The sequence below is a fragment of the Sphingomonas hengshuiensis genome (assembly GCF_000935025.1).
Classification (GTDB): Bacteria; Pseudomonadota; Alphaproteobacteria; order Sphingomonadales; family Sphingomonadaceae; genus Sphingomonas; species Sphingomonas hengshuiensis.
The window spans coordinates 4,526,480-4,630,000 of the sequence record NZ_CP010836.1; the positions used below are offsets into that span (position 1 = coordinate 4,526,480).

At 65.2% G+C, this 103,521-nt stretch carries 91 protein-coding genes, 2 tRNA genes and 8 pseudogenes (2 of these 101 only partly in view); 63 read left to right on the plus strand and 38 right to left on the minus strand.

Going from position 1 to position 103,521, the window contains the following annotated elements; genetic code table 11:
* Together TS85_RS20680 and TS85_RS20685 are read left to right on the plus strand one after the other, a co-directional pair.
* Nucleotides 1–270, plus strand: partial view of an MFS transporter gene (locus tag TS85_RS20680; protein WP_044334745.1) — the final stretch only. Its footprint begins 1,149 nt before the window's first position; the window shows 270 of its 1,419 coding nt (coding positions 1,150–1,419); its start codon lies off the left edge, out of view; the stop codon is at nt 268–270.
* An 8-nt stretch (nt 271–278) separates the two neighbouring features.
* Nucleotides 279–908 (plus strand): LysE family translocator, encoded by a 630-nt coding sequence (locus tag TS85_RS20685; RefSeq protein WP_044334747.1) that lies wholly within the window; start codon nt 279–281, stop codon nt 906–908.
* A gap of 3 nt (nt 909–911) precedes the next feature.
* Here TS85_RS20685 and TS85_RS20690 read toward each other — a convergent pair whose 3' ends face one another.
* From TS85_RS20690 to TS85_RS20700, 3 genes are all read right to left on the minus strand, one after another.
* Nucleotides 912–1,220 carry an antibiotic biosynthesis monooxygenase family protein gene (locus tag TS85_RS20690; RefSeq protein ID WP_044334748.1) on the minus strand — a complete coding sequence of 103 codons (309 nt, stop codon included), beginning with the start codon at nt 1,218–1,220 and terminating at the stop codon, nt 912–914.
* A gap of 43 nt (nt 1,221–1,263) precedes the next feature.
* Nucleotides 1,264–2,007, minus strand: coding sequence for an SDR family NAD(P)-dependent oxidoreductase (locus TS85_RS20695; protein WP_044334749.1), 744 nt, complete (start codon nt 2,005–2,007; stop codon nt 1,264–1,266).
* A gap of 470 nt (nt 2,008–2,477) precedes the next feature.
* Complete coding sequence (locus tag TS85_RS20700; protein ID WP_044329667.1) at nt 2,478–3,500, minus strand: IS110 family RNA-guided transposase; 1,023 nt, start codon at nt 3,498–3,500, stop codon at nt 2,478–2,480.
* A 104-nt stretch (nt 3,501–3,604) separates the two neighbouring features.
* Between TS85_RS20700 and TS85_RS25025 the strand changes: the two are divergent.
* Nucleotides 3,605–4,550: pseudogene (locus TS85_RS25025) on the plus strand (IS630 family transposase).
* 207 nt (nt 4,551–4,757) lie between these two features.
* Here TS85_RS25025 and TS85_RS20715 read toward each other — a convergent pair.
* The 4 genes from TS85_RS20715 to TS85_RS20730 form a co-directional block, all read right to left on the minus strand.
* Complete coding sequence (locus TS85_RS20715) at nt 4,758–5,759, minus strand: NADP-dependent oxidoreductase (protein WP_044334751.1); 1,002 nt, start codon at nt 5,757–5,759, stop codon at nt 4,758–4,760.
* Nucleotides 5,760–5,789: 30 nt separating this feature from the next.
* Nucleotides 5,790–6,653, minus strand: a complete 864-nt coding sequence (locus TS85_RS20720; RefSeq protein WP_044334754.1) for an alpha/beta fold hydrolase — start codon at nt 6,651–6,653, stop codon at nt 5,790–5,792.
* 48 nt (nt 6,654–6,701) lie between these two features.
* Complete coding sequence (locus TS85_RS20725) at nt 6,702–7,526, minus strand: oxidoreductase (RefSeq protein ID WP_044334756.1); 825 nt, start codon at nt 7,524–7,526, stop codon at nt 6,702–6,704.
* A gap of 97 nt (nt 7,527–7,623) precedes the next feature.
* Nucleotides 7,624–8,412 (minus strand): SDR family NAD(P)-dependent oxidoreductase, encoded by a 789-nt coding sequence (locus TS85_RS20730; RefSeq protein ID WP_044334758.1) that lies wholly within the window; start codon nt 8,410–8,412, stop codon nt 7,624–7,626.
* A 108-nt stretch (nt 8,413–8,520) separates the two neighbouring features.
* On the opposite strand from TS85_RS20730, the gene TS85_RS20735 reads away from it, so the two are divergent.
* The 11 genes from TS85_RS20735 to TS85_RS20785 all read left to right on the plus strand — a co-directional run bounded on the left by TS85_RS20735 (nt 8,521) and on the right by TS85_RS20785 (nt 19,407).
* A complete protein-coding gene (locus TS85_RS20735) occupies nt 8,521–9,069 on the plus strand; it encodes a TetR/AcrR family transcriptional regulator (RefSeq protein ID WP_044334760.1) in 549 nt (182 codons plus the stop codon).
* Nucleotides 9,070–9,287: 218 nt separating this feature from the next.
* Entirely contained in the window at nt 9,288–10,394 is a 1,107-nt protein-coding gene (locus TS85_RS20740; RefSeq protein ID WP_044334761.1) for a Fic family protein, read from the plus strand.
* 360 nt (nt 10,395–10,754) lie between these two features.
* The gene (locus tag TS85_RS20745) at nt 10,755–11,912 is read left to right on the plus strand and encodes a tyrosine-type recombinase/integrase (protein WP_044334763.1); all 1,158 of its coding nucleotides are present in this window, start codon (nt 10,755–10,757) and stop codon (nt 11,910–11,912) included.
* Between the two features lie 260 nt (nt 11,913–12,172).
* Nucleotides 12,173–12,463 carry a hypothetical protein gene (locus TS85_RS20750; RefSeq protein WP_155006505.1) on the plus strand — a complete coding sequence of 97 codons (291 nt, stop codon included), beginning with the start codon at nt 12,173–12,175 and terminating at the stop codon, nt 12,461–12,463.
* A gap of 311 nt (nt 12,464–12,774) precedes the next feature.
* Nucleotides 12,775–13,209, plus strand: a complete 435-nt coding sequence (locus TS85_RS20755; RefSeq protein WP_044334766.1) for a hypothetical protein — start codon at nt 12,775–12,777, stop codon at nt 13,207–13,209.
* On the plus strand, nt 13,178–15,886 hold the full coding sequence (locus tag TS85_RS20760) for a phosphoribosyltransferase-like protein (RefSeq protein ID WP_044334767.1): 2,709 nt from the start codon (nt 13,178–13,180) through the stop codon (nt 15,884–15,886). The genes TS85_RS20755 and TS85_RS20760 overlap by 32 nt, the downstream gene beginning before the upstream one ends.
* 596 nt (nt 15,887–16,482) lie before the next feature.
* Nucleotides 16,483–17,391: an ArdC family protein gene (locus TS85_RS20765; protein ID WP_044334769.1), complete on the plus strand. Its 909-nt coding sequence runs from the start codon at nt 16,483–16,485 to the stop codon at nt 17,389–17,391.
* Nucleotides 17,388–17,597, plus strand: coding sequence for a sigma factor-like helix-turn-helix DNA-binding protein (locus TS85_RS20770; RefSeq protein ID WP_044334772.1), 210 nt, complete (start codon nt 17,388–17,390; stop codon nt 17,595–17,597). The genes TS85_RS20765 and TS85_RS20770 overlap by 4 nt, the downstream gene beginning before the upstream one ends.
* Nucleotides 17,598–17,668: 71 nt before the next feature.
* Nucleotides 17,669–18,592 carry a HEPN domain-containing protein gene (locus TS85_RS20775; RefSeq protein ID WP_044334774.1) on the plus strand — a complete coding sequence of 308 codons (924 nt, stop codon included), beginning with the start codon at nt 17,669–17,671 and terminating at the stop codon, nt 18,590–18,592.
* 72 nt (nt 18,593–18,664) lie between these two features.
* Complete coding sequence (locus TS85_RS20780) at nt 18,665–18,940, plus strand: HU family DNA-binding protein (protein WP_044334776.1); 276 nt, start codon at nt 18,665–18,667, stop codon at nt 18,938–18,940.
* Complete coding sequence (locus tag TS85_RS20785; RefSeq protein ID WP_044334778.1) at nt 18,940–19,407, plus strand: YbaK/EbsC family protein; 468 nt, start codon at nt 18,940–18,942, stop codon at nt 19,405–19,407. Before TS85_RS20780 ends, TS85_RS20785 begins: the two co-directional genes overlap by 1 nt.
* Here TS85_RS20785 and TS85_RS20790 read toward each other — a convergent pair.
* Together TS85_RS20790 and TS85_RS20795 are read right to left on the minus strand one after the other, a co-directional pair.
* Nucleotides 19,402–19,617 (minus strand): conjugal transfer protein TraD, encoded by a 216-nt coding sequence (locus tag TS85_RS20790; protein ID WP_044336736.1) that lies wholly within the window; start codon nt 19,615–19,617, stop codon nt 19,402–19,404. The two genes, TS85_RS20785 and TS85_RS20790, sit on opposite strands and share 6 nt — an antisense overlap.
* Before the next feature lie 16 nt (nt 19,618–19,633).
* Entirely contained in the window at nt 19,634–20,047 is a 414-nt protein-coding gene (locus TS85_RS20795; RefSeq protein WP_320407130.1) for a conjugal transfer protein TraD, read from the minus strand.
* 82 nt (nt 20,048–20,129) lie between these two features.
* On the opposite strand from TS85_RS20795, the gene traA reads away from it, so the two are divergent.
* Both traA and TS85_RS20805 read left to right on the plus strand, forming a co-directional pair.
* Complete coding sequence (gene traA, locus TS85_RS20800; protein ID WP_044334782.1) at nt 20,130–23,153, plus strand: Ti-type conjugative transfer relaxase TraA; 3,024 nt, start codon at nt 20,130–20,132, stop codon at nt 23,151–23,153.
* Between the two features lie 2 nt (nt 23,154–23,155).
* On the plus strand, nt 23,156–23,860 hold the full coding sequence (locus TS85_RS20805) for a DUF6118 family protein (protein ID WP_044334784.1): 705 nt from the start codon (nt 23,156–23,158) through the stop codon (nt 23,858–23,860).
* Nucleotides 23,861–24,056: 196 nt separating this feature from the next.
* Here TS85_RS20805 and TS85_RS20810 read toward each other — a convergent pair whose 3' ends face one another.
* Genes TS85_RS20810 through TS85_RS20820 form a run of 3 tightly spaced genes read right to left on the minus strand, consistent with a single transcriptional unit; the run spans nt 24,057 to nt 25,677 of the window.
* Nucleotides 24,057–24,350 carry a nucleotidyltransferase domain-containing protein gene (locus tag TS85_RS20810; protein WP_044334786.1) on the minus strand — a complete coding sequence of 98 codons (294 nt, stop codon included), beginning with the start codon at nt 24,348–24,350 and terminating at the stop codon, nt 24,057–24,059.
* Entirely contained in the window at nt 24,350–24,976 is a 627-nt protein-coding gene (locus TS85_RS26175) for a hypothetical protein (RefSeq protein WP_227698560.1), read from the minus strand. The genes TS85_RS20810 and TS85_RS26175 overlap by 1 nt, the downstream gene beginning before the upstream one ends.
* An 8-nt stretch (nt 24,977–24,984) precedes the next feature.
* Nucleotides 24,985–25,677: an HNH endonuclease gene (locus TS85_RS20820; protein WP_044334788.1), complete on the minus strand. Its 693-nt coding sequence runs from the start codon at nt 25,675–25,677 to the stop codon at nt 24,985–24,987.
* A gap of 182 nt (nt 25,678–25,859) precedes the next feature.
* Between TS85_RS20820 and TS85_RS20825 the strand changes: the two genes are divergently transcribed.
* From TS85_RS20825 to TS85_RS20840, 4 genes are read left to right on the plus strand one after another with little or no spacing between them, the layout of a single operon-like run.
* Nucleotides 25,860–27,062 carry an ABC-three component system protein gene (locus TS85_RS20825; protein ID WP_044334789.1) on the plus strand — a complete coding sequence of 401 codons (1,203 nt, stop codon included), beginning with the start codon at nt 25,860–25,862 and terminating at the stop codon, nt 27,060–27,062.
* Nucleotides 27,043–27,546, plus strand: a complete 504-nt coding sequence (locus TS85_RS25625; RefSeq protein ID WP_155006506.1) for a three component ABC system middle component — start codon at nt 27,043–27,045, stop codon at nt 27,544–27,546. Before TS85_RS20825 ends, TS85_RS25625 begins: the two co-directional genes overlap by 20 nt.
* Nucleotides 27,543–29,471 (plus strand): DUF3732 domain-containing protein, encoded by a 1,929-nt coding sequence (locus TS85_RS20835; RefSeq protein WP_044334790.1) that lies wholly within the window; start codon nt 27,543–27,545, stop codon nt 29,469–29,471. The genes TS85_RS25625 and TS85_RS20835 overlap by 4 nt, the downstream gene beginning before the upstream one ends.
* Nucleotides 29,472–29,495: 24 nt before the next feature.
* A complete protein-coding gene (locus tag TS85_RS20840; protein ID WP_155006507.1) occupies nt 29,496–30,980 on the plus strand; it encodes a hypothetical protein in 1,485 nt (494 codons plus the stop codon).
* A gap of 1,087 nt (nt 30,981–32,067) precedes the next feature.
* Here TS85_RS20840 and TS85_RS20845 read toward each other — a convergent pair.
* Nucleotides 32,068–33,090, minus strand: a complete 1,023-nt coding sequence (locus TS85_RS20845) for an IS110 family RNA-guided transposase (RefSeq protein WP_044329667.1) — start codon at nt 33,088–33,090, stop codon at nt 32,068–32,070.
* Between the two features lie 104 nt (nt 33,091–33,194).
* Here TS85_RS20845 and TS85_RS25030 point away from each other — a divergent pair.
* Nucleotides 33,195–34,140, plus strand: a protein-coding gene (locus TS85_RS25030) for an IS630 family transposase (RefSeq protein WP_155006508.1) whose coding sequence is annotated in 2 segments (ribosomal slippage) — nt 33,195–33,532 and nt 33,531–34,140 — 948 coding nt in all. Because the reading frame shifts where the segments join, the coding sequence is not laid out codon by codon here.
* 62 nt (nt 34,141–34,202) lie between these two features.
* Here the strand turns inward: TS85_RS25030 and TS85_RS20860 are convergent.
* Together TS85_RS20860 and TS85_RS20865 are read right to left on the minus strand one after the other, a co-directional pair.
* Nucleotides 34,203–35,192, minus strand: coding sequence for a nucleotidyl transferase AbiEii/AbiGii toxin family protein (locus TS85_RS20860; RefSeq protein WP_227698561.1), 990 nt, complete (start codon nt 35,190–35,192; stop codon nt 34,203–34,205).
* On the minus strand, nt 35,140–35,886 hold the full coding sequence (locus TS85_RS20865; RefSeq protein WP_265102101.1) for a type IV toxin-antitoxin system AbiEi family antitoxin: 747 nt from the start codon (nt 35,884–35,886) through the stop codon (nt 35,140–35,142). The genes TS85_RS20860 and TS85_RS20865 overlap by 53 nt, the downstream gene beginning before the upstream one ends.
* Before the next feature lie 401 nt (nt 35,887–36,287).
* Here TS85_RS20865 and TS85_RS20870 point away from each other — a divergent pair, with 401 nt between their 5' ends.
* Nucleotides 36,288–36,524, plus strand: a complete 237-nt coding sequence (locus tag TS85_RS20870) for a helix-turn-helix transcriptional regulator (protein ID WP_044334797.1) — start codon at nt 36,288–36,290, stop codon at nt 36,522–36,524.
* Nucleotides 36,525–36,752: 228 nt separating this feature from the next.
* On the opposite strand, the gene TS85_RS25035 is transcribed toward TS85_RS20870, so the two are convergent.
* Nucleotides 36,753–37,693 (minus strand): IS630 family transposase gene (locus TS85_RS25035; RefSeq protein WP_227698562.1). Its coding sequence is split into 2 segments (ribosomal slippage): nt 36,753–37,348 and nt 37,348–37,693, totalling 942 coding nucleotides; the frame shifts between segments, so codons are not numbered across the junction.
* A 110-nt stretch (nt 37,694–37,803) separates the two neighbouring features.
* Here TS85_RS25035 and TS85_RS20885 point away from each other — a divergent pair.
* Together TS85_RS20885 and TS85_RS26180 are read left to right on the plus strand one after the other, a co-directional pair.
* Nucleotides 37,804–38,826 carry an IS110 family RNA-guided transposase gene (locus TS85_RS20885; protein WP_044329667.1) on the plus strand — a complete coding sequence of 341 codons (1,023 nt, stop codon included), beginning with the start codon at nt 37,804–37,806 and terminating at the stop codon, nt 38,824–38,826.
* Between the two features lie 324 nt (nt 38,827–39,150).
* A pseudogene (locus tag TS85_RS26180) lies at nt 39,151–39,447 on the plus strand (DUF6088 family protein); the annotation flags it as partial.
* A gap of 24 nt (nt 39,448–39,471) precedes the next feature.
* On the opposite strand, the pseudogene TS85_RS25630 reads toward TS85_RS26180, so the two are convergent.
* Together TS85_RS25630 and TS85_RS26475 are read right to left on the minus strand one after the other, a co-directional pair.
* A pseudogene (locus TS85_RS25630) lies at nt 39,472–39,774 on the minus strand (transposase); the annotation flags it as partial.
* A gap of 57 nt (nt 39,775–39,831) precedes the next feature.
* Nucleotides 39,832–40,324: pseudogene (locus tag TS85_RS26475) on the minus strand (hypothetical protein); the annotation flags it as partial.
* 438 nt (nt 40,325–40,762) lie between these two features.
* On the opposite strand from TS85_RS26475, the pseudogene TS85_RS24905 reads away from it, so the two are divergent.
* A pseudogene (locus tag TS85_RS24905) lies at nt 40,763–41,002 on the plus strand (transposase); the annotation flags it as partial.
* A 12-nt stretch (nt 41,003–41,014) separates the two neighbouring features.
* On the opposite strand, the gene TS85_RS25045 reads toward TS85_RS24905, so the two are convergent.
* Nucleotides 41,015–41,972 (minus strand): IS630 family transposase gene (locus TS85_RS25045; protein ID WP_407082098.1). Its coding sequence is split into 2 segments (ribosomal slippage): nt 41,015–41,620 and nt 41,622–41,972, totalling 957 coding nucleotides; the frame shifts between segments, so codons are not numbered across the junction.
* Between the two features lie 98 nt (nt 41,973–42,070).
* Here TS85_RS25045 and TS85_RS20910 point away from each other — a divergent pair.
* Nucleotides 42,071–43,093 (plus strand): IS110 family RNA-guided transposase, encoded by a 1,023-nt coding sequence (locus TS85_RS20910; RefSeq protein WP_044329667.1) that lies wholly within the window; start codon nt 42,071–42,073, stop codon nt 43,091–43,093.
* A 629-nt stretch (nt 43,094–43,722) separates the two neighbouring features.
* Here the strand turns inward: TS85_RS20910 and TS85_RS20920 are convergent.
* The 3 genes and pseudogenes from TS85_RS20920 to TS85_RS24310 all read right to left on the minus strand — a co-directional run bounded on the left by TS85_RS20920 (nt 43,723) and on the right by TS85_RS24310 (nt 46,546).
* A pseudogene (locus TS85_RS20920) lies at nt 43,723–44,782 on the minus strand (IS91 family transposase).
* 35 nt (nt 44,783–44,817) lie between these two features.
* Complete coding sequence (locus TS85_RS20925; RefSeq protein WP_320407131.1) at nt 44,818–45,660, minus strand: site-specific integrase; 843 nt, start codon at nt 45,658–45,660, stop codon at nt 44,818–44,820.
* Nucleotides 45,661–45,817: 157 nt separating this feature from the next.
* On the minus strand, nt 45,818–46,546 hold the full coding sequence (locus tag TS85_RS24310) for a TetR/AcrR family transcriptional regulator (RefSeq protein ID WP_052508042.1): 729 nt from the start codon (nt 46,544–46,546) through the stop codon (nt 45,818–45,820).
* A gap of 191 nt (nt 46,547–46,737) precedes the next feature.
* Between TS85_RS24310 and TS85_RS20935 the strand changes: the two genes are divergently transcribed.
* Genes TS85_RS20935 through TS85_RS20960 form a run of 6 tightly spaced genes read left to right on the plus strand, consistent with a single transcriptional unit; the run spans nt 46,738 to nt 53,363 of the window.
* The gene (locus tag TS85_RS20935) at nt 46,738–47,652 is read left to right on the plus strand and encodes a 3-hydroxyacyl-CoA dehydrogenase (RefSeq protein ID WP_044334804.1); all 915 of its coding nucleotides are present in this window, start codon (nt 46,738–46,740) and stop codon (nt 47,650–47,652) included.
* On the plus strand, nt 47,627–48,538 hold the full coding sequence (locus tag TS85_RS20940) for an alpha/beta fold hydrolase (RefSeq protein WP_077228733.1): 912 nt from the start codon (nt 47,627–47,629) through the stop codon (nt 48,536–48,538). The genes TS85_RS20935 and TS85_RS20940 overlap by 26 nt, the downstream gene beginning before the upstream one ends.
* Nucleotides 48,539–48,588: 50 nt before the next feature.
* Nucleotides 48,589–50,031: a TolC family protein gene (locus tag TS85_RS20945; protein ID WP_077228734.1), complete on the plus strand. Its 1,443-nt coding sequence runs from the start codon at nt 48,589–48,591 to the stop codon at nt 50,029–50,031.
* Complete coding sequence (locus TS85_RS20950; protein ID WP_044334805.1) at nt 50,028–51,062, plus strand: HlyD family secretion protein; 1,035 nt, start codon at nt 50,028–50,030, stop codon at nt 51,060–51,062. The genes TS85_RS20945 and TS85_RS20950 overlap by 4 nt, the downstream gene beginning before the upstream one ends.
* A gap of 4 nt (nt 51,063–51,066) precedes the next feature.
* On the plus strand, nt 51,067–52,227 hold the full coding sequence (locus TS85_RS20955; RefSeq protein ID WP_044334806.1) for an ABC transporter permease: 1,161 nt from the start codon (nt 51,067–51,069) through the stop codon (nt 52,225–52,227).
* Complete coding sequence (locus TS85_RS20960) at nt 52,227–53,363, plus strand: ABC transporter permease (RefSeq protein ID WP_044336746.1); 1,137 nt, start codon at nt 52,227–52,229, stop codon at nt 53,361–53,363. Before TS85_RS20955 ends, TS85_RS20960 begins: the two co-directional genes overlap by 1 nt.
* 67 nt (nt 53,364–53,430) lie before the next feature.
* Here the strand turns inward: TS85_RS20960 and TS85_RS20965 are convergent, their stop codons facing one another.
* Nucleotides 53,431–54,378 carry an IS110 family RNA-guided transposase gene (locus tag TS85_RS20965; RefSeq protein ID WP_044334807.1) on the minus strand — a complete coding sequence of 316 codons (948 nt, stop codon included), beginning with the start codon at nt 54,376–54,378 and terminating at the stop codon, nt 53,431–53,433.
* A gap of 132 nt (nt 54,379–54,510) precedes the next feature.
* Here TS85_RS20965 and TS85_RS20970 point away from each other — a divergent pair, with 132 nt between their 5' ends.
* From TS85_RS20970 to TS85_RS26185, 13 genes and pseudogenes are all read left to right on the plus strand, one after another.
* The gene (locus TS85_RS20970; RefSeq protein WP_077228735.1) at nt 54,511–54,852 is read left to right on the plus strand and encodes an IS5/IS1182 family transposase; all 342 of its coding nucleotides are present in this window, start codon (nt 54,511–54,513) and stop codon (nt 54,850–54,852) included.
* 92 nt (nt 54,853–54,944) lie between these two features.
* On the plus strand, nt 54,945–55,349 hold the full coding sequence (locus tag TS85_RS20975) for a hypothetical protein (protein WP_044334808.1): 405 nt from the start codon (nt 54,945–54,947) through the stop codon (nt 55,347–55,349).
* A gap of 103 nt (nt 55,350–55,452) precedes the next feature.
* Complete coding sequence (locus TS85_RS20980; protein ID WP_077228736.1) at nt 55,453–57,534, plus strand: TonB-dependent siderophore receptor; 2,082 nt, start codon at nt 55,453–55,455, stop codon at nt 57,532–57,534.
* On the plus strand, nt 57,534–58,352 hold the full coding sequence (locus TS85_RS20985) for a DJ-1/PfpI family protein (RefSeq protein ID WP_044334811.1): 819 nt from the start codon (nt 57,534–57,536) through the stop codon (nt 58,350–58,352). Before TS85_RS20980 ends, TS85_RS20985 begins: the two co-directional genes overlap by 1 nt.
* A 33-nt stretch (nt 58,353–58,385) precedes the next feature.
* The gene (locus TS85_RS20990) at nt 58,386–58,790 is read left to right on the plus strand and encodes a hypothetical protein (protein WP_044334812.1); all 405 of its coding nucleotides are present in this window, start codon (nt 58,386–58,388) and stop codon (nt 58,788–58,790) included.
* Nucleotides 58,791–58,887: 97 nt separating this feature from the next.
* Nucleotides 58,888–59,061, plus strand: a complete 174-nt coding sequence (locus tag TS85_RS25635) for a hypothetical protein (RefSeq protein WP_155006512.1) — start codon at nt 58,888–58,890, stop codon at nt 59,059–59,061.
* Nucleotides 59,062–59,144: 83 nt separating this feature from the next.
* Nucleotides 59,145–59,585, plus strand: coding sequence for a DUF2244 domain-containing protein (locus TS85_RS20995; RefSeq protein WP_162184752.1), 441 nt, complete (start codon nt 59,145–59,147; stop codon nt 59,583–59,585).
* Nucleotides 59,582–60,724: a PepSY-associated TM helix domain-containing protein gene (locus TS85_RS21000; RefSeq protein WP_044334816.1), complete on the plus strand. Its 1,143-nt coding sequence runs from the start codon at nt 59,582–59,584 to the stop codon at nt 60,722–60,724. Before TS85_RS20995 ends, TS85_RS21000 begins: the two co-directional genes overlap by 4 nt.
* Complete coding sequence (locus TS85_RS21005) at nt 60,721–62,859, plus strand: TonB-dependent receptor (protein ID WP_044334817.1); 2,139 nt, start codon at nt 60,721–60,723, stop codon at nt 62,857–62,859. The genes TS85_RS21000 and TS85_RS21005 overlap by 4 nt, the downstream gene beginning before the upstream one ends.
* 150 nt (nt 62,860–63,009) lie before the next feature.
* Nucleotides 63,010–63,870, plus strand: a complete 861-nt coding sequence (locus TS85_RS21010) for an MbnP family copper-binding protein (RefSeq protein WP_052508045.1) — start codon at nt 63,010–63,012, stop codon at nt 63,868–63,870.
* A complete protein-coding gene (locus TS85_RS21015) occupies nt 63,852–65,063 on the plus strand; it encodes a methanobactin export MATE transporter MbnM (RefSeq protein WP_044334818.1) in 1,212 nt (403 codons plus the stop codon). The genes TS85_RS21010 and TS85_RS21015 overlap by 19 nt, the downstream gene beginning before the upstream one ends.
* The gene (locus TS85_RS21020) at nt 65,060–65,416 is read left to right on the plus strand and encodes a copper resistance CopC family protein (protein ID WP_044334820.1); all 357 of its coding nucleotides are present in this window, start codon (nt 65,060–65,062) and stop codon (nt 65,414–65,416) included. Before TS85_RS21015 ends, TS85_RS21020 begins: the two co-directional genes overlap by 4 nt.
* A 337-nt stretch (nt 65,417–65,753) precedes the next feature.
* Nucleotides 65,754–66,458: pseudogene (locus TS85_RS26185) on the plus strand (CopD family protein); the annotation flags it as partial.
* 105 nt (nt 66,459–66,563) lie between these two features.
* On the opposite strand, the pseudogene TS85_RS26460 reads toward TS85_RS26185, so the two are convergent.
* Together TS85_RS26460 and TS85_RS21030 are read right to left on the minus strand one after the other, a co-directional pair.
* Nucleotides 66,564–66,974: pseudogene (locus tag TS85_RS26460) on the minus strand (Arm DNA-binding domain-containing protein); the annotation flags it as partial.
* 173 nt (nt 66,975–67,147) lie between these two features.
* Nucleotides 67,148–67,234 (minus strand) — tRNA-Leu (locus TS85_RS21030).
* A 143-nt stretch (nt 67,235–67,377) separates the two neighbouring features.
* On the opposite strand from TS85_RS21030, the gene TS85_RS21035 reads away from it, so the two are divergent.
* From TS85_RS21035 to TS85_RS21070, 8 genes are all read left to right on the plus strand, one after another.
* Nucleotides 67,378–68,304 (plus strand): complex I NDUFA9 subunit family protein, encoded by a 927-nt coding sequence (locus tag TS85_RS21035; protein ID WP_044334824.1) that lies wholly within the window; start codon nt 67,378–67,380, stop codon nt 68,302–68,304.
* A gap of 44 nt (nt 68,305–68,348) precedes the next feature.
* Complete coding sequence (locus TS85_RS21040; RefSeq protein ID WP_044334826.1) at nt 68,349–69,155, plus strand: undecaprenyl-diphosphate phosphatase; 807 nt, start codon at nt 68,349–68,351, stop codon at nt 69,153–69,155.
* Between the two features lie 123 nt (nt 69,156–69,278).
* Nucleotides 69,279–70,721, plus strand: a complete 1,443-nt coding sequence (locus tag TS85_RS21045) for an NAD(P)-dependent oxidoreductase (protein ID WP_044334828.1) — start codon at nt 69,279–69,281, stop codon at nt 70,719–70,721.
* Between the two features lie 14 nt (nt 70,722–70,735).
* On the plus strand, nt 70,736–71,422 hold the full coding sequence (locus tag TS85_RS21050) for a DUF2059 domain-containing protein (protein ID WP_044334830.1): 687 nt from the start codon (nt 70,736–70,738) through the stop codon (nt 71,420–71,422).
* Nucleotides 71,419–72,054, plus strand: a complete 636-nt coding sequence (locus tag TS85_RS21055) for a DUF2059 domain-containing protein (RefSeq protein WP_052508046.1) — start codon at nt 71,419–71,421, stop codon at nt 72,052–72,054. Before TS85_RS21050 ends, TS85_RS21055 begins: the two co-directional genes overlap by 4 nt.
* Entirely contained in the window at nt 72,051–76,559 is a 4,509-nt protein-coding gene (gene gltB / locus TS85_RS21060; protein WP_044334832.1) for a glutamate synthase large subunit, read from the plus strand. The genes TS85_RS21055 and gltB overlap by 4 nt, the downstream gene beginning before the upstream one ends.
* Nucleotides 76,560–77,013: 454 nt before the next feature.
* Nucleotides 77,014–77,685 (plus strand): glutathione S-transferase family protein, encoded by a 672-nt coding sequence (locus tag TS85_RS21065; RefSeq protein ID WP_044334833.1) that lies wholly within the window; start codon nt 77,014–77,016, stop codon nt 77,683–77,685.
* 58 nt (nt 77,686–77,743) lie between these two features.
* Entirely contained in the window at nt 77,744–78,361 is a 618-nt protein-coding gene (locus TS85_RS21070; RefSeq protein ID WP_044334834.1) for a YbhB/YbcL family Raf kinase inhibitor-like protein, read from the plus strand.
* Between the two features lie 9 nt (nt 78,362–78,370).
* On the opposite strand, the gene TS85_RS21075 is transcribed toward TS85_RS21070, so the two are convergent.
* The 5 genes from TS85_RS21075 to TS85_RS21090 form a co-directional block, all read right to left on the minus strand.
* Nucleotides 78,371–79,225 (minus strand): SDR family oxidoreductase, encoded by an 855-nt coding sequence (locus TS85_RS21075; protein ID WP_044334835.1) that lies wholly within the window; start codon nt 79,223–79,225, stop codon nt 78,371–78,373.
* A gap of 92 nt (nt 79,226–79,317) precedes the next feature.
* Complete coding sequence (locus tag TS85_RS26285; RefSeq protein ID WP_265102102.1) at nt 79,318–79,443, minus strand: hypothetical protein; 126 nt, start codon at nt 79,441–79,443, stop codon at nt 79,318–79,320.
* 296 nt (nt 79,444–79,739) lie between these two features.
* A complete protein-coding gene (locus tag TS85_RS21080; protein WP_044334837.1) occupies nt 79,740–80,780 on the minus strand; it encodes a GGDEF domain-containing protein in 1,041 nt (346 codons plus the stop codon).
* 137 nt (nt 80,781–80,917) lie between these two features.
* Entirely contained in the window at nt 80,918–81,466 is a 549-nt protein-coding gene (locus tag TS85_RS21085; RefSeq protein ID WP_044334839.1) for a peroxiredoxin, read from the minus strand.
* A gap of 65 nt (nt 81,467–81,531) precedes the next feature.
* Nucleotides 81,532–82,590 carry a phospholipase A gene (locus TS85_RS21090; protein ID WP_044334841.1) on the minus strand — a complete coding sequence of 353 codons (1,059 nt, stop codon included), beginning with the start codon at nt 82,588–82,590 and terminating at the stop codon, nt 81,532–81,534.
* An 89-nt stretch (nt 82,591–82,679) separates the two neighbouring features.
* Between TS85_RS21090 and hisN the strand changes: the two genes are divergently transcribed.
* The gene (gene hisN / locus TS85_RS21095; protein WP_044334842.1) at nt 82,680–83,462 is read left to right on the plus strand and encodes a histidinol-phosphatase; all 783 of its coding nucleotides are present in this window, start codon (nt 82,680–82,682) and stop codon (nt 83,460–83,462) included.
* Between the two features lie 4 nt (nt 83,463–83,466).
* Here the strand turns inward: hisN and TS85_RS21100 are convergent, their stop codons facing one another.
* On the minus strand, nt 83,467–85,590 hold the full coding sequence (locus TS85_RS21100) for an AsmA family protein (RefSeq protein WP_044334844.1): 2,124 nt from the start codon (nt 85,588–85,590) through the stop codon (nt 83,467–83,469).
* Between the two features lie 95 nt (nt 85,591–85,685).
* A tRNA-Gln gene (locus TS85_RS21105) sits at nt 85,686–85,759 on the minus strand.
* A gap of 146 nt (nt 85,760–85,905) precedes the next feature.
* Between TS85_RS21105 and TS85_RS21110 the strand changes: the two genes are divergently transcribed.
* Both TS85_RS21110 and TS85_RS21115 read left to right on the plus strand, forming a co-directional pair.
* The gene (locus TS85_RS21110; RefSeq protein ID WP_044334846.1) at nt 85,906–86,961 is read left to right on the plus strand and encodes a Ppx/GppA phosphatase family protein; all 1,056 of its coding nucleotides are present in this window, start codon (nt 85,906–85,908) and stop codon (nt 86,959–86,961) included.
* Nucleotides 86,958–87,647, plus strand: coding sequence for an RlmE family RNA methyltransferase (locus TS85_RS21115; protein WP_044334848.1), 690 nt, complete (start codon nt 86,958–86,960; stop codon nt 87,645–87,647). Before TS85_RS21110 ends, TS85_RS21115 begins: the two co-directional genes overlap by 4 nt.
* Before the next feature lie 66 nt (nt 87,648–87,713).
* On the opposite strand, the gene rpoZ is transcribed toward TS85_RS21115, so the two are convergent.
* The 5 genes from rpoZ to TS85_RS21140 form a co-directional block, all read right to left on the minus strand.
* Nucleotides 87,714–88,058, minus strand: coding sequence for a DNA-directed RNA polymerase subunit omega (gene rpoZ, locus TS85_RS21120; RefSeq protein ID WP_044334849.1), 345 nt, complete (start codon nt 88,056–88,058; stop codon nt 87,714–87,716).
* Between the two features lie 127 nt (nt 88,059–88,185).
* Nucleotides 88,186–89,124 carry a Gfo/Idh/MocA family protein gene (locus TS85_RS21125; protein WP_044334851.1) on the minus strand — a complete coding sequence of 313 codons (939 nt, stop codon included), beginning with the start codon at nt 89,122–89,124 and terminating at the stop codon, nt 88,186–88,188.
* A gap of 105 nt (nt 89,125–89,229) precedes the next feature.
* Nucleotides 89,230–90,657: an efflux transporter outer membrane subunit gene (locus TS85_RS21130; RefSeq protein WP_044334852.1), complete on the minus strand. Its 1,428-nt coding sequence runs from the start codon at nt 90,655–90,657 to the stop codon at nt 89,230–89,232.
* Entirely contained in the window at nt 90,654–93,842 is a 3,189-nt protein-coding gene (locus TS85_RS21135; RefSeq protein WP_044334853.1) for an efflux RND transporter permease subunit, read from the minus strand. The genes TS85_RS21130 and TS85_RS21135 overlap by 4 nt, the downstream gene beginning before the upstream one ends.
* Before the next feature lie 6 nt (nt 93,843–93,848).
* Nucleotides 93,849–95,075: an efflux RND transporter periplasmic adaptor subunit gene (locus tag TS85_RS21140; protein ID WP_407082127.1), complete on the minus strand. Its 1,227-nt coding sequence runs from the start codon at nt 95,073–95,075 to the stop codon at nt 93,849–93,851.
* Nucleotides 95,076–95,439: 364 nt separating this feature from the next.
* Between TS85_RS21140 and hisS the strand changes: the two genes are divergently transcribed.
* The 6 genes from hisS to TS85_RS21170 all read left to right on the plus strand — a co-directional run bounded on the left by hisS (nt 95,440) and on the right by TS85_RS21170 (nt 103,121).
* On the plus strand, nt 95,440–96,681 hold the full coding sequence (gene hisS / locus TS85_RS21145; RefSeq protein WP_044334855.1) for a histidine--tRNA ligase: 1,242 nt from the start codon (nt 95,440–95,442) through the stop codon (nt 96,679–96,681).
* Nucleotides 96,682–96,969: 288 nt separating this feature from the next.
* Nucleotides 96,970–98,043, plus strand: a complete 1,074-nt coding sequence (prfA, locus tag TS85_RS21150) for a peptide chain release factor 1 (protein ID WP_044334857.1) — start codon at nt 96,970–96,972, stop codon at nt 98,041–98,043.
* On the plus strand, nt 98,036–98,890 hold the full coding sequence (gene prmC / locus TS85_RS21155; protein WP_044334859.1) for a peptide chain release factor N(5)-glutamine methyltransferase: 855 nt from the start codon (nt 98,036–98,038) through the stop codon (nt 98,888–98,890). Before prfA ends, prmC begins: the two co-directional genes overlap by 8 nt.
* Nucleotides 98,891–99,144: 254 nt before the next feature.
* Nucleotides 99,145–100,074, plus strand: coding sequence for a DUF4167 domain-containing protein (locus tag TS85_RS21160; protein ID WP_044334861.1), 930 nt, complete (start codon nt 99,145–99,147; stop codon nt 100,072–100,074).
* 82 nt (nt 100,075–100,156) lie between these two features.
* On the plus strand, nt 100,157–101,560 hold the full coding sequence (locus TS85_RS21165) for a DUF4139 domain-containing protein (RefSeq protein ID WP_044334863.1): 1,404 nt from the start codon (nt 100,157–100,159) through the stop codon (nt 101,558–101,560).
* Nucleotides 101,561–101,564: 4 nt separating this feature from the next.
* Nucleotides 101,565–103,121 carry a DUF4139 domain-containing protein gene (locus TS85_RS21170; RefSeq protein ID WP_044334865.1) on the plus strand — a complete coding sequence of 519 codons (1,557 nt, stop codon included), beginning with the start codon at nt 101,565–101,567 and terminating at the stop codon, nt 103,119–103,121.
* Here TS85_RS21170 and TS85_RS21175 read toward each other — a convergent pair.
* A complete protein-coding gene (locus TS85_RS21175; protein WP_044334867.1) occupies nt 103,118–103,417 on the minus strand; it encodes a hypothetical protein in 300 nt (99 codons plus the stop codon). The genes TS85_RS21170 and TS85_RS21175 overlap by 4 nt on opposite strands.
* 67 nt (nt 103,418–103,484) lie before the next feature.
* Here TS85_RS21175 and TS85_RS21180 point away from each other — a divergent pair, with 67 nt between their 5' ends.
* Nucleotides 103,485–103,521, plus strand: the beginning of a protein-coding gene (locus TS85_RS21180) for a CBS domain-containing protein (RefSeq protein WP_044334869.1). Its footprint extends 392 nt past the window's final position; the window shows 37 of its 429 coding nt (coding positions 1–37); it begins with the start codon at nt 103,485–103,487; its stop codon lies beyond the right edge, outside the window.

Consider the following 103,521-nt stretch of genomic DNA (forward strand, 5'->3'; position numbering starts at 1 on the left):
GGCACGGTCGCGATCCTGCACGGCGTTCCCGACGAACATGCTGGCACCGCCTCGGGCCTGCTGCAGATGGATCAGCAGATCGGCGGCGCGCTCGGGATTGCGGTGATCACCACGATCTACGCGATTGGCGCGGTGCCCGATCGGTTCGCCTCGGGTCTGCCGGCGGCGTTTGCGGGCGGCGTGGTGCTCGCGCTGATAGCGGCGCTGGTCGCGCTCCGCGGAATCGGATCGCAGGCGTCGGCGGCTTCCGCCGCTGTGCGTTCGGTGTAGGATAGAGCATGGCGATCATCCCATCCCTGCTGGCCTTCTGTGCAGCTGCGATGTTGCTGACGATCACGCCGGGGCTCGACACGGCAATGGTCCTGCGCAGCGCGGTCGCGGGCGGCCCCCGCCAGGCGATCCTGACCGCGATCGGCATCGCAGGCGGCTGCCTTGCCTGGGGTGCCGCGGTCGCCTTCGGCCTCGGCGTCGTCCTGACCGCGTCGGCGCTTGCCTACGCGATCGTGAAATGGGCGGGCGCGGCCTATCTGCTGTGGCTCGGGGCAAAGCTGCTGCTCCACCCGAGGAACAGGGTCGTCGACGACACGGTCCCCGCGGTCGGGGCAGTCGGCCGCGGCGAGGCGCTGCGCCGCGGCTTCCTGACCAATCTGCTCAACCCGAAAATCGGCGTGTTCTACGTGACCTTCCTGCCGCAATTCGTCCCGCACGGGTATGATGTGGCGCTGTACTCATTCGGGCTCGCCTGCATCCATGTCGTGCTGGGCACCGCATGGTTCGCGCTCCTGATCGCGGTCACCGCGCCGCTCAATCGGCAGTTGCGTAAGCCCAAGGTGATTCGCATTCTCGATCGCATGACCGGCGGGATCTTCGTCGCCTTCGGGGTCAAGCTCGCGCTGTCCGCGCGCTGATCCTCAACGACGGATCACAACATGTCTGGCTTCGGCGATCGTCCAGGTGACGGTCGACTGGTCGATCGCGGCGTGGACGGGCGACGCGGCCATTTCGGTCGTCACGCCGTTGGCCGCGCGGTGCCCGGCCTCGACAGAGTCCCAGAGGAGCATGTCGACGACGACCCCGTCCTCGCGCAGGCAGATGTGGCGCGAGATGAAGCCCGGCTGGGTCTGCAGCCACGGATCGATGTCCGCATTGGCCGCGATGAAGGCGTCGAGCGTCAGACCGGGGGTGAGCCGGAAGGTGGTGATTTCGACGGCGGAGGGCATGGGCATAGCTTTCGTGGAAGGCGGAGACAGGCGAGACCCCGGATCAGACGACATAGCCGCCTGCGACCTCGATCGTCTGCGCATTGATCCAGCCGCTATCTCCAGACAGCAGGCCGGCGACGACGCGGCCGACATCGTCGGGCTCGCCGACGCGGCCTAGCGCGGTCTGGCCAGCGAGCAGCGCCTCGAACTCATCGTTCAGCCCGCCGCCGAGCTCAGTGCGGATCGGGCCGGGCGATACCGCATTGGCGCGGATGCGGCGCTCGCCGAACTCTTTGGCCATGTAGCGCGTCAGCACTTCGAGCCCGCCCTTGAACGCGGCATACGGCGCCACGCCGGCGGTGGCGACGCGCGTCGTCGCGCTCGTCAGGTTCACGATCGCGCCGCCATCCGCGATCAGCGGCAGCAACGCCTGGGTGAGAAAAAACGGGCCTTTCAGATGGACCGCGAACAGCCCTTCGAACTCAGCCTCGGTGACGGTGGCGATCGATTTGAACAGGCCATAGCCGGCATTGTTGACGAGATGGTCGAAATCGCTGCGCCCCCAGGTCGCGGCCAGCGCCGCCGCGACCGCCTGCGTGAACACGGGAAACGTCGCCGTGTCCGACACATCGAGCTTCAGCGCGACCGCCTTGCCGCCATTCGCTTCGATCGCCCGCACGACCGCATCTGCGCCATCGGGATGGCTGTTGTAGGTCAGGATGACGCCGCTGCCGCGCGCGGCGCACTGTAGCGCCGTGCTCCGTCCGAGGCCGCGGCTTGCGCCGGTGATGAGTGCGATGGTCATGCTGGGGGTCCTTGTTGTGTGGACCCTGATTACGACTATCCACCCGCCGCGGCTGCTGAGGTTCCTGTCGCGGTCCTGCCTATTCCTGCCTGTAGCAGCCATTTTCGATTGTTCTCTAAGAGAAAACAGTCGGCTTACGGCCTGATATTCACGTACGGAGCAGCAAGCTAGAGCGGTTTGTGATCTAACGGAATCGTAGGGATTCCCAAAGTGTTCGACTTCTGATTCATATGTGGACGCCCCCTTGGCAAGGGCATTTTGTCGGGATGGGTTTGATCGGTTGCTTTCATATGTCCGGCCTGTTTGTGCGGCATACGTGTTGCCGCTGGCCCTGATGGAAATCCGCCGGTGAGGTCCCTAAACAGGCTGCCGCGCGTTGAAGCGCATTGAATCAGACGGGTTGGTCTCACCATTGGCTCGATCGTTACTCATCATCGACTGCCATTACCATTTCGGGTGACCTGGGCTGATCAGGTCAAATTGGCGTAAGGGTGATAGGCCTCCTTGCGGGTCAGCACGACCCAAGCGATCCGAGCGAGTTTGTTAGCCAGGGCCACCGAGACGAGCCGGAAGGGCTTTTTCTCGGAGAGCTTCCTGATCCAGTCCGCCATCGGCGTTGGCTTATCCTTGACGTGGCGCATGACTGCGGTGGCTCCGACGACGAGCAATCGGCGCAGGTATCGGTCGCCCTGTTTGGAGATGCCGCCAAGTCTGGTTTTTCCCCCGGTTGAGTGTTGTTGCGGTGTCAGACCGAGCCAGGCGGCGAACTGCCTGCCTGAAGAGAACTGCTCGGCATCCGTAACGGTTGCAGCTATTGCTGTTGCCGTGATGATGCCGAGGCCGGGGATCGCGGCAAGTCGGCGACTGGCCTCGCTCTCGGTATGCCAAGCGGCAAGCTGCTGATCCAGTTCCGCAATCTCGGCGCTGACGGCCATGATCTGTCGGATCAATATCTCCAATGCCGTACGGGCGTAGGATGGCAAGGCATTCCTGTCAGCCATCACCTGCTCGGCCAGCTTGGCGAGGTTGCCAATGCCGGGGTTGGCAACGTGGCCCAGCTCGGCAAGATGCGCACGCAGAGCGTTGGCGAGCATCGTCCGTTGCCGTACGAGAAGGGATCGGGCGCGATGGGTCATAAGAATGCCCTGCTGCTCGATCGTCTTGACGGGTACGAACCGCATTGTCGGCCGCTGCACGGCTTCGCAGATCGCTTCGGCGTCTAGCGCATCGCTCTTGCCCCGCTTCACGTAAGCCTTGACGTACGATGGCGGTATCAGGCGGACTTCGTGGCCCATCGCTGCAAGCGTGCGAGCCCAGTGATGCGCGGTTCCGCAGGCCTCCACCGCGATCAGGCAAGGCGGCAGCTTCGAGAAGAAAGGCAGCATCTGCTTGCGGTGCAGTTTCTTCACCAGCACCGTGGCACCGCTCTCGTCGATGCCGTGTGCCTGGAATACGCTCTTCGCCAGATCGAGCCCAATCGTCGTGATCGTCATGCAAACGCTCCTCTTCCTCTCGGTTGACCGACCGGCAGCATAGCAACTGTCGGTCGGTGCGGGGGCGTCCACATCATCAAGCTGGCTATTGGAGGTCGGCAGGTATGACCAGAGCGTATTCGCAGGATTTGCGCGATCGGGTAATTGCGGCAGTTTAGGAAGAGGGTTTGTCGCGGCGTGAGGCTGCGCGTCGCTATCGGATCAGCGACGCGGCAGCGGTGCGGTGGCTTCAGGCGCTGCGACAAGGTCGGCGCGGTGCGCTGGCCCAGGGCGGGGACCGGCGTTCGCGCTTATCGGGGCATCGGGCCTGGCTGTTGGGGCTGATCGATGCGGAGCCGGACCTGACGCTGCTTGCTGTGGCTGAGCGACTGCTGATCGAGCATGGCGTGAAGGCGGACGCCGGGATGCTGAGCCGCTTCTTCACGAGCAACGGGATCAGCTTCAAAAAAAAGCGTCTACGCCTCCGAACAGCTCCGGCCTGACGTGGTGGCGCGGCGCGCGGCATGGCGGGCAATGCAGCCGATGCTCAGCGCCCAGCGCCTGATCTTCCTCGATGAGACGGGCGTCACCACCAACATGGTCCGGCGCTACGGACGCGGGCCACGTGGAAAGCGGGTCCGCGGCTATGCCCCTGCCGGGCACTGGAAGATAACGACCTTCCTCGCAGGCCTCACGAGCGACGGGATCGTCGCACCTTTTGTCGTTGATGAGCCGATGAACCGGGCGATCTTCACCCAGTATGTCCGCCAATACCTGGTTCCCGAACTCAACCCCGGCGATGTCGTCATCCTTGATAACCTCTCCAGCCACAAAGGCGCAGAAGCTGCGGCGCTGGTCGAAGCCTGCGGGGCCACACTGCTCTTCCTGCCCCCCTACAGCCCCGATCTGAACCCGATCGAAATGGTCTTCGCCAAGCTCAAACACCTGCTGCGGAAAGCCGGCGAACGCTCCCGAGAAGGCCTCTGGAACCGCATCGGCTCGCTACTCGACGACTTCCCGCCGCACCAATGCACAAACTACTTCAGGCACGCCGGGTACGCTGCGGTGTGATCACAAATTGCTCTAATTATCATGTAAACGTCGGCTGCTGCTAAAAGTCGTTGTTTGCCGCGATCTTCGCATGGCGGCTTCTACTAGAACCTGCCATCGCCATGTGATGGGCTGCCCGGCAGAGGCTCACCCACTTCTTGACGCTTGGTGTTCGGATAGCTCCCCAAACCGTGAGCCGTCTGCTCCGAAAGCGTGCTCCGCGCCCCGTCACAAAACTTGGACGACAACCTTTCCCTTGGCCCGCCCGGTTTCGACATAGGCAAGGGCATCCGCCGTCTGCGCGAAGGGGAAGACCTTGTCGACGACCGCGCGGATCACACCGGCATCGATCAGCTTGGCGATCTCCGCCAATTGCGGCCCATCGGCGCGCATGAACAGGAAGGCATAATCGACGCCCCGGCGCTTTGCCTTTTTCACGATGCCCCGGCTCAGCATCCGCATTACGAAGCGCAGTACCGGGTTCAGCCCCAGGGATATGGCAAAGGCAATATCCGGCGGACCCGAGATGGAGATCAGTTTCCCGCCCGGCTTGAGCACGTTCAAGGACTTTGCCAGCGTCTGGGCATCCTGGCTGTTGAGCACCAGATCGTACCCGGATAGCAGCTGTTCGAAATCCTGCGTCTTGTAATCGATCACCACATCCGCGCCGAGGCTCCTGACGAGTTCGGCATTGGCGGCACTGGTGGTGGTTGCGACGGTGGCGCCGAGATGCTTGGCCAGCTGAATGGCAAAGGTGCCGACACCGCCCGAACCGGCCTGAATGAACACCTTCTGGCCGGGCTGGACCTTGCCCAGTTCGACGAGCGCCTGCCAGGCGGTCAGGCCGATGAGCGGGATCGACGCGGCCTGTTCCAGGGAGAGGCTCGCCGGCTTCAGCGCAAGGTCCGAAGCATCCACCGCGATCATTTCCGCGAAGGTGCCGGCCCTGCCGTCACGCGGGCGCGCATAGACCTCGTCGCCCGGCTTGAACTGCTGCACATTGGCGCCGGTGCGGATCACCGTCCCCGCCAGGTCGTGCCCCAGAATGAAGGGTGGGCGATAGGGCAGGAACAGCTTGAACTCGCCGTCGCGAACCTTCGAATCGAGAAGGTTGATCGCGGTGGCGTGAATGCGAACCAGCACGTCACCGGCGCCGATCTCGGGATCGGGCATGTCGGCCAGACGCAGCGGGCCGTTCTTCTTGTACTTGTCGACGACAAAGGCTTTCACGTGCGGTCTCCAGCGTGGAATAGTGTCACGTCAGTCGGCGAGGAAATCCAGGGCTTTCGACACGAACTCGCGATGGTATTGGAAGATGCCGCCATGGCCGGCATCGGGGTAGATCACCAGTTCTGCATTCGGAATACGCTGCGCCATGTCCCGGCTGTTCGCGGTGGGCACCATGATGTCCTTGTCTCCATTGGCGACAAGAACCGGAATGCCGATACGCCCGAGATCCTGCGGGATCTGACGCCCCCAGGCCTTGATCGCGGCAAGCTGGCGCAGGAAAGCGCGCGGCGTCGGCGCCTTGTCCCGATCCGCCTTGCGTTCTTGCAAGCGCGCCAGGAAGTCCTTGGCCGCGCGGCGGCCATTGGCGGTGGCGGTGAAGAACAGATAGGTCTTCGGGTCGCGCGCCGTCAGCAACCCCTTGAGGATCAGCGGCCAGGAGATGGCGCCGACCCGATCAATGCCCACGCCCCCCGCAGGGCCGGTGCCGGTGAGGATCAGCTTGCGCACCAGGCCGGGCGCGTTGAGCGCGACATCTTGGGCCACGAAGCCCCCCAGCGAGAAGCCCAGCAGATCGACCTTGGTGAAGCCGAGCTTGCCGATGACGGCCTGCATATCGTGCGCCATCTCCCCCACGGTCATTGGCGCCGACCCACCGGAAAGACCGATTCCTCGATAGTCCAGCGCGATCACGTGGTGCGCGGCAGCGAGACCGTCGACAATCCGGGGATCGAAATTGTCCAGCACCGCGCCCCAGTGGTTGACAAGGACCAGCGGCGTCCCGCCGCGCGGGCCGAGTTCGCGGTAGGCGAACCGGATCTTGTCCACGGTCACGAAGCGGTTGGGGGCGTCGCGATAGTGGCTTGTCGATGCGGTCGGGAGGGGTGTGTGGGTCATGATGGGCCTGCTTTGCCCGCGCGCGGGCCGATGGGAGGACAAGGTCTTTCAGGCGATGTTGAACTGCTTGCGCAGGGTGCGATCGAACAGCGCGCGCGGCAGAAAGCGCCGGGCAAAGGCCGTTTGTCGCGCCGCCTTGCCCGAGGGGTAGCGCAGCTGCGGTTTGCTGGCCTGTGCTGCTGTGAGAATGGTCTCAGCGACCGCCTCCGCGGTATCGCCGCTCGCCATGGCTGCGTCGAACGCGGCCTGGTAGCGGGCGAATGTCTCGCTATAGTCGGCGATGGGCCGGTCACCGCGCGGCGAATTGGCTTCGATGGACGTCTTCGTCGCCCATGGCTCGATCACGGCGACGCGAATGCCGAAGGCGCGCACTTCATGGTCGAGCGATTCCGAATAGCCTTCGATGGCGTGCTTGCTCGCCGTGTAATGGGCGCCGAAGGGACCGGGGATCAGCCCCATGACCGAACCGATATTCAGGATGCGTCCACCGCCCTGGCGGCGCATGATCGGAAGCACCGCGTTCGTTACCCGGACAACGCCCAGAACGTTGGTGTCGAACAAGGCGCGGACCTGCTCGATCGAACTCTCCTCGGCTGCGCCGGAAATGGCATAGCCGGCATTGTTGACCAGCAGGTCAATGCGGCCGAGTTCGGCGTGCGCCGATGCCACTGCGGCAGCAACGGAAGCGTCCGATGTCACGTCGCACGCCATCATTCGAATGCCCTCGCGAACCTCCCCGGGCGTCGCCTTGCGGCTGGTGCCGATCACCCGGTAGCCCGCATGGCGGAGCGCCAGTGCCGCCGCTTTGCCGATGCCGCTGGAGGCGCCGGTCACGAATGCTGTCTTCGATGCTGTGGATGCAGAGGTCGCCATGGCTTTGGTCTCGATCTGGCGTACGGCATCGGCCGCGCTGCCGTTGGTTGTTAGGGATGCGGATGACGGGAGGATCGGCGCGCGCCCCGCGTGGTGCTCAGGCGGGCGTGCGATACCGTTCGGCAGGCAGGGCGTTGACGATGTTGCCGAGCATGGCCTTGCGCGCGCCATCGAATGCCTCCCACTGGCCGGCGTCGTGCAGCGGCGGGATGGTCACCGGTTCGCGGCGATCGAAGCCGACCAGGGCCGCATCCACCAGATCGCCCACTTCCATGACATTGCTCATCGCATTGACGTCGGCACCGACATGATCCCAGATCTCGGTGCGGGTCGTGGCTGGCAACACTGCCTGGATATAGACGCCCTTCGGCCCCAGTTCCTGCGCGAGGCCCTGCGACAGAAACAGAACGAACGCCTTCGTCGCACCATATACCGTCATGCCGAATTCCGGCGCGACGCCGACGACCGACCCGATGTTGATGATCGCGCCCTCGCCGGCTGCGGCCAGACGCGGAGCAATCGCGCGGGACAGCCGAACGAGCGCGGTGGCGTTGAGCGCGACGAGCCGGGTCATGGCATCGACGTCCTGGTCGAGGAAGGTCCCGCCGATCGCCGCTCCGGCATTGTTGACCAGGATCCCGATGCGCGCATCGTCGCGCAGCCTGGCCTCGACCGTGGCAAGGCCCGTCGCCTGGGTGAGATCGGCCGGCAGGATGTCGATCTTCACGCCGGTTTCCTCGCGCAGGCGCACCGCAAGCGCCTCCATGCGCGTCGCATCGCGCGCGACCAACACCAGAGCGTGGCCGCGACGGGCGAAGCGCTCGGCATAGCTGGCGCCGATGCCGGTGGAGGCGCCGGTGATCAGGACTGCAGGAATTTGCGTCATCGGATTGCTCTTTCGGTCGAGGGCCTTATATTCATGACCATCATCATGATTGCCTAAATATGATGGCCGTCATCTAAATGTCAACGGCTCGCGCGGAGAAATTTGAACATGAAGGTCAGCCGAGAGCAGATGGCGGAAAACCGTCGCCGGATTCTGGAGGCCGCTGGCGCCTTGTTTAAGGACAAGGGGTTTGAAGCGGTCAGCGTTGCAGAGGTGATGAAGGCGGCAGGCCTCACCCATGGTGGCTTCTATGGCCACTTCCGCTCGAAGGACGATCTCGTGGCGCAGGCGCTGGCGCACGCGCTCGCGGCGGACAGTTTCGACGAGGGCGGGTTCGGCGACTTCGTCCGGGCCTATCTGGCGCCGCGGCACCGGGACAATCCGGACAAGGGTTGCCCGACCGCGGGTCTCGCCGCTGCCATTCGCCACCAGACGCCGGCAGCCAAAACGGCCATGACCGAAGGGCTGCGTACGCAGATCGCGCGCATCGAACAGGCGCTGCCGGCGTTGCCCGCAACCGAAAAGCGCAGCGCTGCGATCGGCAGCTGGGCGGCGATGGTGGGGGCCGTCATCCTGGCCCGGGCGGTCGACGATCCCCAATTGTCGGACGAGGTTCTCGAGCAGACGCGGGCATGGATCGACACCTGCGTCAGGTAGATTTGAGCGCGTCGCCGACTACAGAACCCGCCCGTAACGTGTCCGCCGGGCCTTTACGTCGTTGGGACACGATCCTGGCGCCTGTCCGAACCGCTGGAGCAAAAGCGATATCGGTCGTGCGGAGATTGGAGCGACAATCTCCGCATAATTTGCGTAGATTTTCGTTGGCTCTGCGGAGAATATGCTGCACCTTCTCCGCGAAGGGTGCGGAGAATGCGGTGTTATATATTCATCAACAGAACGGTTGGCCTCACTTCCAATGGAAGCAGGGCGAACTTGCCGAAAAGCTGGCGGCGGTCAGTCGTACGCAAGGGCGGCTGATTGGCCGGATGGAAGCCCTCGGACTGAAGCTCCGTGCCGAAGCGGTGCTTGAAACCCTCACCGAAGAAGTCACCAAGTCCAGCGATATCGAAGGCGAAACGCTTGACCGCGAGCAGGTGCGCTCATCGCTCGCTCGTCGCCTCGGAATGGATGCCGCGGGCCTCAAGACCCCTGACCGAAATGTCGAGGGCGTGGTCGAAATGATGCTCGATGCAACACAGAATTACGCCGCGCCGCTTACTGCCGAACGCCTCTTCGGCTGGCATGCTGCACTGTTTCCGACCGGCCGCAGCGGCATGAGCCGCATTGTGGTTGGTGCCTGGCGCACCGAGCAATCCGGCCCGATGCAGGTCGTATCCGGCCCATATGGCAGGGAAAAGGTGCATTACGAAGCGCCGAACTTCGACCGCCTCGATGGCGAGATGGCGGCTTTCCTCGATTGGTTTGAGAACGGCCCCGCAATCGATCCGGTTTTGAAGGCAGCGATTGCGCACCTCTGGTTCGTCACCATCCACCCATTCGATGACGGCAATGGCCGCATCGCGCGCGCGATCGCGGACATGGCCCTGGCGCGATCCGAGAACAGCCCGCAACGCTTCTACAGCATGTCGGCGCAGATCAGAGTGGAACGCAAAGGCTATTACGACATCTTGGAGACGACGCAGAAAGGCGACCTGGACATAACTGGCTGGCTGCGTTGGTTCCTCGCTTGCCTCGATCATGCGTTCGCGGGTGCGGGCACCGTCCTTGAGAACGTGATTAGGAAGGCCCGTTTTTGGGAAGCGCTGGATGGCGAGAAGTTGAATGATCGCCAGCGAGCAATGCTCAATCGCCTGCTGGATGGGTTCGAGGGCAAGCTGACTTCATCCAAATGGGCGATGATCACGAAGACGTCACAGGACACCGCTTCGCGGGACATCAACAACTTGGTTGCGCGAGGAATCCTGCGTAAAGATGAGGCGGGCGGTCGCAGCACCAGTTATTCGCTGGCTGAAAGCACTTGATAAGGACTTGAAATATTGCCATTGTATGGTGGGTTCGAAGGAGAGCCCAGGAATCGAACTGAGCTGACAAGCGATTGATTTCATAAGAGAAAGTTTTTTGGCCTTTGCGGGGTATATTCCGAGGTATCGGAAAAAATCTGGATAGATCAGGAATCACGGCACGAGAGCCACTTGGCGCCTGAGTTCGAATCCCTCCCGCTCCGCCACCTTCGCCCTTTTTGGGCCTCCCCAAACCCGCTGAAAACTGCTAGAAAGCCGCAGAAATCAGCGGTTTTTTCGTTCCGCTGCGTTTCACTCGATCCGACACGATCTCACGCGAAGTGTGGGGAAAAGTGTGGGGAAGAATGAGGTGGAGGTGGCATGGGTAAGCTCACTGCGCTCAAGATCCGGTCATTTTCCGAGCCCGGTCGCTATTCCGATGGGGATGGTCTGTTTCTCGAAATCAATGGCAAGGGAGCAGCCAGCTGGATCCTCCGGGTCCAGAATAATGGAAAGCGGCAGGATATCGGGCTGGGCTCCTCAAAGGCAGTTTCGCTCAAAGAGGCTCGGGAAGCCGCCTTCGCTACTCGCCAGAAGATCGCGCAGGGCATCGACCCCGTCGCTGAACGGAAGCAGGAGCGGCAGGTCATTCCGACGTTTCGCAAGGCCGCCGAGATGGTCCACGAGGAACACGAAAAGGCCTGGAAGAACGGCAAGCATCAGAACCAGTGGATCGCGACGCTTAAAACCTACGCCTTCCCCAAGATGGGTGATCGGTTGGTCAGCGAGATCGAAGGGCCGCTGATCCGCGATGTGCTGGCGCCGATCTGGCTGTCAAAGCCGGAAACTGCGCGCCGCGTCCGGCAGCGCATCGGCACGGTTCTCGACTGGTCATACGCACGCGGGTTTCGCGCGACCGAAGCACCGATGCGTTCGCTATCCAAGGGGCTGCCTCGCCAGCCCAAGAAGGACAACCATTTCGCGGCTCTGCCCTATGCTTCGGTACCGGATTTCATTGAGAAGCTGAGCGCGCGTGAATCGGTGGGCCGCGTAGCGTTGGAAGCGCTGATCCTGACGGCCGCGCGATCAGGGGAAATCCGGGGTGCGACCTGGTTAGAACTCGACCTGGAAGCAGCGTTGTGGACGATCCCGGCTGAACGGATGAAAATGGGGCGAGTGCACGTCGTGCCTCTCGCACCCCAAGCGGTGGCCGTGTTTGAGCGCGCCAAGAAGTTCAAGGCTGGCGCTAGCGACTTGGTGTTCCCCGGTCAGAACGTGAAGAAGCCGCTCTCGGACATGACCCTCCTCAAGATCCTACGGGATATGGAGCTCGCGGTGACCGTGCACGGGTTCCGCTCGGCATTCCGTGATTGGGTTGCGGAGCAGACCGACTATCCGAACGAGATCGCAGAGGCTGCGCTTGCCCACACCGTGTCGAATAAGGTCGAGGCCGCCTATCGCAGGACGGACTTTCTCGACAAACGCCGGCTTCTCATGCGTGACTGGGCGACGTTCTGCACGAAATTGTTTCCTCATTAGAGGAAGACCGCGAGAAGGGGGAAGCCACTTGGGTTTCACCTGATGCGCGGAGAAATATGGTTGGTAATTCCAGCGTAAAACCTCGTCTCTCCGGGATATTATGATGAAAGATATGAAATATTACTGCGGCGGTGTGGCATGTATGCGCCTTGTCACCACTATTAGCTCGGCCGAGCACAAAGCATTGCCTTCCTCAAAGGCGGCCGCTTGTGGCTGAAGAGGTCCAAATCGGTTGTTACCTCCGTCCCCACGAGGGGGATATGCTCGACAGATATGCCCGTGAGCTGGAGCTATCCCGACCCAAACTCTGCGCCTTATTGATATTGCGCTCAGTTCGGTTGGATCAACTTGGCTCTCTTAACCGCGACTATGCTCGCCCCGAACCCAAGAAGAAGGCGATACGCATCACGGCCAGAGTGGGGAAAGAGCTCAAGAATCGTTTCACGGCCGCGGCAGCCAGACTCGGTCTGGGCAGCGACGAGGCGGCCGCGATGGTCTTCCGTGCCGAGCTGGAGGAGCGCTGGCTTGAGAAGATGATAATATCAAGATAGGAATCGTGCTTGATTCCCGCCTTCCCTAAGCGCATGGTATCTCCACGGCACCATGCTGCACGCAAGTTTAAATGTTCTCTTTATGTTCTTGTCGTGTTAAAGGCCCTTGAACGGTTGTCGCAGCACGATGCGGCCCGGTCCGATATGAGCCGAACGGATCTGCGGCTTGCTTGCTCGGAGGGGGCCGGCATGGCAACGATAGGTGGCCAGCTCCTGACGCGATTCGTCTGGAGCGCGGGTCCCATTACCGGATCAACTGGGAGAAACGGGCAATCCGGCTCGTTGATCTCGCTCGCGCCAAGGAGGTCTTTATGACGACTCAGGAAGCAACGCTGGTGACCGCGACGGAGTTCGTGACCGATATCCTGTGCGAGCTCGCGCTTCACGACGTCAAGAAGCTGCGCCTGGTCGACACGATGCAGGACAGGCGCTTTGAAAAAGCATACGAGATGCTGCGTGAGCAGCGAAGCAGGCTCAACATCGCCCTCGATTTTTCACTGGCTACAAATCCCTACCACGGGGATTCGAGCACGCTCCGCGAAGCCATCTACGGGCTTAGGGAGCAAGGGGTCGTCTCTATCAACAATCCCAGCTTCAAGACCGTCGAGGTACAGGTTGATCGCGACGACGCTGACTATTTCTTGACCAAGTCCTCCATTCCTCGCCACGTAGTGACCCAAATCGTGAATTGCGTGTTCATAGGGGAGGGTATGGATGGCCAACAGCGGGTTACTTCCGCGAATTAAGGTTTTTGCGGAGCAGTTCGCGGAGAGGAGCCTATCCCCCTACCTTGTCCGCCTAGAGCGGCCGGGTGAAATCGGCGTAGGGCACAAAGAAATCAATGATTCCGTGTGGGGCACTGTGAAGGTCAGCCCCCTGGAGGTCGTTGTCATAGATAGTCCGCTGCTCCAGCGGCTCCGGCTGATCCGGCAGCTAGGAGTCGTGCATTGGGTCTATCCTGGAGCTTCTCATTCGCGCTTTGAGCATACGCTCGGCGTGCTCCACCAGGCGCAGCGCATCGTCACCGCAATCAACCAGGCGTCGATTGGCAGAGACACTCAGCCAATCGACGCTAGGCAGGAGCAGCTAGTCCGGCTCTGTGCTCTTGCTCACGATATCGGTCACGGTGTGTTCTCGCACGTTTCAGAGCACGCCGTAGCCCGCAGGACAGACCTGCGGCTCGCCTTGGCCGACTTTGCCGCAGACATTGGCGTGGACAAAGTCCAGCTAAGCGAACTCGTCGCCCACGACGTCGTCGGGTCGCCCCACTTCAAGAAGATGCTCGAACTTGCTTTCGATCGGTTGGGGAACGTGGCGACTTATGGCGGCGGGTCAGCTGGCAGCGCCGAGGAAATCTCCAAACTAATGCGACACGCAATTGTCGGGCACCGCATCGACACGCGCGTGCCGCTCCTGCACGAAATAATTACAGGTCCGTTCGATGCCGACAAGCTCGACTACTATGTCCGCGACGCGCAACATGCAGGCGTGCCAACCGTAGTCGACATTTCCCGCCTGCTTCAAAAGATCGTTCATAAGCGCACGCTCATGAAGGACGTACCTGAGGATATAAAGAAGACGCTACCCGAGGGGCAAGACAGCTGCGAGCTTTTCGGCCTCAAGGCGTCAGGCGCCGCAATGCTGGACGAACTTCACCTCGCGCGCGTTCTTCTATACTCCAAAATCTACCGCCAGAAAAAAGTTCAGGCAATTGAGGCGATGATAGACGCGCTCTTCGGCGCACTTGGACGTCTGCCCGACCTTGACCCCGTCAAGCTGATCGAGTTTTGCTACCGCTTCAGCGACGATCAACTGGTTGTCTCCACAGCTGATGACGTCTTCCGCGCTCTGGCGGTCACAGACGCTCCGGACCCCATTAGGACGTTCGTAGACGATCTGCTCGCTCGGCTCAGGGACCGGCATCTTTACGTCAACTCCCTAGCATTGGTGGCGACATACCCGAACGATCCTTGGGCGTCGGAGAAGCCGCAGGAACGGGGCCTCAAGGTTCTTGCTCAAGATTGTGCAAACGGTCAGAAAGTCGCAGCGCTTCAAGCTGAGCTGGCGAATGAACTAGCGAGTCTCGCGGCTGCGATTCCGGAGGAGATCGAGGGCGTTCCGACCGACGTACTCGAAATGAGCGTAGTCATAGCTGCGAAGCCGAAGCTGTCCGGCGGCACGGAAATCGATCGAGCGCTCATCCTACAGGGGGACAGGTTTGTCCGGGGCCGCGACATGGACCGCATGAACCAAGCGGGCTGGGTCGACGCATACCACTTCGGCCAACCCCACTCGCTCATATTCGCACCGAAAGAGGCCTCAGTCGCCACGTACGTGGCCGCCGAGAGACTCATTCGACGCAAGTACGACGTCGTCCTGCCGCCGTCGGCAATTAACATAAGCAAGCAGAACCTCGAAAAGGTCACCGCCCTTAAACTTAAACTTGAACGCACCGGTTGGTATTCGGGCGTCGCGATGGACATACGCCCAAAGCCTAGGCGCCTCGCCAAGGCAGACATAAACGACCGGATTGCGGCTCTCGCGACGAAACTCGAAGCGATTGACGAGCCAATCGTTGATAACGCCCCGCGCCGGCCAGTGGTCATGACGGACAGGATCAGGAGTTGGCTTGCCCAATACCGCGAGGATGACGCAATTGAAGGTGCGTTGGACGCCATCGAGCGCATCCGAATTCTCTCTCGTGAGGAGAGCCAAGGTGCTCTCCGGGGATTAATTGAGCGAAATCCGGAGTTTAGAGGCGCGACTATCGTCCCATTCGGGGACCTCAAGGACAGCGGCGCCGTCCAAGCCTATCTTTCACAGGATCTACGGAGCATATTCCCAGAGGTCCACCCATTGTCCGAAGCGGTCAACCGAGGCGGCGACAAGCCCATCGTCTTTGTAGACGACTTCATAGGCTCTGGCTCGCAGGCGAGAGACATCATCGGCAATTGGTTCGACGACGAAGAGCTCCGTCAGGAGCAGCTTGGCGAGGCAAGGCTGCCTTTCCAGGATCGGGAGCGTAAATTTCTGACCGACAGACCGGTGGCGTTTGCGTTCGCCACAGGTTGGGACATGGGGCTGAAGGCGATCGAAGAAGCTGCCACCAAGGTGGGAATGCGACCAACGGTCCACACACACGTCCCCGAGAGCGAAATCCCATTCGCCTTCACAGGAGAAAACAGGCCCGAAAGCTCGCTCGCCTTCGAACGAGCGAGTCGCGTTATCGGTGAAGCCCTCCTCGCCTCCCGTGGCAAGGATGCTGACAAGCAGCGCGACCGCGCGCTTGGTTATGGCAATCGCGCCATGCTGCTTGCGTCTCGGTTCAACATCCCAACGCAGACGCTAACATCGCTCTGGATGGACGGGATGAACGACGGCGTGGAGTGGCACGCACTTATTCGGCGTAGGAACAAGTCATAGTCGCACTAGCGCGTCTCACGCCTTTGGCGTGAATGCGCTCGCACGCCGCTGCGCGGCGCCGAGTCGGCGTTCCCGTCTCGGCCCTTCGGGTTTTGATCGCGGACGCTGGCGATCCTGCGGATCGGCGGCCGGCAAGTGCCGGCAGCGGAACGCGGGTGCGGTGCGCGCGCTGGCGCACGCCTGCGGCGACACCAGGGCGCGCATGTTGTTGGTGCCCGCGTGGCACACTTGCCCGGGCGGGGCGCGCGGGCGGCGGCTGGCGCGCGCACGCTGCCCGCGCAAGGCCCACCCGGTTGCAAAGGTACGGTTCTTGTCCGGGCGCCGATGGCGCCCGGCAGCGCGGTCGCGCTGACAGGATGGTCGCCGCGCGGACGCGCGGCGGCGTTGGTGCGCCGGCACACGGAAAGGACGGGGGGAGCGTCGCTTCCCTGTAGTCCTGCCGCGGCATGCCGCAAGCCGGGCGGTGCCCGGCTCCTCCACGTTGTTTCGGCCCTCCGGGTGCGGCCTGCCTTCCTCGGCAGGACTGCCGGTTCGCTCCTGCAGCTCCCCCCGCCCTTCCGGCGCCGGTTGCGGTGTTTTGGAAGGAGGAAAGGACCATGGGTGTCAGGAGTGAGAACCGTACAAGCCTCTATGCCGAGGTGACGGACCGGGTGATTGCCGAGCTGGAACAGGGGCGGCTGCCCTGGGTGCAGCCTTGGGATGCTGCGGCGTGTGGCTGTGCGATGCCGGCCAATGCCGTAACCGGGCGGCGTTATTCGGGGATCAATGTGCTGATCCTCTGGGCGGCGGTGATCGAGGGGCGCTATGCCTCGCAGCGCTGGCTGACCTTTCGGCAGGCGCAGGCGGCGGGCGGGAGCGTGCGGCGCGGCGAGCGGGGCACGACCATCTGCTATGCGGATCGATTCACGCCGAAGGACGAGGCCGAGCGGGCGCGGGATGAGGACCGCGAGGCGCGGCAGCTGGCGTTTCTCAAGCGGTTCACTGTCTTCAACGTCGACCAGTGTGAGGGCTTGCCCGAGCGGCTGGCGGTGGTGGAGCAGCGCGCGCCGGTGGCCGAAGTCGACCGGATCCCCACTGCGCATGCGCTGATGGAAGCATGTGGCGCCGATATTCGGATCGGGGGCGGGGAGGCCTATTACAGTCCGTCGGGGGACTATGTCGCGGTGCCGCCGCAGCTGGCCTTTTACAATCGGATCAACTGGTATCGCACCTTGCTGCATGAACTTGGGCACTGGACCGGGCATGGCTCGCGGCTGGACCGCGATCAGTCGGGGGCATTTGGCAGCGCCGCGTATAGCCGGGAAGAGCTGGTCGCGGAAATGACGAGCGCGTTCACCTGCGCGTCGCTGGCGATCCGACCGACCGTGCGGCACGCCGATTATGTCGGCAGCTGGCTGGCGGTGCTGCGTGAGGACGAAAAGGCGATCTTCCGGGCGGCGAGCGCTGCCAGCAAGGCGGCTGACTATCTGCTCGGTTTCGTCCCGGACGGGGAGGCGGGGCAATGATGCGCTGGCTTCGTCTGCGGCGGATGCGTCGCGCCTTTCGCGCAATGCCCGAGCGTGATCGGGCTATCTTCGGATCGGTGCGGTTCGATGACCGGAATTACGTCGAAACGGCCGAGTTGCATGGCTGCACGGGGGAAGAGGTCGAGCACACCATTGCCCGCGTGCTGATCGCGCTCGGCCGGGCGGAGCGGGGCGAACAGTCATGAGCGATGCGACACCTCGCCGGGTCAAACCGCACGAGGTGTACGCCGCCGCATCAGCGCGTTAGGATCGGAATATGAGGACCAGCCTCGATCATCTGCCCCCGGCCAAACAGCGCGAGTTGGAGCGCGTCGTCCAAATCCTGTTCGAGGAATTTGGCGACGCGATTGCCATCGCCACGTCGGACTGGAAGAAGCAGGCGCGCATCCTCAAGGTCATCCTCTACGGCAGCTATGCGCGCGGGGGATGGGTCGACGAGCCGCACACCGCCAAGGGCTACCAGTCCGACTTCGATCTGCTGGTGATCGTCAACAGCGACAAGCTGACCGACCGGGTAGAGTTCTGGTCAAGCGCGGAGGACCGGCTCAACCGCGAGCTTGCGATCACGAAGACGCTGCGCACGCCAGTCAATTTCATCGTGCACACCCTGCAGGAGGTGAATGACGGGCTGGCGCACGGCCGGTATTTCTTCATGGACGTCGCCCGCGACGGGATCGCGCTTTACGAGAGCGAGCCGGGCGAACTGCACCAGCCGAAACCGAAGACACCGCCGCAGGCGCTGTCGATGGCGCGGGAATACTTCGAGGAGTGGTTCCCCTCTGCAATGAAGCGCTTCGAAATCGCCCGTTTCGACATCTCGAAAGGCTTCCTGAAGGACGCCGCGTTCGACCTGCATCAGACTGCTGAGCGCCTTTACCACTGTGTGCTGCTCGTCTGCACTTTCTACACGCCACACACGCACAATCTGGGCTTTCTGCGCACCCAGGCCGAGCGCATCGACCCGCGTCTGGTCGACGCGTGGCCGCGCGATCAGCGCGGCGACCGTTCGCGGTTCGAGAAGCTCAAAGAAGCCTATGTGAAGGCGCGCTATTCGAAGCACTACCGGATCACCGCCGAGGAACTGGCGTGGCTGGGCGAGCGCGTCGAGGTGCTGGGCCAGGCGGTGCAGGTGATCTGCGAAGAGCGCATCACCGCGCTGGAGCGTGCAGCCGCCGCATGATCGCGTGGGCTGCTGGACAGCATCGGGCGCCGCACCTAGAGGGCACGCCCCTTTCACACGGAGAAAACGTCCATGAACAATGCCGATCTCGCCGACCGCGTTTCCGAAGCCCACGGCCTCACCAAGGCCGATGCGCGCAAGCTGGTTGACGGCATTTTTGCCGCCATCACCGAGGCGGCAGCAGCCGGCGAGGAAGTGTCGCTGAACGGCTTCGGCAAGTTCAAGGTTAAGGAAAGCGCCGCGCGCGAGGGCCGTAATCCGTCCACCGGCGAAGCGATTCAGATTGCAGCGTCGAAGAAGCTCGCCTTCACGCCCGCCAAGGCCGTGAAAGACAAGCTCAACGGCTGATGGGGATCGAGGCCGTCCGTGCTTTTTTGGAGGCGCGGGCACCCGACATTTCGATCATCGAACAGGCTTCGAGCACCGCAACGGTGCTCGAAGCTGCCGCCACGCTTGGCGTGCTGCCGGGGCAGATCGCCAAGACCCTCTCGCTGCGGGTGGGTGAAGCAGTAGTGCTGGTCGTGACGGCCGGCGATTACCGGCTCGACAATCGCAAGGTGAAGGACGCGATGGGAAGTCGTCCGCGCATGCTTGCCTCCGAGGACGTGGAGCAGCTCACGGGCCATCCGGTTGGCGGCGTCTGCCCATTCGGACTGCCCACGCCGTTGCCGATCTATTGCGACATTTCGCTACGCCAGTTCGACAGCGTGTACCCTGCGGCCGGATCGCGCACGGCATCGGCGCGGATCACGCCCGAACGGCTTGCGGACCTGGTGGGCGCGATCTGGGCCGATCTCTGTTCGCCGCCGTCATAGCTCTGTGTCGCTGTCGGCGAAAGCACGCCGCCCGCGCCGTCGCCAGAGGGTCAGCACCTCGTCGCGATGTTCGCCCTGCAACGTGGCGGCGGCTTCGACCATCACACCGAACAGCACGGCGCGATCATCGTCGGTGAGTTCGACCAGCCCGGCTTTCGCAACCAGGCCGCCCAGTTCGATCAGCTGACGCGTTCGTTCGCGGCGCTTCACCAACCATTCTCGCGTATCATTCCGCGCCCGCTGCGCTTCCAGCCGGCGCCGTGCCGCTGTCAGTTGCCGCAGCCGATGCCGCACGCGAACGAGCGCCGCCGCGCGCTTTTCCCTGCCGCAGAAAGAAGGCCGCGCCACGCTGGCGCCAGTCCTCCCGTGCGATCATATCGGACGCGCTGACAGCGGCGAGCAACGCGCCCGCCAGCTGATCGATCGGCAGCACATCGGCACCCGTCGCGACCACCAGCTCGGCGAGCTGCTGGAGTTTGGCTTGTTTAAGCTGCCGCGCCTTGCTGTCGAGCGCCTTCAGTTCCGACTCAAAGTCCCGTGGTTTGCGCATCGAAACCTCCGTAGTTGATGACTGATGTTTGGTGGATTTAGGAACTGCGTCGATCAGCGCAAATGTCGTGAAACATCTTGGGATGATCATGTCGCGAAAAAGATGAAATCTTTTGAGGGCGCGCTTATACGTCGTGCCGACGTCGCTTGTTTGGTGTAAATGGATTGCCGCTATGGCGATCTACCATTTCTCGGCCAAGATCATCAGCCGCGCCAGCGGGTCCTCGGCGCTGGCCGCTGCCGCCTATCGCTCGGCATCGCGGCTGCACGATCAGCGGCTCGATCGGCATCATGATTTCTCGAACAAGGCCGGCGTCGTGCATTCTGAAGTGCTGCTGCCGGACGGCGCACCCGAGCATCTCACCGATCGGGAGAAGCTGTGGAATGCGGTCGAAGCCGTCGAGCTTCGCAAGGACGCGCAACTCGCCCGCGAGATCGAATTTGCGATCCCACGCGAACTGAACCAGGCCGAGGGCATTCGGCTCGCGCGCGAGTTCGTCCAAGCAGAGTTCGTGAACCGCGGCATGGTCGCCGATCTCAATGTGCATTGGGATATCGGCGCCGATGGCGAAGTGAAGCCGCACGCGCATGTCATGCTTGGCCTGCGCGAGGTGGATGCGGACGGGTTCGGCAAGAAGAACCGCGACTGGAACCGCACCGACCTTCTGGAGAAATGGCGCGAGCGCTGGGCGGAACACGTCAATGCGCGGCTGGCCGAATTGGACATCGACGCGCGCGTCGATCACCGGTCACTGGAAGCGCAGGGGATCGACCTCGAACCGCAGCACAAGATCGGTCCGGCGGCGGCCCGAATGGCCGACCAGGGGCTCGCGTCCGAACGGCTGGAAGAGCATCACGAGATCGCGCGTGCCAATGGCGAGAAGCTGGTCGCCAGTCCCGCGCTGGCGCTCGACGCGATCACCCGCACCCAGGCGACCTTCACCACGCGCGATCTGGCGATGTTCGTGCATCGCCATAGCGAAGGGAAGGAGCAGTTCGATCAGGTGATGGCGGCAGTGCGCGCTGCGCCCGAGCTGGTGAAGCTGGGCAAGGACGGACGCGGCGAAGATCGCTTCACCAGCCGTGAGATGATCGAGACCGAAGCGCGGCTGGAGCGCGCGACGGTGAAGCTCGACGCCAGCCGCCGCCACGGCGTGGACGAGCAGCATCGCAAGCTCGCACTGGCACGCGCCGAGATGCGCGGGCTGGTACTGTCGAGCGAGCAACGCAGCGCCTTCGATCATGTCACCAGCGGCACGGACCTTGGCGTGGTGGTGGGCTATGCCGGTACCGGCAAATCGGCGATGCTCGGCGTTGCCCGCGAGGCATGGGAGAGCGCCGGCTATCAGTTGCAGGGCTTGGCGCTGTCCGGCATCGCCGCCGAGAATTTGGAGAGCGGCTCGGGCATCGTGTCGCGCACCATCGCCAGTATCGAGCATCAATGGAGGCAGGGGCGCGAACTACTGACCGACCGGTCGATCCTCGTGATCGATGAGGCTGGCATGATTGGCACACGCCAGATGGAGCGAGTGATTGCCGAAGCCGAGAAGCGCCACGCCAAGGTGGTGCTGGTCGGCGATCCCGAGCAGTTGCAGGCGATCGAGGCGGGGGCGGCGTTCCGCTCTGTCGCCGAGCGGCACGGTGCGATCGAGATCACCGACATTCGCCGGCAGCGCGAAGACTGGCAGCGGCTGGCGACGCGGCAGCTCGCAACTGGCCGTACGGCTGAGGCGCTGGAAGCCTATGCCGGGGCCAGCATGGTCGTCGACTCGGACACGCGAGTCGAGGCGCGATCGGCGTTGATAGAGCGTTGGGACCGCGAGCGGATCGCCGATCCGGCGGCCTCGCGCATGATTCTCACCCACACCAACCAAGAATGCGATGAACTGAATGCGCTGGCCCGGGATGCGATGAAACGCGGTGGAGCATTAGATACTGATATTGCTGTCGAAACCACGCGCGGAGCACGCTTGTTCGGGGCCGGCGACAGGGTCATGTTCCTGCGCAACGAACGTAGCCTGGGTGTGAAGAATGGTAGTCTCGGCACCATCGAACAGGTCGATCATGCCCGCATGGCGGTGCGGCTCGACGATGGTCGTCAGGTCGCCTTCGACCACAAGAACTATGGCGACGTCACCCATGGCTATGCCGCCACGGTCCACAAGGCGCAGGGTGTCACCGTCGACCGGGTGCATGTGCTGGCGACGCCGGGGCTCGACCGTCACGCTGCCTATGTCGCGCTGTCGCGGCACCGCGATGCGGTGCAGCTTCATTATGGCCGCGACGACTTCGCCGACCAGGGCAAGCTCGCCCGCACCCTGGCGCGCGACCGGCCCAAGGACAATGCCCTTGATTATGATGCTGCTGCCGAGCGCTTCGCCTTGCGGCGCGGCGTCGAACGGTCGCGTATCCTCGATACGCTTGCCAAAGAGCCGCTCGTCGAACTGGAGCGCAGCGCGACTCCACCGACGCCACGTCGCGGCATGTTCGACGGGTTGCGCCTATCCATCCCCGAACCCGAGCGACAGCCGACAAAGCTGCGTTTCGATGGGCTCAAACTGTCGGTGCCATCGGCTGCGCCGGAGGCATCCGCAACCCATAAGCTGGAGCGGGCCGTCGAAGGCTATGCGCGTGCCGTGCAGGATGCAGGTCGCATGACCGGGCGGGGCCATGCGCCGCTCGAATACCAAAAGGCGGCGCTTGCGCGCACTGCCGAGGCGATCAACGCGCTACATCCCCACGACGCTCGCGATCTCTATGCCGCGTTCGAGCGGACGCCGGGTCTGGTCAGCGAAGCGGCCAACGGCCGCACCGCCAATGCCATTCGCCAGATGCAGCTCGAAGCCGAAGTGCGCACCAATCCCGAGCTGCGCGCAGACCGGTTCGTTCAGGCCTGGCAGCAGTTGCAGGCGCGGCGGGGCAAGCTGAGCGGCTGGGATAATGAAGAGAAGCGCGCTGGTGTCGAGAACGCCATGCGGTCGATGGCGAAGGGGCTGGAGAAAGACCCCGCGCTGGGGGCCGCGCTCAGTCGCAGGGGGAGCCAGCTCTTCGGCCGGCAATGGTCGCCGGAATGGACGCCGGGCAGCCGCGACGGTGGCGTCAGTCGGGCGCTTGGCGACGATGTTCGCACGCGCTCGGTCATCCGCCAGCTCACCTTCTCGATCGATCGTGATCGGGGCCTTGGGATTGGAATGTAGCCATGGGTATACACGAACCTCCCGTAGAAGCGGACCAGACCGTCCAGGCGTTCAACGACATGTCGCGCAAGCTTGCGGGGCTGACTGCTGCGGTCGACGGCTTCGCCGCGCGACAGCAGGAACTGCATGCGCGTGACTATGGGCCGGACCTGGAGAAGATTCGCGACGGCTACGATAAGGTGTGCGGCGCGATCAACATCCTCGCCAAGCGCCCGGCGATGACGTTGACGCCGCAGGATGTCGCCAGGCAGGTTGAGGCGGCTGGCACGCAGGCGCGCGCGGACGATCATCGAGCCTGGGTCGGTGCTAGCCAGACCCTTGCCAGCACAGTCCGGGAATTGAAGGTGATGCTCGCGTCGGCCCATTCCGCGGAGACCCAGCAGCTGTGGATCGCGGGGGCAGCCGCTTTGGCACTAGTGGTAGGCTTTGCTTCCGGCGCTGCCGTTCCATCGCTAGTCGCTCAACTCGCGCCCGAGAGCTGGCATTGGCCAGAGGAACGGGCTGCAGCAATGCTCAGGCGCACACCTTGGGACGCGGGTGTGCGGCTCATGCAGGTTGCCAACCCTCAGCAGGCGCGTGCCCTGGCCGAGGCAGCGCGGCTTTCGAAGGACAACGCGGATGCGCTTACGGTATGCCGAGAACGCGCAACGCAGCTCAGTGCACCAGTGAAGTGCTCTATCGATATACAACAAGCAAAGCTCGATTGATGCGCGTGAGGCCCGTTCTGGGCCGGCTGCAGACAGGCTGCTTTCAGGATCGGAAGGGTCGAAAGCAGCCGGGGCGTGGTGTAAAAACCCGCATTTGAAACCATAGCCTTTCCGTGCTGAATCTGTCAGCTAATGATCTAGTGAAGCCGAGCCGAAGGCGCGATTGGACCCCACGCGATGCGGTAGATGTAGCCAATCAGCTCTCGACGGCAGCCATCAACCGCCTGAGAGGCACACACTTTTGCCTCGCGACGAAATCGGTGCGCCGCTCCTCGGAGGGCAGCATGTAAAGGACGTGGAGCGGCAGAAACTCGCCTGCTGCCCGAAGCTCCCGCTTCAGCTGCAAAAGCGCCTCACCGCCAGGCCCGACGACCAGAATGTCGACATCCTCGCCGATCCCGCGCAACGCCGAACCGAACATGTACGCTTCAAACTGTTCCAGTGACCTACAGCTACCAAGCAGATAGGTAGCTATCTCACCCGCCGTCATCAGGCCGTCCTCAGACGCTCTTTCAGCTCTTCCCATTTCAGCACCTCGCACCCGAGCTCAGACCCGGCGTCGATCGCTTCCGGCGATGGACTTCCGTTCGGGTTGATATTCCAAACAATATCGACAGGCCCAAACTCGTCCCAGAGGCTGCGCACGGCATCCGCGTTGGGCTCATAGTCGGCGATCATGCCTATCCTCAGCACAGCCCCAGTCCTGAGCGCGATCCGGTAAATGCGGTCATATTCCCGGGTCAACTCCTGCACCCGCCCATATTGTCGAAGGAGCCGGTCAGAAAAGAAGTAGGTCTTGTGGGAGGCGGTGTTCGCCTCGCCGTCAAGCGCCGCCGAGGTCAAGGTTCCGGCACTACCCCAGCCGATCCCGACGTTTTGAAGATATTCGATTGTGTCACCCGGCCAGACACACGTCTTCCGATAACCGCATAGGAAATCCATTCCCGGGTGCTTCTCCCGGTAACTCGCCGCTGTTGCCGCATCCATCTCATTCGCAGCCGATATCACGGCCAGCACCTCCGGCTGATCCTCAACCTCAATCCGGATCAACTCACCTCCGACATGCTGCGCGCTCAGTCGCGGCTGCTCGGCAAGGTAAGCGAGAGCGCGTTTCACCTGCCAACTCACGAGAACAGACCTTCCATCGCTTCGGGGAAACGGATCGCCCGCCCGGAGACGCCGCAGACATGGCGTTCCGACAGGCCGCGAACATGCTCCTGATACTCCGCAAAGGTCCGACGTTCGCCCTCTGTGGCGAGTCCCAGGTTGGCTTTGATAATCGCTTGAGCGCGATAGTGGTTGGGCAGGATCACGCTCCGCATCCGTTGGCTCCACCCTTTCGCAGCCTCAGACTCTGGATCATATTCAAAGTCCGACCCATGCTCCGGAGCGAATTTACTCCAGATAGCCTTGTTCTCGGCCATGATCCCAGCGACCGCCGCTCTCACTTCGGCGCGATCGTCATAAGTCCTGATACCTTGCTTTGCGGCTAAGTTGGCAAGGTGGTTCTCCTTCCAATCCAGAAGGATGTTGCGGGGAAAGCTATCAGGATCTTTGTCGATCTTCGTGTGGCACGTCGGACAAAGCAGGATAAGGTTCTCGAACGCATCAGGATCGAAGTTGCCGTCGGGCCGGTCTTCGTGACGTGGCCCTGCCTGACCATGTGGAATGACGTGGGCCATTTCAGCGATATGCTTGTCACCGCCCATCTCGATTGGAAACAATGGTTCAAGACAATCCGGCTTCTGACAATGACCGGATGCTCCAGAAAATAGCCGAAGTCTTGTCTCCATTGGTATGGCCTTACGCTCTGCCATCAATATATCCAGTTCTTCGTTTACCGCCAATACAGCTACAGAAGTTTGCGGCGCGACAGCCAGACGGTTAACCTCCCTAACGCTGATGTCGAGTGCCGCCGTTCCTTACAGCAGCTTCAACCGAAGTAGTCCTTGCCTCCAGCGATGATGAGCAGATAGTTTTGCGATCAAGGGGGGGGCATGTGACGGATCATTCGGCGGCAGATTCAGCGAGCGGCTACCTCTATCAGTGCCGATATGCGCTCCTTGCGGCTCTGAGGCGACAGGATGTCACGCCCGGTCTGGAAGTGTCGATCGAATGCTTCGACGACATATCCTTCTCGGTGGAAGGATCACCCGTGGAGCTGCTGCAGTCAAAGCACAGCCTGAGGCCCAAGGCGATGGGCGACATGGCGCAGCAGTTCTGGAACACCATCGGCATCTGGACGAAGCGGGTGATCGACCATCCCGCCGAGCTCGGGAAGGTGCGATTGAGCTTCGTCACCACGGCCACGCTGGGTCCCGACACGGCCGTGTCACTCCTTCGGCCCGACCCGAAGGTGCGCGACGTGGTCGGTGCCGCCACGAAGCTGGCGGTTTCCGCAGCGAAATCGAAGAACGCCAAGGTCGCGTGGGCCGCGAGGCTGTTCCTGGAGCAGACGCCCGAGATGCGAGAGCGGATACTCGACATGGTCGAGATGCTCGATGCCTCGCCGACGATCGTCGACGTATCCAGTGACATCGCATCGAGCGTGAAGCGCGCCTGCCGCCCCGAGCATCTCGCGGTGTTCGTCGAGCGCTTGGAGGGGTGGTGGTTCGGGATCGTGATCGATGCGCTGTCGGCCCCGGGCGGCAAGCTGATACCCGTATCGCTGATTGACTCTAAGGTGGATGATCTGCGCGAGGAGTTCGGGCCGGAGCGCCTTCCGCTCGACTACGGAGGGGCGGACCCGTCCGCTGAGGCCGTCGGCCTTCTGGAGAACCGTCCCTTCGTGGAGCAGCTAAAGCTCATCGGCCTCGGATCCACTGGCCAGAAGATGGCGATCTTCGACTATTTCCGCGCTAGGGAGCAGCGGTCCCGCTGGGCGCGAGACGGACTGCTGAGGCAGAATGAGCTCACGGATTACGGTCGCCGGCTGACTGACCATTGGCAGCGCCGCAGGGGCGTCGCTGAAGCCCGCGTCAAGGCGGGCATGTCAGATGCGGAACTGGCGGACATCGGCATGGACGTGTTCTCCACCACGACCAACAACTGCATTCCGATACGGGAGGTCAGCGAGGCGTACGTGTCTCAGGGATCCTACCACATGCTTTCGGACGAGCGGCGGATCGGCTGGCATCCCGAATTTACTGAAAGACTGGGCCGCGCTGGCGCGGGAGGTGGCGATGAACCCGGCGTGGAGTGAACGGTCCATCGAGGATCAGAGCCTCTTCAATCCGGTCTTCTGCGCCCTCCTGTTGCGCACGGCGTGCCGCGGCTACCAAGAGGGTGACGGGGCGGCGCGCGCGCTGCCTCTGGCTCACTGCTTCCTCATCCTTCCGATCGTTTTGAATGCGGCGATGCGCAGTGCGCTGCCGACGCTTCGGACGAGAATGACGACGTGGATCACGTCGCATCCGGAGCACATCGGTGATTTCGCCGATCGGTCGCGCGAACTGGTCTACGCTACACGTGAGGCGATCCAGCTGGGTTGCGCGCAGGAGTGGCTTGCCATCGCAGGTGACGGCGTCAGACCCGGCCCACATAGGTTCCGTCCCGACCCGCCGCGCCTCGCCACCGACACCGTCGACATCCGCGACTGCTACGAGGCTGCCCGTTTCGTCGGCCGATGGCTCCCGAAGAACGACCGCCAGTCGACCATTCTCTCAATGCTTGGAGTGACCACTTGAGCCTTAGGATTCTGGAGATCGGCGTCTACGGATACAATGGCGAGCTGAGCTCAGTGCGGCTTAACCCCTCTGGCCTGAGCATCATCACCGGTGCGTCGAAGACCGGAAAGTCTTCGCTCATAGACATCATTGAGTACTGCTTCGGCCGCGAGCAGTGCCACGTGTCGGACGGCATCATCCGCCAGCATGTCTCGTGGTTCGGCATTCTTCTCGACAGGGGGGACGGGCGTGTTTTCATCGCCCGTCGCAACCCCAAGCCGCCAAAAACCCGTAACCCGGATGTCTACTATGCGGTCGGGGCCGATCTGCGCATGCCCGAGGCCGTCGCGTGGGAACCCAATCTAGGTGTCGAGGACATCGAGACCCTTCTCACCTCGTCCGTCGGCATCGCTGAGAACCAGACAACCGTTCCGGAGGGTCAGACCCGCAAGCCGATCAGCGCGAATATCCGGCACGCCCTGATGTTCTGCATCCAAGATCAAGATGAGATCGACAGCCGCAAGATCCTCTTCCATCGGCAGGGCGAACCGTACCTTCCCCAGACGATCAAGGACGTGTTGCCCTATTTTCTGGGGGCCATCGATGAGGATCTGTTACGCCACAAGGTTCAGCTGGACGTCGAGAGGAAGGAGCTCAGGAAGCTGCAGAAGGCCGCCGACGAGCGGAAGCAGCTGGCTGACCTATCCACCGCCCGCACGGAGGACATCTTCCGGGAGGCCCAATCCGTAGGGTTGCTGCCGCCTGGGCAGCCTCCTACCCAAGACGTCGCGCTCAGCAGCCTGCGCGCTATCAACCCCCTCATCCAAGAGGTCCCCGTTCCCGCCGACTCTACCGAGCCGATCGCCGTTCTCCGCCGTGAGCGATCGGCGCTCCGGCGGGAGCTGACTGCAGTCAAAGAGCGTCTGCGGCAGATCAGAAGCGTCGAGGACGTGGCCGGCAGCTTCGCCCGCGAGGCCGATGAGCAGCGAGGTCGATTGGCGACATTGGGACTAATCGCGAAGGGCGACGTTGAGACCTGCGCACTTTGCGGGTCAGGCGACGTGCACGTTCCTTCCGTGGCTGAGATGAATGAGACCCTAAGCGGCATCGACGAGCAGTTGAGTCAGGTTCGACGTGAGGTGCCACGACTTCAGGAGGCGCAGTCCGAACTCGTCGTGAGGCAGAACGGTATTGAGGATAGTCTCAAGCGCAATCAGGGGCAGATGGACGCCCTGGCTAAGCAGGACGAGGCGTTCCGCACTGAGAGGGACGGGCAGCTTCGTCTCGCCCGCATTATGGGCCGGATCGCCTATTTCCTCGAGACGCTCCCTCCGCCGCCGATCGCATTGGTTTCGGTCGACGAGGTCGAGGCTGCACGCAAGCGGGTCGCGGCGCTGGAGAAGCTGGTCGACCCCGAGAACACCGCCGAGCGATTGACGTCGATCCTGAATCTGATTGGCGAGTTCATGACACGCGATTCCGAGAAGCTCGACCTCGAGCATAGCGGCAGCAGGCTCCGGCTCGACATCCGGCAGCTAGCCGTCATCGCTGACACACTCGACGGGCCGGTTCCCCTCTTCAGGATGGGAAGTGGCGAGAATTGGGTTGGCTATCACGTTCTCGCCCATCTCGCGCTGCATCGTTGGTTCAGGCAGAAGCATCGTCCCGTCCCGGCATTCCTGTTCTTCGATCAGCCCTCGCAGGCGCATTATCCGGCCGAACAGGATCGCGACGGTGACATATCTGTTCTGCCGGACGCCGACCGCGAGGCCGTGTTCAAACTTTTCAAGCTGATGTTCGATGTCGCGGAGGAACTGTCGCCTCACTTCCAGCTGATCGTCACCGATCACGCCGACCTCAGAGACCAGTGGTTCGCGGATGCTGTGGTCGCCCGCTGGCGAGGTGACGGGCTCGTGCCCGAGCGTTGGATCGACGCACGCCGGTAACTTCGACAAGCATTGGACTAAGCATTGAGCGAAACGATCTTCCGTAGTGAAGGACTGACCCCATCAGAGCGAAAGTTGGCACGCTTAGCGGAGCGTACTTTCCTGCGGCTATGGTCCTACCCCAACACTTTCAATGATCGGACCAAGACCGCATGCGGCGGCGGCCAAGAGGTTGCTGATCTGCTGGCGGTGTTCGAGAATCATGTCGTGTTATTCAGCGACAAGGCGATCAGCTGGCAGGCGGACAAACCGACCGAGCTTGCCTGGTCACGATGGTATCGGCGCGCGATCGAAGGCGCCGTCGCTCAGCTCAACGGGGCCGAGCGCTGGCTCGATCGCCATCCAGAACGTGTCTTCACCGACAAGCACTGCACCCAGCTGCTACCCGTGCCGATTCCCGAGAGAGCTAACCGAATCACGCATCTGGTCGCAGTGGTAACGGGCGCCGAAGCCGCGTGCCGTGAATACTACTCGGACCCGCGCGGAACGCTGATGATCCAGCCCTCGCTGAAGGGCGCAGCGCATGTCGATACAACCCAAGACGATTTTCATCCGTTTATAGTGGGCGACGTCAATCCCGGCGGGACCTTCGTCCATGTCCTCGACCCTATCGGGCTGGAGTTCGTGATGAGTGAACTCGACACGGTCGCGGATCTAACAACCTATCTCGGCGCCCGCGCGAAAATCCTGCGCTCGGGGAGGTTAAGCCTGGCGGCAGGCGAAGAGCATCTTCTCGCTGCCTACATGATGAACGGGTTTAAGGACGGGCGACCGGGCTTCGTCCCCGAAAAGCTGCGCAAGAAGGCGCGCCGCGCACAGCTTGTTATACCGGAGGGCGAATATGAGACCTATGTGTCTTCACAGCTGCATTCCGAGATCGCAGCGTTGAAACAGCAGTCGATGCTTTGGGACGAGGTGATCGAGCTTATCTCGGAGGATGTGCTCAAAGGTACGTCTATTGCCATTCTCGATCATCAGCCTAGCGTAAGCCTGTCCGAAAAGGCATTGCGCGTCATCGCGGCAGAGCCGCGAATGACTCGCGTTTCACTCGCCCAGGCCCTGTGGGGGGCCATGGACCGCTGTGTGCGGGAGGATATGGCACGCTTCGTGCGGCGTACGTTCGTAACGCGCCGCTTTCCGGTTCAGCGCATAGGCTATGTCTTCCTCATCGTTCCCCATCACAAGGGAGCCGGCACCTATGAGGAGTACCGTACGTATCGCAGCAGTATGCTCCAAACCTATTGTTTCTCGGTTTTCCGCGAGCATGCCCAGCTAGGCACAGTGGTCGGCATGGCGTTCGACATCTATCTGAAAGATGGCGAGATCCGCACGCGCTCGGAAGATGTGCTAGCGATGGCACCACCGGACTGGACGCCAGAGCAAATCGCAACCCTAGAGACGAATCGCGCACTGTTCGAGATGAAGGATCCGCGCGAACTCACAGGGGCCGGGTTCCGTCACCGCATCCGCAACCCGTTCCGCGCGACCTTCCGGTCGGCTCGGAACTGAGCGCATCACCGCAGACCATCGCCCGCATGTTCTTCGCCGAAGAACTGGCTAGGTCGGGTAAACACAACTTGCCCAGTCCCCGGAGCCCCCCTGCGGGTCCGCGATCGCTATCCAAGACCGTGCTCAGGGAAACCATCTCATTGCGAAGAGCTGTTGGGCGATGTGTAGTTCCTAGCTACCTCGGCCTGAGTGAACGGCCGGTCACCTGCACTAACGCTGCAATTCGAACCGACTGCAATCCACCAGATGTGTCGAGTGAAAGTACCTAGACGAGCGGGCGCTTTCGGGATCTACTTGAGATCAGTTGAATGGCGGAATCGGAGCGCGTATCGGCCGCCGGTCGTGCCAGATCGTACCTGACAATCTCACAAAAGGTGTGGGGAAAAATGTGGGAACACCCTGCGCGGCTGCCAATATTTAGACGTAAAGTCAATACCCTAAGATCAGCCTGAGGCTCCCTCCCGCTCCGCCATCCCCCCCCCTCTTTTGGGCTCGCCAAAAACCCCTTAAACTGCTATAACACTGAGAGAAATCGGAGACTTTCTGCCTCATCGGATTTCACTCAATCCTACTACTTCCTACCACAAAGTGGTGGGTAAAATGGTGGGTGTTTTGGAGCAGGGTTATGGGAAAGCTCACAGCGCTCAAGATGCGCTCACTGGCGGAGCCGGGGCGGTACGCCGATGGCGACGGCCCTTTTCTTGATGTCACCGGCAAAACTTCGGGCAGATGGATTCTTCGCGTTCAGTCAAACGGACGGCGAAGAGAGATCGGACTCGGTTCGCTAGAGCGGTTTGTGATCTGACGGAATCGTAGGGATTCCCAAAGTGGTGGAGTTCTGATTCATATGTGGACGCCCCCTTGGCAAGGGCATTTTGTCGGGATGGGTTTGATCGGTTGCTTTCATATGTCCGGCCTGTTTGTGCGGCATACGTGTTGCCGCTGGCCCTGATGGAAATCCGCCGGTGAGGTCCCTAAACAGGCTGCCGCGCGTTGAAGCGCATTGAATCAGACGGGTTGGTCTCACCATTGGCTCGATCGTTACTCATCATCGACTGCCATTACCATTTCGGGTGACCTGGGCTGATCAGGTCAAATTGGCGTAAGGGTGATAGGCCTCCTTGCGGGTCAGCACGACCCAAGCGATCCGAGCGAGTTTGTTAGCCAGGGCCACCGAGACGAGCCGGAAGGGCTTTTTCTCGGAGAGCTTCCTGATCCAGTCCGCCATCGGCGTTGGCTTATCCTTGACGTGGCGCATGACTGCGGTGGCTCCGACGACGAGCAATCGGCGCAGGTATCGGTCGCCCTGTTTGGAGATGCCGCCAAGTCTGGTTTTTCCCCCGGTTGAGTGTTGTTGCGGTGTCAGACCGAGCCAGGCGGCGAACTGCCTGCCTGAAGAGAACTGCTCGGCATCCGTAACGGTTGCAGCTATTGCTGTTGCCGTGATGATGCCGAGGCCGGGGATCGCGGCAAGTCGGCGACTGGCCTCGCTCTCGGTATGCCAAGCGGCAAGCTGCTGATCCAGTTCCGCAATCTCGGCGCTGACGGCCATGATCTGTCGGATCAATATCTCCAATGCCGTACGGGCGTAGGATGGCAAGGCATTCCTGTCAGCCATCACCTGCTCGGCCAGCTTGGCGAGGTTGCCAATGCCGGGGTTGGCAACGTGGCCCAGCTCGGCAAGATGCGCACGCAGAGCGTTGGCGAGCATCGTCCGTTGCCGTACGAGAAGGGATCGGGCGCGATGGGTCATAAGAATGCCCTGCTGCTCGATCGTCTTGACGGGTACGAACCGCATTGTCGGCCGCTGCACGGCTTCGCAGATCGCTTCGGCGTCTAGCGCATCGCTCTTGCCCCGCTTCACGTAAGCCTTGACGTACGATGGCGGTATCAGGCGGACTTCGTGGCCCATCGCTGCAAGCGTGCGAGCCCAGTGATGCGCGGTTCCGCAGGCCTCCACCGCGATCAGGCAAGGCGGCAGCTTCGAGAAGAAAGGCAGCATCTGCTTGCGGTGCAGTTTCTTCACCAGCACCGTGGCACCGCTCTCGTCGATGCCGTGTGCCTGGAATACGCTCTTCGCCAGATCGAGCCCAATCGTCGTGATCGTCATGCAAACGCTCCTCTTCCTCTCGGTTGACCGACCGGCAGCATAGCAACTGTCGGTCGGTGCGGGGGCGTCCACATCATCATGCTGGCTGTTGGAGGTCGGCAGGTATGACCAGAGCGTATTCGCAGGATTTGCGCGATCGGGTGATTGCGGCAGTTGAGGAAGAGGGTTTGTCGCGGCGTGAGGCTGCGGGTCGCTATCGGATCAGCGACGCGGCAGCGGTGCGGTGGCTTCAGGCGCTGCGACAAGGTCGGCGCGGCGCGCTGGCGCAGGGCGGGGACCGTCGTTCTCGGTTATCGGTGCATCGTGCCTGGCTGTTGGCGCTGATCGACGCGGAGCCAGACCTGACGCTGCTTGCTGTGGCCGAGCGACTGCTGGACGAGCACGGCGTGAAGGCGGACGCCGGGATGCTGAGCCGCTTCTTCACGGGCAACGGGATCAGCTTCAAAAAAAAGCGTCTACGCCTCCGAACAGCTCCGGCCTGACGTGGTGGCGCGGCGCGAGGCATGGCGGGCAATGCAGCCGATGCTCAGCGCCAAGCGCCTGATCTTCCTCGACGAGACGGGTGTCACCACCAACATGGTCCGGCGCTACGGACGCGGGCCACGCGGAAAGCGGGTCCGCGGCTATGCCCCTGCCGGGCACTGGAAGATAACGACCTTCCTCGCAGGCCTCACGAGCGACGGGATCGTCGCACCTTTCGTCGTTGATGAGCCGATGAACCGGGCGATCTTCACCCAGTATGTCCGCCAATACCTGGTTCCCGAACTCAACCCCGGCGATGTCGTCATCCTTGATAACCTCTCCAGCCACAAAGGCGCAGAAGCTGCGGCGCTGGTCGAAGCCTGCGGGGCCACACTGCTCTTCCTGCCCCCCTACAGCCCCGATCTGAACCCGATCGAAATGGTCTTCGCCAAGCTCAAACACCTGCTGCGGAAAGCCGGCGAACGCTCCCGAGAAGGCCTCTGGAACCGCATCGGCTCGCTACTCGACGACTTCCCGCCGCACCAATGCACAAACTACTTCAGGCACGCCGGGTACGCTGCGGTGTGATCACAAATAGCTTTAATAATATTGATTTGTAAATTTCAGCCCCACACTCAGCCCCACAGTCGTCAACGGACGGTGGCGGACGCGGGAGATATCAGCGACTTCTCCAGCGCGTTGAGAACCGCCTTATGGCGCTCCGGGCTGGCTTCTCGAAATTTGCGGATGTTCATCAGTTTGAACTGCGGCGCGGGCAACTCGGCCAGCGCTGCGATTGGGAAGCGGCTCCAGTCCGGATCGCCGGCCTCGAAGGACAGGAGAAAGGCACGATCGTCATCGGTGAACGATCCGCGAAGCGCGCCGACCAAGCGCTCGAGCGTTGCCTGGTGATCGTCATAGCTGAAAGGCTCGAAGGGCATGCCTTCGAACTGGGACCGAAAGGTCTCGCGCTGATCCTTGCGCGCGGGATCGACGAGTTCGGCGATCGGGCGGCCGTGGCTGACAAAGCCGGCGATCGCGCCAAGACGAACCTCGTCCGTCAGGCCTTCCTGGTCGAGCAGGCGCTTGACGTCGAACAGGTCGCGGGGATGCTGCCGGTCAAGCGCAGCGCAGATCTTTCCGCCGAACAACTCGCCGTGTGACATGCATCGCGCCTCTACGAAGGCTTCGAATTGTTCCTGCACCTGGTCGGAGCAAGCCAGGTCGCGCACCGGCAATAGGTGGCCACGCAGAGACGGATTGACCTCGATCTTCACCTGGGTGCGGACGCGCTGGCAATTGAGCTTCACCTCCATGCCCTCGCCGCCCTGTCGCGCCTGGGTGACACGGGTCGGCGGCAATCGCCGCGCGATCTCGGCACCTATGCGCGCCAATGCTTCGCCGATCGCGCCGAGAGACTCCTTGCGATCATGGTTGGGCAGATAGGTAAGATCGATATCGACCGAGAGGCGCGGCATATCCCATTCGAACAGGTTGATGGCGGTGCCGCCCTTGAGCGCAAAGACCGGCTCCGCCATCACCAGCGGCAGGATGTCGAGGAGCAGCCGAACCTGGTCGCGATAAGGCTCAGCCATGATCGACCAACTCCTTGGGAAGCAGAAGCTGATATTTCGCGACATAGCGCCCGTTCGGCACGAGGCTGCGATCCCCGGTCCCGAGATCGATCCGGTCAGGGTCGAGATGGCGCACGACCGGCAGGTCGGCACGCTCCGCAAGGTAGAGGAACAGCCTTCGCACCTTGATCGAGGTGCATTGCTCCAGCAGGCTCTGCATGAGCTTTGGCCGTATCGAGGTCATGCTCTCGATGATCATCCCGGCCTCGACGAGGTCGAATTCCTTCGGCGCGAGATGTAGTAGTTCCAGGGCGGACCGTTCGACACCAGATGTCTTCAACGCAAAGCCCTCGGGTGCCTGCTGCTCTGTCAGCCCGAGTTCTGGAGGCAGGAGCTTGGTTTGGACATGCCGCACGTCATCACCCCAATGGGTTCTGAACCAGAGCGGCAACGCGACGTTGAGCGGCGAGAACAGATAAGCCTTGGTGTTGGCAAACCGGACATAATGGCTGTTGCCCGACATCTCAAGCGCGGTCAGCGCCCCTACATGGACGGGCAGTCGCAGCTGGGCTTGCAGGCTGTACAGCGCGCCCTGCCAGGTCACCGTCTCCATCGGACGCTTGAAGGCGCCACGGCCGAGCGAAATCAGCCAGCGCGACGAGGTGTAGTTCTGAAGATCCTGCGGCGTTATGCCGAGGGTCTTCAGATGGGCGGTGGTCGCGACGCTGTGCGGCTCCCAGGCGTCGAGCAGCGGCCTCAATTTTTCTGATCGTGATAAGCCCATGGTATATTTATGGGATTATTTTCAATGTATATCAAGGGGCACTTCGCAATATATGCCTGACTGATGCCAATGGTATATTTTAGGCATATATTCCAATGCTAAGAAGCAAAAGCTGGTATGCGAGTCACAACGACCTTCAGCCGCCCCGGAACGGAAGGGATCGATTCTCCTCCACGCAAAAATAGTTGGTGGGCGCTTTCCACCTTCGCCGTTTCCCGCCCAACCCGCCGTGCGGCGGTCAGAGCGAGAAAGACGACGATGCTTCGATTCCAAGGGACAGCGATCCACCTGTTGGGAGACATGGCCATGCCTTCCGTCTGCCTGGCGAACAATCGCGGTGTCGCACAGGCTTGCGCAGAGCTGGCGGAGTCGCGCAAATGACCACCGGAACAGACACTGGCGTCGCGCAGCCATCCGATCGTTTGCTCCGCCTCGCAGAGGTTCGTCACCGAGTGGGTCTCGGCAAGACCATGATCTACGCCATGATCGGTGAGGGGCGCTTCCCGAGGCCATACAAAATCACCGCCGCGGCCGCGCGATGGAGCGAGCGCGAGATCGTGGCCTGGGTCAACGATGTGAAAGATGGCTTCGAGGGAAAGCGCCGCAAGGTGTAGGTACTGCGGCGGCGGAAACGACCTTGCGGCAACGGAAGCATGCCTTGGTGGCCGGACGGTCCGGATCAATGCGCAGGAATTATCGCGCATCTGAGATGCGGGATAATCCTGATCGGGCCCAACGAACCGCTCCTCCCGTACGCTAATTTGATAGAAAAACGTATATATGCTTCTGACAAAGGAAGCGGTGATGCGTGGGAATGCCCTGGATCTTAGAGCGTTTTTCGATCATTCTGGATCGTATCCGCAGGAGCTGAAGTAGTTGGCGCATTCGTTGGGGAGGAAGATGTCGACGAGCGTGGCGATCTGGTTCCAGAGGCCGCTGACGGTTCGCTCGCCGATTTTGCGGAGCATGGCCTTGAGGCGGGAGAAGGCTTTTTCGATGGGGTTGAAGTCGGGGCTGTAGGGCGGCAGGAAACGCAGGGTCGCGCCCGCGTTCTCGATCCGCTCGCGCACCGAGGCGCGTTTGTGGCTCGACAAGTTGTCCATGATGACCACGTCGCCGGGACGCAATTGCGGCACCAGCACCTGGGCGACATAGGCTTCGAACCAGTCCCCGTTGATTGGGCCGTCGAGCACCATCGGCGCGATCATGCCGGTCATTCGCAGCCCCGCGACCAGCGTGGTGGTCTTGCGATGGCCATGCGGGTAGCCCATCCGCAGCCGCTCGCCTTTGGGGCAGCGCCCATGGCTGCGGGTCATGTTCGTCGCCGTCCAGGTTTCGTCGATGAAGACGAGACGTTCGGGCTCCAGATCGATCTGGCCTTCGAACCAGTCGCGACGCTGCTTCAGGATTTCGGGTCGGTCTTGCTCGCTGGCATGCCCCGTCTTTTTTTGCGCGTCATGCCCCGGCGCACGAAGAAGCGGTGCAGCCCTGCAACCGAGACGGACAGGCCCTGTTCCGTCAGGGCCGCACGCAGTTCCTCAAGCGAGATGTCCTTGCGCGCTTCCCAAATGGCCAGAATGTCCGCTGCCCGCTCCTCGACCCGGCGAGACCGCATGTCGCCGCCTCGAGGCTTGGGGGCAATGGTGCCCGTCGCCCGCCGCTGCCCGAACCACCGGATCGCCGTCGATGGCGCAACGCCAAACCGAAACGCTGCCGACCGACAGTTCAAGCCTTGGTCAATCGCCGCCAGAACCCGAACCCGCAAATCCATCGAAAGAGCCATCCATGCCGGCCTCCTTCACCAGCACGAATTCTGATGATGTGGACGCCCCCGCACCGACCGACAGTTGCTATGCTGCCGGTCGGTCAACCGAGAGGAAGAGGAGCGTTTGCATGACGATCACGACGATTGGGCTCGATCTGGCGAAGAGCGTATTCCAGGCACACGGCATCGACGAGAGCGGTGCCACGGTGCTGGTGAAGAAACTGCACCGCAAGCAGATGCTGCCTTTCTTCTCGAAGCTGCCGCCTTGCCTGATCGCGGTGGAGGCCTGCGGAACCGCGCATCACTGGGCTCGCACGCTTGCAGCGATGGGCCACGAAGTCCGCCTGATACCGCCATCGTACGTCAAGGCTTACGTGAAGCGGGGCAAGAGCGATGCGCTAGACGCCGAAGCGATCTGCGAAGCCGTGCAGCGGCCGACAATGCGGTTCGTACCCGTCAAGACGATCGAGCAGCAGGGCATTCTTATGACCCATCGCGCCCGATCCCTTCTCGTACGGCAACGGACGATGCTCGCCAACGCTCTGCGTGCGCATCTTGCCGAGCTGGGCCACGTTGCCAACCCCGGCATTGGCAACCTCGCCAAGCTGGCCGAGCAGGTGATGGCTGACAGGAATGCCTTGCCATCCTACGCCCGTACGGCATTGGAGATATTGATCCGACAGATCATGGCCGTCAGCGCCGAGATTGCGGAACTGGATCAGCAGCTTGCCGCTTGGCATACCGAGAGCGAGGCCAGTCGCCGACTTGCCGCGATCCCCGGCCTCGGCATCATCACGGCAACAGCAATAGCTGCAACCGTTACGGATGCCGAGCAGTTCTCTTCAGGCAGGCAGTTCGCCGCCTGGCTCGGTCTGACACCGCAACAACACTCAACCGGGGGAAAAACCAGACTTGGCGGCATCTCCAAACAGGGCGACCGATACCTGCGCCGATTGCTCGTCGTCGGAGCCACCGCAGTCATGCGCCACGTCAAGGATAAGCCAACGCCGATGGCGGACTGGATCAGGAAGCTCTCCGAGAAAAAGCCCTTCCGGCTCGTCTCGGTGGCCCTGGCTAACAAACTCGCTCGGATCGCTTGGGTCGTGCTGACCCGCAAGGAGGCCTATCACCCTTACGCCAATTTGACCTGATCAGCCCAGGTCACCCGAAATGGTAATGGCAGTCGATGATGAGTAACGATCGAGCCAATGGTGAGACCAACCCGTCTGATTCAATGCGCTTCAACGCGCGGCAGCCTGTTTAGGGACCTCACCGGCGGATTTCCATCAGGGCCAGCGGCAACACGTATGCCGCACAAACAGGCCGGACATATGAAAGCAACCGATCAAACCCATCCCGACAAAATGCCCTTGCCAAGGGGGCGTCCACATATGAATCAGAAAAGCAGACCCGTGGGAATCCCCTTCCGACTCCCCACGATCGAAAAACGCTCTAAAGCGCACATCCTTGGTCGGATGGAGCAAGCTGCCCCCTTCGGTGCCTGGACGCCCGTCGATTTCCTCGATCACGGGCCGCGCGAGGCTGTCGACCAAGCGCTGCACCGGCTGACGCGCGGCAAGCAGATCCGCCGCATCGCGCGCGGACTCTACGACAAGCCCAGGACTAACAGCCTGACCGGTAAGCCCACCAATCCAGACCCCCGCGCCATCATCGACGCGCTGTCTCGGCGCGACCAGACCCGCATGCTCATCGACGGCATCACGGCCGCCAATGACCTCGGCCTTACCAACGCGGTGCCCGCGCACATCGTCGTGCATACCGACGCGCGCTTCAAATCTTTCGCGCTTGGCAATCTCGTGATTGCGTTCGAAACTCGCCTGACGGTCGCGCGGCACGTCGATCGCCAGCTTGCCGGTGTCGGTCATCACGGTCTTCCGACCGTAGCCGTTACGCGTGTTGCCCGTGCCGTCCTGGCCGGCGAGGTGGTGGTCCATCTCTGCGTTCAAGGCGCGTTCTGTCAGCGCCTTCTTAAGCGAATCGAGCAGGCCGCCTTGGTCGAATGCGGCACTGGCCGAACCTCCAGCCAGCAACTGGTCGAGAAGTTCGTTCGGTATCGAAGGCTCTTTGCGTCGAGACATATGGGATCTCCTTTTTACCCATTATGCCCGCCCACACACGGAACTCCTGACAGTCCCCACGGTGTAGAACACCTTCCTGAGCGTGAACCCGCCCGACGAGGTGACCGTGACGAGCACCTCCTCGTAATCGGCGGTGCGGGCGCCCGGCAGCGGCTGCAGATGCAAGCGTTCGGCATCGATCCGCGTCGCCACACGCCGGTTGCGGGCCGCGACCAGCTCGTCGATAAACCGGCGATAGGCGGCAACATCGTCGAAGTCGCGGATGCCGCGCATCAGCAGCGCATCGCGGATCGCCGCCTTCAGATGGCCGTGCGCGCTCTCGATCGCACGTTTCGTGCGCGACGCCGCGGTTGTTGCGGGTCGGCAGCGGATCAGGTCGCCGCCGTCCCCTCGGTGTCTTGCGCGCGCTCGGCAGCACAGCCGCGGCCCCAAGCCGGTGCCCCGTGGCTGCGCTGAACCCGGCCTTGGCCGACGCGATCGTGACCCCCTCGATATGTCTGAGCTTCATGAACAACCTCATCTGATGATCAGTGACGTGGCGACCAGGCACATCGGGGACCCTTCGACTGTCGACGAAAGGCTCGGTGTACCTGATCGGTCACGATCATCAGCGGCACGTCCCCAAAGGGCGCACCATCGGTGGTGGGGTGTGGCGGCTACGGGCTACGCCCTACGCCGCCACACCCCACCACCGAGCCTCATCCTGATTGTCGCGCTGCAAGAGAGATCATCTGCGACAATTTCTAATTGGCGCCAGAAGCGAGTTAAATCATAGGCGTCTCATTTGCCATAAAGCACGCCAACTCTGCTCTGCTCGGGGTCATATCTGCATGATTTTAAGTAGTTTCGGCCTGCTGTATAGGAGGTGCCCCCAGCTTGGACCGTTAGCATGGACGAGAATTTAAACGAAGGTTTCATGGAAGAGCGATCGCATTCGCATGCAACTTGGGACTGCAAGTGCATATCATTCTAGCGAACAAAGTGCCGGACGAAACGCTTTTTCGGGGGCGTGCGTCGTGAATTGGGTGAGCTTTTGTATAGGCTTGCTCGACAAAAAGAACGCGAGGTTCACGAAGGTCAGCTTTTGCCTGACTACGTGCATATGTTGATCTCGATTCCTCCGAGGTTGCATCAGCTTCCTGGCCTCAAACTCGATCAGCGCGCGCTGCACATCGGCATCGGCGCACGTGGGAGCGCGGTGTCAGGTCGCTGGCAAATGGAGAACTAGAGCATCGTGCCGTTAATTTGACCCATACCCTGCTGCCTTGAAGTAGTTTTGGCATTCGTCGGGAGGGTAGAGTTGGCAGATATCACCGATGGCGTCGATCAGGGCATCGAAGGTTCGGGCCGCGGCTTTTCGCAGCAGGGCTTTGAGTTTTGAGAAGGCCATCTCAATCGGGTTCAGATCGGGGGAGTATTGGGGCAGGAAGAGCATCCACGCACCTCGCTGTCGGACAACGGCCTCGGCATGTGCACTTTTATGCACCGACAGGTTGTCGAGGATGACAACGTCGCCTGGTTGCAATGTCGGCGCGAGTTGGGTCTCGATGTAGGTGTTGAAGGCTTGGCGATCCATCGCGCCGGGAATTACCCACGGCGCGGTCAGCCCATCGTGACGAAGGCCGGCAATGAAGGTCTGCGTACCCCATTTGCCGAACGGAGCGCTGGCCTTCAGACGCTTGCCCCGCCTGGCCCGCCCGCGCAGCCGGGTCATCTTGGTGTTGACCGACGTCTCGTCGATGAACACCAGCCGGCCCGGCTCCTGGCGCATGGCGGGCTGGCGCTCGTCGATCCAGATCCGACGGCGCTCGGCGACGTCAGCGCGCGCGCATTCCGACGCCATCAGCTGTTTTTTTATATGTGAAGCCCGCGCGGCAGAGCAGCCGCGAGATCGAGGCCTCGGCCGCCACCGCTCCGCGCTCGGCCAGGAGCCGCGCCGCCAATTCCGGCATCGTCAGATCAGGCGTCGCTTCGACCGCTGCCACCAGATACTCCCGGTGATCCGATAGCGGCCCCTTGCCCGCAGGACGACCCTGCCGACGCGCAGCAGGCGTCCCTTCAACAGCAGCCCGGGCCGTCCAGCGTATCGCAGAACTCACACTCACCGAAAACCGCGCCGCCGCCGCCCGCCGCGAACTCCCAGCCGCTACCGCCGCTACTACCCGAGCCCGTAAATCTTCCGATCGACATGTCCCCATGATCCACCTCCAAACAGGGTGATGATGTGGACGCCCCCGCACCGACCGACAGTTGCTATGCTGCCGGTCGGTCAACCGAGAGGAAGAGGAGCGTTTGCATGACGATCACGACGATTGGGCTCGATCTGGCGAAGAGCGTATTCCAGGCACACGGCATCGACGAGAGCGGTGCCACGGTGCTGGTGAAGAAACTGCACCGCAAGCAGATGCTGCCTTTCTTCTCGAAGCTGCCGCCTTGCCTGATCGCGGTGGAGGCCTGCGGAACCGCGCATCACTGGGCTCGCACGCTTGCAGCGATGGGCCACGAAGTCCGCCTGATACCGCCATCGTACGTCAAGGCTTACGTGAAGCGGGGCAAGAGCGATGCGCTAGACGCCGAAGCGATCTGCGAAGCCGTGCAGCGGCCGACAATGCGGTTCGTACCCGTCAAGACGATCGAGCAGCAGGGCATTCTTATGACCCATCGCGCCCGATCCCTTCTCGTACGGCAACGGACGATGCTCGCCAACGCTCTGCGTGCGCATCTTGCCGAGCTGGGCCACGTTGCCAACCCCGGCATTGGCAACCTCGCCAAGCTGGCCGAGCAGGTGATGGCTGACAGGAATGCCTTGCCATCCTACGCCCGTACGGCATTGGAGATATTGATCCGACAGATCATGGCCGTCAGCGCCGAGATTGCGGAACTGGATCAGCAGCTTGCCGCTTGGCATACCGAGAGCGAGGCCAGTCGCCGACTTGCCGCGATCCCCGGCCTCGGCATCATCACGGCAACAGCAATAGCTGCAACCGTTACGGATGCCGAGCAGTTCTCTTCAGGCAGGCAGTTCGCCGCCTGGCTCGGTCTGACACCGCAACAACACTCAACCGGGGGAAAAACCAGACTTGGCGGCATCTCCAAACAGGGCGACCGATACCTGCGCCGATTGCTCGTCGTCGGAGCCACCGCAGTCATGCGCCACGTCAAGGATAAGCCAACGCCGATGGCGGACTGGATCAGGAAGCTCTCCGAGAAAAAGCCCTTCCGGCTCGTCTCGGTGGCCCTGGCTAACAAACTCGCTCGGATCGCTTGGGTCGTGCTGACCCGCAAGGAGGCCTATCACCCTTACGCCAATTTGACCTGATCAGCCCAGGTCACCCGAAATGGTAATGGCAGTCGATGATGAGTAACGATCGAGCCAATGGTGAGACCAACCCGTCTGATTCAATGCGCTTCAACGCGCGGCAGCCTGTTTAGGGACCTCACCGGCGGATTTCCATCAGGGCCAGCGGCAACACGTATGCCGCACAAACAGGCCGGACATATGAAAGCAACCGATCAAACCCATCCCGACAAAATGCCCTTGCCAAGGGGGCGTCCACATATGAATCACAATCCAAAGGTCTTGGGAATCTGGAGGGTTCTGTGAGGTTGCGCGGCGCTGCACGCCGGGCTTGGCGCGTGCGCGACCTCATTGAAGCCGGATTGAGCGAACCCGCTGACGCGGCCACGCGCTATGGGATTAGTGTCGCGACGCCGGTTCCTGGCGACTGGCTTCGGGCGACGCGGAGCGCTCGCGTCGGTGGCGGCGACGCCAAACCACCGGTGTTAGCCGGGGAGATCGATGCACGGATCGGCTTTTTGGGTTGGATTGCGAGATCGACGCCGGCTCGGCGGACATGTCGGCAAGATATTGGACACGGGGCATCATTACGTCGGTCGACGCTGATGTCGCGACGCCGTCAGGATCGATGTTCGGATCGAAGCGTGTGCTCACGACGTATCAGGCGGCGGCCGAGGTGGCCGGGTCCGCCATCGCGGCAGCGTGGCGGTGATGCGTAAAATGCCGCGACAGCAGGGACAGACGGTTGGGTCAAAACGTGGGAGCGACCTGGTGACTTCGCTGGCTGCCGCGGTCGAAGGCGACTTCATCGCCGCCAGAAGCTGCCGGATGATCGCCGGGCGCGTTGCGGCGGCGGTAATCGCGCCAGCGGAAGGTCACGCTGGCCTCATCGGCGCTGACCAGGCGGCTGTTGGCGATGGCGACCCGGTGGGTATAGCGGCCGAGATAGGCGAGGACATGTACGGGCGAGCCGAACGGCGGCTTGGCATAGACGACCCAGTTCTTGCGACGAAGCCGCCGGATCGCCGCGGTGAAGCCATCGTCATCCCCAAGCTCGGTCAACGTACCGGAAAAGCGCAGTTGGCCGACCGCGTGGGCCGCGTGAAGCCGCTCGAGGAACAGCCGCCGGAACAGGCGGGAGAGGACATGGATGGGCAGGAAGAAACGGGGCCGGCAGTCGAGCCAGCGCCCATCGGCAGAAAGCGCTCCGCCGGGGACGAGGCAATGGATGTGGGGATGATGGGTTAGCGCCTGGCCCCAGGTGTGAAGAATGGCGAGGAAGCCGATCGCGCCGCCGAGGTGCCTGGGATCGGCGGCAATGATCTTGAGCGTCGCGGCGACCGCGTCGAACAGGATCGCATAGACGACCGCCTTGTTGTGGAAGGCGATCTCGGCGACTTCGGCCGGCACCGTGAACACGACGTGGAAGTAAGGTACCGGCAGCAGATCGGCCTGGCGGTCGGCGAGCCACCGCTCGCGCGTCGCGCTCTGGCACTTGGGGCAATGCCGGTTGCGACAGGAGTTGTAAGCGACACGGGCATGCGCGCAGTCTTCACAAGCCTCGAGATGCCTCCCGAGCGCTGCTGTCCGGCAGAGCTCGATCGCGGACATGACGCGGCGGTCCACGCGGCCGAGATGACCGTCGTGAGCATGACGATAAGCGGGACCATAGCGGCGGAAGATATCCGCCACCTCCAGATCGGAACGCAACGGACCGGCTCAGGCGGGCGGCACCAACTCCAGCGTCAGGCGATCGAAGGGGCTCTGCGTCCCCACGATCGTGCTTGTTGCCGCATGCGTGTAGCGCGCGGTCGTCGACAGACTGTTGTGCCCCAGAGCACCTGGATGATCCGGATATCGACGCGGCCTTCGAGCAGATGGGTCGCAAAACTGTGGCGTAGCGTGTGCACGCTCACCCGCTTGACCAGGCCCGCCGCCTTGGTCGCGGAACGGCAGGCCGAGTGAAGGACCTGCACGTCGATCGGCTTGTCGCCGCGCCCGGGAAACAGCCAGCCCTCCGGGCGGGCCAGTCGCCAATAGGTCCGCAAGATCTCGAGCAGCTGCGGCGACAGCATGATCGTGCGATCCTTGGCGCCCTTGCCATGGCGGACCTGGATCAGCATCCGGTCGCTATCGATATCCGCCACCTTGAGGCTCACCGCCTCCGAGGCGCGCAATCCAGCAGCATAAGCGGTCGTCAGCGCGGTGCGCGCCTTCAGCGACGGCACCGCTTCCAGGAAGCGCACCACCTCGTCGGCGCTCAGGATATCGGGCAACTTGCGCGGCGTGCGCGCATAGACGATCCGCTCCGGGATCTCCGCCCGGTCGAGTGTCACGCCGTAGAAGAAGCGTAGCGCGCAGACTGCCTGGTTCAGCGCCGGCCAGGAAATGCCCTGCGACACCAGATAGACTTGGAAGGCGCGGACATCCTCCAGCCCCAGCCGATCCGGCGACCGGCCGAAATAACGGCTGAACTTCGTTACCGCATGAAGATAGGATCGTTGTGTCGCGGGCGACAGGTTGCGCAAGCTCATGTCGTCGATCATGCGACGACGCAGCGGGCTCGCCGCTGCCGGGGCTTCAGCCATGGGATGGTCTTCTGGTCACGGGTTGGTATCAGCAACCAAACCTTCCCATCAGGAGGCCATGCAGGCCAAACACTCACGCCAATCCCCCGTCAGCGGGTTCGTTCAATCCCTTGATTCACAAATTCAATCCGATGCTCTAGCGCGCCAACAAACGCACTCATGTCACAAGTGGGGTGGGGGCTTGCCGATCCGCCTGTAATGCGCTTTCAGTCCACTGATTTAAGCCGCGCAGCGTGAGTTGCGTGATGAAACGGCTGGTCGATCCTGTATCGCTTGCCTGCCCGGAGGCCATCAGGAACAAAGCCTCTAGTCCGCTGGAAAAGATCAGGGTGGTCACCAACTTCTCCTCGCCAGGCGAAAGTTGAGCGTGTGGTATCATGCGCATGATATCGGCCCGCATGTCCTCGTGAAGTCTTGCAGCCGTCTTGCCTGCATAGAGGCTGATGCGGATATGATGCTGATTGCGTTCGAAGAACTCGCGCGCAAGCGGCGTGGACGATATGCGCTCCAGGAAGGCGCGGTTCGAAAGGTGCAGCATCTCCTCCAGCGTGCTGCTGCGCGCGCGTGCCGCCGCGGTCACGGTGCTCACCTCCTGGACCACGCGGGATAGAACTACATCGAAGATAGTCTCCACAGTGCCGTAATAGTTGTAGAATGTGCCCGGCGACACCCCGCTCGCGGCGATGATGTCGCGGGCCGTGGTCGCGTCCAGACCCTTGGTGGCGAAGATCTGCCAGGCAGCGGCCTCCATCGCCTCGCGATTGCGCCGCTGCGTCTCCTCGCGCTTGGCCGATTTGCGATAGACGCGGGCGCCCGCCGACGGGGGCATGTCGCCGCCAGTGGGTTCGGCAGGTGCGGCGCTGCCAGTGGGAACATTGGGTTTCATCCGCTCGCGATCCTGAAGGGTTCTCCTGACGCGACGGGCCTAGTGGGACAGGCCTGCCGGTTCAACCAAAGTACAAACTTGACGTATGAGTCAAGTTTGTATATCGAAGAGGCATGAAGGAACGCGCTGGCACTGGACCCGCTGCCACGCTCCTTCGGTTGCGTTGGATCAGGAGAATGTCGGTGGGCAGTATGTCAGAGGCAGAAGGAACATCGCCGGTCGGCACCGTTCTGGTGGCGGGCGGCGGCATTCTCGGCTCGCAGATCGCGTTCCAGACGGCGTTCCACGGGTTTCGCGTCACGCTGTACGATATCGACGATGCCGCGATCGCCCGTGCGCGGCAGAGCTGCGCGGGCCTGAAGCAGGCCTATGCCACCGACATGGGCGCCGATGATGCCGCGATCGAGGCGACGCTGGGCCGGATCGCCTTCACTGATGCCCTGGGCGACGCCGCCCGCGACGCCCATCTGGTCATCGAGGCGATCCCCGAAAGCATCGATATCAAAAAGGCGTTCTACAACCAGCTTGCGGCGCTCGCGCCCGCCAATACCATCTTCGCCAGCAATTCGTCGACCTTCGTGCCGAGCCAATTGGCGGAATTCACGGGCCGCGCCGAGCGCTATCTCCACCTCCATTTCTCCAACCGGATCTGGAAGCACAATACGGCCGAGATCATGGGCAGTCCGGCGACCAGCCCCGACGTGTTCGACACGGTCACGGTGTTTGCGCGGCGGATCGGCATGGTGCCGCTCCCGCTGCACCGCGAGCATCCGGGCTATATCGGCAACGCGCTGCTCGTGCCGCTGCTCACCGCCGCGCTCGATCTGGTCGCGCACGGCGTTGCCGATGTGCAGTCGATCGACAGGAACTGGATGATAAACCGGGAGACGCCGCTCGGCCCGTTCGCGATGCTCGATAATATCGGCATGCGAACGGCGCAGCAGATCGCCCAAAACCAACATAAAAATGAGCCGTCGGCGCGAACTGCCACGGTGCTCGACTATATTGATGGCATGATCGCATCCGGCAAACTCGGCGCCGCTGCGGGAGAGGGATTCTACCGCTATCCCGACCCTGCCTATGCGCGCCCCGATTTCCTGTGCTGACGCCCGTGCATTGGCCCGCCGCCACTGCGGCATGCCTGAAACCCCAGTCCGCCGTTCGGCTGGAAGGAGAAGAATGATGAGCTATGTCGACGTGAATGGCCTGCGGTTGTTTTACACCGAGCATGGCAGCGGGCCGGAGACGGTCGTCTTCTCGCACGGCTTTGTGATGAACCACCGAATGTTCGCGCATCAGATCGAAACGCTGTCCGCGACCCATCGCGTCATCGCGTTCGATCATCGCTGTCACGGCCAGAGCGACGTCGTGCGTACGCCGTTCGGCATGTACGATCTGGTGGACGATGCGGCAGCCCTCCTCCGCGCGCTGGACCTGGGGCCGGTCCATTTTGCCGGCATGTCGACCGGCGGCTTTGTCGCCCTGCGGCTCGCCTTGCGGCATCCCGAACTGGTGCGCAGCCTGATCCTGATCGACACTGCCGCCGGTGCCGAGGACCCCACCAAGGTCAAAAGCTATCAGCGGCTTCTGGGGCTGTGCAAATTCCTTGGCCTCAAGATGGTCGTCGGCCCGATCCTGTCGCGGCTGATGGCGAGCAAATTCCGGACCGATCCCAAACGGCAGGTGGAATTTCGGTACTGGAAGGACGCCATCCGCAACCTCGACACCAAGGGGATTTATGCTTTCGGCCATGCGATCTTCAGCCGTGACGACGTTCTCGGCCCACTCCGGGCGCGGTCGGATCTGCCGCCGACGCTGATCATCGTCGGTGCCGAGGATATCGCCACGCCGCCGAACAAGGCGCGCGCGATCAACGCGGCCATTCCCCACGCCGAACTGACCATCATTCCCGATTCCGGGCATACATCGCCCGTCGAGGAACCGGAGGCGGTATCGGCGCGCATCGTCCAGTTCCTGTCGTCCGATCGCTGAGCGCACCACCGACATTCGAATCAGGCCCGAGACCTAAACCAGGATTGCTGATGATCCAGCGCACCGCCCAAGCCGATGTCTCGCGAGGGACGTCGCTGTCCCCCCATGCCCTGCGCGCATCGCCCGGCGCGCTTCGCTGCGCCGCCGCGCTCGCGCTCGCAGGCGTCGCGCTGGTGCCGGTCCATGCCCAGCAGGCACCGTCGACGCCGATGGATTTCGCGACCGCGCAACAACGGCTGCTCGACACATCCGACGCGATCGAGGGCATGGCGGCCAATGTCCGCAGCAAGGAAGCGCAGCAGGGCGCGACGCGGACCTTGTATCGGCCGACGGTCGATATCGAGGCCCGCCTGCTCGATTATCAAAAGACCTTTCTGCTCCCGCTGGGCACCTTCGCATCGACGGCCGCATCCTACGGCATTGCCGACCCGTTCAAATATGTGACGCGACAGACGCTGGTCCGCCCGGTGGCGACGGGGTCCGTGCCGATCTATTCGGGCGGCGAGATCGCCGCGGCGCGCGCAGCCGCAAAGGCGCAGGTGACGCAGGCTGCCGCCGAGCGCGAAATCGCGTCCGAACAGGCGACGCTCCAGCTCGCCCAGGCCTATTTCGGCCAGCAGCTTGCGGTGCGCGCGCTGATCGTCCGGCGTCAGGCGCTCGAGGGGCTCGATGCGCACCTCGCCGATGCGCGAAAGCTGGAGCAGGCACGCTTCGCCGCCCGCGCACAGGTTCTCCAGGCGCAAGTGGCACGCGACGATGCCGACCGGGACTATCACAAGGCGATTTCGGACCTGGCCACCGCCAACGCGATCCTGGCGGGATTGCTGCGGCTGCCCGGCGGGGTCCAGCCGACAACGCCGCTGTTCGTGCTGTCCGGATCGGCCGGGCGGCTGGAAGATTTCAAGGCGGTCGCGCTTTCCGCACACCCGCAACTGGTGCGCCTCCGCGCGCTCGGCGAGACGGCGGACGCCGGCGTGCGCGCCCAGCAGGCACGGCTGCGCCCGTCAATCTACGGCTTCGGTCAATATGACTTTAATCGCGACCATTCGCTTCTGACCAACCCCGACTGGGCATTTGGGGTGGGCATCAAATTCCAGCTCTTCTCGGGCACGGGCCGGCGCCAAGCCGTCGAAGCCGCCCGCGAGACGGCGGCACAGGCCGATGCCGGGCTTCGCGAAGCCAGGGTCCAGCTCGAGATCGGCGTGACCAAGGCCTGGAACGAGGCAGAGGCGACGCGCGAGCGGTTCGCGCTCCTGCGCAGCGCCGAAGCCTCGGCGGCCGAAAATCTCCGCCTCCAGTCGCTGGCATTCCGCGAGCAGCAAGCGACGTCGCTCGACGTCGTCGATGCGCAGCTCGGCGTGTCGCGGGTCGCGATCCAGCGCGCGCAGGCGGCGTACGATTATGACGTGGCGATCGCCCAATTGCTCGCCGCAAGCGGTCAGGCGCGGCGCCTGCCCGATTTCATCTCCCGCGCACACGAGGTGCTTCAATGACCGAAACGTCCGCACCGGCAGACGGCATCCCGGGTGATGCGCCTGCACCGCGCGCGCGGCGCACCCCCCGCGCGCTCATCCTCGGCGTGATCGTCGCGGGCGTCGTCGGCGCGGGGCTGTGGGCCACCGCGCATCCGACACCCCCAGAACTCCAGGGCATGGTCGATGCCCGCGAAATCCGGATTGCCAGCAAGGTCACCGGGCGCATCGCCAGCTTCGCGGTCGAGGAAGGACAGGCGGTCAGGGCCGGGCAACTCCTCTACACGATCGACAGTCCCGAGGTGAACGCCCGCAACATCCAGGCGCAGGGCGTGCTGCAGGCGGCACGGGCCGGCGAGAGCAAGGCTCGGCAAGGCGCGCGGCCGGAGGAGATCGATGCCGCGCGGGCGCAATGGCGCCGCGCCCAGGCCGCCGCCGATCTGGCTCAGCTGACCTTCACGCGAACCGATCGGCTGGCGGCACAGGGTGTCGTGGCCGGCCAGCGGCGGGACGAGGCGCAGGCCAATGCGGTCGCGGCGGCCGAAGCCGCGCGCGCCGCCCGTGCGCAATATGATCAGACCCTGTCCGGCGCGCGGTCGCAGGACAAGCAGGCGGCGGGCGGCCAGGTCGAGCAGGCGCGCGGCGTCGTCGACGAGGCCAGGGCTGCCGCCGCTGAGACGCGGATGCGCGCGCCGATGAACGGTGAAGTCGGCAAGCGGCTGGCCGAGCCGGGCGAGCTCGTGCCGCAGGGCTTCCCGGTCTTCACGCTGACCGATGTCGACCATCCCTGGGTATCCTTGTTCGTCCGCGAGGATGCGTTTGGCGGCGTACCGCTCGGGACGATCGTCACCGGCCGGGTGCCCGCGCTGCGCAATGCCGTGGCCCGCTTCCGGCTGGTCTATATCGCGCCGGCCGGCGAGTTCGCGACCTGGCGCGCGACCCGCCAGTCAAACGGCTTCGACATCAAGAGCTTCGAACTGCGGGTGCGGCCCGTCACGCCGCTGGCGCAGCTGCGCCCCGGCATGACGGTGCTGTTCGACTGGCCACGATGATCTTATGGCATCCGCCTTCCTCTCCAGTTTCCGGCGCGAGATGCGGTTCCTGCGCCACAGCGTGTGGGATCTCGGGCTCGTCACCTGGATCCCGCTGCTGCTGATGTCGGTGATCGCATGGCAGATGTCGCCGGCGGTGCTGCGCGACCTGCCGATCGCGGTGGTCGACCTCGACGGCACCGGAATCGGGCGCGCGCTTGTAAACCGGTTGGAAGCGGCGCCGGGGCTGACCGTCGTTGCCACGCCGCGTGATTTCGCCCAGGCCGAGGTGCTGGCCCGCGCGCGCCGGGTGTTCGCGATCGTGCTGATCCCGGCCGACGCTTCGGCGGATCTGGCACGCAAGGGCCAGGCCACCGTCGTCAGCTATTACAATATGAGCTATTATACGCCCGGTACGGCGGCACAGCGCGAGATCGCCGCGACGGTTCGTGATTATGCCGAGACGCTGTCGCGCGAGCAGACCGCCGCGACGCGGGGCGTCAAGGCGGTGCGTACCGCCCCCGTCGCCGCGCAGACGACGGTCCTGTTCAATCCGCAGGGCAGCTATGAAATCCAGCTGGTATCGCTGCTGCATCCCGCGATCCTCCACCTGATCTTCATGGTCTGCGTCGTCGGGGCGCTGGGGCGCGAATTGCGCGACGGCACGATAGGCGAATGGCTCGGTGCCCAGACGGCCGGGCGCGCGGCGGCGGTCGCCGGCAAGATCGCGCCCTATCTCCTGATCTTCATGCTGTGGGCCGCCGTCGCCCTGCTCTATATCGGCACGCGCGGCTGGCCCGTCGCCGGCAGCGCGGCGGTGATCCTGGTCGGCTATCTCGCGCTCTATCTCGCCCATGCCGGGCTCGCCCTGCTCCTTGTCGGACTCACGCAGGCGATGGCGCAGTCGCTTTCACTGACCGGCCTCTATGCGGGGTCTTCCTTCGCCTTTTCCGGCGCGATCTTTCCGATCCAGTCCGCGTCGTGGTTCGGACGGCTGTGGAGCAGTATCCTGCCCTACTCCGAATATGCCAAGCTGCAGGCCGAACAGATGGTGATGGGAACCGACGCGGCGTGGTCGCTCCGGCATGTCGCGATCATGCTGCTGTTCTTCGGGATCGGCAGCGCGATCGGCCTGCCGCGCTATCTCCGCGCGGCGACGCGACCGGCCGTGTGGGGGCGGCGCTGATGCGCGCGGCGTTTCGCGAGACGTTGCGGGCGATCCTGGCCGACAAGGCGGTGATGACGCTCGTCTTCATCTCGGTGATCCTCTATTCGTTCCTTTATCCCCAGGCCTATCGCGGCGAGGTTGCCGCCCGCATCCCGGTCATCGTGGTCGATCTCGATCACAGCGCAATGAGCCGCGCGCTGCTGATCCGTGCCAACGCCACGCGGCAGGTCGAGATCACGGCGCAGGCCGACAGCCCCGCGGCCGCGCTGGCCGCGCTCAAACGCCAGCAGGCGAGCGTGATCGTCGTCATCCCCGACGATTTTGAGAAGCGGATCCTGCAGGGGCGCCAGGGCGTCGTTCGCCTGTTCGGCAATGGCGCGTATCTGTTGCGCAGCAGCACCGCGCTGGCCGGAGTGGCGGCGGCCTTCGCCACGGTCGGGGTCGATGCCGCCACGTCGCAGGCGATGGCGCAGGGCGCACCTGCCGCGTCGCCGATCGCGGTAGCCTCACGGCCGCTGTTCAATCTTGGCGAAGGCTATGGCAGCAGTTCGATCCCCGCCGTGGCGCAGATCGTCGTCCATCAAACCCTGCTCATGGGCCTTGTCATGTTGGCGGCGACCCGCCGCGAACGCCTGGGGCGGCTGGCGTTCCGGCCCAGCGCGCTGGCGGGCGTCGCTGCGGCCTTCTTGCTGATCGGCCTCGTCAACATCCTCTATTTCGAGGGGTTCGCGTTCTGGCTCCAGGGCTATCCTCGCGCCGGCACGCTGGCGTCGCTGCTCGGCGCCGCTGCGCTGTTCAGCGCGGCGATCGTTGCCCTGGCGCTGTTTCTCGCCAGCTTCTTTACGGTCCGGGAGCGGGCGGTGCAGCTATGGATTTCGACCTCGTTGCCGATCTTCTTCCTGGCCGGCATTTCCTGGCCGGCCGAGGCCATGCCGAGACCGCTCGCCTGGCTCGCGCTCCTCCTGCCGACGACGCCGGGCATCAACCTGATGATCGAGGTCGGTCAGATGGGGGCGACCTTGAGCGAGACATGGCGCCAGGTCGCCAACCTGCTGGTGATCACCGTGGCTTATGGGGCGCTCGCCGTCATTCGGCTGCGCCCCCGTCCAGCGGACGAAACGCCAGACGCCGGCAACGCGGCGGCGGCAATTTGAGTTTCTGGAATTGACCCCGCTGAATGATATCGGGCGGCTGGCTGGACGGAATGCATGATGACCCACCTCATTCGGAGAATGCCGGGGCCAGCATCGTCGCCATATCCCCTTTTGCATCGCGGGCTTTTGCGTTGAGCCTGACGAGTAATTTTCGTGCAAGAGCGATGCGGACGACCATCTTCGCCTTGCCCTGTGCGAGCAGCCGGTCGCGGAAGCTGGCGAGATCGTCGTCGTATTTTCTGGCGACGTCGGCGACGAGGTAGAGGATCGATCGGACGGAAGGCCTTCCGCCCCGAACGCGGCGCCGGCCATTGCGCTGTCCGCTGTCGTTGGCGAGGGGAGCAAGGCCCGCGAGCTTGGCGATTGCCTTGTTCGAGAGGGTGCCGAGTTCCGGCAGGTCGGCGAGCAGGACGGCAACGGTTCTGTCGGCAAGGCCCTTGATCGAACGAATGGTCTTGTCGAGTTCGGCCCAGAGCGGATCGGCGGTGATCAGCGCCGCGATCTGGGCCGCAAGTGCCTTGGCCTGGCGGTTGAAAAGGGCAATCGCCTCCTTCAGGCTCGCCAATGCGGTGGGCTCACTGGTGCTGTGCAGCCGCTGCTTCTGGACCGAGAGATCGGCGGTAACCTGGCGCAATCTGGCCGTAAGTGCCGTCAGCCGGCGCTGATCCTCAGACGGCGGAGGCGTGGCGACCAGCTGTCTGGCATCGGCATAGCCGGCGATCATCTCGGCATCGATGCGATCTGTCTTCTCCAGATTGCCCATCGCGTCGGCGAAGCTGCGAACGGCCCTGGGGTTGGCGATGGCGCAGGGCTGACCCTGCTTCCACAGCGCCAGGAAGGCCGCTTGCTCAACACCTCCCGAAGCCTCCATCACGACCAGTTCGACACTGTGTTCGCGGCAGAAGGCGAGCAGTTGCGCGACGCCTTCTGCCGTGTTGGCGAAACGCTGATATCGTCCGGCGGACCAGCTATCGAGCCAGGCTTTGGAAACATCCACTCCACAAAGGTTGCGCATCACGGTAACCTGCCTTGTCTGTGCGATTGAGAATCAACCGACTGTTCGGTCGTGCGTGACAACGGCGATGATCCCAGGCTCCGTCGCGGTGAGCACCTGAGGGGGAACGGGCGACATCGCCGCCACGCCGGTGTGGGTGGCCACCCACACCGGCGCTCAGTCGCTTCCAGCAGAAACGAGCCGTGCTCGTCCAGATACAAGGGGGCAACCCTGCTCGGCGACAAGGGATACGACAGCAACGCCATCCGTGAAGCTGCTGCCGCCAAGAACGCTTGGGCCAACATCCCATCGCGGTCCAACCGCAAGCAACGCTTCGCCTTCTCGGGCTGGCTTTATCAGCAGCGGAACCTTGTCGAGCGCTTCTTCAACCGTATCAAGCACTTCCGGGGTATCGCCACCCGCTATGACAAGTGTCCCGAAAACTACCTCGCCGCCGTCAAACTCATCTGCGCACGCATCTGGTGTGCAGCGTAATGAGTCTACGCCCTAATGGTCTCGCACCGAGTTGACGCCGCAACCGACCGTTGCAGATGACAAGATGACACAGCGTCGCTAAGGCTTTTCCTATGTTGGGGGCAATTCGAAGCAGGAAGAGTGCGCGCAGCCTTGCGGCTGCCCTGTTCGCGTTCGCCCTGTTGCTGCGGATCGCGATCCCCTCCGGCTTCATGCCCGCCCAGACGACGCATGGCATCGTTGTGCGCATGTGCGGCGGCATGGCCAGCGGCCAGACGATGCTCCTCGACGTCGGCGTGCCGGACACGGGCAAACACCACCCCGAGCAGGACAAGCCGGTCGTGCCGTGCGCGTTTGCGGGGCTATCGGCGCCGGTGCTCGGCGCCGATCCGACGCTCGCCATGGCGATGCCGGCGATGGTGCTGGGCGAATTCGCGCTGCCGCCGCCCTCGGACTTCCGCCTCGCCGACGCCGATTTCCTGACCCCGCCGCTTCGAGGGCCGCCCGCGCGCGCCTGAGCGCCGGAGTGGATCGATCCCGTCGCGCGCCGCGCGGCTTGTTTCCCTGTTCTCCGGTGTGCTGCGCGCCTGTCGCGCATTCCCAGCCCTGCCGGAGAATTCCATGCTCAAGACCCGAATGCTGGCGACGCTCGCCTGCACCGTAGCGCCCGTTGCCGCCCATGCTCAGGACAAGCCCGCCCAGGGCTGGACCGCCGACACCATCGTCGTGACCGGTCAGCGCGAAACCTATGCCACGCCGCAGACCACGACCGCGACGCGCACCGCCACGCCGGTCGAGAAAGTCCCCCAGTCGATCCAGACGATCACGCGCACGCTGATCGAGGAGCAGGATCTCCAGACACTGCCCGACGCGCTGGTCAACGTCTCGGGCGTGGTGCCCACCAGCATCGAGCAGACCGTGCTCCAGCCGACGCTCATCCGCGGCTTCGCAGTCAATTGTTACATCGACGGCGTGCCGACCTATCAGCTCCCGGCCGGCGTCGGCGATCCCGGCACGCTGGTCAATGTCGAGCGCATCGACGTCGCCAAGGGGCCGACCGCCACGCTCTATGGCGGGGGCAGCGGCGCGCCGCTGTCGGGGGTCATCAACCTCGTCTCGCGCGATCCTTACGACCGGCTGGGCATGACGATCACCGCGCGTGCGGGCTCGTTCGGCACGGTTGGGGCGGAAGGCGACGTCAATCTGCCGCTGATGGCGGGCGTCGCCCTGCGCGTGACCGGCATGATCGACAGCGCCGATAGCTATATCGACTTCGTCAGCCGCGATCGCCGCGCGATCTTCCCGACCCTGGCGATCGGCCTTGGCACCGATACCAGCCTGGTGGTGCGCGGGCGCTACAGCAAGATCGAGCAGACCGAATATGCCGGCCTGCCGGTGTCGCTGCTCGATCCGGTCGCGGTGATTGATCGCGCTACCTATGCCGGCGCGCGCGACATGCCGCGCACCGGAATCGAGAACAAGGGGCTGACCGGATCGCTCACCCACCGCTTTTCGGACCGGGTGGAGGCGAATCTGACCGTCGCGCGCACCATCACCAGCTTCGAGGAACGGGGCAGCTTTCCCTATGGCGAGATCAGCGGGACGGTCTATAATTTCGGCACCGCCTTTCTGCCGTCCGAGAGCAAGAAGACCTATGCGACCGGCACGGTTACCGCCCGCTTCGGGGAGGGTGGCCTGCGCCAGACGATCCTGGTCGGCGCCGATTACGACCATAGCCGCTATTTCGGGGCGATGTATTTCAATCCGGCCTGGGCGACGATCGACTACGCCCGCCCGCTGCCGGCGCCGAACTTTGGCGGCGACCCGCCCTTTTATTTCGATCAGCACGACCGGATGGAGAGCTTCGCCCTCTTCGCGCAGGACCAGATCGGTATCGGCGATCGGCTGGACGTGACGCTCGGCCTGCGCTGGACGCATATCAAGGTCACCAGCAATGTCGGCGTGGCGACCGAGGATACCGCGGAGAAGGTCACGCCGCGGATCGGCGCGACCTTCCGCATCGTCGACGGCATCTCGCTGTTCGGCGGCTATGCCGAGGGGTTCCAGGGCGTGGTCGGCGGTGGCTTCTACACCATCACCCCCAAGCCCGAGACGTCGCAGGCCTGGGAAGGCGGGATCAAGTTCGCAGCGCCGATCAAGGGGCTGACCGGCACCGCCGCGCTCTACCAGATCACCCGCCAGAATGTGGTGACCGCCGATCCGGTGGTGCCGTTCGCGAACATCCAGACCGGCGAGCAGCGCGCGCGCAGCGCCGAACTCGACCTGATTTATGAGCCGGTCCCCTCGGTGTCGCTGCTGTTCAACTATGCCTATACCGACGCCAAGGTCACCAAGGACAACAGCCTGCCGGTCGGCGACCGGCTGCGCGCGGTGCCGGCGCATAGCGGGCGGCTGGCGGCGCGCTACCGCTTCCGCGACGGCGCGTTGCGGGGCTTTTCACTGGGAAGCGGCGTCACCGCCGTGTCGCGGCGCGAGCTTACCTTGCCCAACACGGTGTCGGTCAAGGGCATGGCGCTGGTGGACGCGCAGGCCTCCTACGATCTCGGCCCCGTCTCGCTCAGCCTGTCGGTGACCAACCTGCTCGGCAATGACGGGCTGGAGCCGTACCAGTATTTCGGCGGCCCCTATGTGATCCCCACCCAGCCGCGCTCGGCCTTCCTCACGCTCAAGGGAGGGTTCTGATGGAGGGCTTCGATCGCCGCACCGCGCTGATGATGGGGCTGTTCGGTGCGCTGGCCGCCAGCCGGGCCGGCGCGCAGACCGCCGCCGATCCGCACGCCGGCCACACCATGGCCGAGATGCCGCCCGGCTGGGTAAAGCCCGACCAGATCGCCATGCTCTGCTATCCCGGCATGACGATCCTCGACCTGATCGGGCCGCAATATATGTTCGCGGCGCTGATGGGCGCGACGGTCCATCTGGTCGGCAAGACGCGCGATCCGATGACCAGCGACACCGGCGTCACCATCCTTCCCACCACGACCTTCGCCGAGTGCCCGAAGGACCTGACCGTGCTGTTCGCACCCGGCGGTGCGAGCGGGACGCTGGCGGCGATGCGCGATGACGCCACGCGCGCCTTCATCGCCGATCGCGGCGCCCGCGCCCAGTATGTCACATCGGTATGTACCGGCGCACTGATCCTGGGTGCTGCGGGACTGCTCCAGGGCTATCGCGCGACGACCCACTGGGCCGCGCTCGAGACCCTGGCCGATTGCGGCGCGACGCCGGTCTCCGAGCGCGTCGTGCGCGACCGCAACCGCATCACCGGCGCCGGGGTCACCGCCGGGCTCGATTTCGGGATCGCCATGGTCGCCGAGCTGCGCGACCCGGTCTATGCGCAGGGCGTACAGCTGGGCTGCGAATACGATCCGCAGCCGCCCTTCCATGCCGGCTCAACCCGCACCGCACCCCCAGAGGTGCAGGCGATCATGAGGTCGATGTACACCGCCTTTCCGGGCCAGGTGCGTGCGGCGCTCGCCGCGGTGAAGGCGGCGTCATGACCGCCTGCGCTCCTCGGTCGCAGGGCTGAACCGATGCCGCTGACGACCCGGATCCGCAACTCCACGCCCGCACGGCGCGTCTTCGCGCTGCTGCTGCTGTGCGTGCTGGCGATCCGGGTCGCGATCCCGACCGGGTTCATGCCGATCGCCAATGCACATGGCATCACGATCTCCGTCTGCACGGGCCAGGGCGCGGTGACGGCGTTCCTGCCCATTCCGCAGCGTGAGGACGGCCAGGACCATCATGGCCCGGCAGCGGCACCTTGCGCCTTCGCCATCGGGCTCGGCGGCCCGCTGCTCGACCCGACCGATCCGGCATTACGCGTTACGCCGGCTTCGACTTTCGATGCGCCGCTCCGTTCCTCGATGGCGGACATGACCGTTCACCGTCTGGCTGCGCCACCGCCGCCCGCTCAGGGACCTCCTTCACGCGACTGAAGCAGGCGCGGCGCATCGATCTCGGTCGCCGCTGGCAGCGCATGGCTCACCCATGCGCGTGACGCCTTCGGGCGGCAGGAGCGGAGGAACTCCCAAAATGTCGAATATTGCAACGGCACCCACGCCGTTCATCGCCTGGCTGCGCCGGACGCGCCGCTCGGCCTGGCTGCTGATCGGGCTGTGCCTGGTTTTTCGCGTCGGTGACGCGGTGCTTGGCGAGCGCCACGCCGCCGATGCGGGCACGCCCGCCATGGCGGCGATGGCCCAATGAGCGCCGAGGCCCTTTCCGGGCGCACGCCCCCAGACGCGATCGGTCCGTGGCAAGCGACACACGCCACCGAGAACGAAATCCGCATGATCGCACCGCGGTCGGCGCTGCCGGTTCAGGGGAAGTATCTGCTCTGGGGAGCAGGCGTAGCCGCCGCGCTTCTATCGCTGCGCTTCGTGCTGATCGGCGCCTGGCTGGTGCTGCTCTTCTCGGTGCTCGACATCGGCGGGCTCGCGGTCGCGCTGTACCTGTTCAATAAGGGGCCGGTCCCCGAGGAACGGCTCCGCGTCGTCGACGGGGTCGTCGAGCTTGTCCGCCTCGACGGGCGCGGTCGCCAGTCCCGAATCGCCCTGCCGGCCTATTGGACGCGGCTCGAGGCGAACGGCCGCACCGAACTCGACCATGCGCTGTGGCTCGTCTTTCGCCACGAGCGATACCCGATCGGCCAATGCGTGTCGGCTGATGAGCGGCGCGTGCTCGAGCCCCGCATCCGGGCGCTGCTGCAAACCGCGCGGGGCACCGCGTGACCGCACGCAGCCGCATCCTTCTCCGCCAGGTCCATCTCTGGCTCGGGCTGGCGCTTGGCGGGCTGTTCGCGCTGCTGGCCGCGACCGGCTCGGCGCTGGTCTTCTATATCGAGATCGACAAGGCGTTGCATCCGGCGATCCAACCGACGGCGTCCGCGCCGACATTGGACTGGTCATCGCCGGCCTGGGACCGCGCGCTGACCACCGCCCGGACGCACTGGCCCGATCCCCACGGCAACTGGTCGTTCGAGGCGACCGGCGAGCCCGGTGCCATCCCCGCACGCTACTACCCATCGGAAGCGCATGGCCATCACGCCGCACGCACCATGGTGTGGTTCTCCCCCGATGGTGCCCAAGTGCTGCGCGCCGAGCCGTGGGGCGGCTATCTGATGAGCTGGCTCTACGAACTGCACATGCATCTGCTCGCGGGCGAGATCGGCAGTCAGATCGTCGGCTGGTCGGGCTTCGCGATGCTGGTGCTGCTGGTCAGCGGCATCGTGGTCTGGTGGCCGCGCGGGAGCTGGCGCAAGGCGCTTGCCTTCAAGCGCAACGCCGTGCCGATCCGGCGGCTGCGCGACCTCCACAAACTGGCGGGCGTGTGGAGCATGGGCCTGCTTTTCGTGCTGGTCGGCACCGGCGCGCTGCTCGCGCTGCCCACGGTAAAGGCGCAGTTGCTGACTGCGACGATCGCTGCGCCCGACCCGATACCCGATCCGCAATCGGGCGCATCGCGCGGACGGCAAATCCCGATCGCGCGGGCGCTCGCCGCTGCACGCCGGGCAGTGCCGGAGGCCCGGCTCGCTTTTATCGACGTGCCGGGCGCGGGACCGAAGCCGTTCCGCATCCGGGTGCAGATGCCCGGCGATCCGCATCGCCGCTTCCCCGGCAGCTTCGTCTTTATCGACCAATATTCCGGCGCCGTGCTTGCCGTCCATGACGTGCGGCGCGGCAACGCGGCGACGACCACCGTCAAATGGATCCGCGTCCTGCACGACGGATCGATCGCGGGCCTGTCGACCCGCATCCTCGCCGTGATCCTCGGCCTCGTTCCGCTCGGTCTGTTCGTGACCGGGTTCCTTCACTGGCGCCGCCGCCTCGCGGCCCGCGCCCAAGCCCATACAACAGGGAGTTTCTCGTGAAAGCATCGTTCCTCGCCATCGCGGCGTGCCTCGTCGCGTCTCCGGCGCTGGCCCAGGTCGCCGACAATTCCACCGACCGCGACACGATCCTCGTCACCGGCCAGCAACTCGAGCAGCAAACCGAGGTGTCGGGCCGGCTCGGCCTCTCCATCCGCGAGACGCCGGCGGTGGTCGACATCGTCACGCAGCAGGATTTCCAGCTGCAGGGCGTTCGCAACGCGATTGAGGCGATGAACGCCGCGCCCGGCGTCGCCTCCGGCAACCTGCCGGGATCGATCGGCGCGGTGTCGATGCGCGGTTTCCAGCGTGCGGTGAACTATCTCTATGACGGCGTGCGCATGGCCAATTCGGACGTCGGGGTGCGCAACTGGGATGCCTGGTCGTTCGAGCGGATCGAAGTCATCAAGGGGCCGGCCTCGGTCACCTCGGGCGAAGGCGCGCTGGCCGGCGCGATCAACTTCGTGCCGCGCCGACCCACTCTTGACGGACCGAGCGGCGAGATGCTGGCCAGCTATGGCAGCTTCGATACCGCACGCCTCGCCGCCGATGTGAACCTGCCGCTCGGTAAGACATTGGCAGTGCGCGGCGACGTGTCCTTCTCGCGCTCGTCGGGGTGGATCGACGACGCCGACAGCCGGACCTTCGCGGCCACCGGCTCGCTCCTCTTCAAGCCCAGCGACCGCTTCTCGCTGGTCGTCTCGGTCGACCATTTCGAGGACCGGTTCGAGACCGCCTATTACGGCACGCCGGTCGTCGCGCGGTCGGTGGCGCGCGACCCGTCATCGGCGGTGTCGGGCAGTTCCGGGCTGGTGCTCGACAAGGCGATGCGCCGGACCAACTTCGACTATACCGACGGCAAGGACGGGTCGAACACGACCTGGCTGCGCGCCCGCGCCGACTATGCGCTGAGCGACACGCTGACGATCGTCAGCGACACCAGCTATTATGACAGCTTCCGCGACTATAAGGACGCCGACGAATATAGCTTCAACGCCACGACCGGGCGGATCGATCGCGGCGCGACCTATATCAGCCACGATCACCAATATTGGAACCAGCGCCTGCACCTTGCCTTTGACGGCCGGATCGCGGGGCTGCGCAATCGCTTCACGATCGGAGCCGAATTCGGCCATACCGATTTCTTCACGGTGCGGCGCTTCGGCGCCTCGTCCGTCGATCCGTTCAATCCGGTGCGGGGCATTTTCCCGGCCGACACCCCCGCCAATTTCTCGACGCGCCAGGACGTCACCGCGAAGGTCGATGCGCTTGCGATCTTCGCCGAGGATGCGCTCAATCTGACCGACCAGTGGCTGGTCGTCGGCGGCATACGCTATGACGATGTGAAGCTCGACCGCAGCGTGCGCAACGCCACCAGCGGCGCGGTGCAGACCTATGGCCAGACCTATCACCCGATCTCGTGGCGCGCGGGCACGGTCTATAGCGTCACGCCCCGCACCCAGTTGTTCGCGCAATATACCCGCGCGGTCACCCCGGTCAGCGGCCTGCTGTTCCTCAGCGCCGCCAACGCGAAGTTCGAACTGACCACCGGCTATTCCTATGAAGGGGGCATCAAGACCTCGCTCAGCGGAACCGGCGTCGAACTGACCGCATCGGCCTTCTATATCCGGCAGGACGACATCCTCACGCGCGATCCGACCAACCCGGCGGTAGTGTTCCAGGGCGGCGCGCAACGCTCGCGCGGGGCGGAAATCTCGCTCAACCTGCCGGTCACGCCGGAGCTGAACGTGACCGCGAGCGGCACGCTGCTCGACGCCGAATATCTGGAACTGATCGAGGCGGGCGGCGTCAACCGCGCGGGCAACCGGCCGCAGAACGTCCCCGAGCGGCTGGCCGATCTCGTCGTCACCTGGTCGCCCAAGGCACTGCCGATCACGCTGGTCGGCAGCATGCGCCACAATGGCGATTTCTACACCGAGACCGCGAACGTCACCAAGGTCAACGCCTTCACGACCTTCGACGCGGCGGTGTCGTGGAACGCATCCTTCGGCACGCTGACGCTGCGCGGACGCAACCTCACCGACGAATTCTATGCCGACTGGTCCGGCTACGCCTCCGGCCTCGTCTTCATCGGCGCACCGCGCAGCGTCGAGCTGTCGTTCACCCGCAAATTCTGACGCGCTTTCCAGGAGACGAACGCATGTATGCCATCCCTGCACTTGTCGCTGCCGCGTGACGCTGATGCCCGCCACACAGGCCGCGATCGGCATAGGTCATGCTCAACGGGCGGTTGCGAGCCCCCCCAATCCCAAGGTGAAGGAGAAATCATGATGCGGTTCGTTCTCGCGCTAGGCACGCTGCTGGCCGCTGTCGCAGCCATCCCGGCGTTCGCACAACCCACGCAGCAACCCGTCGAAATCCGCTTCGATGCGCGGGTCGGCACCGAGCCGGCGCGGTGCGGCCAAGCCTATGCCGATGTCGGCACCGCCAAAGCCGGCCTGCGCTTCCAGGATATGCGCGTCTATGTATCGGCGGTGAAGCTGATCGACGCCAGCGGACGCGCGGTGCCGGTGACGCTCACCCCCGACGATCAGTGGCAGAGCGATCAGGTGACGTTGCTCGACTTCGAGGACGGGTCGGGCAACTGCAACGGCAACGCCGCCACCAACAAGGTGGTGCGCGGCACCGTGCCCGCCGGCGACTATCGCGGCCTGATCTTCGAGGTCGGCGTGCCGCAAGCCGTCAACCACCAGGATCCTACGCTCGCCGCCGCGCCGCTCAACGTCACCGCGCTGACCTGGCCATGGCGGGTCGGCTACAAGTTCACCACGATCGATCTGCAAACCAGCGGCGGCGCGGGCGGCCCCAATGCCGCGACCGGCTTCTCGATCCATCTCGGCAGCACCGCTTGCGGTGAAGGATCGCCGATGACCGCGCCGAGCGCGCCCTGCGCCAACCCCAACCGGCCCAGCTATCGGCTCGACGGCTTTGATCCGGCCAAATCGACGGTGATCCTCGACATGGGCGCGCTGCTTGCCGGCACCGACATCACGGTCAACGCACCCAAATCGGCATCGGGCTGCATGTCCTTCCCGAGCGATGGCGACTGCATCGCGATCTTCGACCGGCTCGGCCTGCCGTTCGACAGCAAGCCCTCGAGCGGCCAGAAATGGGTACGGGCCGAATAGCCGTGCAGCGCGTCTGGAACCTCGCCCTGCTATTCTCGGCAGTCCTGCTGGCCCTCAGCGTGGCGCATGCGCAGCAGCGGCAATCGGCGCTCCAGCCGATCGACGCGATGGTGCCCAGTCGGTACGACTTTGGTCTGCCGGCCTGGGCCCCCCGACCGATGGAGCCTGCCGCCAACCCGACCACGCCGGCCAAGGTCGAACTGGGGCGGTATCTGTTCTACGACACGCGCCTGTCGCTGGACGGCACGATGGCGTGCGCCTCCTGCCACGAACAGGCGCGCGCCTTCACCGACGGACGCGCGGTATCCAAGGGCGTCACCGGCGAGAGCACGCCGCGCAATTCGATGTCGCTGGTCAACGTCGCCTATTTCCCGGTGCTGACCTGGGCCAATCCGCTGCTAAAGCATCTCGAGCAGCAGGCGCTGGTGCCGCTGCTGGGGCAGGAGCCTGTCGAACTCGGGCTGGCCGGCAAGGACGCCGAGATCGTCCAGCGGCTCGCCGCTGAGCCGGTGTACCGGCGCCTCTTCGCCCAGGCATTTCCGGAGGCGGACGGCGAGATTTCACTGGCCACGGTGGTCCGTGCATTGTCGGCGTTCGAACGCTCGATCGTGTCGATGCGCTCGCCCTATGACCGCTATCGCTATGAAGGCGATGCCGACGCCCTTTCGGACTCGGCGGTCCGGGGCGAAGCGCTGTTCTTCTCCGAGCGGCTCGAATGCCATCACTGCCATAACGGCCTGAACCTCGCGGACACCGTGCTACACGAGCGCAACAAGGCGGGCGAGATCGCCTTCCACAATACCGGGCTCTACAATCTCGACCGCAAGGGCGCGTATCCAGCGAACAATACCGGCATTGCCGAGATCACCGGCCGGCCCGAGGATATGGGCCGGTTCCGGGCGCCGAGCCTGCGCAACGTGGCGGTGACGGCGCCCTATATGCACGATGGTTCGATTCCGACGCTCGACGCGGTGATCGATCATTATGCAGCGGGCGGGCGGACGATTTCCTCCGGGCCGCACGCCGGGATTGGCCGCACCAACCCCTATAAGAGTTCGTTTGTCTCGGGCTTCACGCTGACGCGAGCGGAACGCGCGGACCTGATCGCGTTTCTGACGTCGCTGACCGACGAGGCGCTGCTGCACGATCCGCGCTTCGCCAACCCCTGGCCCAAGAAGGAAAACGCCAAATGAAGACATTGTGGACCGCCGCGATCGTCGCGGCAGCGCTGGCGGTGCCGGCGGCGGTGCAGGCGCATACCGCGCTGCGCAGCTCCAACCCGGCGAGCGGCAGCGTCCTGACCCAATCCCCGCCCGTACTGACGCTGACCTTCCTTGAGCCCGCGTCGCTGACGTCGCTGACGCTGGTGACGGCGGCTGGCGAGCGGCAATTGCCGTTCAAGCCGGCCGGCAAGGCGCTGGTGTTCAACGCGCCCCAGCCGGGGTTCGTGCGCGGCCGCAACGAGGTGCGGTGGCGGGCGCTGTCGCGCGACGGCCATGTCGTCGAAGGCAGCATCATCATCGTCCTCCGCGCGCCCAAGCCCTGATATGCTCGAAGCGCTCGCCGCGCTCGCCAAGGGGATCGGCACTGCGGCGGCGCTGACCGCTGCGGGCACGATCCTGGCGCGGGTAACCTGGGCGCGCGGCGGCGCCCAGTCGCGTCCGATGGCTGCGGGTGTCACGCGCTGGGCGGGCATCGCGCTGGCGATCACAGCCTGCGGGGAGGCGCTGCTGTTCTTCGTGCGGCTCGGCGGCGGCGCGGACGCGGCGACGCTTGGCGCGCTGTTCCTGTCACCGCTCGGCGCGGCGCTGGGGCTGCATCTCGTCGGTGGTATATGGGTAGCGGCGTTCGCGAGGAGGCGGGTCGCACTGGTCGGCGCGGCGATGATCCTCGCCGCGTTCGGCGTCGTCGGCCATGCCGCTACCAACGGCATCGTGACATCGATCACCGTCATCCTGCACGTAACCGCCGCCGCCTGGTGGTTGGGCGGCCTGTGGATCCTGCTCGGGGCGAACCGGACCAGCGCGGCGGAATTTCTGTCACTGGTCGACCGGTTCAGCCGACAGGCAGTCTGGGTGGTCGGCGTCCTCCTCGCCGCTGCCCTGACAACGACCGCCGCCTTGCTCAACTTGCGGATCGATCTCGCGCTTGCCTATCAGCAGGGACTGCTCGTCAAGCTCGCCTTTACCGGCGCACTGCTCGTCCTGGCAGGTATCAACAAACTGATCCTGACACCCCGTCTTGCCGCCCGTGCCGACGCTCGTGTCTGGCTGCGCCGGGCGATTGTCGCCGAGATACTGCTGTTCGTCGGCGCGCTCACCACGACGGCATATCTCACCACCTATCTGTCACCGCATGACGCAGACGACGCAGCCCATGCCCATGGCGATGCGGGTGCGGCGCATGGTCCGATCGCTGTTGTCGATCCCTGGGCAGCCGCGGTGCCCGGAGGGGCGATGACGGGCGCCGGCTATATGACGATCGTGAACAATCAGCCGGTGGCGGATCGCCTGATCGGCGCGAGCAGCCCATGGGCCGAGCGTGTCGATATACAGGCGTCGGAACGGGCCCGCGGGATAGCCCATATGCGTGCGCCCAAAGCGTTGCCGGTGCCTGCCCACGGGCAGGTTGTGCTGCGGCACGGCGCGCAGGACGGCCAAGACTTCCTGCGGCGACATCTTCGAGACGGGAAGGCTGCCGATCATCGGATACGTCATGCCGAGCAGCCAGCGAATCTTGTCGAGCGTGATCGGTGCGCGGCCCTCCCGTTCATTCTTCGGCACCCATTCTTCTGCGATCGTCTTGAACGTGTTGTCGGCCGCCACCTTGCGCGCGAGGTTCTCGCCCCTCTTCTCGGCAGCGGGATCGAGGCCGGCGGCAATCTGCTCCCGCGCCTTATCGCGCCGCTGGCGCGCCATGGCGATTCCCACCTCGGGCCAGGCGCCGAAATAGAGCGTCTTCTGCCGGCCAAGGTGTCGGCAGTTCATGCGCCAGAGTTTCGTACCGTTGGTCTGGACGACGAGGTAGAGCCCATCGGAGTCGGCCACCTTGGAGGCCTTGTCTTTGGGCTTCGCGTTGGTGATCTGGATGTGATTCAGTGCCATGATGGTACCAGCTCCAAAGGGCTCTCCGGCACCATCAAAAACACCATCATTTTGATGGTGCTGCCGATGGATTCGGGTGGATGAGCCCGGATTCCATTTGGCGATTTTCACTGAAAATATGCTGTAAAACCAGCTGTTTGCTGGACGCTGCTGGACGTATCCAGAGCCAGTATTGGTGCCCAGAAGAGGACTCGAACCTCCACGACCTTGCGATCGCCAGCACCTGAAGCTGGTGCGTCTACCAATTCCGCCATCTGGGCACGGGGTAGGGGGCGGCCTTTAGGGGCGGGGTGGTTGGCTTGTCAACTGCGACGTTGCGGAAAAGCGAAGCGTGCGTGGCGCTTGCCGTTTTGGGCTGCGCGCGGCATTGGGGGCGGCTCGCAGGACGGCGGATGAGGCGGACATGAAAGACAGGCTGGTAACGCTGATCGGTGGCGGCGGATTTTTTGGCCGCTATGTCGCACAGGAATTGCTGCGCGCCGGCGCGCGGGTGCGCATTGCGCAGAAGCGGCCGCGCGATGCGTGGTTCCTCAAGCCGCAGGGCGGGCTCGGCCAGACCCAGTTCGTCGCGGCCGACATCGCCCAGCCCGAGACGCTGCGCCACGCCGTCGACGGCGCCGACGCAGTGGTGAACCTGGTCGGCATCCTCGCAGGCAATTTCCAGGCAGTGCATGTCGACGGCGCGCGCAACGTTGCGGCGGCGGCGAAGGCGGCGGGCGTAGAGGCGCTGGTCCATGTCTCGGCGATCGGCGCGGATCCGGCTTCGGCATCGGCCTATGGCCGGTCGAAGGGCGAGGGCGAGGCGGCGGTGCGCGGCGCCTTTCCCGAGGCGACGATCCTGCGCCCCTCGATTCTGTTCGGGCGCGAGGATGCATTTGTGAACCGCTTCGCCGGGATGATCGCCGCCGCGCCGGTAGTGCCGGTGCTGCGCGCCGGGGTGAAGTTCCAGCCGGCCTATGTCGCCGATGCGGCGCAGGCCGTCGTCGCGGCGCTCGCCGATCCGGGCCAGCATGGCGGGCAGCTGTACGAACTGGGCGGGCCCGATGTGATCAGCATGGGCGCGCTTCATCGCTGGATCGCCGATGCGATCGGTCGCAAGCCGCATTTCCTCGAGCTTCCCGATTCGGTCGGCGCGATCCTGGCCTCGCTGCCGGGGACGCCGATCACGCAGGACCAGTGGCGGATGCTCCAGCAGGACAATGTCGTTGCGCCAGGGGCCAAGGGGTTCGCCGCACTGGGGATCACCCCCACGCCGCTCGCCGCGGTCGCGCCGGGGTGGCTGGTGCGCTTCCGCCGGCATGGGCGTTTCGGGCGGCTCGGCGCAGCCTGAGCGCGCGCCTTACTCCCTATCGTTAACAGGAGCCGGGTGGCTGCATGACCGAAATTCTCGTCGCGATCCTGCTCGGCATCGTCGAGGGCGTAACCGAATTCCTGCCGGTATCGTCGACCGGGCATCTGATCCTCGCCAGCGAGCTGCTCGGCTATGATTCGGAGCAATGGGCGATGTTCAACGTCGTCATCCAGCTCGGCGCGATCCTGGCGGTGGTGGTGCTGTACTGGCGCACCTTCTGGGCGGTCGCGGTGGGGCTGTTGCAGCTAAACCCGGTATCGTGGCGGTTCCTGCGCAACCTGGTGATCGCGTTCATCCCGGCGGCGGTGATCGGGCTGGCGCTGCATGACCATATCGAGGCGCTGCTGGGGTCGCCACGCGTCGTCGCGGTCGCGCTGATCGTCGGGGGCATCGCGATCCTAGTGATCGAGCGGCTGGTACGCGACGCGCATATCGTCGGGATCGCCGACATCCCGGTGGTGCGGGTGATCGGGATCGGCCTCATCCAGTGCATGGCGATGGTGCCGGGGGTCAGCCGTTCGGGCGCGACGATCCTGGGCGCGCTGTCGCTGGGGGTCGAGCGCCGTACCGCCGCCGAGTTCAGCTTCTTCCTGGCGATCCCGACGATGCTCGGCGCGACGGTGCTCGGGCTGGCCAAGCATGGCGGCACGCTGGCGTCGGGGCGAGTCGGCTGGACCGAGATCGGCGTGGGGTTCGTGGTGTCGTTCCTGGTCGCGATCCTGGTGATCAAATGGTTCGTCGGGATCGTCAGCAAGCACGGTTTCACGCCCTTTGCCTGGTATCGTATCGTCGCCGGCAGCGCGGCGCTGATCTGGCTTTCGATGCGATAAGGCCGTATCGGACCTATATTGGCGGAACTTTACGGGTTTTCACAAAGCCGCGGCCGGCGAATCCTTTAATAGGTAAGTGGTACTGACTTTTCGTCCTGCCGCCGCTCTGCTAAGGGGCGCGGCATGGCTGATGATGCAATGCTCAAATTCGTCGGGCGGACCCAGTCCTACCCGGACAAGCGCCCTGCGGACCTGCGCGCGGAAGATTTTCGCGAGATCGCGGAACGCTATGCCGTGCCCGATGCGGAGGCGCAGGCCGGGCGCTGCTCGCAATGCGGCGTGCCCTATTGCTCGGTGCATTGCCCGCTGCACAATCACATCCCCGACTGGCTGCGGCTGACCGCGGAGGGGCGGCTGCGCGAGGCGTATCAGCTGTCGAACAGCACCTCGACCATGCCCGAGATCTGCGGCCGCATCTGCCCGCAGGACCGGCTGTGCGAAGGCAATTGCGTCATCGAATTTTCGGGGCACGGCGCGGTCACGATCGGGTCGGTCGAGAAGTTCATCACCGATACCGCCTGGGAACAGGGCTGGGTCGAGCCGGTGCATGTCGGCGCGGCGACCGGCCAGTCGGTCGGGATCATCGGCGCGGGGCCGGCGGGGCTTTCGGCTGCCGAATATCTGCGCACCGCGGGCCATGACGTCCATGTCTATGACCGCCACGATCGCGCGGGCGGGCTGCTGACCTATGGCATCCCCGGCTTCAAGCTCGAGAAGGAAATCGTGATGCGCCGCGTCGCGCGGCTCGAGGAAGCGGGAATCGTCTTCCATTGCGGCTTCGAAGTCGGGCGTGACGCGAGCCTCGACGATCTGCGCGCGCGGCATGATTCGATCCTGATCGCGACCGGGGTGTACAAGGCACGCGGGATCAAGGCGCCCGGCGTCGGCGCTGGCGGCGTGGTCGAGGCGCTCGAGTACCTCACCGCATCGAACCGCAAGGGGTTTGGCGATGCCGTTCCCGCCTATGACGATGGCAGCCTGAATGCTGCGGGCAAGCATGTCGTCGTGGTCGGCGGCGGCGACACCGCGATGGATTGCGTCCGCACTGCGATTCGCCAGGGCGCGGCGTCGGTGAAGTGCCTCTATCGCCGCGACCGCGCGAACATGCCGGGATCGCAGCGCGAAGTCGGCAATGCCGAGGAGGAAGGCGTCGAGTTCGTCTGGCTCTCCGCGCCCGAGGCGTTCGACGGCGGCGATACGGTCAGCGGCGTGCGCGCCGCGCGGATGCGGCTGGGCGCGCCCGATGCCTCGGGCCGCCGCGCGCCCGAAATCGATCCGGGCAGCGGCTTCCAGCTCCCCGCCGACCTGGTGATCAAGGCACTGGGGTTCGAGGCTGAGGATTTGCCGACGCTGTTCGGCGCGCCTTCGCTCGGCGTTACGCGCTGGGGGACGGTGCGCGCCGATGGCAAGACGATGATGACCAGCCTCGACGGCGTGTTCGCGGCGGGCGATATCGTGCGCGGCGCGAGTCTCGTCGTCTGGGCGATTCGCGACGGTCGCGATGTCGCGGCGCATATGCATGCCTGGATGCGCGCGCGCGCCGACGCTGCGGTTCGCGCCGCCTGAACGGGGATAGCGTCATGAAGTCACTCCTTGCGGCGTTCGCGGTCGCCACTGCGGCATTGTTGCCCTCGACGGCGCAGGCGCGTGGTGCGCCCATTGCGGTCGCGCCCAGCCCCGATGTCGAGCAGCTGGTGGCGATGCTGGTCGGTGATGACGCGATGCTGCGCCTGGGTACGCGGGCGTTTGATGCGAATATCGAAGAGGAACTCGCCGCCGATCCGCAGGCCAAGGCGCTTCTGGCCCGCGATCCCGGGCTCAAAACCTATGTGTCGGACCAGCTGCGGGCGTCGTTCGTTGCGGTGCTCCAGCGGGAACTGCCGACGCTCCGCGGCCAGCTGGGCACGCTTTTCGCCAGCGAGCTGACGGCAACCGAAGTCGCCGACACGCTGGCGTTCTTCTCCAGCCCGGTCGGCAGGAAGCTGATCGCGCAAGTCTATCAGGCAGCGGGCGACACGCCCGGGCAGGACCAGGCGGCGATGCAGCAGGCGGCGATCGCATCGGTGATGGCGAACCTCCAGCCCGAGGATTACCCGGCATTGATGGCGTTCGGGGCGAGCAGCGCCGCGCAGAAGATGCAGGTGGTGAACCCCAAGATCAGCGCGACCAGCCAGGCGTGGGCCGAAAAGCTGGTCTCCGCGAACGAGGCTGCGTTCCGGCAACAGGCGATCGCCGCGGTGGCCGACTATATGGCGAAGCAGAGGTGAGCGTGCGGCACCTTGGCTGGGCAATCGCGATGCTATGTGCCGTGCCCGGCGGCCCGGCCTATGCGCAGGCAGCCCCGCAGGCAGAGGTGGTGGATGCCGCGCGCCTCGCGATCGCCGACTCGATCGTCGCAAAGCTGGTCCCCACGGGCATTTACCTGCGGATGATGCGCGACACCTTCCCGCCGATGATGGACGCGATGATCGCGCGGATGAGCGGAATGACCGCCGCCGATCTGGGCGCGAAGGATACCGACGGCAAGACGCTGGAGCAAAGCGCCATCGCGAACGACCCCGCCTTTCGCGAGCGCATGACGATCATGACTCGGGTGATGGGCGAAGAACTGGGCAAGGTGATGGACGGGCTGGAGCCGCGCGTGCGCACGGCGCTCGGCAAATCCTTCGCGCGGCGCTTCACGCTCCAGCAACTCCGCGACTTCGACGCCTTTTTCGCGACTCCTTCGGGCGCCGCCTTCGCGAAAGACTATCTGCTGACCTTGATGGATCCTGAGATGATGCAGGAAATGTCGGCCGCCACCCCCGAACTCATCCGCGCGATGCCCGCCATCATGGCGCGCGTCGAAAAGGAAACGGCACATCTGCCGCCCCTGCCCAAGCCCGAGAGCAAGCAATGACCCACGAATCCGAACGCGACCGCCTTGCCCGTGAAGGCATGTACCGTCCCGAGTTCGAAGGCGATGCCTGTGGCGTCGGCCTTGTCGCCGCGACCGATGGCGTGGCCTCGCGCCGCGTCGTCCAGTCGGCGATCGATGCGCTGAAGGCGGTGTGGCATCGCGGCGCGGTCGACGCCGATGGCAAGACTGGCGACGGCGCCGGCATCCATGTCGACTTGCCGGCCAGCTTCTTCGACGATGCGATCGCCGCGGGCGGGCATCGCGTGCGGCCGAACCGGCTGGCGGTGGGCATGGTCTTCCTGCCGCGCACCGATCTGGGCGCGCAGGAGACGTGCCGCACGATCGTCGAGAGCGAGATCATCGAGGCGGGCTATACCATCTATGGCTGGCGCCAGGTGCCTGTCGACGTGCGCGTCATCGGGATGAAGGCGCAGGCGACCCGGCCCGAGATCGAGCAGATCATGATCGCCGGGCCGATGCCCGACGCGGTCGATGCCGCCGAGTTCGAGAAGAATTTGTACCTGATCCGCCGGCGTATCGAACGCCGGGTGATCGCGGCGCAGATCAGCGGCTTCTACATCTGTTCGCTGTCGTGCCGCTCGATCGTGTACAAGGGGCTGTTCCTGGCGGAATCGCTGTCCGAATTCTATCCGGACCTGAAGGACGAACGCTTCGTCAGCCGCGTCGCGATCTTTCACCAGCGCTATTCGACCAACACCTTCCCGCAATGGTGGCTGGCGCAGCCGTTCCGCTGCCTCGCCCACAATGGCGAGATCAACACGATTCGCGGCAACAAGAACTGGATGCTCAGCCACGAGATCAAGATGGCGAGCATCGCGTTCGGCGAGCAGAGCGAGGACATCAAGCCGGTGATCCCGGCGGGCGCCAGCGATACCGCCGCGCTCGACGCGGTGTTCGAGGCGATCTGCCGCTCGGGCCGCGACGCGCCGACCGCCAAGCTGATGCTGGTGCCCGAGGCGATGGGCGACGACACCCCCGCGCCGCATCTGGCGATGTACCAGTATCTCGCCAGCGTGATGGAGCCGTGGGACGGCCCCGCCGCGCTCGCGATGACCGATGGCCGCTGGGCCGTCGCGGGGATGGACCGCAATGCGCTGCGCCCCCTGCGCTATACCCAGACCGCCGACGGGCTGCTGATCGTCGGGTCGGAAGCCGGGATGGTCCAGGTCGCCGAGGCGAATGTGCTCGCCAAGGGCCGGCTGGGGCCGGGGCAGATGATCGCCGTCGACTTGCAGGAAGGCGTGCTGCTCGAGGACCGCGCGATCAAGGACAAGATCGCGGGCGAGGCCGATTATGCCGCGATGATCGGCGAATTCCTCGGCGTCGAGGATCTGCCCGCGCCCGAGGCGATCCCCGCCTATTTCGAGCGCGCCGAGCTGACCCGGCGCCAGGTCGCCGCCGGGCAGACGCTCGAGGATATGGAGCTGATCCTCGCGCCGATGGTCGAGACGTCGAAGGAAGCCATCGGCTCGATGGGCGACGATACCCCGCTCGCGGTGATTTCGGACAAGCCGCGGCTGATCAGCCAGTTCTTCCGCCAGAATTTCAGCCAGGTCACCAACCCGCCGATCGATCCCTTGCGCGAACGCCATGTGATGTCGCTCAAGACGCGGTTCGGCAATCTCGCCAACATCCTCGATGTCGAGGGCGGGCGCAGCCGCGTGCTCGTGCTCGAAAGCCCGGTGCTGACCAACGCCGACTGGCATCGGCTGCGCGCGCATTTCGGCGGCCAGAGCGCGGAGATCCGCTGCACCTTCCCCGCCGCGGACGGCCCCGACGGGCTGCGCGCCGCGATTGCGCGCATCCGCTATGAGGCCGAGCAGGCCGTGCGCGCCGGCTGCACCGAACTGTTCCTGACCGACGAGCATCTGGGCGCCGATACCGTAGCCATCGCGGGCGTGCTCGCGGCGGCGGCGGTGCACACGCACCTCGTCCGCCGGGGCCTGCGCTCCTATGCCAGCGTCAATGTCCGCACCGCGGAGTGCCTCGACACGCATTATTATGCGGTGCTGATCGGCGTGGGCGCGACGACGGTGAATGCCTATCTGACCGAAGCCTCGATCGCGGATCGCCAGGCGCGCGGGCTGTTCGGCGACCTCAGCCTCGAGGAATGCCTCAAGCGCCACCGCAAGGCGATCGACGAGGGGCTGCTCAAGATCCTGTCGAAGATGGGCATCGCGGTGATCAGCTCGTATCGCGGCGGCTATAATTTCGAAGCGGTGGGCCTGAGCCGCGCGCTGGTCAACGACCTGTTCCCCGGCATGCCCGCCAAGATTTCGGGCGAAGGCTATGCCTCGCTCCACCTCTCGGCGATGCTGCGGCACGATGCCGCCTGGGACCCGGCGGTGGCGTCGCTGCCGATCGGCGGCTTTTATCGCCAGCGCTTCGGCGGCGAGACCCATGCCTATTCGGCGCAGCTGATGCACCTGCTCCAGACCGCGGTCGGCACCGACAGCTATTCGAGCTATCTCGCCTTTTCGCGCGGGGTGCGCGACATGCCGCCGGTCTATCTGCGCGACCTGCTCGAGTTCAACTTCCCGAACGAAGCCATCGCGATCGACCAGGTCGAGGCGATCACCGAGATCCGCAAGCGCTTCGTCACTCCCGGCATGTCGCTCGGCGCACTCAGCCCCGAGGCGCATGAGACGCTGGCGATCGCGATGAACCGCATCGGCGCCAAGGCGGTGTCGGGCGAGGGCGGCGAGGACAAGGCGCGCTACACGCCCTATGACAATGGCGACAACGCCAATTCGGTGATCAAGCAGATCGCCAGCGGGCGCTTCGGCGTGACGGCGGAATATCTCAACGCCTGTGACGAAATCGAGATCAAGGTCGCACAGGGCGCAAAGCCCGGCGAGGGCGGGCAGCTGCCCGGCTTCAAGGTGACCGAGTTCATCGCCAAGCTCCGCCATGCGACGCCGGGGGTGACGCTGATCAGCCCGCCGCCGCACCACGACATTTATTCGATCGAGGATCTCGCGCAGCTCATCTACGACCTCAAGATGATCAACCCGCGCGCGCGGGTGTGCGTCAAGCTGGTCAGCTCGGCGGGGATCGGCACCGTTGCGGCAGGCGTGGCGAAGGCGCATGCCGACGTCATCCTCGTCGCGGGGCATGTCGGCGGCACCGGCGCGTCGCCGGTCACTTCGGTGAAATATGCGGGCACGCCGTGGGAAATGGGGCTGTCCGAAGTCAACCAGACGCTGACGCTCAACGGCCTGCGCGGGCGCGTCACGCTGCGCACCGATGGCGGGCTCAAGACCGGGCGCGACATCGTCATCGCCGCGATCCTGGGCGCCGAGGAATTCGGCATCGGTACGCTGAGCCTGGTGGCGATGGGCTGCATCATGGTGCGCCAATGCCATTCGAACACCTGTCCTGTCGGCGTGTGCACCCAGGACGAGCGGCTGCGCGCGAAGTTCGTCGGCACCCCGGAAAAGGTCATCAACCTGATGACCTTCATCGCCGAGGAAGTCCGCGAAATCCTCGCCAAGCTGGGGGTCAAGAGCCTCGACGAGATCATCGGCCGCACCGAACTGCTCCGCCAGGTCAGCCGCGGCGCCGAGCATCTCGACGATCTCGACTTGAACCCGATCCTCGCCAAGGTCGACGCGACCGACGCCGAGCGCCGGTTCAGCCTCAACACCTTCCGCAACGAAGTGCCCGACAGCCTGGATGCCCAGATGATCCGCGACGCGGCGGCGGTGTTTTCGCGCGGCGAGAAGATGCAGCTCACTTATTCGGTGCGCAACACGCATCGTGCGGTGGGCACGCGGCTGTCGAGCGAAGTCACCCGCACCTTCGGCATGTCGACGCTCAACGACGACCATATCCATGTCCGGCTGCGCGGCACCGCGGGCCAGTCGCTCGGTGCGTTCCTGTGCAAGGGGATCACGCTGGAGGTGTTCGGCGACGCCAACGACTATGTCGGCAAGGGCCTGTCGGGCGGCGTGATCGTCGTGCGCCAGATGGTCAGCTCGTCGCTGGTCAGCCACCGCAACACGATCATCGGCAACACCGTGCTGTACGGCGCGACCTCGGGCCGGCTGTTCGCGGCGGGTCAGGCGGGCGAGCGGTTTGCGGTGCGCAATTCGGGCGCCGATGTCGTTGTCGAGGGCTGCGGCGCGAATGGCTGCGAATATATGACCGGCGGCACCGCCGTCGTGCTGGGCGCGGTGGGGATGAACTTCGGCGCGGGCATGACCGGCGGCATGGCGTTCGTCTATGACGAGGATGGCAGCTTTGCCGGGCGCGCCAATCCGGAAAACATCGTGTGGCAGCGGCTGTCCTCCGCGCATTGGGAAGACAAGCTGCGCGGCCTGATCGAGGCGCACGCCAAGGCGACCGACAGCAAATGGTCGCGCGGTATCCTCGAGGATTGGGAGCGCGTCGCGGGCAAGTTCTGGCAGGTCGTGCCGAAGGAGATGCTGACTCGGCTGGCGCACCCGCTCGACGACAGCGTTGCGCTGGCGGCTGCGGAATAGGGCGTGGAGCGCCGGGCCCGTCAGGAGGTCGGCGCAATCATTGTCGTGTTCGCCATGGTGGCGGGTTTTTGCGTGTGGGCGTGGTTATGGCTTCCCGCCGACCGGTCAGTCCGTGTCGCACCCGCCACCATTGTTTCGATTACGCCGGGGCTTCCGGGCAAATATTATCGCGGCCCGCCCTACGTGCTTGTCGATCTTCGGTTGGACGACGGCAGGTTGGCGACGGTCCCGCGTTCGATCTTCTGTCTGCCGCGGCTCGAACCCGGCAAGCGAGTCGAGCTTGCCGAGCAACGGAGCAATGGCGGCCCCGCCCTATGGCGTTTCGCCGGGCCGCCTTGCCCCCAATAGTATCGCTTTGCTGTTGCGCGGTCCGGTCGCACATTCCCGTCGTTCTGGGCAGTCCCGCGCGAGGGACCGCTTTACGCCCGCTCCCCCGCGGGCCTAAAGCACTCGCATGTGGCAACTCTATCAATTCCCGCTCTGCCCTTTTTCGCGCAAAGTCCGGCTGTTGCTGGGCGAAAAGGGCATTGGTTATGAGCCCGTGCGCGAATCGCCCTGGTTGCGGCGCGACGAGTTTCTCGACCTGAATCCCACGGGGCAGGTGCCGGTGATGGTCGATACCGACCGGGGGGTCGCGCTGATCGACTCGACCGTGATCTGCGAGTTTTTCGAGGAGACCGTCGACAAGGCGGCGATGCTCAACGGTACTGCGGTCGACCGCGCGGAAATCCGGCGGTTGGTGGTGTGGTTCGATTCGAACTTCTTCCGCGACATCACCGCGCCGCTGCTCGAGGAGCGGATGATCAAGCGCCTCGTCCACCGGACCGCGCCCGACGCGCGCGCGCTGCGCGATGCGATGAAGGCGGCGGTGGGGCATCTCGACTATATCGATTATCTGCTCGATCACCGTACCTGGCTGGCGGGGCCGACGATGAGCCTCGCCGATCTGGCGGCGGCGGCGCAGATTTCGATCGCCGATTATCTCGGCGGGATCGACTGGAAGAGCCACGAACAGGCCAAGCGTTGGTATGTCGGCATGAAGAGCCGCCCCAGCTTCCGCCCGCTATTGTCCGAGCGGATGGACGGCATTCCGCCGCCGTCGGACTATGACAAGCTGGACGACTGACGCCCCGCGGAGCCTTTGCGCGCGCGCCGGGTTTTTCGGGATATCGAGGAGAGGCGTGATGCTCGAACATGTTCCCCATTGGCTCGGCAGCGCGTTGAAGGGCGTCCGCGCGGGCACCGAGAAGCTCGCGATCGTGCAGCCCGAGCTTGGCAGCTTCGCGGCGCTCATGCTTCGGAGCCCCGCCTTCGCCGATGGCGCGCGGCTGCCCGAGCGCTTCACCGCCGATGGCGACGGCGTGTCGCCGCCCTTGTTCTGGACCGGAGTGCCGGACGGCGCCGAGCGTATCGTGCTGTTGGTCGAGGACCCCGACGCACCCGCGCCGCAGCCTTTGGTCCATGCCGTGGTCTGGAACCTGCCGCCGGAGGACGGCGCGCTCGCGGAGGGGGCGATCCGTGCCGATGGCGCGGGCGAGAGCGGCGGCCGCGATGTCGGGCGCAATTCCTATCTGGGCGAAGGCTGGCTGCCACCCGATCCCCCGACCGGGCACGGCACCCATCATTATGCCTTCCAGCTTTTCGCGCTCGGCGCGGGGCCCGACGTCGCCGAGACGCCCGGGCGCGGCGCGATCGTCAAGGCGATGGCCGGGCGCGTGCTCGCCGCAGGGCTGTTGACCGGCACCTATTCGCGCGGCGAAGCGGCGCCGGTCGGCCCGGCCGGAGCGCTTGCCCCGGCCTGACGCGCTGCTTCAGCCGTTGACGACCGTCCCGCCATTGGGGTGGAGAACCTGCCCCGACATATAGCTGGCATCCTCGCACGCGAGGAACAGGAAGGCGGGGGCGACTTCGTTGGGCTGGCCGGGGCGCCCCATCGGAGTGTCCTCGCCAAAGGTCTCCAGCTTTTCGGGCGTGGCGCCGCCCATCGGATTGAGCGGGGTCCAGATCGGGCCGGGGGCGACCGCGTTGACGCGGATGCCCTTGCTCACCAGATTTTCGGACAGGCTGCGCGTGAAGGCGGTGATCGCGCCCTTGGTCGCGCTATAGTCGAGCAGTTCCTTCGATCCCTGGTACATCGTCACCGAGGTGCAGTTGACGATCGCGGCACCCGATTTCAGATGCGGGCTAGCCGCCTGGACCATGTAGAACATCCCGAAGATATTGGTCTGGAACGTGCGCTTGAGCTGTTCCTCGGTGATGTCGGTGATGTCCTTGTCGGGATGCTGCTCGCCGGCATTGTTCACCACCACGTCGATATGGCCGAAAGTGTCGATCACCTCTGCGATCGCGCGGGTGCAGAAATCCTTGTCGCCGATGTCGCCGGCGATGGTCAGCGCCTTGCGCCCCTCCTGGCGGACGATATCGGCGGTCATCGCCGCGTCGTCATGTTCACACAGGTATAATATCGCGACGTCGGCGCCTTCGCGCGCGTACAAAGCGGCGACGGCGCGGCCGATGCCGCTGTCGGCGCCGGTGATCACGGCGACCTTGCCGGCCAGGCGTCCGGAGCCGGGATAGCGCGGCTCCCAATCGGGTTTGGGGTCTAGCGCGCTCTCATGTCCTGGCAGCGCGTCTTCGTGGATCATGTCGATCACGGTATCGTTCATCGGCTGGTCTCCTATGGGAGGGGATGCCGAGAGAAACCGGTGCGGAGCCGATGCGGTTCCGCTTTTTGCGCCCGTCGCCGGGCGAACCGGGTTCAGCCGAAAAGGGCTGAACCCTGCGCGCCGGCGGCGACGATGAGGACGCTGGTGAGCCCGAACGAGACGAGCCCGATGGCGATGCTGCGGAGCGTGGTGATCTTCTCCTTTTGGGCCGCGATCATGCGAACGGGACGATCGGGGTCGAGAAGGCGACGAGCGCGGCGGTGAACAGCAATGCGCCGAGGATGGCAACCGAGCGATGCAGCGAGTCGAGACGAGCGGTCATGGTATTTCTCCCTGGTGGCGGTGCCGGACCATCCGGCGACCGATGCCCAGAGCTTTGCAGGGAGCGTGCCAGTTCGCTAACGCATTGATTTTGCTATGGTGAGGCCGGCACCGCCCAGTCAGGTGGTAAAATGCACGCCAGGAGTTGGGAATTTCTCCCAAGCATTTGCGAACAGTCACTGTCCGATTTCGGTCACCCGGTGCGAAGGCAGTTCCGACCCGCGCTCTTTGCCGCATAGAGCAGCGCGTCGGCGCGCTGGAACAGCGTCTGGTAGCTGTCCTCGCCGGTCGCGCGCGTCAGCCCGGCGGAAAAGGTGATCTCGCCCAGCGGCATGTCGCTTTCCCGGATGCGGTAGCGCTTCGTCGCCACGCGCGCGCGGGCGGCGTCGAGCGTCCGCTGCGCGCCGTCGATATCGACCCCTGCAAACAGCACCGCGAATTCCTCGCCGCCATAGCGCGCGACCAGATGCCCCGCGCATGCCTGGCGCAGCGCGTCGGCGATCGCCTTGAGCACGCGGTCGCCGACGGCGTGGCCGAAGCGATCATTGACCGACTTGAAATGATCGATGTCGCACACCGCGAGGCAGACGATGTCGCCGGTGCCAGCCTGCGCCGCGAACGCCTCTTCGAACGCGCGGCGGTTGGGCAGGTCGGTCAGCGGGTCGCGCCGGGCATTGTCGCGCGCCTCTTCCAGCTTCTGGCGCAGTTCGCTGGCTTCGCGGGTCGCCGATTCGAGCCGCGCCTCGGCAGTGCGGACGCGGTTCAGCATCGTGGCGGTGATCCGCCCGACTTCGCCGACCATCGTCGCGGCATGTTCCGGGCCGGCCGAGCGCGAGATCGCCTCCGCGCTCGCGGCAAGGTCGCGGCCAAAGCCCTCGGTCTCGGTGCGCATCGCGCTCACCATGTCCTCGAACCCCTCGACCTGCATCTGGGTGCGCGCGACCAGCCCTTCGGCGCGCTGCGTCGAGGGCGCGCCGTCACCCGATGCCGGCGGAGGATCGCAGCCGAGCGATTCGATATCGCGGCGGGTGAGGCGCACGCCGCCTTCGGTCAGCACCGCCACCGCGCGCGCCAGCGGCCCTTCGGGGTCGGCGAGCAGATGATAGGCAAAGGCATAATTGCCGGGCTCAGGCTCCAGCCTTTGGTCCGCGAGAAACGCACCGATCCGCTCGAACAGGCGGCGCCCCGAGTCAGCGTCGCCGCCCGATGCTCGAAACGCCCGCACGAAACCCATCTGCCTCCCTGCCTCCTTCGCTGGCGCCACCCTCGCGGTGGGCGCCGACCTGTATCGTCGTGGCGGAGTATCTACGCGGCAACTGCTAATATAGCGTGAGCAACTGGATAGTTCTTTCGCGCTTTCGCGGCGACGGATCAGCCGCGCCTGGATGCCTTGTACTTGCGCACCGCCTCCAGCGTCAGCCGGATATGGTCGGCGGGCTTCATGTCGGTATGCGCGAACAGCACCTTGCCATTGGGCGCGATCACGAAGCTGGTGCGGCTGGTGATCGTGGTCGCAGTGCCGTCGGGCTTTTTGAGCAGAACGTCATAGCCCTTGATCACTGCCGGGCTGGCCGCGGCGACGGCGAACTTGCCTGCGCAATGCTCGGCAGAGAAGCGTTCGAGCTGGTCGACATTGCCCGCGGTCATCCCGATCACCGTCGCGCCGGCGGCGGTGAAATCGGGCATTGCCTCGGCAAAAGCATGGGCTTCGGCGTTGCAGCCGCCGGTAAAGGCGGCGGGGAAGAAGTAGAGGACGACCGGCCCCTTCTTCAGCGCCGCCTTTAGCGAGACCGTGAAGGGCTTGCCCGCCGAGGCGCCGACGGCGGTGAAGTCGGGGGCGGCGGCGCCGGGCGCCAGCGCAGCCGAAGCCGGCATGCCGATCGAAAGGGCGAGGGCGGCGAACAAGAGGCGCGTGCGCATGGAATCTTCTCCCGGGATTTTGCCCGATCCTATGCGCGTCGCGGCGCAAATGCCAGCGTGACGCCCTATCGCGTCAGCGCGATTCCGATGCGGGCATGGGTGTCGCGCCGGCGATAGGCGTCGAGCGCCTCGCCATGCCCGGTGAACGCCTGCCCGAACAGATAGAAGCCCAGCCCGCCGCCGATCGGCGCGAGCGGATAGGAAACGAACAGCTCGGCGGCGCCGCGCCGCGTCTCGACATTGCCGAGCCCGGTCAGCGCAACCTTCAGCCCGTCCGTGCGCGCGATCGCGGCGCTGATCGAGGTATAGCCGTAATAGTCGCGCAGATCGTGCGCCGTCCCCGCATTGCCGACGGTGAACCACGCCTGGGGCGCGACATCGAGCCGCCAGTCGCCGCCCAGGTCGAACGACTTTTCGACGCGTGCGAAGATCCGGTTGAAGTCGACCGAATAGGCCGCGCCGCCGCCGTTCGAATCGTGCCGCCAGCCGATCGCGACTCGCGTGGTGTCGTCGAACGGCACCTCGGCATAGATTTCGGGGCTGTAATTGGTCGCGCGGAACGGCCCCGAAGGCTCGTCGATCGCCCAGAACATCGTCTGGGTATAGGCGAAGCGCAGATTGCCGAGGCTGACCGGCGCATCCTCGGCAAAGGGGCGGAAGGCGAAGCTGAACTGGAGCTTCCCGCCCGAATCGCCGGCGCCGAGCACGCCATAGACGGGCTCGTGCGGCGCGAAGCGATCGAGGAACGCCGAGGACGCGCCCGACGAACTCTGCACCACGGTCTCGCCCTCGGGCAGTGCGGCGGCGGCGTGTTGTGCGGCGGGGGGGATCGCGACGCCGGCGATGCCGACGGGCACGTAGCGCGCCTTGGCAAAGCCACCCGGCGCGATCGTCCGCACCGGCCCGGGGGTGCGCTCCAGCACCAGCCGGGTGCCGTCGCTGGCGGTCACTTCGATCTGGCGCGGCCCGGCGTCGCTGGCGGGGGCATCGCCCTCGTTGACCAGGAATACCTCGACTCCGCGCAGCGCCGCCTGTTCCGATTCGGGTTGGGCGGGCACCGCGCGCAGCTGTGCCGCGGCTGGCGTGGCGGCGATCAGGCAGAGGGGGAGAAGAAGCGCGCGCATGGCAGCCGCACGGTTGGCAGGGCTTTGTGACGTTTGCGAGTCCAATTCGACGCTGGCGGAGCCGAAGCGAGACCGCTAACCCCGCCATTATGCCTGTTTCCCAGACCGATATCGCGCTTGCAGAGCGCCTAGCCGAAGCGGCCGGCGCCGCGATCCGCCCCCGCTTCCGCGCCGAACACGGGCTGGAGGCCAAGGCCGACCTGTCCCCCGTGACGCTCGCCGACCGCGAGGCGGAGGAGGCGATGCGACGGCTGATCATCGCCGAGCGTCCGATGGACGGCATCATCGGCGAGGAATTCGGCGTCCGCGAGGGCTCCAGCGGGCGGCAATGGGTGCTCGATCCGATCGACGGCACCCGCGCCTTCATCGCCGGGCGCCCGGTGTTCGGCACGCTGATCGCGCTGATCGAGGACGGCTGGCCCGTGCTCGGGATCATCGACCAGCCGATCCTGCGCGAACGCTGGCTGGGGGTGGCGGGGCGCACGACGCTGTTCAACGGCAAGCCTGCGCGCACCCGCATTTGCCGCGAGCTGAAAGGCGCGATCCTCGGCACGACCTCGCCCGCGCTGTTCGACGACGACCAGCTTCACGCCTTCGAGCATCTCGACGCGGCGGCGATGAGCACCGTGCTGGGCGGTGACTGCTATAATTATGGCTGCGTGGCGAGCGGATGGATGGACGTGGTGGTCGAGGCCGGGCTCAAGCTCCATGACTTCGCCGCGCTGGTGCCGGTGGTGGAGGGCGCCGGCGGGCGGATGTGCGACTGGCAGGGCGATCCGCTCCACGCGGGCAGCAATGGCGAGGTGATCGCGGCGGGCGATCCGGCGCGAGTCGACGACATATTGGAAGCACTGGCCTGCCGCGGGCATTAAGCCCCTAGAATATCCCCAGGAACTTCTTGCGCTGTTCCTTGCGCTCGCTTTTGGTGCGCTTGCCGTCTTCGGACTTGGCGGTGGTGCCGCGCCCCACATCATCGCGCGCCTCGCCCTTGGTCGTGCGCTGGGCGCGGGCGGAGGCGCCGGTCAGCACCGGGCCGCAATCGGCGGCCTTGGCGTCGCCGACATCGACAAACGCGATCATCGCGCCCACCGGTCCGGCGGCTAGCCCCAGCCCCAGCCCGGCGCCGGCCCGCGCGACCAGGTCGCCCGAAATCACGTTGAAGCTGGGGCGCGCGAAATAGCCGCCGATGCCGACCGGCGATTGCCCGGCGAACAGGCTGAACTTCTTGCTGTCGGCGCGAAAGGCCAGGTCGAGCGTCTCGTTGCGGAAGCTGAACCCGCCGCGGCCGAGCATGACATTCTTCTCGGTATCGATCAGGATCGGATCGGCGGCGGCAACCCCGCGGCGGACGGTGAACCCGATCAGCCCGCAATTGATATGGACCGGCTCCTTCAGCTTCTGCTCGAACATCTTCTGTACGAACGTGCCGATGTCGAGTTCGGAGAGCTGGACGTTGCGCGTCCAGAACTCGCCCTTGGGCAGGATGATCGCGATCCGCCCGTTTGCATTGGCGAGCGAATCATGGACGCTGTTGCCGCTGCCGGTCAGCTGAGCGCGGGCCTTGAGCGTCCCCGTCGTCCCCGATTCGGCGACGCCGAAGCCTGCGAGCAGCACGCCGATCGGGGTCGGCGACAGGCGGATGTCGTAGTTCGTCAGCACCGGGTTGCGCCGGGCATCGATCGTAATGTCCGACTCGACCGTGCCGCGCGCCAGCGTGAAGTTAAGCGGGCTGAGCTTGAGCAGCGAGTTGTTCAGGTCGAGCCCGAGCTTGATGTTCGATACCGGCAAATTGTCCGCGCGGACGTTGCGCACCGTCCAGTCGACCTTGGCGTCGAAATTGCGCAGCGCGTCGATCCGCAATTGCGCGTCGGGGAGGAGGCGGGGGCGCCCGCCGACCTGGGTGACGGTCCCCGCCGCGCCCTGTGCCTCCAGCCGTTCGGCGTCATAGCCGATGAACGGGCCGGCATCGAGAATGTCGAGCGTTTGCGTTGCCAGATCGGCGGTCAGCAGCAGCCGCGGCTGGCGCATCGCCACCGTCAGCGTGCCGGCAAGGTCGCTCGCGCCGAACCGGCCCTTCAGCCCGGTGAAGCGCCACTCGTCGCCGACGCGCGTCACCGCCGAAGTCAGGCTGTACCGGCGGGTATCGGGCACCGCGACGCCGCCGACTGCGAAGATATCCGCCAGGTCGCGCCCGCGCATCGCGAGCCGCAGGTCGGCACCCTCGATCTCGGTCGCGCCGGCGAGCGTCCCGGTGACATCGACTAACGTGCGCACGCCCTCTGCATGCAGCCGCAACTGGTTGCGCCCGCCTGCCACCGTCGCGTTGGGCGACAGGAGTTCGCCGGTCAGCGTGAACGGCGTGCCGCGCGCAGTGCCGTTGCCGTCGAACCGGATCGTGCTCGCGATCGCGGTGTCGCGCGCCTCGACCGTATGAACCCGGATCCCCGCCGCAATCTGCATCCGCGGATCGATATAGCGAACCAGCGTGCCCTGGACGATCGCCCGGCGAATCGCCGGCAGGTCGAGCGGCTCGCCCTTCTCCTCGCTAAAGGTCCAGCTGTTGCGGCGCCCGGCCTTGTCCCATTGCAGGTCCAGATGCCCGTCCTGGAGCCCCAGCCAGTTTACCCGGCGGTTTCCGGTGATCAGGCTCCACGTCGAAATCCGCGCGTCGATGCGCCTGGCCGAGAAGAGATTGCCGGTCCCTGCCCAGGCGGGATTGGCGATCGTCAGCCCCTCGGCAACGAACTTGACGTTGAACGGCGCGAAATAGAGCTGGAAATCGCCGGCGACCGAAACGGCGCGGTGCGTCTGGCCGGCGACGATGCGCTCGAACGGGCGTTTGAGAAAACGGCCCTTGGTGACGAACAGGATCGCCCAGGCGAGAACCAGTATTCCGAGCAAGGTCGCGAAAACCGCGATGGCGCTGGCCAGCGGCGTCCCGAGCGCGCGCCGGGGGCGTGCAGGGGGCTCGACCGGGGGGAGCGCGCTTTCCTCTGCCATCGCGATGAAAACCCCGTGCGACCGGGGAGTTCCGCGCAATGCGACGGAACGAGCGCAACTTTCTCGCCCAACCGCCTTGCTAGCCAAGGAAAAGCTGGATGCCCCGTGAGGATTCGAACCTCAATTGACGGAGTCAGAGTCCGTAGTCTTACCTTTAGACGACGGGGCAACGAGGGGGGCCGAATAGGGCGGCCTTATCGGCATGTCAACGGCGGTCGCTCGCCTTGCCCTTGGCCACGCACTCGGCTAGCCTCGCCTTGAAGCACCGGGCGGCGAATTTTCGCCGGGACGGAGAGAATATAAGCGAGTGATGTGATGGGGGATGGCTCCGCCAGACTACCCCGCCGGCGGAGTGGCGTCCCCGCCCGGCCCGAACCAGCCCCACCGCCCGAGCGGCCCCCGAGCGCGCGCTGGCCCGAATCGCGCCATTATGCGGCTTTGGACCTCGGCACCAATAATTGCCGGCTGCTGATCGCGCGGCCGCAGGGCAATGGCTTCACCGTGATCGACGCCTTTTCGCGGATCGTCCGGCTGGGCGAGGGGCTCGCCAGCACCGGGCAATTGTCGGATACCGCGATCGAGCGGACGCTGGCCGCGCTGCGCATCTGTGCCGACAAGCTCAAGCGCCGCAACGTCGCGCTCGCGCGGTCGGTCGCGACCGAGGCCTGCCGCCAGGCGAGCAACGGCGCCGCATTCATCGAGCGCGTCTATGCCGAGACCGGGATCGCGCTCGACATCATCACGGCGGAGGAAGAGGCGCGGCTCGCGGTGCTCGGCTGCCACGCGCTGCTCGAGCCGGGCGACGGGCCCGCGCTCGTGTTCGACATTGGCGGGGGCTCGACCGAATTGGTGCTGGTCGATTCGCACGCGCCGGTGCCGCGCATCCTCGACTGGCACAGCGCGCCCTGGGGCGTGGTGTCGCTGACCGAGGCGTTTGGCGGCGCCGATACGCAAGAAGCGCGCGCGCGCGCCTATGCCGAGATGCGCGCACGGGTGGCGCAGGCATTCGCGCCCTTTGTCGCGCGGCTGGAGCGCCCGCGCGGCGTGCCGCGGCTGCTGGGCACCAGCGGGACGGTGACGACGCTGGCGAGCGTCCATCTCGGGCTCCCGACCTATGATCGCTCGGTGGTCGACGGGCTGATCGTGCCCTCGGCGGCGATGCGGCTTGTCAGCCAGCGGATCGCGGCGATGAGCATGGCCGAGCGCCGGCAAGTGCCGTGCATCGGCAATGAGCGCGCCGATCTGGTCGTCGCGGGCTGTGCGATCCTCGAGACGATTTTGGACCTGTGGCCCGCCGAACGGCTGGGGGTCGCCGATCGCGGTATCCGCGAAGGTATCTTGCGCCGATTGATGAACGGGAATGCACTGTGAGCAGAGGCGGCGGCGGCGGGCATACCCGTGTGAAGACGTCGCGGGGGCGGACCCCGCAATCGAATCGCTGGCTCGAGCGCCAGCTCAACGATCCCTATGTGAAGCGCGCCAAGGCGGAAGGGTATCGCAGCCGCGCGGCGTATAAGCTGATCGAACTCGACGAGAAGTTCGGTTTCCTGAAGGGGGCGAAGCGGATCGTCGACCTCGGCATCGCGCCTGGCGGCTGGACGCAGGTGGTGCGCCGGCGGCTGCCCCAGGCGGCGGTGGTGGGGATCGATTTGCTCCCGGTCGATCCGATCGACGGGGCGACGATCTTCCAGATGGACTTTCTCGACGACGCGGCGCCCGCGCTGCTGGTCGACACGTTGGGCGGCGCGCCCGATCTGGTGCTGTCGGACATGGCGGCGAACACCGTCGGCCATCCGCAGACCGATGCGCTGCGCACGATGGCGCTGGTTGAGACCGCGCTCGACTTCGCGATCCAGACGCTCCAGCCTGGCGGCGCCTTTGTGTCGAAGGTGTTCGCGGGCGGCGCCGATTCGCAGCTCGTCGCGGAGATGAAGCGCAACTTCACCACCGTGAAGCACGCCAAGCCGCCGTCGAGCCGCAAGGGTTCGGTCGAGTGGTTCGTTGTCGCCCAGGGGTTCAAAGGGCGCGCCGCGGCCGCCGATTGCGAGTCGGACTGACGCCAACGAAAAGGGGCCCGGACTTGCGTCGCGGGCCCCTGTTTCTCCGTCTGTCACGAGAGCCGATCAGCCCTCGTAATCGCTGCCCAGATTCTGGTTGCGCGGCGGTGCAGCGGCGGTGAGGCGCAGCGCCTCTGCCGATGCGGCCAGCGAGCCGACTTCGTCCGGAGCCTCTTCGTCGTCGACCTGGACGCGCTGGAGGCTGGAGATGACCGATTCCTCGAGGTTGCGCGGGCGCACGGTCTCTTCGGCGATCTCGCGCAGCGCGACGACCGGGTTCTTGTCGCGATCGCGATCGATCGTCAGCTCCGCACCGCCCGAAATCTGCCGGGCGCGTTGCGCCGCAAACAGCACCAGGTCGAACCGGTTGGAAACCTTGTCGACGCAATCCTCAACGGTGACGCGCGCCATGTACGCAATCCTTGGGTTAATGGTGTCCGGGGGAGCGCGGGACTTAAGGACCGCCCGCGCCGATGTCAAGGAAATCGGCGATGCGCGGCGAGATTTGGCAACGCCTGCTGCCCCGACGACGCTCCGCTCAGAACGCGAACGGCGCCGTCATGCGCCGCTCGGCGAGCAGGAACGCGTCGGCGACGAGCTGGATCGGGCGGATGTCGACGTCGCTCTCGCCCGCAGCCACCAGCTCGGCGAAGCGCGCGTATAGCCGGGCATATTCGCGGTCGGGGGCCTGCATCTCGGGTGCGTCCGGAAGCTGCAGGATGCTGCCCCCCATGCGCAGCCGCAGCATGCCCGCATCGGTATCGACTTCGATGTCCCAGGTCTGGGGCCCGGTCTGGAGGAAATCGAACGCGGCGGTGACCTGCGCGCCGCCCGATCGCATCGTCAGCCCCGCGGCGAGCGGCGAGGCGCGCCCTTCGGGCACGTCCATCCATGCCGATTCGAGCAGCAGCGGATCGGGGAGGATCGCGGTCGCGATCGACAGCGCGTTGATGCCCGGATCGAACACGCCGAACCCGCCGGGCGCGAGGATCCATTCCTGACCCGGATGCCAGCGGCGAATGTCCTCGCGCCACGCGATGCGCACCGCGTCGATCCGCTTCCCCGTCAGCCATGCGCGCGCCGGGCCGACTCCCGCCGCCTCGCGCGAATGCCAAGTCGTGAACAGCGTCACGCCCCGCGCCCGCGCCCGCTCGGCCAATGCCGCGATTTCGGACAGCGTCGCCGCGGGCGGCTTTTCGAGCATGACGTGGAGCCCCGCATCGATCGCCGCCAGCGCCTGTGCGTGACGCCCGTCGGGGGGCGTGCAGAGCGACACGGCGTCGAGCGCATGGCCGCCCTCCAGCATCGCGGTAATGTCGGCATGGCCGGGTATTTGGTCGAGCGTCGCGTTCCGGCTTGCCGTCGCCGCGAGCACGAAGCAGTCGTCGCTCGCCAGCGCGGGCAGATGCTGGTCGCGCGCGATCTTGCCGATACCCACCAGCCCCAGCCGGATCGCATTTTCCTGCCGCTCGGTCATTTGCTTCCTCATCCTGTCGGCGGCACGACCCGCTCTGCGCCGCTCCTATCGGACGGACAGGCGGGGTTGCGCAAGCCGATTTACCCGGACTTTTCGCGCGTTGCGTCAGTCCGCCGCGGGCTCGGGTCCAGCGGGTGAAGCGGCAACCAGCGCGTCCCCGCCCAGCGCGCGATACAGCGTAACGCGGTTGCTGGCCTCGGTCAGCCGGGTCAGCACGAGGCTCTGTTGCGCCGAGTAAAGCGAGCGTTGCGCGTCGAGGCTCGCGAGGAAGGTGTCGATCCCGCCGCGATAGCGTGCCTCGGCCAGGCGATAGGTATCGGCGGCGGCATCCGCCTGGGCGCGGGTGGCGCGCAGTTGCTCGTCGATCGTGCCGCGCCGCGCCAGCGCATCGGCGACATCGCGGAACGCCGTCTGGATCGCGCGCTCATAGCTTGCGACCGCGGCGTCGCGCTGCGCCCGGCTTGCCTCTACGCCGGCCCGGCCCGCACCGGCGTTGAAGATCGTGTAATCGCCATTGGCGCCCGCCGACCAGTTGAACCCGTCGCCGTTGAACAACCCCGTCAGCGCACCGCTGGCCAGCCCGACCAGCCCGGTCAGCGAGATGCGCGGGAACAAAGCGGCGCGCGCGGCGCCGATCTCGGCATTGGCGGCGCGCAGCGTATATTCGGCCTGGACCACATCGGGGCGGCGGAGCAGCACCCCCGAATCGAGCCCGGCGGGCAGCTCGGCGATCGTCGGCGCGGCATCGTCGATCGATCCGGGCAATAGCGCGGGGTCGACCGTCGCGCCGAGCAGCAGCTGGAGCGCATTGGCGTCCTGCGCCAGCGCGGTGGTCTGTTCGGCGACATCGGCGCGCGCGCCCTCCAGAACCTGTTCGGCCTGGCGCAGGTCGGTGCGCGGGGCGATGCCGCCTTCGAGCCGCGCGCGGGTCAGCCGCACGCTGTTCTCGGCGCTCGCGGCGGTGTCGCGCGCGATTGCGAGCAGGCTTGCATCGGCGGCATGCGCCAGCCAGGCGTCGGCAATGTCGCCAATCAGCGTCAGGCGCGTCGCGCGCGCGCCGGCCTCGGTCGCGAAATAGCGGTTCTGCTCGGCGCGGGTGAGCGATGCGACGCGGCCGAACAGGTCCAGTTCGAACCCGGTGATAGCGATGTCGGCGGCAAAGCTGCTGCGCGCGGTGAAGGTGCGGGCGCCCGTGCCGGTACCGCCCAGTTCGGTCACGCTCGCGCCCGTCGCCACATTGGGGAAGCGATTGGCCCGCTGGATGCGATATTGCGCGCGCGCGGCGCGGATATTGGCGGCGGCGATGCGCAGGTCGCGATTATTGGCCAGCGCGCGGTCGACCAGCGCCTGGAGCCGCGCGTCGCGGAAAATGTCGCGATAGGTAACGCTGGGCAGCGCCGCCTCGCTCCGCGCGAGATAGGCGTCGCCGACTGGCCAGGACGGGGGCACCGGCGCCTCGGGCCGAATATCGGCGGGTGCCATCGAGCAGGCGCCCAGCGCCGCGCCGATCAGCAGGGGGGCGAGGCGCTTCATGCCGACGCCTCCGGCTTGGGTCGATGGAGCCGCCCGCGAACCGCCTTGAGCCCGTCGCGCACGCCGCGCCGGACGAGCACGAAGAACAGCGGGATGTAGAAGATCGCCAGGATCGTCGCGGTCAGCATGCCGCCGATCACCGCGGTGCCGATCGCGATTCGGCTGTTCGCGCCCGCCCCGGTCGAGATCGCGAGCGGCAGCACGCCGAAGATGAAGGCGAGGCTGGTCATCAGGATCGGGCGCAGCCGGATGCGCGCCGCCTCGATCGCGGCATCGATCACGCGCTTGCCCTCGCGCTCGGCGCGCTCGGCGAACTCGATCATCAGGATCGCATTCTTCGCCGCCAGCCCCATCGTCGTCAGCAGCCCGATCTGGAGATAGACGTCGTTCTGCAAGCCCCGCAGCGTGACCGCAAAGATCGCGCCGACCAGCCCGAGCGGGATGATCAGCAGCACCGCGATCGGGATCGACCAGCTTTCGTACAGCGCCGCGAGGCACAGGAACACGACGAGCAGCGACACCGCGTAGAGCAGCGGCGCCTGCCCCGACGACAACCGCTCCTGGTACGACAGGCCCGCCCAGGCCACGGTGGTCCCCGGGATCTGCGCCGCGAGCGCCTCCATCCGGTTCATCGCCTCGCCCGAGCTGGTGCCCGGCGCCGCCTGACCCTGGATTTCGAACGCGGGGACGCCCTGGAACCGCGACAGGCTGGTCGGCGCGGTCGCCCAGCTGGTCTGCGCGAAGGACGAGAAGGGCGCCATCGTCCCGGTGCTGGTGCGGACGAACCATTCGTCGATATTGGCCGGCGACGCGCGGAACTGGGCGTCGCCCTGGACATAGACGCGCTTGACGCGGCCGCGATCGATGAAGTCGTTGACGTAGCGTCCGCCCCAGGCGGTCGACAGCGTCGCGTTGACGTCGCTCGGCGACAGCCCGAGTGCGGCGAGCTTTTCCTGGTCGATATCGACCTGCAACGTCGCGACGTCGGGAAGGTCGCTGAGCCGGACCGCAGTGAGCGCCGAATCGCGTGCCGCCATTTCCAGCAGCCGGTCGCGCGCCTTGCCGAATTCCGCCTGCGACATGCCGCTGGCGTTTTGCAGTTCCATCGTGAAGCCGTTCGACTGGCCCAGCCCGCGGATCGCGCCAGGAACCAGCGCGAAGACCTGCGCGTCGCGGAAGTTGCGGAAGGCGGCGGACGCGCGCCCGACGATCGCGTCGGCGCTGTTCTCGCGGCCCTTGCGCTCGTCCCACGGCGCGAAGTTGAGGAAGCCCTGGCCGCTATTCTGCCCGGCGACGCCGCCGCCGCCGCCCGCCGCGACGAACATCGTACTGACGTTCTTGGCTTCCTGCTCGCGGAAATAACGCTCGAGCGCGAGCTGAACCTCGATCGCGCGGCCCTGAGTCGCGCCCGAGGGCAGGCGGAACTGGAGCTGCGCCGCGCCCTGGTCCTCGGTCGGCAGGAAGCCGGTCGGCAGCCGCGTGAACATCACCACCAGCAGCGCGACGACGCCGGCATAGATCAGCAGGAACAGCCATTTGCGGTCGACCACCATGGTGACCGCGCGCGCATAGCGTTCGACGCCCTTTTCGAACCCCGAATTGAAGCGCTCGCCCGCGCGCTTGAAGAAATGCGCGGTCCGCGGGAAGCGCCGCTTGGCCCAGCCGTCCTGCGCCGCTTCATGCTTGGGCTTGAGCAGCGTGGCCGTCAGCGCCGGGCTGAGGATCAGCGCGACGAACACCGACAGCACCATCGCCGAGACCATCGTCACCGAGAATTGGCGATAGATCACCCCCGTCGATCCGCCGAAGAACGCCATCGGCAGGAACACCGCCGACAGCACCAGCGCGATCGCGACCAGCGCGACCTGGATCTGCTCCATCGACTTGATCGTGGCTTCGCGCGGGGTCATCCCCGGATTCTCTTCGAGCAGCCGCTCGACATTCTCGACCACGACGATCGCGTCGTCGACCAGCAATCCGATCGCCAGCACCAGCCCGAACAGCGTCAGCGTGTTGATCGAGAAGCCCAGCGCATAGAACACGCCGAACGTACCGAGCAGCACCACCGGCACGGCGATCGTGGGGATCAGCGTCGCGCGCCAACTCTGGAGGAACACGAACATCACGATCACGACCAGCACGATCGCCTCGATCAGCGTCTTGACCACTTCGTCGATCGACAGCTTGATGAACGCGGTCGTGTCGTTGGCGTACGCGAATTTGAAGCCCGGCGGGAAGGTGCGGGCGATTTCCTCGACCTTCGCCTTGACCAGCTCGGCGGTCTTGAGCGCGTCGGCACCCGGCGCGGTCGACACCGCAAGCCCGGCGCCCGGATGGCCGTTGACCCGGCTGACCGTGTTGTAATTCTCCGCGCCCAGCTCGACCCGCGCGACATCGGACAGCCGCACCGTCGCGCCGCTGGTCTGCGTCTTGAGGATGATCTTGCGGAATTGCTCGGGCGTCTGGAGCCGCGATTGCGCGGTCACCGTCGCGTTGAGCATCTGCTCGCGCGGCTGCGGCTGGCCGCCGATCTCGCCGGCGGCGACTTCGGTATTCTGCGCGGTGATCGCCGAGATGACGTCGCTCGGCATCAGCGAATAGCTCGCCAGCCGATCGGGGTTCAGCCAGATCCGCATCGCATAGGGCGCGCCGAACACATTGGTGTCGCCCACCCCCTCGATCCGCGCCAGCTGGTCCTGGAGGTTCGACGCCAGCCAGTCCGACACGTCCTGGTTGGTGCGCTTGTCGGTCTCGTCATAGACGCCGACGAGCAGCAGGAAATCGGGGTTGGACTTGGTGACGCGCAGCCCCTGCTGCTGGACCTGCGCGGGGAGCCGCGACAGCGCCTGCTGGACCTGGTTCTGGACCTGGACCTGCGCGATATCGGGATCGGTGCCCTTTTCGAACGTCGCCGAGATCGTCACCTGCCCGCGCGAGGTCGACGAGGAGCTGAAATAGAGCAGCCCGTCGATCCCGGTGAGCTGTTGCTCGATCACCTGGGTGACGCTGTTCTGCACGGTCTCCGCCGACGCGCCGGGATAGCTGGCGCGGACGTTGACCTGCGGCGGCGCGACATCGGGATATTGCGCGATCGGCAGCGAGAAGATCGCCGCCAGCCCCATCAGCATCACGATGATCGCGATCACCCATGCAAAGATCGGGCGATCGATGAAAATGCGCGACATGGGCGATCAGCCGCCTTTGGCCTGGGGTGCGCCGGCACCGCCAGCCTTGCCCGCGCCGTCCTTGGGCGCCTCGATCCGCTGCGGCGTCGTGGCGGGGACCGGGCGAAGCTCGGCATCGGGGCGGACATTGGCCAGGCCCTGGACGATCACCTTGTCGCCCGGCGCCAGCCCCTGCGTCACTACCCAGTTCGCGCCGATCGTGCGCTCGGCGATCACGGTGCGCGCAACGGCGCGGTTGCCCGGCCCGACGACATAGACCGTGGCGCCCCCGCGCGGATCGCGCGACACCCCGGCCTGCGGCACCAGGAACGCCTGGGTATCGATTGCCTGTGCGAACGCCGCGCGGACGAACATGCCGGGAAGCAACAGCCCCTGCGGATTGTCGAACCGCGCGCGCAGCGTCACCGTGCCCGTGCTCTGGCTGACCATCACTTCCGAAAACTCTACCGTCCCCGACAGCGCATAGTCGCTGCCATCCTCCAGCTTGAGCCGCACCGCCGCGCTGGCCGGCGCGACGCCGTCCTTCGCCAGCGCCTTGCGCAGCGCCAGCATGTCGGCGCTCGATTGCTGGATATCGACGAAGATCGGGTCGAGCCGCTGGATCACCGCCATCGGATCGGTCTGGCTCGACGTCACCAGCGCGCCCACCGTCACCAGCGATCGCCCGATTCGCCCGGTGATCGGGGCGGGGACGCGGGTGAAGCGCAGGTTGATCCGCGCCGTCTGGAGCTGGGCGCTGGTCTGCGCGATCGTCGCCTCGGCCTGGCGCGCGGTGGCGACGGCGTCGGTATAATCCTGCGCGCTCACGGCCTGCATATCGGCCAGCGGCTTGAAGCGCTCGGCGCGGATGCGCGCCGCCTCTGCGGTGGCGCGCGCACTCTGGAGGTTGGCCTGTGCCTGCGCGGTCTGCGCCTCGTACAGGCTCGGGTCGATCTGGTAGAGCGTCTGCCCGGCGCGGACGATCGATCCTTCGGTGAACAGCCGGCGCTGGACGATGCCGACCACCTGGGGCCGGACCTCGGACATCTCGAACGCCGTGACGCGCCCCGCCAGTTCGGTCGTCACCGGCACGCTGCTCGGCTGGACCACGACAAAGCCGACCGCGATCGGCCCGCGCGGCGCGCCGCCCTTCTTCGCGGCATCGCCGGCGGTGTTGCCGCTACTGCACGACGCGAGCGCTAGCAGCGCGCCGATCAGCAGGGTGGACGGGCGGGGGGGCTTGGTCGGGATGATCGGAAGCAATTGGCGAACCCGCTCCTGGGCACCCGGAACGGGTGCGCGGTTGAGTGGCGAAACTCGCTCATAGGCCGCAGGTTGCGGCGGTTCCACCAAAGAAATGTGCCGGAAACACATGGAGCAGCCCGCGGGCTGCGCTTATATCCGCCTCCGATGCGGCAGGATGCGCGATTTTGCGCCTCGGCGCGCGATGCTCGGGGCGGCCGAACCATGGCTTCGCCGCGTGCAGCGAGGGGGATTCGGCGGGGAGGCATCGGATCGCGTTCTGCTAATGCATTGAAATATAATGCGGATATGGCGGCTTCCTGCCGATTGTAAAGGGAGTGGCGAAACCCCGCGCGACGCCTTAGAAACCGCGCCGATGGCACGTATCGAAACCCCCAAGCGTATCCGGGGCACCCAGGACATTTTCGGCGACGAGCAGCGGCGCTTCGCCACGGTTCTCGACGCATTCGACCGGGTGCGGCGGCTCTATTGCTTCCAGCGACTCGAAATCCCGATTTTCGAGGCGACCAACGTCTTCGCCCGCAGCATGGGCGAGACCAGCGACGTCGTCTCGAAGGAGATGTACAGCTTCGAGGATCGCGGCGGCGATTCGATCACTTTGCGTCCCGAATTCACGGCAGGAATCGCGCGGGCCTATATCACCGAGGGCTGGCAGCAATATGCGCCGCTGAAGCTGGCAACCTCCGGCCCGGTATTCCGCTACGAACGCCCGCAAAAGGGCCGCTATCGCCAGTTCCACCAGATCGACGCCGAGATCATCGGCGCCCCGGAACCCGCAGCCGATGTCGAGCTGCTGGTGCTCGCCGACCAGCTGCTCCACGAACTGGGCATCGCCGAGGGCGTGACGCTCCAGCTCAACACGTTGGGCGACGCCGCGACCCGCGACGCATGGCGCACGGCTTTGGTCGCGCATTTCGAGGCGCATCGCGGCGAGCTGAGCGAGGACAGCGTCGCGCGGCTGGAAAAGAACCCGCTGCGGATTCTCGATTCGAAGGACCCGCGCGACCGGCCGATCGCCGACAGCGCGCCGGGGATCGACGGGTTCCTGACCGACGAGGCGGCGGCGTTCTTCAAGGCTGTGACCGACGGGCTCGACGCGGCGGGCGTGGCGTGGACGCGCAACGCGCGGCTGGTGCGCGGGCTCGATTATTACCGGCACACCGCGTTCGAGTTCGTGACGGATCGGCTTGGCGCGCAGGGCACGGTGCTGGCGGGTGGGCGCTATGACGGGCTGATCGGGAGTCTCGGCGGGCCGGAGACGGCGGGCGTGGGCTGGGCTGCGGGGGTCGAGCGGCTGGGGATGCTGCTGGCCGAGCCGGTGGTTGAGAAGGTGCAGGTCGCGATTGTGGTCGAGGCAGCGGGCTTCGAACAAGCGAGCACCGCTTTGCTGGCGCAAGTGCGCCGTGCGGGCTTCAGCGCTGAATTGTTCGCATCGGGCAGCGTTAAGAAGCGCTACGATCGCGCGCTTAAATCTGATCCGGCGATGACGATCTCGTTCCAGCTTCACGATGGCACCGCCGCGATCAACCCGCGCGTGCTGCACCCCGACGCGGTCGATGCAGACCTCGTTCAGCGTTTGATCGCCAGCGCCGCATGACTTCCCCCCGTCACCCCGGCCTTGAGCCGGGGCCCCGCTTCTTCTCGCCTGCCGCCAGCAATAGCGGGGCCCCGGGTCAAGCCCGGGGTGACAGAGAGAGTCGCGCGCGATGACCTCCACTTCTCCCGACCGCATCGTCGCCACCAAGGCGCGGCGCGACGCAGTGCACGCGCCCCTGATTCCCCCCCGTCACCCCGGCCTTGAGCCGGGGCCCCGCTTCTTCTCGCCCGCCGCCAGCAATAGCGGGGCCCCGGGTCAAGGCCGGGGTGACAGAGAGAGACGCGCGCTATGACCTCCATCTCCCCCGATCGCATCGCCGCCATCGAGGCGCGGCGCGATGCGTTGCAGGCGATGATGGCGACCGGCGACCTGTCGGGCGAGCGCTTCGTCGAGGTGTCGAAGGAATATGCCGAGCTGGAGCCGGTCGCGGTCGCGGCGGGTGAAGTCCGGCGGCTGCGCAGCGAAGTCGAGACGCTGGAGGGGATGGAGAGCGACGGCGATCCCGAACTCCGCGACATGGCCCGCGACGAGATCGCCGCGATCCGCAACGCGCTCCCCCGTGCCGAGCGCAGCCTCGCGCTCGCGTTGCTCCCCCGCGATGCCGCCGATGAGCGCGCCGCGATGCTCGAAATCCGCGCGGGCACCGGCGGCGACGAAGCGGCTTTGTTCGCCGGCGACCTGTTCCGCATGTACCAGCGCTATGCCGAGCGGCAGGGCTGGCGCGTCGAGCTGATTTCCTCCTCCGCCTCCGATTCGGGCGGGTTCAAGGAAGCGATCGCCTCGGTCGAGGGCAAGGGCGTGTTCGCCAAGCTGAAGTTCGAAAGCGGCGTCCACCGCGTCCAGCGCGTCCCCGCGACCGAGGCGGGCGGGCGCATCCACACCAGCGCCGCCACCGTCGCGGTGCTGCCCGAGGCCGAGGAAGTCGACGTCAAGATCGACGACAAGGACCTGCGCATCGACATCTATCGCTCGTCTGGCCCAGGCGGCCAGTCGGTCAACACCACCGACAGCGCGGTGCGGATCGTCCACATCCCCTCGGGGCTGGTGGTGATCCAGCAGGACGAGAAGTCGCAGCACAAGAACAAGGCCAAGGCGCTGAAAGTGCTGCGGACCCGCCTCTACGAGCTGGAGCGCGAGCGGCTCCACGCCGAGCGCGCGGGCGCGCGCAAATCGATGGTCGGATCGGGCGACCGTTCGGAGCGCATCCGCACCTATAATTTCCCGCAGGGGCGCGTGACCGACCACCGCATCAACCTGACGCTCCACCGCCTGCCCGAGATTTTGCAGGGCGAGATGGAGGAGCTGCTCGGCGCGCTGATTTCGCAGGACGAGGCCGACCGGCTGGCGCAACTGGATGGGTGAGGCGCTTCTTGTTCCCCTCCCGCTTGCGGGAGGGGGAGTGCGTGCAGCCCTCGCCGCAGCCACCGCCTCCCTAACCCCCCTCTCCGCCACCCCGCGCCTCGATGCCGAGCTGCTGATGGCGCACGCCCTCGGCACCACGCGCAACGACCTGCTCCTGCGCCACCTTGACGCCCCCGTCCCCGAAACTTTCGCCCCCCTCCTCGAACGTCGCCTCGCCCACGAGCCCATCGCCTATATCACCGGCACCCGCGCCTTCTGGACGATCGACCTCGCGGTCGGTCCCGGCGCGCTGGTGCCGCGTGCGGACAGCGAGACGCTGATCGAGGCGGCCATCGCGCATTTCGGTGCCCGTGCCCCGCGCCGCATCCTCGATCTCGGCACTGGGCCCGGCACGCTGCTGCTCGCCGCGCTCGACCAGTGGCCGCAGGCGACCGGGATCGGCGTCGATGCGTCGGAGGCGGCGCTTGGCTATGCCCGCGCCAATGCCGATGCGCTGGGGCTCGCGCCGCGCGCCGCCTTTGCTACCGGCGACTGGGCGGCGAAAATCGAGGGGCGGTTCGACCTTATCCTCGCCAATCCGCCCTATATCGGGACGGGGGAGCAACTCCCCGCCGAGGTGCGCGACCATGAACCGGCATCGGCGCTGTTCGCCGGCGCCGACGGGCTCGACGACTATCGCCGGATCGTCCCCGATCTGCCCCGGTTGCTCGCTTCGGGTGGGGCGGCGGTGCTCGAGATCGGCTGGACCCAGGCGGACGCCGTTACGGGACTTGCATCCCAACATGGGTTAGCGGCAGCGCTGTTTCGCGACCTGGGCGGGCGGCCCCGCGCAATATTGCTGACTTGAAAGACTGGGTGAACAGCACATATTCCTCTTGGAGATTGCCTTTTGCCGGGCTAAGAACAGCGGCGGGGCAAAGCAACTTCAACCAAGTTGTTGAATTACAGGGCTACGGCCCACTCCAAAGTCATGTGAGCCGCTGCAGTCCGGCGGCCATGGCGAGCGGGAGGCGCCGTTGCCGGCGTGGCCCGCAACTGTAACGCGCATCCGGGACCTCGATGATTCGACGGACGGCCTAGGTAAGACAGGACACACAGACCTTGATCAACAATCGTCAGGCAAACGGCCGCCGTCGCGGTCGTGGCGGCCAGCAACAGCGCCAGGGCGGAGGCTCCGGCCAGCAGGGCAATGGTAACCGGATCGACAATCGCGCACGCGGCAATGCCGCCCAGTTGCTCGAAAAGTACAAGAACCTCGCCCGCGACGCGCAGATGCAGGGCGATCGGGTCAACACCGAATATTATCTCCAGTTCGCGGATCATTATTTCCGGGTGCTGAGCGAAACCCGCTCGCGCTTCGAGGAGCAGAATCCGAACGCGAACCAGGGCCGTCGGCCGAACACCGATCTGGACAGCGACGACGATTTCGACTTCGAAGCCGACGGCAATCGCGGCGACGAGGCGAACGACGACCAGCCCCGCCAGCAACAGCCCCAGCGCGAACAGCGCGAACCCCGCCCGCAGCAGGGCCAGCGCCGCGAGGGTCGCGACAATCGCGAACAGCGCGAGGTTAGTGAAGTTCGTGAACCGCGCGAAGGCCGTGAGCCGCGTGAGGGCCGCGAGCCGCGCGACACGCGTGAGGGTCGCGAGCAGCGCGAGCCCCGGGAAAGCCGTGAGCCGCGCGAACCCCGCGAGCCGCGCCGCAACGGCTATGCCAATGGCAATGGCGCGAACGGCGCCGCTGCTGCTGCCGATCCGGTCGCGGCGCCGCCCGCTGTCGAAGCGCCCGTCGCCGAGCCGGTCCGCGAAGCCCGTGCGGAAACCCAGGAGCGCACCCCGCGCCCCCGCGGTCGCCCGCGCACCCGTCGCGAGGAAGCTCCGGCAGAGGCCGAAGGGAATGCCGGCATCGACGCGGCGATCCTTCCCCCCGCCTTCGGCATCGAAGCGGCTGCCGCACCCGAGGAAGAGGCCCCTAAAAAGCCCCGCCGCCGGACCAAGCGCACCGACGACGCGGACGTCCCCGCCGCCTGATCGCGGCAAGGGTCATTTGTGACCTAGCGTTGTAATGCCAAGCTGCTAGCATCCTCCTCCAAGAACATTGGGGGAGGATGCTTTGCGTTGGACGGCTCTATTGGTCGCGGCCCTCCCGGTCGCCGCCCTCCCGGTCTCTGCTAGCGCCCAGACCGCCGCCGTGCCGGCACCCGAGGCGAGCGCGCAGGGCGATGTCGCCGTCACCATCTACCAGGACGGCCAGTCGCTGGTGCAGGACACGCGCCAGCTCGACCTGACCGCCGGGCGCACCCGCCAGGAATTCCCCGACGTATCGGCACAGATCCGCTCGGAAACGGTGACGCTGTCCGGCCCTGGCCTGGGAATCGTCGAACAGAATTTCGACTATGACCTGCTGACGCCGCGCAAGCTGATGGAAAAGGCGGTCGGCTCGGTCGTCACGATCGTCCGCACCAATCCCGCCACGGGCGCCGAGACGCGCGAACAGGCGCGGGTGCTCGCGGCGAATGGCGGCATCGTCCTCCAGATCGGCAACCGGATCGAAGTGCTGCGCGATGACGGGCTGCCGGTGCGCGTGATCTTCGACAAGGTGCCCGAGAATCTGCGCGCCCGCCCGACGCTGTCGGTCACGCTCCAGGTCGCGCGCGCCGGGCGGGTGCCCGCGACGCTGACCTATCTGACGCCTGGGCTCGGCTGGACCAGCGATTATGTGACGTTGTTCGACGAAGCGAAGGGCAGCATCGACATGCAGGGCTGGGTGACGCTCACCAACAGCACCGGCACCGATTTCCGCAACGCCGATGTGCTGTTGGTCGCGGGCAGGACGGCCGGTCCCCGTGCGCCGAGAGTGGATTTCGGTGACACGACGATCGAGCAGGCCGGGACCGAAAGCGGCACGCGCGAGCGGCTCGGCGACTATTATCTCTATCCGCTCGCCGCGCGCACCACGATCGCCAATGCCCAGCAGAAGCAGGTCAGCTTCCTCGACGTGAAGGGCGCGGCTGCGCGCAAGGCCTATGAGTGGAGCAACTACTGGCTGGGCACCAACGCCGATCCGCGTAGCGCGACTTCGGTGCTCAAATTCTCGACCTCGCGCGAGGGCGGGCTGGGCGACCAGCTCCCCTCGGGCACGATCCGCGTCTATATGCGCGACGCGCGCGGCGATCCGCAGTTCATCGGCGAGAGCCGCGTCGATGCTGCGCCGATGGGGTCGGCGATGTCGATCCGTACCGGCGACGCCTTCGACGTGAAGGGCACCGCGACCGTGGTCGAGCGCAAGCGACTTTCGTCCAAGCGCTGGCAGACGACGATGCGCTACGACTTCACCAATGCCCGCCCCGCCGAAGTGACCGTCGATCTCGCCCAGAGCGGGCTGTGGGGCGATGTCCGCATTGCCGAGGCAAGCCTTGCGGGCGAGCGGGTTTCCGCCGAACGGATGGAGTGGAAAGTGCCGGTGCCCGCCAATGGCAAGGCGTCGGTGACGATAGTGTTCGATACGCGCTTCTGATCCGATGCGCCGCATCGCCCTGGCCCTGTCGCTGCTCTTCGCCGTCCGCCCGGCGACGGCGCAGACGCTTGTCCAGTCGGATCGCCTCGATTCGGTATCGGTGACGCTGTATCGCGATCCCGAACGTGGCGAGGGGCCCATGCCCGCGAATGGCTGGCCCGGCGGCTATGCACTCGTCACCGAAACGCGCACGATCACGCTGCCCGCCGGTCCTTCGGTGATCCGCTTTATCGGCGTGTCGGAGGGGATGATGCCCGAAACGGCGATCGTCACCGGCCTTCCGCGCGGGGTGGGTGAGAAGAATCGCGACGCCCGGCTGCTCTCGCCCGCCGCGCTGATCGATGCCTATCTGAAGCGCCGCGTGACGATCCGCCGCACCGATCGCGCGACGGGCAAGGTGACGGAAGCGGAGGCAGTGATTCAGTCCGGCCCCGGTGGCGGCGTGGTGCTGACCACGGCGGCGGGTGTGGAGGCGCTGGGCTGTTCGGGCCTGCCCGAGGCGCCGGTCTATCCCGGCATCCCCGCCGATCTCTCCGCCAAACCGACGCTGTCGGTGACGAGCGAGAGCGCGGCGCCCGCGACGGTGACGGTACAGCTTTCCTATCTGGCGCAGGGCTTCGACTGGTCGGCGAACTATGTCGCTCGCGTGGCCGAGGATGGCACGACGCTCGATCTGTTTGCCTGGCTGACCGTCGCCAATGGCGGTAGCCAGGGCTTTGCCGATGCGCGCACCAATGCAGTGGCGGGCGCGCCGAACAAGGAGGCTGCGGCGGCGTTGCCGAGTGCGATGCCGCCCGAGCTGCACCTGCAATGCTGGCCGATGGACACGACCAGCACGGTTCGGGGACCGCCCCCTCCGCCGCCTGCTCCTGCTCCACCCGCGATGATGGCAGGAATGGTAGGGGATGACATCATCGTGAGCGCCCAACGGGCCAGAAGCGCCGCACCGGTGCCGGTCATGGTCGCCGAACAGGAGGATCTGGGCGATCTCAAACTCTATCGCATCCCCGAACCCGTCACCGTGGCGGCGCAGAGCCGCAAGCAGGTGGCGATGATCGACCGCCGCAAGGTGAAGTTCGCGCGGGTGTATGTCGGCGAATTTTCGGGTTACGGGGACGCAGCCGACGACGACCCCGAGAGCGTCGAGGCCGAGCGCATCCTGCGCACCGAGAACCGCGAAGGGCAGGGTCTGGGCCTCCCGCTCCCCGCAGGCGGCGTGGCGGTGTTCGAGGACGGCGGCGGCGAATCGCTGCTGGTCGGCGAAAGCGATCTGGCCGACCGCGCGATCGGCGAGGAAGTCGAATTCGCCACGGGCACCAGCAACGACGTGCGGTACACCATCATCTCGAAGCCGCGCTCTTCGAGCCGCCAGCCCTTCACCGTCGAGGTGACCAACGCCCGCGCCACGCCCGAGACCTTCGAATTGCCGATTCCCTATATGCTGGCCAGCACCAGCGCGAAGCTGGTCGAGCGCAAGGGCGTCAAGACGTGGCGCATAACCGTCCCCGCCAACGGCACCGCTCGGCTCGACTTCGCGCTCAAGGTCGAGCGGCGGCGTTAGTCGATCTCCACTTCGTCCTTCAGCAGATCTTCGACTTCGGCATCATGCCCCGATCCCGAGCTGAGGAACATCAGCCCCATCAGCGCGGCGGCGAGCATCACGGTGAGGAACACGCCGAAAAAGGTGGCGATGGCGGTGACCAGGTACAGCTCGCCCATCGACCAATAGAGCGTCGCCTCCGCCACGATCGCCGCCAGCAGCGCGACTCCGCTCATCCACCACAGGATGCGCCGGAACCTTCCCCAGGCGAAAGCGGCGTAGTCGGGATCTTCGAGGCTGTGGCGAGGACCATCCATGGCTTCCAATTGGCCCCGTTTCGTGGGAGACTCAACCGCCTGAGACCCAAATAGAAGGAGACGGGCGATGACCATCGCGGCAATCCTGGGCGGCAAAGGCGGAG

Excerpts from the sequence above, each read along its gene's own strand:
- TS85_RS20775 (WP_044334774.1), top strand. The coding sequence starts at position 17,669 with ATGAGGACCAGCCTCGATCATCTGCCCCCGGCCAAACAGCGCGAGTTG.
- TS85_RS21135 (WP_044334853.1), bottom strand. The coding sequence starts at position 93,842 with ATGTCGCGCATTTTCATCGATCGCCCGATCTTTGCATGGGTGATCGCG.
- TS85_RS20725 (WP_044334756.1), bottom strand. The coding sequence starts at position 7,526 with ATGGCGACCTCTGCATCCACAGCATCGAAGACAGCATTCGTGACCGGC.
- TS85_RS21010 (WP_052508045.1), top strand. The coding sequence starts at position 63,010 with ATGATGCGGTTCGTTCTCGCGCTAGGCACGCTGCTGGCCGCTGTCGCA.
- TS85_RS20695 (WP_044334749.1), bottom strand. The coding sequence starts at position 2,007 with ATGACCATCGCACTCATCACCGGCGCAAGCCGCGGCCTCGGACGGAGC.
- TS85_RS20770 (WP_044334772.1), top strand. The coding sequence starts at position 17,388 with ATGATGCGCTGGCTTCGTCTGCGGCGGATGCGTCGCGCCTTTCGCGCA.
- TS85_RS20785 (WP_044334778.1), top strand. The coding sequence starts at position 18,940 with ATGGGGATCGAGGCCGTCCGTGCTTTTTTGGAGGCGCGGGCACCCGAC.
- TS85_RS20765 (WP_044334769.1), top strand. The coding sequence starts at position 16,483 with ATGGGTGTCAGGAGTGAGAACCGTACAAGCCTCTATGCCGAGGTGACG.
- TS85_RS20690 (WP_044334748.1), bottom strand. The coding sequence starts at position 1,220 with ATGCCCTCCGCCGTCGAAATCACCACCTTCCGGCTCACCCCCGGTCTG.
- TS85_RS21080 (WP_044334837.1), bottom strand. The coding sequence starts at position 80,780 with ATGGGTTTCGTGCGGGCGTTTCGAGCATCGGGCGGCGACGCTGACTCG.
- TS85_RS20805 (WP_044334784.1), top strand. The coding sequence starts at position 23,156 with ATGGGTATACACGAACCTCCCGTAGAAGCGGACCAGACCGTCCAGGCG.
- TS85_RS21090 (WP_044334841.1), bottom strand. The coding sequence starts at position 82,590 with ATGCGCGCGCTTCTTCTCCCCCTCTGCCTGATCGCCGCCACGCCAGCC.
- TS85_RS20730 (WP_044334758.1), bottom strand. The coding sequence starts at position 8,412 with ATGACGCAAATTCCTGCAGTCCTGATCACCGGCGCCTCCACCGGCATC.
- TS85_RS20925 (WP_320407131.1), bottom strand. The coding sequence starts at position 45,660 with ATGGCTGAAGCCCCGGCAGCGGCGAGCCCGCTGCGTCGTCGCATGATC.
- TS85_RS25625 (WP_155006506.1), top strand. The coding sequence starts at position 27,043 with ATGAACCCGGCGTGGAGTGAACGGTCCATCGAGGATCAGAGCCTCTTC.
- TS85_RS26285 (WP_265102102.1), bottom strand. The coding sequence starts at position 79,443 with ATGATCGCGGCCCAAAAGGAGAAGATCACCACGCTCCGCAGCATCGCC.
- TS85_RS21045 (WP_044334828.1), top strand. The coding sequence starts at position 69,279 with ATGGCTGATGATGCAATGCTCAAATTCGTCGGGCGGACCCAGTCCTAC.
- TS85_RS20955 (WP_044334806.1), top strand. The coding sequence starts at position 51,067 with ATGGCATCCGCCTTCCTCTCCAGTTTCCGGCGCGAGATGCGGTTCCTG.
- TS85_RS21065 (WP_044334833.1), top strand. The coding sequence starts at position 77,014 with ATGTGGCAACTCTATCAATTCCCGCTCTGCCCTTTTTCGCGCAAAGTC.
- TS85_RS20995 (WP_162184752.1), top strand. The coding sequence starts at position 59,145 with ATGATCGCACCGCGGTCGGCGCTGCCGGTTCAGGGGAAGTATCTGCTC.
- TS85_RS21015 (WP_044334818.1), top strand. The coding sequence starts at position 63,852 with ATGGGTACGGGCCGAATAGCCGTGCAGCGCGTCTGGAACCTCGCCCTG.
- TS85_RS21130 (WP_044334852.1), bottom strand. The coding sequence starts at position 90,657 with ATGAAGCGCCTCGCCCCCCTGCTGATCGGCGCGGCGCTGGGCGCCTGC.
- TS85_RS20755 (WP_044334766.1), top strand. The coding sequence starts at position 12,775 with ATGACGACTCAGGAAGCAACGCTGGTGACCGCGACGGAGTTCGTGACC.
- TS85_RS21020 (WP_044334820.1), top strand. The coding sequence starts at position 65,060 with ATGAAGACATTGTGGACCGCCGCGATCGTCGCGGCAGCGCTGGCGGTG.
- TS85_RS20945 (WP_077228734.1), top strand. The coding sequence starts at position 48,589 with ATGATCCAGCGCACCGCCCAAGCCGATGTCTCGCGAGGGACGTCGCTG.
- hisS (WP_044334855.1), top strand. The coding sequence starts at position 95,440 with ATGGCACGTATCGAAACCCCCAAGCGTATCCGGGGCACCCAGGACATT.
- TS85_RS21100 (WP_044334844.1), bottom strand. The coding sequence starts at position 85,590 with ATGGCAGAGGAAAGCGCGCTCCCCCCGGTCGAGCCCCCTGCACGCCCC.
- traA (WP_044334782.1), top strand. The coding sequence starts at position 20,130 with ATGGCGATCTACCATTTCTCGGCCAAGATCATCAGCCGCGCCAGCGGG.
- TS85_RS21175 (WP_044334867.1), bottom strand. The coding sequence starts at position 103,417 with ATGGATGGTCCTCGCCACAGCCTCGAAGATCCCGACTACGCCGCTTTC.
- TS85_RS20870 (WP_044334797.1), top strand. The coding sequence starts at position 36,288 with ATGACCACCGGAACAGACACTGGCGTCGCGCAGCCATCCGATCGTTTG.
- gltB (WP_044334832.1), top strand. The coding sequence starts at position 72,051 with ATGACCCACGAATCCGAACGCGACCGCCTTGCCCGTGAAGGCATGTAC.
- TS85_RS20820 (WP_044334788.1), bottom strand. The coding sequence starts at position 25,677 with ATGGCAGAGCGTAAGGCCATACCAATGGAGACAAGACTTCGGCTATTT.
- TS85_RS21125 (WP_044334851.1), bottom strand. The coding sequence starts at position 89,124 with ATGACCGAGCGGCAGGAAAATGCGATCCGGCTGGGGCTGGTGGGTATC.
- prmC (WP_044334859.1), top strand. The coding sequence starts at position 98,036 with ATGGGTGAGGCGCTTCTTGTTCCCCTCCCGCTTGCGGGAGGGGGAGTG.
- TS85_RS25635 (WP_155006512.1), top strand. The coding sequence starts at position 58,888 with ATGTCGAATATTGCAACGGCACCCACGCCGTTCATCGCCTGGCTGCGC.
- TS85_RS20685 (WP_044334747.1), top strand. The coding sequence starts at position 279 with ATGGCGATCATCCCATCCCTGCTGGCCTTCTGTGCAGCTGCGATGTTG.
- TS85_RS20780 (WP_044334776.1), top strand. The coding sequence starts at position 18,665 with ATGAACAATGCCGATCTCGCCGACCGCGTTTCCGAAGCCCACGGCCTC.
- TS85_RS21035 (WP_044334824.1), top strand. The coding sequence starts at position 67,378 with ATGAAAGACAGGCTGGTAACGCTGATCGGTGGCGGCGGATTTTTTGGC.
- TS85_RS21050 (WP_044334830.1), top strand. The coding sequence starts at position 70,736 with ATGAAGTCACTCCTTGCGGCGTTCGCGGTCGCCACTGCGGCATTGTTG.
- TS85_RS20750 (WP_155006505.1), top strand. The coding sequence starts at position 12,173 with ATGCTCGACAGATATGCCCGTGAGCTGGAGCTATCCCGACCCAAACTC.
- TS85_RS20935 (WP_044334804.1), top strand. The coding sequence starts at position 46,738 with ATGTCAGAGGCAGAAGGAACATCGCCGGTCGGCACCGTTCTGGTGGCG.
- TS85_RS20940 (WP_077228733.1), top strand. The coding sequence starts at position 47,627 with ATGCGCGCCCCGATTTCCTGTGCTGACGCCCGTGCATTGGCCCGCCGC.
- TS85_RS24310 (WP_052508042.1), bottom strand. The coding sequence starts at position 46,546 with ATGAAACCCAATGTTCCCACTGGCAGCGCCGCACCTGCCGAACCCACT.
- prfA (WP_044334857.1), top strand. The coding sequence starts at position 96,970 with ATGACCTCCATCTCCCCCGATCGCATCGCCGCCATCGAGGCGCGGCGC.
- TS85_RS21040 (WP_044334826.1), top strand. The coding sequence starts at position 68,349 with ATGACCGAAATTCTCGTCGCGATCCTGCTCGGCATCGTCGAGGGCGTA.
- TS85_RS20860 (WP_227698561.1), bottom strand. The coding sequence starts at position 35,192 with ATGTCGCGAAATATCAGCTTCTGCTTCCCAAGGAGTTGGTCGATCATG.
- hisN (WP_044334842.1), top strand. The coding sequence starts at position 82,680 with ATGCCTGTTTCCCAGACCGATATCGCGCTTGCAGAGCGCCTAGCCGAA.
- TS85_RS20910 (WP_044329667.1), top strand. The coding sequence starts at position 42,071 with ATGACGATCACGACGATTGGGCTCGATCTGGCGAAGAGCGTATTCCAG.
- TS85_RS20990 (WP_044334812.1), top strand. The coding sequence starts at position 58,386 with ATGCCGCTGACGACCCGGATCCGCAACTCCACGCCCGCACGGCGCGTC.
- TS85_RS20810 (WP_044334786.1), bottom strand. The coding sequence starts at position 24,350 with ATGACGGCGGGTGAGATAGCTACCTATCTGCTTGGTAGCTGTAGGTCA.
- TS85_RS20950 (WP_044334805.1), top strand. The coding sequence starts at position 50,028 with ATGACCGAAACGTCCGCACCGGCAGACGGCATCCCGGGTGATGCGCCT.
- TS85_RS20845 (WP_044329667.1), bottom strand. The coding sequence starts at position 33,090 with ATGACGATCACGACGATTGGGCTCGATCTGGCGAAGAGCGTATTCCAG.
- TS85_RS20735 (WP_044334760.1), top strand. The coding sequence starts at position 8,521 with ATGAAGGTCAGCCGAGAGCAGATGGCGGAAAACCGTCGCCGGATTCTG.
- TS85_RS20960 (WP_044336746.1), top strand. The coding sequence starts at position 52,227 with ATGCGCGCGGCGTTTCGCGAGACGTTGCGGGCGATCCTGGCCGACAAG.
- TS85_RS20700 (WP_044329667.1), bottom strand. The coding sequence starts at position 3,500 with ATGACGATCACGACGATTGGGCTCGATCTGGCGAAGAGCGTATTCCAG.
- TS85_RS21070 (WP_044334834.1), top strand. The coding sequence starts at position 77,744 with ATGCTCGAACATGTTCCCCATTGGCTCGGCAGCGCGTTGAAGGGCGTC.
- TS85_RS21170 (WP_044334865.1), top strand. The coding sequence starts at position 101,565 with ATGCGCCGCATCGCCCTGGCCCTGTCGCTGCTCTTCGCCGTCCGCCCG.
- TS85_RS20760 (WP_044334767.1), top strand. The coding sequence starts at position 13,178 with ATGGCCAACAGCGGGTTACTTCCGCGAATTAAGGTTTTTGCGGAGCAG.
- TS85_RS20795 (WP_320407130.1), bottom strand. The coding sequence starts at position 20,047 with ATGATCATCCCAAGATGTTTCACGACATTTGCGCTGATCGACGCAGTT.
- TS85_RS20985 (WP_044334811.1), top strand. The coding sequence starts at position 57,534 with ATGGAGGGCTTCGATCGCCGCACCGCGCTGATGATGGGGCTGTTCGGT.
- TS85_RS20745 (WP_044334763.1), top strand. The coding sequence starts at position 10,755 with ATGGGTAAGCTCACTGCGCTCAAGATCCGGTCATTTTCCGAGCCCGGT.
- TS85_RS20965 (WP_044334807.1), bottom strand. The coding sequence starts at position 54,378 with ATGCGCAACCTTTGTGGAGTGGATGTTTCCAAAGCCTGGCTCGATAGC.
- TS85_RS21110 (WP_044334846.1), top strand. The coding sequence starts at position 85,906 with ATGGGGGATGGCTCCGCCAGACTACCCCGCCGGCGGAGTGGCGTCCCC.
- TS85_RS21085 (WP_044334839.1), bottom strand. The coding sequence starts at position 81,466 with ATGCGCACGCGCCTCTTGTTCGCCGCCCTCGCCCTTTCGATCGGCATG.
- TS85_RS20885 (WP_044329667.1), top strand. The coding sequence starts at position 37,804 with ATGACGATCACGACGATTGGGCTCGATCTGGCGAAGAGCGTATTCCAG.
- TS85_RS20720 (WP_044334754.1), bottom strand. The coding sequence starts at position 6,653 with ATGACCCACACACCCCTCCCGACCGCATCGACAAGCCACTATCGCGAC.
- TS85_RS20980 (WP_077228736.1), top strand. The coding sequence starts at position 55,453 with ATGCTCAAGACCCGAATGCTGGCGACGCTCGCCTGCACCGTAGCGCCC.
- TS85_RS20975 (WP_044334808.1), top strand. The coding sequence starts at position 54,945 with ATGTTGGGGGCAATTCGAAGCAGGAAGAGTGCGCGCAGCCTTGCGGCT.
- rpoZ (WP_044334849.1), bottom strand. The coding sequence starts at position 88,058 with ATGGCGCGCGTCACCGTTGAGGATTGCGTCGACAAGGTTTCCAACCGG.
- TS85_RS21075 (WP_044334835.1), bottom strand. The coding sequence starts at position 79,225 with ATGAACGATACCGTGATCGACATGATCCACGAAGACGCGCTGCCAGGA.